The 84,972-nt window shown below is 61.5% G+C and carries 71 protein-coding genes and 1 tRNA gene; 25 read left to right on the top strand and 47 right to left on the bottom strand.

Translation table 11 applies throughout. The annotated features are described in order from the left end of the window. From HMPREF3147_RS01605 to rho, 20 genes are all read right to left on the bottom strand, one after another. The coding region (locus tag HMPREF3147_RS01605) for a peptide ABC transporter substrate-binding protein (protein ID WP_141740702.1) at positions 1–901 on the bottom strand (901 nt) is incomplete at its 3' end. Positions 902–1,106: 205 nt separating this feature from the next. Continuing rightward, a complete protein-coding gene (locus HMPREF3147_RS01600) occupies positions 1,107–2,030 on the bottom strand; it encodes a tetratricopeptide repeat protein (protein WP_070443829.1) in 924 nt (307 codons plus the stop codon). Beyond that, positions 2,027–2,335: an MTH1187 family thiamine-binding protein gene (locus tag HMPREF3147_RS01595; protein WP_070443826.1), complete on the bottom strand. Its 309-nt coding sequence runs from the start codon at positions 2,333–2,335 to the stop codon at positions 2,027–2,029. Before HMPREF3147_RS01595 ends, HMPREF3147_RS01600 begins: the two co-directional genes overlap by 4 nt. 10 nt (positions 2,336–2,345) lie before the next feature. Further along, a complete protein-coding gene (locus HMPREF3147_RS12950; protein WP_083276401.1) occupies positions 2,346–2,630 on the bottom strand; it encodes a hypothetical protein in 285 nt (94 codons plus the stop codon). Further along, entirely contained in the window at positions 2,630–3,322 is a 693-nt protein-coding gene (gene nucS / locus HMPREF3147_RS01590; RefSeq protein WP_070443823.1) for an endonuclease NucS, read from the bottom strand. Before nucS ends, HMPREF3147_RS12950 begins: the two co-directional genes overlap by 1 nt. 23 nt (positions 3,323–3,345) lie before the next feature. Further along, positions 3,346–3,831, bottom strand: a complete 486-nt coding sequence (locus HMPREF3147_RS01585) for a DUF2550 domain-containing protein (RefSeq protein ID WP_070443821.1) — start codon at positions 3,829–3,831, stop codon at positions 3,346–3,348. Between the two features lie 186 nt (positions 3,832–4,017). Next, positions 4,018–4,386, bottom strand: a complete 369-nt coding sequence (locus tag HMPREF3147_RS01580) for a F0F1 ATP synthase subunit epsilon (protein WP_070443818.1) — start codon at positions 4,384–4,386, stop codon at positions 4,018–4,020. 10 nt (positions 4,387–4,396) lie between these two features. After that, positions 4,397–5,845, bottom strand: coding sequence for a F0F1 ATP synthase subunit beta (gene atpD / locus HMPREF3147_RS01575; RefSeq protein ID WP_010187062.1), 1,449 nt, complete (start codon positions 5,843–5,845; stop codon positions 4,397–4,399). 3 nt (positions 5,846–5,848) lie between these two features. Then, positions 5,849–6,832: a F0F1 ATP synthase subunit gamma gene (locus HMPREF3147_RS01570; protein ID WP_070443815.1), complete on the bottom strand. Its 984-nt coding sequence runs from the start codon at positions 6,830–6,832 to the stop codon at positions 5,849–5,851. A gap of 56 nt (positions 6,833–6,888) precedes the next feature. Beyond that, positions 6,889–8,529 (bottom strand): F0F1 ATP synthase subunit alpha, encoded by a 1,641-nt coding sequence (gene atpA, locus HMPREF3147_RS01565; RefSeq protein ID WP_070443812.1) that lies wholly within the window; start codon positions 8,527–8,529, stop codon positions 6,889–6,891. Between the two features lie 60 nt (positions 8,530–8,589). Then, positions 8,590–9,405, bottom strand: coding sequence for a F0F1 ATP synthase subunit delta (locus HMPREF3147_RS01560; RefSeq protein WP_070443809.1), 816 nt, complete (start codon positions 9,403–9,405; stop codon positions 8,590–8,592). Between the two features lie 6 nt (positions 9,406–9,411). After that, a complete protein-coding gene (locus HMPREF3147_RS01555; protein ID WP_070443806.1) occupies positions 9,412–9,984 on the bottom strand; it encodes a F0F1 ATP synthase subunit B in 573 nt (190 codons plus the stop codon). A gap of 45 nt (positions 9,985–10,029) precedes the next feature. After that, the gene (locus HMPREF3147_RS01550) at positions 10,030–10,272 is read right to left on the bottom strand and encodes an ATP synthase F0 subunit C (protein ID WP_010187073.1); all 243 of its coding nucleotides are present in this window, start codon (positions 10,270–10,272) and stop codon (positions 10,030–10,032) included. A gap of 98 nt (positions 10,273–10,370) precedes the next feature. After that, a complete protein-coding gene (gene atpB / locus HMPREF3147_RS01545; protein WP_070443803.1) occupies positions 10,371–11,183 on the bottom strand; it encodes a F0F1 ATP synthase subunit A in 813 nt (270 codons plus the stop codon). Between the two features lie 445 nt (positions 11,184–11,628). Next, positions 11,629–12,063 carry a Cg1360 family ATP-synthase-associated protein gene (locus HMPREF3147_RS01540; RefSeq protein ID WP_049155069.1) on the bottom strand — a complete coding sequence of 145 codons (435 nt, stop codon included), beginning with the start codon at positions 12,061–12,063 and terminating at the stop codon, positions 11,629–11,631. Positions 12,064–12,079: 16 nt separating this feature from the next. Further along, a complete protein-coding gene (locus HMPREF3147_RS01535; RefSeq protein ID WP_070443800.1) occupies positions 12,080–13,255 on the bottom strand; it encodes an MraY family glycosyltransferase in 1,176 nt (391 codons plus the stop codon). Between the two features lie 10 nt (positions 13,256–13,265). After that, a complete protein-coding gene (locus tag HMPREF3147_RS01530; RefSeq protein ID WP_070443797.1) occupies positions 13,266–13,943 on the bottom strand; it encodes an L-threonylcarbamoyladenylate synthase in 678 nt (225 codons plus the stop codon). 54 nt (positions 13,944–13,997) lie between these two features. Further along, entirely contained in the window at positions 13,998–14,903 is a 906-nt protein-coding gene (gene prmC / locus HMPREF3147_RS01525; RefSeq protein ID WP_070443795.1) for a peptide chain release factor N(5)-glutamine methyltransferase, read from the bottom strand. Positions 14,904–14,927: 24 nt separating this feature from the next. Then, positions 14,928–16,004 carry a peptide chain release factor 1 gene (gene prfA, locus HMPREF3147_RS01520; protein WP_070443792.1) on the bottom strand — a complete coding sequence of 359 codons (1,077 nt, stop codon included), beginning with the start codon at positions 16,002–16,004 and terminating at the stop codon, positions 14,928–14,930. Further along, positions 16,004–17,923 carry a transcription termination factor Rho gene (gene rho, locus HMPREF3147_RS01515; protein WP_070443789.1) on the bottom strand — a complete coding sequence of 640 codons (1,920 nt, stop codon included), beginning with the start codon at positions 17,921–17,923 and terminating at the stop codon, positions 16,004–16,006. Before rho ends, prfA begins: the two co-directional genes overlap by 1 nt. Before the next feature lie 467 nt (positions 17,924–18,390). Between rho and HMPREF3147_RS01510 the strand changes: the two genes are divergently transcribed. The 5 genes from HMPREF3147_RS01510 to HMPREF3147_RS01490 all read left to right on the top strand — a co-directional run bounded on the left by HMPREF3147_RS01510 (position 18,391) and on the right by HMPREF3147_RS01490 (position 23,745). After that, complete coding sequence (locus HMPREF3147_RS01510) at positions 18,391–20,145, top strand: long-chain fatty-acid--CoA ligase (RefSeq protein WP_070443786.1); 1,755 nt, start codon at positions 18,391–18,393, stop codon at positions 20,143–20,145. A 45-nt stretch (positions 20,146–20,190) separates the two neighbouring features. Beyond that, complete coding sequence (moaA, locus tag HMPREF3147_RS01505) at positions 20,191–21,330, top strand: GTP 3',8-cyclase MoaA (RefSeq protein WP_070443842.1); 1,140 nt, start codon at positions 20,191–20,193, stop codon at positions 21,328–21,330. A gap of 10 nt (positions 21,331–21,340) precedes the next feature. Next, a complete protein-coding gene (locus HMPREF3147_RS01500; RefSeq protein ID WP_070443783.1) occupies positions 21,341–22,558 on the top strand; it encodes a molybdopterin molybdotransferase MoeA in 1,218 nt (405 codons plus the stop codon). Positions 22,559–22,686: 128 nt separating this feature from the next. Beyond that, entirely contained in the window at positions 22,687–23,172 is a 486-nt protein-coding gene (gene moaC, locus HMPREF3147_RS01495; RefSeq protein ID WP_070443780.1) for a cyclic pyranopterin monophosphate synthase MoaC, read from the top strand. A 6-nt stretch (positions 23,173–23,178) separates the two neighbouring features. Further along, positions 23,179–23,745, top strand: a complete 567-nt coding sequence (locus tag HMPREF3147_RS01490; RefSeq protein ID WP_070443777.1) for a molybdenum cofactor guanylyltransferase — start codon at positions 23,179–23,181, stop codon at positions 23,743–23,745. On the opposite strand, the gene HMPREF3147_RS01485 is transcribed toward HMPREF3147_RS01490, so the two are convergent. Both HMPREF3147_RS01485 and HMPREF3147_RS01480 read right to left on the bottom strand, forming a co-directional pair. Then, positions 23,732–25,111, bottom strand: coding sequence for a multicopper oxidase domain-containing protein (locus HMPREF3147_RS01485; protein WP_070443774.1), 1,380 nt, complete (start codon positions 25,109–25,111; stop codon positions 23,732–23,734). The genes HMPREF3147_RS01490 and HMPREF3147_RS01485 overlap by 14 nt on opposite strands. Beyond that, the gene (locus HMPREF3147_RS01480) at positions 25,092–26,291 is read right to left on the bottom strand and encodes a beta-carotene 15,15'-monooxygenase (protein WP_070443839.1); all 1,200 of its coding nucleotides are present in this window, start codon (positions 26,289–26,291) and stop codon (positions 25,092–25,094) included. Before HMPREF3147_RS01480 ends, HMPREF3147_RS01485 begins: the two co-directional genes overlap by 20 nt. A 96-nt stretch (positions 26,292–26,387) precedes the next feature. Here HMPREF3147_RS01480 and HMPREF3147_RS01475 point away from each other — a divergent pair, with 96 nt between their 5' ends. The 4 genes from HMPREF3147_RS01475 (at position 26,388) to HMPREF3147_RS01460 (ending at position 29,953) form a co-directional block, all read left to right on the top strand. Next, positions 26,388–26,648 (top strand): DUF2249 domain-containing protein, encoded by a 261-nt coding sequence (locus HMPREF3147_RS01475; protein WP_070443771.1) that lies wholly within the window; start codon positions 26,388–26,390, stop codon positions 26,646–26,648. 22 nt (positions 26,649–26,670) lie between these two features. After that, a complete protein-coding gene (gene modA / locus HMPREF3147_RS01470) occupies positions 26,671–27,393 on the top strand; it encodes a molybdate ABC transporter substrate-binding protein (protein ID WP_070443768.1) in 723 nt (240 codons plus the stop codon). Between the two features lie 9 nt (positions 27,394–27,402). Further along, on the top strand, positions 27,403–29,133 hold the full coding sequence (locus HMPREF3147_RS01465; protein ID WP_246815683.1) for an ATP-binding cassette domain-containing protein: 1,731 nt from the start codon (positions 27,403–27,405) through the stop codon (positions 29,131–29,133). A 118-nt stretch (positions 29,134–29,251) separates the two neighbouring features. Further along, on the top strand, positions 29,252–29,953 hold the full coding sequence (locus HMPREF3147_RS01460) for a helix-turn-helix transcriptional regulator (RefSeq protein ID WP_070443763.1): 702 nt from the start codon (positions 29,252–29,254) through the stop codon (positions 29,951–29,953). Position 29,954: 1 nt separating this feature from the next. On the opposite strand, the gene thrB is transcribed toward HMPREF3147_RS01460, so the two are convergent. The 4 genes from thrB to argS form a co-directional block, all read right to left on the bottom strand. After that, positions 29,955–30,878 carry a homoserine kinase gene (gene thrB, locus HMPREF3147_RS01455; protein WP_070443760.1) on the bottom strand — a complete coding sequence of 308 codons (924 nt, stop codon included), beginning with the start codon at positions 30,876–30,878 and terminating at the stop codon, positions 29,955–29,957. Positions 30,879–30,895: 17 nt separating this feature from the next. After that, positions 30,896–32,218 carry a homoserine dehydrogenase gene (locus HMPREF3147_RS01450; protein ID WP_070443757.1) on the bottom strand — a complete coding sequence of 441 codons (1,323 nt, stop codon included), beginning with the start codon at positions 32,216–32,218 and terminating at the stop codon, positions 30,896–30,898. A gap of 151 nt (positions 32,219–32,369) precedes the next feature. Then, entirely contained in the window at positions 32,370–33,707 is a 1,338-nt protein-coding gene (lysA, locus tag HMPREF3147_RS01445; protein ID WP_070443754.1) for a diaminopimelate decarboxylase, read from the bottom strand. Between the two features lie 44 nt (positions 33,708–33,751). After that, positions 33,752–35,413: an arginine--tRNA ligase gene (argS, locus tag HMPREF3147_RS01440; protein WP_070443751.1), complete on the bottom strand. Its 1,662-nt coding sequence runs from the start codon at positions 35,411–35,413 to the stop codon at positions 33,752–33,754. Positions 35,414–35,648: 235 nt separating this feature from the next. On the opposite strand from argS, the gene HMPREF3147_RS01435 reads away from it, so the two are divergent. The 6 genes from HMPREF3147_RS01435 (at position 35,649) to HMPREF3147_RS01410 (ending at position 42,459) form a co-directional block, all read left to right on the top strand. Beyond that, the gene (locus tag HMPREF3147_RS01435; protein WP_070443748.1) at positions 35,649–37,301 is read left to right on the top strand and encodes an L-lactate permease; all 1,653 of its coding nucleotides are present in this window, start codon (positions 35,649–35,651) and stop codon (positions 37,299–37,301) included. A 324-nt stretch (positions 37,302–37,625) separates the two neighbouring features. Next, complete coding sequence (locus HMPREF3147_RS01430; protein ID WP_010187137.1) at positions 37,626–38,411, top strand: (Fe-S)-binding protein; 786 nt, start codon at positions 37,626–37,628, stop codon at positions 38,409–38,411. Continuing rightward, positions 38,411–39,916 (top strand): LutB/LldF family L-lactate oxidation iron-sulfur protein, encoded by a 1,506-nt coding sequence (locus HMPREF3147_RS01425; RefSeq protein WP_070443742.1) that lies wholly within the window; start codon positions 38,411–38,413, stop codon positions 39,914–39,916. Before HMPREF3147_RS01430 ends, HMPREF3147_RS01425 begins: the two co-directional genes overlap by 1 nt. Further along, positions 39,913–40,542 (top strand): LutC/YkgG family protein, encoded by a 630-nt coding sequence (locus HMPREF3147_RS01420; protein WP_070443739.1) that lies wholly within the window; start codon positions 39,913–39,915, stop codon positions 40,540–40,542. The genes HMPREF3147_RS01425 and HMPREF3147_RS01420 overlap by 4 nt, the downstream gene beginning before the upstream one ends. A 104-nt stretch (positions 40,543–40,646) precedes the next feature. Then, positions 40,647–42,248, top strand: coding sequence for an alpha/beta fold hydrolase (locus HMPREF3147_RS01415; RefSeq protein ID WP_070443735.1), 1,602 nt, complete (start codon positions 40,647–40,649; stop codon positions 42,246–42,248). A 137-nt stretch (positions 42,249–42,385) separates the two neighbouring features. Next, positions 42,386–42,459, top strand: a tRNA-Arg gene (locus tag HMPREF3147_RS01410). A gap of 192 nt (positions 42,460–42,651) precedes the next feature. Here HMPREF3147_RS01410 and HMPREF3147_RS01405 read toward each other — a convergent pair. The 8 genes from HMPREF3147_RS01405 to HMPREF3147_RS01370 form a co-directional block, all read right to left on the bottom strand. After that, positions 42,652–43,092: a hypothetical protein gene (locus HMPREF3147_RS01405; protein WP_070443836.1), complete on the bottom strand. Its 441-nt coding sequence runs from the start codon at positions 43,090–43,092 to the stop codon at positions 42,652–42,654. Between the two features lie 257 nt (positions 43,093–43,349). Then, entirely contained in the window at positions 43,350–43,559 is a 210-nt protein-coding gene (locus tag HMPREF3147_RS01400; RefSeq protein ID WP_070443732.1) for a hypothetical protein, read from the bottom strand. A gap of 180 nt (positions 43,560–43,739) precedes the next feature. After that, the gene (locus HMPREF3147_RS01395) at positions 43,740–44,033 is read right to left on the bottom strand and encodes a molecular chaperone GrpE (RefSeq protein WP_070443729.1); all 294 of its coding nucleotides are present in this window, start codon (positions 44,031–44,033) and stop codon (positions 43,740–43,742) included. 65 nt (positions 44,034–44,098) lie between these two features. Further along, a complete protein-coding gene (locus HMPREF3147_RS01390; protein ID WP_070443726.1) occupies positions 44,099–44,608 on the bottom strand; it encodes a MarR family winged helix-turn-helix transcriptional regulator in 510 nt (169 codons plus the stop codon). 24 nt (positions 44,609–44,632) lie between these two features. Further along, on the bottom strand, positions 44,633–47,218 hold the full coding sequence (locus HMPREF3147_RS01385) for an AAA family ATPase (RefSeq protein WP_070443722.1): 2,586 nt from the start codon (positions 47,216–47,218) through the stop codon (positions 44,633–44,635). 3 nt (positions 47,219–47,221) lie between these two features. Beyond that, on the bottom strand, positions 47,222–48,346 hold the full coding sequence (locus HMPREF3147_RS01380) for a metallophosphoesterase (protein ID WP_070443719.1): 1,125 nt from the start codon (positions 48,344–48,346) through the stop codon (positions 47,222–47,224). A 62-nt stretch (positions 48,347–48,408) separates the two neighbouring features. Further along, positions 48,409–49,242, bottom strand: a complete 834-nt coding sequence (locus HMPREF3147_RS01375) for an SWIM zinc finger family protein (RefSeq protein ID WP_070443716.1) — start codon at positions 49,240–49,242, stop codon at positions 48,409–48,411. Next, positions 49,243–52,314, bottom strand: a complete 3,072-nt coding sequence (locus HMPREF3147_RS01370) for a DEAD/DEAH box helicase (protein WP_070443713.1) — start codon at positions 52,312–52,314, stop codon at positions 49,243–49,245. A 243-nt stretch (positions 52,315–52,557) separates the two neighbouring features. Between HMPREF3147_RS01370 and putP the strand changes: the two genes are divergently transcribed. The 3 genes from putP to HMPREF3147_RS01355 all read left to right on the top strand — a co-directional run bounded on the left by putP (position 52,558) and on the right by HMPREF3147_RS01355 (position 55,479). After that, a complete protein-coding gene (gene putP, locus HMPREF3147_RS01365) occupies positions 52,558–54,120 on the top strand; it encodes a sodium/proline symporter PutP (protein ID WP_070443710.1) in 1,563 nt (520 codons plus the stop codon). 325 nt (positions 54,121–54,445) lie between these two features. Continuing rightward, the gene (locus HMPREF3147_RS01360; protein WP_070443707.1) at positions 54,446–54,988 is read left to right on the top strand and encodes an HNH endonuclease family protein; all 543 of its coding nucleotides are present in this window, start codon (positions 54,446–54,448) and stop codon (positions 54,986–54,988) included. A 47-nt stretch (positions 54,989–55,035) separates the two neighbouring features. Continuing rightward, the gene (locus HMPREF3147_RS01355; protein WP_070443704.1) at positions 55,036–55,479 is read left to right on the top strand and encodes a DUF2269 domain-containing protein; all 444 of its coding nucleotides are present in this window, start codon (positions 55,036–55,038) and stop codon (positions 55,477–55,479) included. A 102-nt stretch (positions 55,480–55,581) separates the two neighbouring features. Here HMPREF3147_RS01355 and HMPREF3147_RS01350 read toward each other — a convergent pair whose 3' ends face one another. The 8 genes from HMPREF3147_RS01350 to HMPREF3147_RS01315 form a co-directional block, all read right to left on the bottom strand. Continuing rightward, on the bottom strand, positions 55,582–57,576 hold the full coding sequence (locus HMPREF3147_RS01350) for a DEAD/DEAH box helicase (protein ID WP_070443701.1): 1,995 nt from the start codon (positions 57,574–57,576) through the stop codon (positions 55,582–55,584). A 76-nt stretch (positions 57,577–57,652) separates the two neighbouring features. Beyond that, positions 57,653–59,203: an ATP-binding protein gene (locus tag HMPREF3147_RS01345; RefSeq protein WP_070443698.1), complete on the bottom strand. Its 1,551-nt coding sequence runs from the start codon at positions 59,201–59,203 to the stop codon at positions 57,653–57,655. 58 nt (positions 59,204–59,261) lie between these two features. After that, entirely contained in the window at positions 59,262–60,440 is a 1,179-nt protein-coding gene (hutI, locus tag HMPREF3147_RS01340; protein ID WP_070443694.1) for an imidazolonepropionase, read from the bottom strand. Between the two features lie 21 nt (positions 60,441–60,461). Beyond that, complete coding sequence (locus tag HMPREF3147_RS01335) at positions 60,462–62,138, bottom strand: urocanate hydratase (RefSeq protein WP_070443691.1); 1,677 nt, start codon at positions 62,136–62,138, stop codon at positions 60,462–60,464. 349 nt (positions 62,139–62,487) lie between these two features. Continuing rightward, positions 62,488–63,387: an endonuclease domain-containing protein gene (locus tag HMPREF3147_RS01330; RefSeq protein WP_070443688.1), complete on the bottom strand. Its 900-nt coding sequence runs from the start codon at positions 63,385–63,387 to the stop codon at positions 62,488–62,490. Positions 63,388–63,684: 297 nt separating this feature from the next. Beyond that, positions 63,685–65,238, bottom strand: a complete 1,554-nt coding sequence (gene hutH, locus HMPREF3147_RS01325; RefSeq protein WP_070443685.1) for a histidine ammonia-lyase — start codon at positions 65,236–65,238, stop codon at positions 63,685–63,687. Positions 65,239–65,423: 185 nt separating this feature from the next. Next, positions 65,424–66,152 carry an IclR family transcriptional regulator gene (locus tag HMPREF3147_RS01320; RefSeq protein ID WP_070443682.1) on the bottom strand — a complete coding sequence of 243 codons (729 nt, stop codon included), beginning with the start codon at positions 66,150–66,152 and terminating at the stop codon, positions 65,424–65,426. 37 nt (positions 66,153–66,189) lie between these two features. After that, positions 66,190–67,536, bottom strand: coding sequence for a YjiH family protein (locus HMPREF3147_RS01315; protein WP_070443679.1), 1,347 nt, complete (start codon positions 67,534–67,536; stop codon positions 66,190–66,192). Positions 67,537–67,898: 362 nt separating this feature from the next. Here HMPREF3147_RS01315 and HMPREF3147_RS01310 point away from each other — a divergent pair, with 362 nt between their 5' ends. Genes HMPREF3147_RS01310 through HMPREF3147_RS01295 form a run of 4 tightly spaced genes read left to right on the top strand, consistent with a single transcriptional unit; the run spans position 67,899 to position 73,824 of the window. Then, on the top strand, positions 67,899–69,314 hold the full coding sequence (locus HMPREF3147_RS01310) for an amino acid permease (protein WP_070443676.1): 1,416 nt from the start codon (positions 67,899–67,901) through the stop codon (positions 69,312–69,314). A 2-nt stretch (positions 69,315–69,316) separates the two neighbouring features. Continuing rightward, positions 69,317–70,285: a formimidoylglutamase gene (hutG, locus tag HMPREF3147_RS01305; protein WP_070443673.1), complete on the top strand. Its 969-nt coding sequence runs from the start codon at positions 69,317–69,319 to the stop codon at positions 70,283–70,285. Between the two features lie 33 nt (positions 70,286–70,318). Beyond that, entirely contained in the window at positions 70,319–70,711 is a 393-nt protein-coding gene (locus HMPREF3147_RS01300; protein ID WP_070443670.1) for a (deoxy)nucleoside triphosphate pyrophosphohydrolase, read from the top strand. Then, a complete protein-coding gene (locus tag HMPREF3147_RS01295) occupies positions 70,708–73,824 on the top strand; it encodes a DUF3427 domain-containing protein (RefSeq protein WP_070443666.1) in 3,117 nt (1,038 codons plus the stop codon). The genes HMPREF3147_RS01300 and HMPREF3147_RS01295 overlap by 4 nt, the downstream gene beginning before the upstream one ends. Positions 73,825–74,174: 350 nt before the next feature. On the opposite strand, the gene HMPREF3147_RS01290 is transcribed toward HMPREF3147_RS01295, so the two are convergent. After that, positions 74,175–75,410, bottom strand: a complete 1,236-nt coding sequence (locus HMPREF3147_RS01290) for an MFS transporter (protein WP_070443663.1) — start codon at positions 75,408–75,410, stop codon at positions 74,175–74,177. A 94-nt stretch (positions 75,411–75,504) separates the two neighbouring features. Between HMPREF3147_RS01290 and HMPREF3147_RS12945 the strand changes: the two genes are divergently transcribed. Beyond that, positions 75,505–76,026: a hypothetical protein gene (locus HMPREF3147_RS12945; protein ID WP_246815682.1), complete on the top strand. Its 522-nt coding sequence runs from the start codon at positions 75,505–75,507 to the stop codon at positions 76,024–76,026. Positions 76,027–76,103: 77 nt separating this feature from the next. Here the strand turns inward: HMPREF3147_RS12945 and HMPREF3147_RS01280 are convergent, their stop codons facing one another. The 3 genes from HMPREF3147_RS01280 to HMPREF3147_RS01270 form a co-directional block, all read right to left on the bottom strand. Further along, positions 76,104–76,955: a hypothetical protein gene (locus HMPREF3147_RS01280; protein ID WP_070443661.1), complete on the bottom strand. Its 852-nt coding sequence runs from the start codon at positions 76,953–76,955 to the stop codon at positions 76,104–76,106. Between the two features lie 62 nt (positions 76,956–77,017). After that, positions 77,018–77,896, bottom strand: a complete 879-nt coding sequence (locus tag HMPREF3147_RS01275; protein ID WP_070443658.1) for a DNA primase — start codon at positions 77,894–77,896, stop codon at positions 77,018–77,020. A 76-nt stretch (positions 77,897–77,972) separates the two neighbouring features. Further along, positions 77,973–79,694, bottom strand: a complete 1,722-nt coding sequence (locus tag HMPREF3147_RS01270; protein ID WP_070443655.1) for a carboxylesterase/lipase family protein — start codon at positions 79,692–79,694, stop codon at positions 77,973–77,975. Positions 79,695–79,809: 115 nt separating this feature from the next. On the opposite strand from HMPREF3147_RS01270, the gene HMPREF3147_RS01265 reads away from it, so the two are divergent. Continuing rightward, complete coding sequence (locus tag HMPREF3147_RS01265; protein WP_070443652.1) at positions 79,810–80,577, top strand: hypothetical protein; 768 nt, start codon at positions 79,810–79,812, stop codon at positions 80,575–80,577. A 153-nt stretch (positions 80,578–80,730) separates the two neighbouring features. Further along, positions 80,731–84,474, top strand: coding sequence for a multifunctional oxoglutarate decarboxylase/oxoglutarate dehydrogenase thiamine pyrophosphate-binding subunit/dihydrolipoyllysine-residue succinyltransferase subunit (locus HMPREF3147_RS01260; RefSeq protein ID WP_070443649.1), 3,744 nt, complete (start codon positions 80,731–80,733; stop codon positions 84,472–84,474). Between the two features lie 138 nt (positions 84,475–84,612). Here HMPREF3147_RS01260 and HMPREF3147_RS13060 read toward each other — a convergent pair whose 3' ends face one another. Next, a complete protein-coding gene (locus HMPREF3147_RS13060) occupies positions 84,613–84,747 on the bottom strand; it encodes a hypothetical protein (RefSeq protein WP_256364854.1) in 135 nt (44 codons plus the stop codon). Between the last annotated feature and the right edge of the window lie 225 nt (positions 84,748–84,972).

Raw genomic sequence — 84,972 nt, 5'->3', positions numbered from 1 at the left:
CGCTACGCACCCCGAAACCGGAAGAGCCACTAAAGTGCGGGGTCTCCATGTGGATGGACATCTCCAGGTAGGTGGCAGCAGGCTTGGTTTCTTGGCGGTCCCCCAAGTCCTGTTCATAGCTTCCGAAGGCAGAGGACGGGATGGCTTCGAGGACATCGAGGTTATTCGCCAACAGGTCCATGTAGGCCGCGCTGGAATCAGCGTAGAAGGTGAACTCGATGCCGTCGTTCTGCGCGGCACGGTCACCCTTGTACTCTGGGTTCGGCTCGATGATCAGGTTCTGGTTGTGATTCCATTCCTTGATCTTGTAGGGACCGTTCGACACTGGGGATTCGCCAAAGCCCTGCGGGTCCTCCAGTGCGGCTGCGGGGACTGGGAAGTAAGCGTTGTAGCCCAAGCGGCTCGGAAAGTCGCTCTCCGGCTGGGTGAGCTCGATAGTGAAGGTGCGCTCATCGATGACCTTAAGGCCCTCCATCTCCTTGACGCCTTCCCCGTAGCCCTTGATGGAGGAGAAAAAGCTCTCGTTGAGCTGTTCGTTGGCCACCGCGTAATTCCACGTATCGACGAAGGTATCCGCAGTTACGGCAGAACCGTCGGAAAATTTCAGGTCGGGCTTGAGCGTGACCTTGTAGGTCTTCTCCCCTTCCTTGTCGATGGACTCCGCCATCTCGTTGTGCACGTTACCCTCGGCGTCGTAGTACACCAACCCGGAATACAGCATGTCGACGATGCGTCCGCCGCCGTTCTCATTCGTCATTGCGGGGATCAGGCCCTGCTGCGGCTCGGTGCCCAGAACTCGGACATAGTTGGAACCACCGGCGCTATCGGAGCTATCGCTTCCGCAGGCGGTCAGGGTAAAAGCAAGAGAGGCGGCGCCGATGACGCCGAGGAGCTTGCGCATGAGAGTCCTCCTGAAAGAGTCGACCAATTATTGTGTTACATAACACTAGAACGAATTTAACATGAGGTGCTTCACATAATTGCTTGAACACAAAAAGAACCTCAGGAGAGGACTCATCTGAGCCATCCTGAGGGTTCAGCCCGCGATCGTCCGGAAAGGCCGCTCTAGGGCCCAGCACAAGCTGGGCCCTATTACGACGCCCTCCTTAGTACAACGCGCTGGCCAGCTTCGTGCGTGCGGCGAGCACGCGCGAATCACCGGAATCAAAGAGCCCAAAAAGCTCCAAGAGTCGGGTCTTAAGCTGTTCTTTCTCATCCCCGGCGGTACGCTTCATGGCCTCGATGAGGCGCTCGAAGGCGCGGTCGGGAGCACCGGCAACCACCTCCGCGTCGGCGGCATCGAGCTGCTTGGACACGTCCTCCGGGGCAGCATCCGCCGCAGCGATAGGATCCTCGCTGCGGTTAGCCGGGTCCAGGCGCTTGAGTAATAGCGTGGTGTCGCGGGCCTGCTTAATCTCCACGTTGTCTGGCTCGGCAGCCAGGATCTCCTCGTAGGTAGCAATAGCGGAATCGAAATCGCCGCGGTTGAGTGCGTCCTCAGCCAGGCTCAGGCGCGGATCCGCTGCTTCTTCCTCGGGGGTCTCCCCCGCCACATCTTGGTCAGGCAAGCCCTTGAGCTGGGGGCCGAGCTTGTCGACGATCGCCGCAACCCACTGCTCCAAGTTCTCACGTGGCTGCCCGCCCTCGAAATTGGTGACCGGCTGGCCTGCAGCGATGGCGACAGTGGTCGGCAGATTCTGCACGCCGAAGACCTGCGCCACCTGGGGAACGACATCGGCATTGATGTAGCCCACGATGAACTTCAGGCCACCGGCGGCCGCCATCTCCTCGAAGTCCTTCTTGAGCTGCTCGGAGGCAGGCGAGCGCGGCGAGCCGATCAGGGCGATAACGGGTACCTCCGCAGAGCGGCGCACCAGGTCATTCTCAAAGTTCTGCTCGGTGACCTCGAAGAAGGGCTGCACACCTGCCGAGGCACCAGTAGTGCCCTGTTCCTGTGCTTTCGCCTTGGCCTCCGCCTGCTGCTTGATGGCGCCCAGGTCGAGGGCTCCTCCTACGTACGGTCCAGTCACTTGTTCTCCTCCAGGTAACGGTTAACGGAATCTACTTTTTGGGTTATCTGCCCGCTCACGCCTTCGCGGATATCGGCCTTAATCACCAAGCTCGTGCGCGGCGACACGGCGCGTACGGCATCGGTGGCCTCCTTGATGACCGCGAAGACCTCGTCCCACTCACCTTCAATGATGGTGAACATGGAGTTGGTCTCATTAGGCAGGCCGGAGGCCCGGACAACACGCACGGCTTCGGCCACGGCCTCGGACATTTCAGCGCTTTCATCACCCACAACAGTGGGGGCTACGGAAAAGGCAACAATCATGCCCGCTATCCTACCGCCGGTCCCAGCAGTGCCGGTGCCAGTGGCGGCGGTCCTCACCGCGCCCACCGGTATCCCGTGGCCACGCCACGATATGCGCCACCCCGGGAGGGATGTTCTGATTGCACCCCGGGCACACGTAATACTTCTGCGCGGCGGCACTGCCAACGTGCCTCATGACGAAGGGCTCCCCATTAGTCCAGCGCGGCCCAGGTACAGTCTGCGATCCGAGGAAAGCACTTCCATCGCGGGGCAATGAACGCGGCTCTTCGCGGATTCTACGATTGCGGCGTGGCACTAGAACAACCGCAGCTCGTTGGATTCGATGCCGCGCAGTTCCTGGTAATCCAGGACGACGCAACGGATGCCGCGGTCCTCCGCCAAGGTCCGTGCTTGGGGCTTGATTTCCTGCGCGGCGAAGACGCCATGCACGGGTGCTAGCAGGTCATCGCGATTCAGCAACTCGAGGTAGCGCGAAAGCTGCTCGACTCCATCAATGCCCCCGCGGCGCTTGACCTCAACGGCGACAAACTCGTTCTTGGCATTCTTGGCCATGATGTCCACCGGCCCGATAGCCGTGGGGTACTCGCGACGCACTAGCGAGTACTTCTCTCCCAACGTTTCAATATGCTCGGCCAAGAGCTCCTGCAGGTGCGCTTCCACGCCATCCTTGACTAGGCCGGGATCTTCCCCCAGCTCCATAGTGATGTCCTGGTGGATCTCAGCAATGGTGATGCGTAGCTGCTCACCCTTCGGGTTCTCTACCAGCCACAGCTTTTCTCCTGTGTCTTCGCCATCGATATCCTCAATCGCCGACTCTTCAAAGGTGCATGGTGGTGTCATCCAGTTCAGAGGCTTGTAGGCGCGGTCATCCGCATGGATGGACACCGAACCATCGGCCTTGATAAGGATGAGCCGATCCGCCATCGGAAGGTGGGCGTCGAGGCGACCGACGTAGTCTACGGAGCATTGGGCGATGACAAGACGCATGTCCTCTACCCTATCGTTGAGCGCTACTTCTTAGGTAAACGGGTAGCTCGCTGGCGCATCTGGTGGTAGTCCAACTTTTCTTGGCGCTTCGAAGGGGCTGATTCGACCCACGCATTCAGGGCCATGATGCCCTGCGCATCCGAGGCAATCTCATAGTCCCTACCATTGATGCGAAGCTGGATGATTTGGTGATCCGAGGGCATAAAAGAAGCCTCGTCACCATCCATCGGGCGAGTCTTGCCCAATTCGATGTCGAGGCGATTGAAGCGCTTGTTGGCGCGCGGCATGACGGAGCGGAGCTTGAAGTAGTCCATATACCCGCCGTCATAGCGCACGAGACCATGACGCCAAGAATGAGAGTCCTTCGACGGTAATTGGCGCAAAAGGATGCTCGTGCCGCGGGAGCGCACGGTGAAAAAACGCACCGCCGCTAGGATGAGGAAAACCAGAACGACCAGTGCACACAGACCTAAAAGAATTGTTAGCCCCTGAAGCACCTGAGAATTCATGGAATGATGTCCTTCACAGCGAGTACGAAACGATGGATTGATTGTACCGCCGTTGACGGAAGCAACGCTAGTCCTTACCCAAGAACACGAAAGAACCCCACCCCCTCTTATCGAGGTTGTGGGGTTCCTAAGTGAGAGTGGGAAGGGCGGTCATTGCTGCCCGTCGTTTCCCTCTCCGCTCATCCGTTAGCTGTTGAGGCGGCGGGCGGCGCGCAACGCGGCGTCGCCACGAGACCTCGTCAGCTCGCGCTCAGACTTCAGGTCTTCCTGTGCCTGTGCTTCATCGACCTCAGAGGCCCAGATGGACCAATCAGCGAGGACGGTGATCTTGTTCTCGGACACGGAGAGGAAGCCACCCTGGACGGCAGCGACGAGACGATCGCCGTCCACCGGGTGGATGGTCACAACACCATTGTCGATCAACTGACCAACCATGGGCTCATGTCCAGGAAGCACGCCGATCTCACCCTCGGTGGTCTCAGCCGTCACCATGGTGGCCTTTCCGGTCCACAGCAGGCGCTCAACCGAAACCAATTCGGCGGTGATGTCAGCCATGTGCCTCTCCCTACTTCTTCTCGGTCAGCTTCTTGTACGCAGCCTCGACGTCGTCCAAGCCACCCAGGCCGTTGAAAGCCTGCTCCGGGTAGTGGTCGAATTCGCCGTTGCAGATGCGCTCGAAAGCGTCGATGGTATCGGCCAGCGGCACGTAGGAACCCGGCAGGCCGGTGAACTTCTCTGCGACGAAGAAGTTCTGGCCCAGGAAGCGCTCGATACGACGAGCACGCTGAACGGTGATCTTGTCTTCCTCAGACAGCTCGTCCATACCAAGGATGGCGATGATGTCCTGGAGCTCCTTGTTCTTCTGCAGAATACCGATGACACGCTGTGCCACCTCGTAGTGGCGCTCTCCCACGATGGACGGCTCCAGAATACGAGAGGTAGAGGTCAGCGGGTTCACTGCCGGGTAAATACCCTTCGAAGCAATACCACGGTCCAACTCGGTAGTGGCATCGAGGTGGGCGAAGGTGGTCGCCGGAGCCGGGTCGGTGTAGTCATCGGCCGGCACGTACACGGCCTGCAGGGAGGTAATGGACTTACCCTTGGTGGAGGTAATACGCTCCTGCAGCACACCCATCTCATCAGCCAGAGTCGGCTGGTAACCCACGGCGGAAGGCATGCGGCCCAGCAGGGTCGAGACCTCAGAACCGGCCTGGGTGAAACGGAAGATGTTGTCGATGAACAGCAGCACGTCCTGGTTCTGCACATCGCGGAAGTACTCCGCCATGGTCAGGCCGGACAGAGCCACGCGCATACGGACTCCTGGCGGCTCATCCATCTGGCCGAAGACAAGCGCGGTGTCCTGGAGAACGCCCATCTCTTCCATCTCGAGGAAGAGGTCGGTGCCCTCACGGGTGCGCTCGCCGACGCCGGCGAAGACGGAGGTACCGGAGAACTCGCGTGCGATACGAGTAATCATCTCCTGGATAAGAACGGTCTTACCCACACCTGCACCACCGAACAGGCCGATCTTGCCGCCCTTGACGTACGGGGTCAGCAGGTCGATGACCTTAATGCCGGTCTCCAGGATCTCGGTCTTACCTTCCAGCTGGTCGAATGCCGGCGGCTCGCGGTGGATACCCCACTGCTCGCCGTCGCGGCCCAGACCCGGCTGGTCAAGGCAGTCACCGAGGGCGTTGAAGACGTGGCCCTTGACCACATCGCCCACCGGGACGGAAATCGGCTTGCCGGTGTCGGTCACTGCGGCACCGCGGACAAGGCCGTCGGTCGGAGCCATGGACACGGCACGGACGAGGTTGTCACCGAGGTGCTGAGCGACCTCAAGGGTGACGGTCTTTGCAACAGCCTCGAGGGTCACCTCGACGGTCAGTGCGTTGTACAGTGCCGGCAGCCCGCCACGCGGAAACTCCACGTCGACGACCGGACCGATGACACGCACCACACGGCCGGCGGTAGCCGACGACTGTGTGTTCTGCTCTTGCAGAGCTGTAGTCATAATCTAGTCACTTTCTGCGCTTTCGGCGAGCGCCCCAGCGCCACCGACGATCTCTGTGATTTCTTGGGTAATCTGCGCCTGACGAGCCTGGTTGGCCACGCGCGAGAGGTCCTTGACCAGCTCGGTAGCGTTGTCGGTTGCAGACTTCATTGCGGTACGGCGTGCGGCGGACTCGGAGGCCGAGGACTCCAAGAACATCGCAAACAGGAGGCGAGAAACGTACTGCGGAAGCAACGCTTCCATCAGGGTGTCCGCATCCGGCTCGAAGTCGTAATCAGGAGTGATCTGATTATTCGGCTCGGCGTCGGAAAGCGCGGACTCACCCAGATTGTAGTCCTCTTCCTCGATAACCGGTACCACCGGCAGCAGCTGCTGCACACGCGCGGTCTGGGTCAGCATGGACTCGAACTCGGTGTACACAACGTGTACTTGGTCGAAACCGCGAACGGTCTCGCCCTCCACGTGAATACCCTCGCGGGTCTTGGCCTGGCCATTCGAACCGGCAACGAAGCCGTCGATAATGTGGCGGCGCACATCGTGCGTCTTTTCCCAGGTCGGATCCTGCGAGAATCCAGTCCAGCTGCCAGCGACCTCGGCCTCACGGAACTTGTAGAAGCCAACGCCCTTATTACCGGTGACGTAGCGGACGGTCTCGAAACCCTCGCTCTTCAGCAGGGCTTCCAGCTCGGCCGCCTTCTTGAAGATGTTGTTGTTGTAGCCACCGCACATACCGCGGTCAGAAGAGACCACGAGAATGGCGGCTACCTTGGCATCTTCGCGTTCCCGGAGCATCGGGTGATCCAGGGACGTGTGCGCCGCCAGCTTGTTGAGCACGCTGGACAGTTCACGTGCATAAGGCTGCGCCGCTTCTACCCTGGCCTGAGCCTTGGTAATGCGCGAGGTAGCAATGAGCTCCTGTGCCTTGGTGATCTTCTTGGTGGAATTGACGGACCGGATACGGTCACGCAGTTCACGAAGATTAGCCATGGTGTTCGCTCCTCCCTTCTTTTTCTAGACGGTTAATTCTTAGAGCGTGCGAAACTCTATTTGGCCGTCTTGCGGGAGACGTTGAGCTCGGTCTTGTTCACGTCATCCGCGGCGAGCGGGTCAACCGGCGCCTCGGTGCCGAGGTTGTGGCCCTCGGTGGTGCGGAAGGACGGAGTGAAGTCCTTAGCTGCTGCAACAAGTGCATCCTTGGACTCGTCGGTCAGAGCGGTGCCGCCCTGGATCTGCTCGAACACCTGCGGGGTTGCAGAGTTGAGGTGATCGTGCAGCTCCTTCTCGAAGCGGCGTACGTCCTCGACGGGAACGACGTCGAAGATGCCCTGGTCTGCGAGGAAGATGGATACCATCTGGTACTCGACAGGCTGCGGGGAGGACTCGGCCTGCTTGAGCAGCTCGACGAGGCGCTCACCGCGCTCCAGCTGAGCCTTGGAGGCCGGATCCAGGTCGGATGCGAAGGCCGCGAAGGCCTGCAGGTCACGGTAGGCAGCCAGCTCAAGACGCAGGTTACCGGCAACCTTCTTCATACCCTTGGTCTGTGCAGCACCACCAACACGGGAGACGGACACACCGACGTTAATTGCCGGACGGACGCCCTGGTTGAACAGGTCGGACTCCAGGAAGACCTGGCCGTCGGTAATAGAAATAACGTTGGTCGGAATGAAGGCGGAGACGTCGTTCGCCTTGGTCTCAATGATCGGCAGTGCGGTCATGGAACCTGCACCCATGTCGTCGGAGAGCTTTGCAGCACGCTCCAGCAGACGGGAGTGGAGGTAGAAGACGTCGCCCGGGTAAGCCTCGCGGCCCGGCGGACGGCGCAGCAGAAGGGAAATCGCACGGTAGGCCTCAGCCTGCTTGGTCAGATCATCGTAAATGATCAGGACGTGGTTGCCCTGGTACATCCAGTGCTGACCCAGAGCTGCACCGGAGAACGGTGCCAGCCACTTGAAGCCGGCGGCGTCGGATGCCGGAGCAGCCACGATGGTGGTGTACTCCAGAGCGCCGTGCTGCTCCAGGGTGTGGCGCACACCAGCGATGGTGGAGCCCTTCTGGCCGATGGCGACGTAGATGCAGCGAACCTGCTTGTTCTTGTCGCCAGATTCCCAGTTAGCCTTCTGGTTCAGGATGGTGTCGATACAGACAGCCGTCTTACCCGTCTTACGGTCACCAATGATCAACTGACGCTGACCGCGACCAATCGGGGTCATCGCGTCAATAGCCTTGATGCCGGTCTGCATCGGCTCTTCCACCGGCTGACGCTGCAGCACGGACGGTGCCTGCAGCTCGAGGACGCGGTCCTCTTCAGCGGTGATCGGGCCCATGCCGTCAATCGGCTGGCCCAGGGGGTTAATTACGCGGCCGAGGAATTCCTCGCCCACAGGGATGGAGAGAACCTCGCCGGTCCTCTTGACCTCGTCGCCTTCTTTCAGCGACTCGAAGTTGCCCAGGACCACGACACCGATGGAGTTGGTGTCAAGGTTCTGTGCGACGCCAATCACGCCGCCCGGGAACTCGAGCAGCTCATTCGCCATGACGGACGGCAGGCCCGAAACCTGCGCAATACCGTCAGCTGCCGAAATGACCACGCCGACCTCCTCACGGGAGGCCTCCGCGGAGTAGCTCGAGGTGTAGTTCGCAATCGCGCTACGGATCTCGTCGGAGGAGATCGTCAGCTCCGCCATGTTCTTCCTGCTCTCGGTAGTATCTTCCAGCAATTACTTAATCGTTTCTGTCGTTTCGGCTTATGCCATCTGCGCGCGAAGGCGGGCGATCTTGCCTGCCGTCGAGCCATCGATGACTTCATCGCCGACGCGGATGGTCATACCACCGAGGAGGCTGGTGTCAACCTCAGAGTGGATGGACATCGCACGACCATAAATTTTGCCCAGCTTTTCAGCGAGTGCTGCCCGCTGGCTATCGTTCAGCTCACCCGCAGTGGTCACGCGCGCGATGGTACGGCCCTGCAGCTTGGCTGCGGTGTCCGCCAAACCGGCGAGATCATCAATCGGGTTCTGCTCCGGGCGGCCAATGGCCTGCAGCGCGAGCGCCTCAGTAACCATCGTGACCTTGCCGTAGAGCACGCTTGCCAGCAGCCCGACCTTACGATCGGACGTAGCAGTACGGTCTGAAAGCAGCTGGGTCAGTTCGCCTTCTCGGTCAAGCACGCGCGACAGGGAGAAGAGCTCGTCTTCTACCTGGCCCAGCTTGCCCTCAAACTCAGCGCCACGCAGCAGTGCGCGGCGGCCGAGGATGATGAGGCCACGGGCGATATCACGCGGGCTCGACCACTGTGCGGCGGCGGCCTCCTGCAGCACCTGGAGTGCTACCGGGGTGACCTTCCCGCCGAAAAGGGTCTGGACCAGGGACTTGCGCTCCTCTGCGGTGGCGGCGTCGTCGGTCAGAGCGACGCGCAGTTCGCGGTCGCCGTCGAGGACGCGGACTACCTCGAAGAGGTCCTGGCCTGCCTGGGTAGCAGTCGCTACCGAGCGGTCGCTGGAGAGGAACTCATCCAGCTTGGACTCAGTGGTAGCGAGTGCTTCGCGGCTAGCTGCCTTCATCGTTGCCTACTTTCCGGCCGGTGCCACAGTGTCGAGCTCGGACAGGAAGTTATCAATCGTGGAGGACTGCTTGGTGGCGTCCGAAAGTTCGCCGCCGAGCAGCTTCTCTGCCAGGTTGATGGAGTTCTGCCCGATGTCGGAACGCAGCTCAGACACGACCTGTGCACGGGAAGCTTCAAGCTGCTTCTCGCCGGCGGTCAGGATGCGACGAGACTCTTCCTCTGCAGCTTCCTTAGCCTCTGCCTCGATCAGCTTGCCGCGCTCACGCGCCTGCTCACGAATCTCCGCAGCCTCTGCTCGAGCGTCAGCGAGCTGAGCATTGTACTTTTCCAGAGCGGCCTTTGCTTCGGCCTGCTGAGCCTCCGCACGCTTAAGGCCACCTTCGATCCGGTCTTCACGCTCCTGCAGCATCTTGTTGTATGCCGGAAGAACGAGCTTCCAGAACACAAGCAGGATGATGGTGAACGGAATGAGGGACCAGACCAAGTCGTACATCTTGGGCAGAAGGATGGAGTTACCGCTCTCCAGCGGCAGGTGCTCACTTCCCTCTGCTGCAAGGTAGTAAATGACGTTGTTCATGGGGCTCCGTTCTTAAAGTTCGATTTACTTTGTGTAAAGCGCTCTTTAGAACAGGAAGCCTGCAACGAGGCCAATCAGGGCGAGGGCCTCAACGAAGGCGATACCCAGGAACATGGTGGTACGCAGCTGACCAGCCATCTCCGGCTGGCGAGCCATGCCCTCGACGGTCTTGCCGACGAGGATACCGATGCCCAGACCCGGGCCGATGGTTGCGATGCCGTAGCCGATAGCACCGAGACCCTTGAGGGTGGACTCGTCAGCGGCCTGAGCAAGAATGATTTCGTTCATGATGAAAGTCGTTCCCTTTCAATGTTTTCCCACGGATTTGTCCGCGGGGGATGTGGTGGTTTTGGGGTATTTAGTTAACCGCGAGGTTCGCGTTGTTGTTAGTGCGAATCTGCATGCAGCGACAATTCGATGTATACCGCCGTCAGCAGGGCGAAAATGTATGCCTGCAGGAAGATGACGATAATTTCGTACAGCGTGAACAGAACCGCTGCGACCAGCGTCAGGCCACTCATGGCAGTCCAGCCGTTGAACTGGAAGAAGAAGAAGTTCGTTGCCGAGTACAACAGGACCAAAATGAGGTGGCCAGCCAAGAAGTTCGCCATCAGACGAAGAGCCAGCGTGACTGGGCGCATGACAAACGTAGAGAAAGCCTCAATCGGTACAACAAGCACGTGCAGCAACGGCGGCAGGTTAGGAATAACCACCGAGGACTTGATGAACTTGCCGAAGCCAAAGCGCTTAGCACCGGCGTAGATCATGGCGATGTACGCGACAGCTGCCAGCACGATTGGCATACCAATACGAGCGTTCGGAGAGATGTTTAGAGCTGGAACAATAGTTGCTACGTTCCAGAACAAAACACCGAAGAAGATCGTGGCCAAGATCGGAAGGAATCGACGCCCTTCCTTGCGGCCCAAGATGTCTTCTGCGATGTGAATTCGTACGAAGTCAATCGCATGCTCCGCTACGTTTTGCAATCCTTTAGGAACCAGCTTCGGGTTCCTGAAGGCGACAACAAAAAGGAGCACCAGAATGGCCGCCATGAACAGGCGAACCAGCATGATGCGATCCAAAGCGAACCAACCGTTGGCGAAATCGGCGAACAAGAGATCGACGACTTCACCATCATCGGTTACGTGCCCCGGGAAAAATTCTGGATCCAGTTCGGGTGCGTGAAACTCACCCTTCATGGCCAATGTCGTAACGCTCAGCGTTCTCTCCCGTGTTCGGGCCACACAGCTTGTCGAAGGCTATGTGGTGCGATGGACGTCTCAAGCTCTTTGCCCTGTCCACGGACTCCGTCGCACATCAGCGTAAACAGGGCAAGGATAAACCGTACTTTTTCGGGATAGCATGACGCTAACCCGCGGTAACCCGAAGAGAATGCTATCAGTTCGCCCTCAAGTTTTCGCACGTGGGGGCACCATTGCGGACCTAAAGCCACAGCCCAGCACCAGAAATCCTCATAAAAGGCCCACATTCTGCCAAAACCCTGCTGAGTGTATTTGGTCACATACCCACGTTTTCCCACCTTGACGGGGGTAATGAGCGGGTTGAAAGACGCGTCTTACTACACAAAAAGCCACCCTCCCGGGGTCACCGGAAGCAGTGGCTTTTGATGATGCTCGAAGCGCGCTAGGACACGTAGGTCACGTTGGAAGTAATCACACCCCAGACCTCGGTTCCCAGCGTCACCGCCAGCGCTAGCAACACAGTCACAAACAGCGCCATCGTGTCATAGAACTCCAAGTCCTTAATCAGCAACAGCACCATGATGAGGATGACCACCTTGAGCAACCACCCTCCGAGCACCACAGCCATCGTGGTCGAGGGCGTAGTCCGCGCGGTAAGGAGCACCGAAGCTGCGGTAAAGAGCACGAAGCCGCCTCCGATAGCGGCGCCGACGAGTACTCCCCAGATGCCAGGCAACCCACGAACGCCACCCCAGATGGCTAGGGATGCGATGGTCACTACGACGAGGCCAATGGCTCCGAGGCGCAGGGCGCGCTTGAGGGGACGCCGGTGATCGTCATAGGGCGATAGCTCTTCGGAAGTCGTTGAATCAGTCACAGCCCCATACCCTACCTCAGGAGGGATCCGTTTCCAGCACCACGCTAGTCGAGCGCGGCCGGCGTCCAATCTTGCCCTGGCGCAGCGGAATCAAGGTCACGCCAAAGGCTACGAGGAGCGCAAAAACAGCGAGCACCACCGCGACAGGGGCTGGAACGATGGAGAAGGAAACCGCCCCGAAAGCCACCGCGGAGACCCACAAGTAGAGCACCAGAACGGTGCGGCGGTGCGTATGCCCCAGCGACAGCAGCCGGTGGTGGATATGCGCCTTATCGGCAGCGAAGGGCGAGCGCCCCTGCGAAACACGCCGAATGACCGCCCAGACAAGGTCTAGGACTGGAATAAAGACCGCAGCAACAACGACGATGACGGGTGACATCAGCGCCACGATGTCCACGGTGCCGTAGAGGGACATGTTGATCTTGCCGGATGCTGAGGTCGACGCCGCGGCGAGCAACAAACCAATCAGCATCGCTCCACTATCCCCCATGAAAATGCGGGAGGGCTCAAAATTATGCGGAAGGAATCCGGCACACACACCAACGAGTGCCGCCGCGATAATCGCCGGCGGATAGGCCGATACGGTACCGCCTTGGTCATGCAGAACAGTCAAGGAGAAGACCAGGATGGCCCCGCCGGCAATCATGCCCAGCCCAGCCGCCAAGCCGTCGAGGCCGTCGACGAAGTTGATGGCATTAATGAGCAGTACGGTAAAGAATGTGGTCAAGAGTGTTCCCTGGACCTGGTCCAGAATGACCGTGGTTCCATCACCAAAAGGCAGAAAGAGAAGCGTCCAGGTCAAGCCCAATCCGCTCATAATGGCTGCGGCAACGAGCTGCCCGATGAGTTTGACCAAAGCACTCAGTTCCAACAGGTCATCCACCACACCGACAACCACGATGGCGGCAGCGGACCAGAGCACAGCGTTCATCTCTGGCGTGACGGGCATAAACCCGCGAGTCAAGGCTGGAAGCTGGCCGGCGAGGTACACGGCGGCGGCAAACCCCGTAAACATCGCCACTCCGCCAAGCTGCGGGGTGGGCTGGGAGTGACTATCGCGCAGGCGGATCTCCGCCACCTGGCCACTGCGCACCAGAAAGGTGCGCACCAGTCCGGTGGTGAGGTAGGTAAACGCCGCGGCGACGAAGATCACCAACGCCAGCTCACGCAGCGGCACTCCGGTTCCAGCCACTGATGTCTCCTTAAGAGGATTGGGAGCCCGGGCGTGTGCGCAGGGACTCTGCAGACACTCCGATGACCTCGCCGATCTGCTCGGCGCTCAAAGCACCTTCGCGCAGCAGATACGGGTGTGAGCCGGACAGATCAATGATGGTAGAGGGCTTGCCCACCTCAGCTTCTCCCCCGTCAAGGTAGACCGTGACGGCCTTACCCAGCTGCTGCTTGGCAGCAATCGCAGTGGTCGGCGGAGTCTGTCCAGAGATATTCGCTGAGGACACCGCCATCGGGCCGACCTCGCGGAGGAGCTCGATTGCAATGGGGTGCAGGGGCATGCGCAGCATCACCGTGCCGCGGGTATCGCCCAGGTTCCACGGAAGCGAAGGCGCTTGCGGGACCACGATGGACAAACCACCAGGCCAGAAGGCCTCGATAAGCGTTTGTGCGGTGTCATCCAAAGTGGCGACAAGGCCTTTTACGGTGTCCCAGGATCCCACGAGCACCGGCACCGGCATGTCGGGGCCGCGGTGCTTGGTGGCCAGCAGGCTCGCAACGGCGTCATTATCGAAGGCATCGCAGCCCAACCCGTAGAGCGTATCGGTGGGCATGACCACGAGCCGCCCTGACTTGGCCGCCTTGACGGCAAGGGCCATTCCTTCTTCGCGTTCTGCCGCGTCCGCACAGTTATAAATCTGTCCCTGCATTGGTCTCTCCTTTAATTCCGTTCCTATCGGCTTGTCGACCAATCTTCGACCAATCTACTGTACTCCCCGTTCGGCCGTGACAAAGCGGGCGGTGCCAGTCAGATCCTTAAGTACCTCGATGTGCGTGAACCCGCCATCCGCACGCAGGGCTTCTTGCACCTGTTCAGACGTGTCATCATCGTGTTCAATGCCCACCTTTCCGCCGGGGCGAAGCAGTGCGGCGATGGTCGGAATCATCGCTGTGATGGTCTCCATGCCGTCTGCTCCCCCAAACACCGCCTCGTGGGGGTCTTGGTAGACCTCCGGATCCAGGTCCGGGGTCTCGGGGACATAGGGCGGGTTGGTCAGCACGAGGTCGACGGTGCCGTGCAGCTCCGAAAGCACATATGGATCCGTCACGTCGCCCTGGATCAGCTGCACATCACGGTCATGACGTGCAACGTTGCGGCGGGTGTAGGCCAAGGCGGCGTCGGCAAGCTCCACTGCCCACACCTCGGCCTGCGGCACGTAGTGGGCGACGTACAACGCCAGTGCACCGGATCCGGCGCACAAATCCACGACGCGGGGAGGGTGCGCGTTAGTCTTCGTCTCCCATGAGTTAAGTTTCTTCGTCTCCCACGAGTTAAGTTTCGTCAGAAACTTAACTCCCCAGTCGGCGAGCACCTCCGTCTCTGGGCGCGGGATGAACACACCGGGGCCGACCTCGAGTTCGAGGGGGCCAAACCACGCCGCTCCTAGGATGTGCTGGAGAGGCTCGCGCGCTTCACGACGCCCCACCAACGCCCCATATGCCACGTCAAAGCCGGGGATCGGAGCCTCGTTTAGCGGGATATCCATGTGGCCGCAGTGAATGAGGTGGGCAGCCAACAGGCGTGCATCCCACTCGGGTGAGGGTACCCCGGCAGCGCGAAGGCGCTCCGTGGCATCACGAAGCGCCTCCTTATAGGTGTGAAAAGTCACCGTATCTAACCGTGCCTTAGCCTTCTAGCCTTCGGCCTCAAGGCGCTCCGCGCGCTCCTGGGCTTGTAGAGCTTCGATGAGATCCTGCATATCGCCGTCGAGCACGGAGTCAAGATTATTGGCCTTGTAACCAATGCGGTGATCGGTGATGCGGTTCTCCGGCCAGTTATAGGTGCGGATGCGCTCGGAGCGGTCCATGGTGCGCACCTGGGAGGCGCGCTGCTCGCCGGCCTCGGCCTCGCGGGCCTCGCGCTCCATCTGGTCCAGGCGAGCCTGCAGCACCTGCAGGGCACGCGCCTTGTTCTGAATCTGCGAGCGCTCCTTCTGACAGGTCACCACCAGGCCAGTGGGCAGGTGGGTAATACGCACAGCGGAGTCAGTGGTGTTCACGCCCTGACCACCCTTACCGGAGGAACGGTAAACGTCGACACGGATGTCCTTGTCATCGATATTGACGGAGTCGATCTCCTCCGGCTCCGGGTAGACCAGCACACCAGCAGCAGAGGTCTGGATGCGGCCCTGGGACTCGGTCACCGGCACGCGCTGTACACGGTGGACGCCGCCTTCAAACTTGAACACGCTCCACGCGCCATCGCGCGAGGGGGTCTTGGACTTGAAGGAGATGGACATATCCTTCACTCCGCCAAGGTCAGACTCGTTGAGGCCCAGGACCTCCCACTGGAAGCCTGCCTTGTCGGCGAAGCGCTCGTACATGCGGGCCAAGTCACCGGCGAAGAGCGCTGCCTCTTCGCCACCAGCACCGGCCTTGATCTCCATAATGATGTCCTCGGAGTCATGCTCATCGCGCGGGGCTAGGAGGTCCGCAAGTTGCTCCTCCAACTGCACGACGAGCGGCTCGAGGCGGTCAACCTCCGACTGGAACTCGTGATCCTCGTAGGCCATCTCCTTGGCGTCGGCCAAATCCTGGCGGGCCTGGACCAGCTCTTCGTTGACGGCGACGATGGGGCGCAGCTCAGCGTAGCGCTTGGACAGCTTGCGGAATTGCGACTGATCCCCGGCTACGTCTGGGTCAGCCATCTGCATTTCGATGCCTTGGTACTCGGAGATGATGTCATCAACGAGGGAAACCTGGTTAGACATTACTTGTAGTCCTCCTCGTCCGTGTCTGCCGCCATGGGCGCGGACGAAGCGACCTGCATGAGGAACTCGCCATTAGAGCGGGTCTTCTTGAGCTGCTTGATGAGCAGGTCAATGGCGGCGAAGGAGTCCAAGCCGGAGAGGATGCGGCGCAGCTTGGTCATGATGCGTGCCTCCTCCGGAACGAGCAGGAGCTCGTCCTTGCGGGTACCGGAGGGGTTGACGTCCACGGCCGGGAAGATGCGGCGCTCGGAGATAGCGCGGTCGAGCTTGAGCTCGGCGTTGCCGGTGCCCTTGAACTCCTCGAAGATGACAGTGTCACCGGTGGAGCCGGTCTCCACCATCGCGGTGGCGATGATGGTCAGCGAGCCGCCATTTTCGATGTTGCGGGCAGCGCCCAAGAAGCGCTTCGGCGGGTACAGGGCGTTGGAGTCCACACCACCGGACAGGATGCGGCCCGACGCCGGGGAGGAGTTGTTGTACGCACGGCCTAGGCGGGTGATGGAGTCGAGCAGAACGACGACGTCCTTGCCCTGCTCCACCAAGCGCTTGGCGCGCTCGATAGCCAGCTCCGCCACCGAGGTGTGCTCTGACGGAGGGCGGTCGAAGGTGGAGGCAATGACCTCACCGTTGACGCTGCGCTGCATGTCCGTGACCTCTTCGGGGCGCTCGTCCACGAGGACCACCATGAGGTAGCACTCCGGGTTATTCGTGGCGATGGCGTTGGCGATGTTCTGCAGGATCGTCGTCTTACCGGCCTTCGGCGGGGAGACGATGAGCGCGCGCTGGCCCTTACCAATCGGCATGATGAGGTCGATGACGCGAGTGGTGAGAATCTTCGGGTCCGTCTCCAGGCGCAGACGCTGGTTCGGGTACAGCGGGGTGAGCTTGGCGAAGTCCGGGCGCTCCTTCGCGGTGGACGGATCCAAGCCGTTGACCGTGTCAACCTCCACCAGCTGGTTGTACTTGCGGCGATTGCGGCCGTTGCCGTGGGTGTGGGTCGGGCCGGAAACTTTGACCTTGCCGGTCAGGGCGTCGCCAGAGCGCAGGCCTAGGCGGCGCACGAGGTTGTTGTTGACAAAGACATCGGAGCTCGCCGCGCGGTAGCCGGTGGTGCGCAGGAAGGCCACGTTGTTGTCCACGACCTCGAGGATGCCGCCGACTACCTGCACTTCATCGCCCTCGCGGATCTGCAGGTCATTGCCACCGTTGCCGCCGCCATCGCGGTCACGCCCGCGGCGGTTGCGACGGTTACGGCGGTTGCGGCGGCCTCCGCCGCCGTTGTTGTCATCATCGTTGCGGTGGTTATCGCGGCGGTTGTTATTCTGGCCACCGCCGTTATTGCCGCCGTTATGACCGTTGCCACCGTTGCCGTGGTCACCGTTGTCGGAGTTCTTTCCGCCACGGGACTGGTTGTCCTCGGACTTGCCGTTGTTGTCCTCGGCGCCATTGTCATTCCCGTTGCCCTTGGACTCTCCGCGGGCCTCGCGCTCCTGACGGCGCGCACGGTTGCGGCGAGCACGGCGGGCCTGGGAGCGGGACTCGTAGCGCTGCTCGTCGTGGCCGTCCTTGTGCTCGGACTCCTGAGCACCGTCCTCACCCTTCTGGGCGTTCTCGGATTCCTGCTGTGGCTGGTCCTGTTTCTTCTTGTCCTGCTCCGGCTGCTCGGAGGCCTGGTCAGCAGCACCGGCGGGGCGCGAGGCCTTGCGGGCCGCGCGACGCGGCTGTGCGTCCTTAGCCTCGCCCTCGGCAGCAGCCTTTGCGCCGCGTGCCGGAACCTGGCCGGTGGTCAGTGCAGTGATGAGGTCCCCCTTGCGCAGTCCAGAAACGCCGCGAAGTCCGCGCTCCGCAGCCAGCTTGCGCAATTCCGGCAGCTTCAGGGATGCGAGATCCTGTGCTGCGGTCTTGTCCGTATCGCTCACGGATATCCTTTCGTCGCTTCACCAACGCGCGCTGTTTCTTGTGCTGCACCTGCACTGTGCGCGGTGCCGCTCCGAATGGGCGTTGGAAGCCAGTGTGTAATTGAGATGGTCCACCGCCACCAGCGAGTTCACGCGACCGCGATCCCCGTGGGCGGTGGTTTTCTTTGGCTCTCCCCCCTCTCCGGCCCTGCGGTACGGAACATGAAGAACTCCTTGCAGAACTCCTGAAAAGTTCTCGAGGAAGCGGCCGCGGGTCAATCGCGGGGAGATATTTTAAGAAGGCGACTGCGAGCGTGTCTCTCCCCTCTCACCGTCGCGCACACCGTTGGACTGCCATGAGTTTTCACCACAGGTGTGTGCGCCGTAGAGGGAGCTCGGAGGTGCGGGGAAGGCCTTCCCCGCCAGTCGCCGACAACTATACCGCATCCTTCCACCGCGCTCACACTGACACGGCTAAAGTAGTGCGCATGCTCTCCACAATGCAGGATATCCCGCTGTCCCTCACTCGCATCCTGGAGTACGGTTCCACTGTCCACGGCCAAACCCAGGTGGTTACGTGGCACAGCGCCAATCCCGGCAATGAACGCGAAGAAACCACCTTCGCCGATATCGGCGCGCGCGCCGCTGCCTTCGCCCACGCCCTGCATGACACCCTCGGCATCACTGGTGATGAGCGCGTGGGATCGTTGATGTGGAATTGCGCCGAACACCTCGAAGTGCTTTTTGGCACCGCTTGCAAGGGGGCAGTATTTACCCCGCTCAACAAGCAGCTCATGAATGATCAGATCCGGCACATCATCAACCACGCTGAGGTCCGCGTCATCGTCGCGGATTGTCGCCTCGCCGAGCAACTGGCCCAGGTTCTAGAAGGCGTGGACTGTGTGCGTGCGGTGGTATTCACGGGTGTCGACAAGCCCAGCACCGCTCTGCCGGGCAACGTCGAGATTTATAGCTATGAGCAACTGCTGGATGGGCGCTCCACCGTGTATGACTGGCCGGTTCTGGATGAGCACACCGCCGCCGCACTGTGCTACTCCACCGGCACCACCGGTGCGCCCAAGGGCGTGCTCTACTCCCACCGCGCCCTGTACTTGGAAGGTATGCAGCTGCGCTCCTCCGATTCCTTGTGCGTGACCCACGGGGAGACATTTTTGTGCTGCATCCCCATCTACCACGTGCTGAGCTGGGGAGTTCCCTTCGCGGCGTGGATGACGGGCACGCCGCTGGTGCTTCCCGACGCCGACGTCTCCCCCGCCACCCTGGCCAAGGTCATCGCCGCCACCTCCCCGCGCGTGGCGCACGGTGTGCCCACCATTTGGATTCAGCTCTTCGTGCACTACCTCAAGAACCCACCGGAGCGCATGACCCTGACGGAGATCTTCGCTGGCGGCTCTCCTGTGCCGCCGCAGCTCATCAAGAGCTGGGAAGAGCGCTACGGCGTGGACGTGGTCCACGTGTGGGGCATGGCGGAAACCACCACGGTGGGCACCGTGGCTCGCCCGCCTTCAGGCGCCTCGGGTGAGGCCCGCTGGGCCTACCGTATTTCCCAAGGGCGCTTCCCTGCCGCCCTGGAATACCGCGTGGTTAACGACGGCCACGTAGTCAACACGACGGACCGCAACGCCGGTGAGATTCAGGTCCGCGGCAACCTGGTTACTGGCGCCTACTACCACTCGCCCGCCTCGGAGGATGGCGGCGCTGCTCACGAGTTCCGCGGGAAAGACGTCGAGGACGCGGCTTCCAAGTTCACGGCGGACGGCTGGCTACGCACCGGCGACGTCGGCTTCGTCACCGAGGATGGCTTCCTTACCGTGGAAGACCGAGCACGCGATGTCATTCGCTCCGGTGGTGAGTGGATTTATTCCGTGCAGTTGGAGAACCTCATCATGGCCAACCCGGTGGTACTCGAATGCGCCGTCATTGGCTACCCCGACAAACAGTGGGTCGAGCGCCCGCTGGCTGTCACCGTGCTCGCCGCAGATATCAGCCCCACGATTGAGACCGCCGAGCGCCTGCGCAATGGAATGCGCTCTGAGCTGCCCTCCTGGATGCTGCCGGAGTACTGGACCTTCGTGAAATCCATCGATAAAACCTCGGTGGGCAAGTTCGATAAGAAGGACCTGCGCGCCCACCTTGCGGAGGGCGAGTACAACATCATCCGCCTCAAGGGCCCGGGTGAGGCGCAGCGCCTCGATGCCGAAGAAGGCAACGGGGAAGCTTAGTCCTCTCCTATTCATTTGGCGCGCTTCGATCTAGACTTGCCAGCAATGTCCGCCCAGCCATCCCAGCCTTCGCCACGCACCTCCGTCCCGCTGACTCTGCCATTGCCGCGGATACGGGACGCGGGGATGCCGCCCACGGACCTGCCGGCACCAGGAACCGAGGGCCGCCGTGCACTCGTGGATCGCTACGGCCGCCAGGCCCGCGACCTGCGCGTTTCTCTGACGGATCGCTGCAACCTGCGCTGCACCTACTGCATGCCCGCCGAAGGTTATGAGTGGCTGCCCACCGAACACACGCTCAGCGATGAAGAGACCATCCGGCTGATCCGCCTCGCAGTGGACAAGCTCGGAATCCAGCAGGTGCGCTTCACCGGTGGCGAGCCCCTTCTTCGCGGCTCCTTAGAGAAAATCATCGCCGCCACAAAAGCGCTCACTACCGATGAGGGCCGCCCTCCTACTGTTGCTCTCACCACCAACGGGCTAGGCCTGGATAAACGCCTGCCGGGGCTGCAGCGCGCCGGGCTGGACCGCGTCAATATCTCCCTGGACACGCTCGATCCGGAGCTCTATGCCCAGCTCACCCGACGCGACCGCCTGGCAGATGTGCTCACATCCATCGATGCCGCGCTGGCCGCCGACATGGATACGGTCAAGGTCAATGCTGTCATCATGCCAGGCGTCAACGAATCCGCCATCCTGCCGTTGGCCCGTTTTTGTTTAGAGCGCGGCGCGCAGCTTCGTTTCATTGAGCAGATGCCGCTGGGCCCACGGGAGAAGTGGACGCGTTCCCAGATGGTCACCGCGGAGGACATCTTGGCACGCTTGGCCGAAGACTTCGAGCTCACCCCGGCTAAGAAACCCCGCGGCTCCGCGCCGGCTGCACTGTGGTCCGCGGTCTCGCGCGATGGCTCCCTCCCCACAGGACACATCGGGGTGATCGCCTCCGTGACGCGGCCCTTCTGCGGGGATTGCGACCGCACGCGCCTGACCGCAGACGGCGCGGTGCGCAATTGCCTCTTCGGCAACTCGGAAACCTCCTTGCGCGACCTCATGCGGGCCGGTGCCAGCGATGCGGAGCTCGCCACCGCGTGGGCGGGTGAAATGTGGAGGAAATTACCGGGCCATGGGGTGGATGATGAAGGTTTCCTCCAACCAGATCGCCCGATGTCCGCCATCGGCGGCTAGATTGGGTGCAATGACAAGCACTGGGACTGACTTAAGTATCGAGGAGTATTTCGACCGCCTCCACGCGCTGGTCCGCGCCCTGCCTGCGGAGCATGTCCCACTCTCGCAGGGTCACGTATTGGCTGAGCCCCTCGTCGCCCGCCTGCCCCTGCCAGCGCAAGATAATTCCGCGATGGATGGTTTCCTCATTTCGCAGCCCTCCTCACCCGGCAGCCTCACCGTTCCTTTCACTCTGCCCGTCGTGGGTGATGTGCCTGCCGGCGCGCCTGCCCAGGCCCCGCAGCCCGGCACTGCGCTGCGCATCATGACTGGCGGCGTGGTACCAGAGGGCTTTGGGGGGCTAGTGATCCCCGTGGAGGACACCGATATTCCGCCAGGCCCCGGGCCGCTGCCCGAGACCGTTACGGTGCACCGACTTCCCGAGCGCAACCACATCCGGCGGCGCGGCTCCCACATCGAAGCCGGCCACCCACTAGCCGGTGCCGCCACGCTGGTCGACGCCTCCCTCATCGCCGCCGCCATCTCTGCTGGGGTCAGCACCGCGATGGTCCACCGCATCCCGCGAGTGAGCATTATCGCCACGGGCGAGGAGCTGCGCAACGGCCAGCTCCCGGATTCCAATGGGCCGATGCTCGAAGCACTCATGAGTGCCACCGGGCCCGTTGACATCACTCGCACGGTATGTGGCGATTCACTCGTTGAGCTGCGCCGGCGATTCAATGCTGCCGCTGCTGATTCCGATCTCATCGTCACCACAGGCGGGGTATCCGCAGGAGCCTTTGACGTGGTTCGCGCGGTCATTGAGGATGTCGTGGAGCGCGGCTCTTATTGGTTCGGGCACGTCAACCAACGCCCCGGCGCGCCACAGGGCCACGCGCTGTGGAACGGCGTTCCCGTGGTGTGTTTGCCGGGCAACCCGGTGGCGGCGTTCGTCTCCGCACACCTTTACCTCACCCCGCTTCTGTGTTCCTTGCGCGGCCTTCCCCGCCCCACCGGAGTTTTAGACCGGCCGCATCTGACGGCCGTCGCCGGGGCCGACTTCCCGGATCCGCACCGCCCGCTGATCCAGCCGTGCTCAATTGCTCTGGGAGGAAGCATTACCGCCTCTCCGCCGCCTGGTCCACGCATGCGCAGCCACCACGTTGCAGCACTGCCGGGCACGCAAGGTTTCGCGCTGCTGACGAGCTCCGTCACCGCAGGGGAGCAACTTACCGTCTACCCCTACTAGATTCAGGGTCTCCCCTTCTACAGCCCCCACCCCTCCGTTGCTGCCAAAGATCGCGCCTCAGAAACGCGAATCGGCCCACTCTTCGTCAGATAGGCTGGGTCTACCCAAGGAAAGGACCCGCTGCAACAATGAAGTTCACTCATCTTAATGAGGCCGGCTCCGCCTACATGGTGGACGTCACCGAAAAACAGCCCACTGTGCGCACCGCCACCGCCCAAGGCGAGGTGGCGTGTTCACCAGAGGTCCTCACCGCACTGCGGGAGGGAGCCGTGCCGAAGGGCGACGTGCTTGCGGTTGCTCGAGTGGCCGGTATTGCGGCGGCGAAGAAGGTCCCGGATCTCCTGCCGCTGGCCCACACCATTGGTGTGCATGGCTGCGCAGTGGACATAGACCTGCGCGAAGACCACGTCTTCATCGAAGCCACCGTGCGCACCGCCGACCGCACCGGCGTAGAAATGGAGGCGCTGACCGCGGTGAACGTCGCCGCCCTAGCGCTCATCGACATGGTCAAAGGTGTGGATCGCTCCGCTTATATCCGGCGCTGCGGCATCACCGCGAAGTCCGGCGGTCGCTCTGGCGATTGGTCCCGCGAGCTGCCCGGCGCGGAAGGATAGAAAACAATGCCAAGTGTCATTATTGTGGCGGGCGGACGCGGCACACGCATGGGAGGCGTGGACAAGGCAAGTATCACTCTCGCCGGTGAGCGCCTTATCGACCGCCTCCTGCGCCAGTTGCCCTATGACGCGACGGTGGCGGTTGTCTCGCCCTACCACTTAGGCATGCCTCAAGTATGTGAAAAGCCCCTCTTTGGCGGGCCTGCCGCGGGAATCGCCGCGGGCCATGCCGCGTTGGTCGGCTCCTCAGAGTCCACCACCGCCATCTTTGCCGTCGATGCCCCGGATTCCCCACAGATGCTCCCCGCTCTCGAGGTGGCTTTGGCAAGCTCCGGCGCTGATGTCGCGGTAGCCACACTTGATGGGCTGTCGCAGCCGCTGTGTACACTGTGGCGCACCGAGTCCCTCGCCCGCGCTCTGAATGAGCTCGGCAATCCCCGCAATAAGTCAGTCATGCGCTTACTGGGACTCGCGAAGAACATCACAGAGGTCGAAGCCACCGCCACAGTGCACGATATAGATACCCTGGACGAGCTTCGCGAACGGCGCGAGCGGCGAGCTATTCAACGATGATCTGACCGTGCTGGCCCTTCTCTGCGTTCGTCATGAGGTGGTTCACAAAGGAGTAGGTCCCCGGCTCGTTGAAGGTCATCTCCACGAATCCGCCCTGGGCGGGCAAGAGGTCCAGCGCCTGGGATCCGGAATCCTTCGCGTCCTTAATCAGGTAGGCGCCTTCCTTGTACACGGTGTCGAATTGCTCGCCCACAACGTGGAAGCTCAGAGGCAAATCCGGGCCGAGGTTAACCAGCCAGATACGCACGGTATCGCCCACCTTGGCGCGCAGCGGTGCTAAGCCCTCGTCGTATTGATTGGGATAGTAGTTGAAGGCGGTGAGGTCATAGTCGCCATTGCTGACTCGCTGTGCATCCGCACCTTCACTTTCCCTGCCCGCGGTGGCGAGGAAGATTTCGCTTGCCGCCATGACGTACTCCGCATCGACGTCCCCCAGTGCATCCTCACCACGCGGATCGATAATGACTGCTCCTGCCATGCCGTTGGCAATGTGTAGACTCATCGGCATGGTTGAGCAGTGATACATCCAGATGCCTGCCCGGTGCGCGACAAATTCGTATGTCAGCGACTCGCCCGGCTGAATCGTCTTCATGTTCTTATCTGGGTTGACTTCACCAGCGTGAAAATCCACCGAGTGCCCCATCGAGCCCTCGTTCTTGATGGTGATACGAAATCGGTCCCCGACCTTGCCGCGCAGGGTTGGTCCGGGTGCCTGCCCGTTGAAGAGCCACCGGGTTTGGCGCACTCCTGGGGCGACCTCAGCCTCCTCTTCTGTCATCACCCAGGTCTCCTCGTGAAGGTCGCCTTCCGCGGGAGCAAGGGAGGCATCGACGGCGTCGAAGCCCTCGCGTGCCGCCATGCGCTCGGCTGCTGAGGGCACCGTCGCCGGGGCACCAGCAGAGCCCGTGCTTGGCGACGCCCCCGCATGCTCATGGTCCCCAGATGCTGGCTCGTCGACGTTGACCATAAACGTCATCCCCTGCATTTTGTGCCCGGCGATCGTGCAATAGCCTTCCACGGATTCATCGATGATCCCAGCATCCAGCTGCACGGTCTCACCTGGTTCTACCCTTCCGGTTTCCTCACGTCCGATTTTCAAGTCGTGGACCTGGTCGCCCGTGTTATGAAAATTCACCACCAGGTGGCTGCCCACAGCCACGTTGATAGAGGACGGAACAAAGGCCATGCCGTCGACAGAGACATCCACAGTGACGGCATCGGCGGAAGCTACCAGCGCCGGATCTTGTTTCCCCATCCGCGAATTGGTCACTGCCAGTGCAATGACCGCCACCAAGGCAACAATGATGATGAGCCAGGATGCCCACTGCTTCTCAGATTGCTCCTTTTTAACGGGCACGCTTGACATGAACTTCTCCTTGAGATGACGAGACGGCCCACACTAGGGCCGCACAATTGGCGATGAGGCCTAGCCCCATCATGATAAGCCCGGCGAAGGACACGCTAGTAATGCCAGTGAGGCTCAGCACGCCGCCAAGGTTGATGAGCGCTACGCGCACGAACCCTGGAAGGTGGCCTCGCGCGGGATGAGCAGCCCCGGCCAGGATGGGCAGCATGTGGTGGAGTACCCCGGTCACGAGCTGCAGGAGGCCGGCGCCGACGAATGTGGGCATCAGGAGTAACGTCACCGCGCGCGGGTAGGCCCCGGCGAGAGTGGCCGCCGCGTCACCGGCACACAGTGCCAGCATCCATACCAGTCCCGCCATCGCGGACACGCTTGCCGTGGTCTTCACGCCACCAAGCGCGCCGGCGAGTACTGGCTGAATGATGAACACAGCGGCGAGGACGGTGAGTAGCTGCGCCATGCCGGCGGCGCGGGTGAGCCCGGAGGCGTCGGCAAGCATGGCCACCCCCAGCCCCACGCAATGCACGGTCAATGCTCGACCACACCGGGCCCGGGCGGCTGATGAAATTGGCGTTCGGGTCAAGGTGGGAAGCAGCGTGACGACGGTGCCCACGATGGTCAGCAGTGCAAACCCCCACACCATGCCGCGTGAATGCGCCGCCACCAACAGCGAGTAATTACCCACCCCGTGCGCAGCCAGGATAACCAACAGCACAGAGACCACCATGAAGCAGGCCGCGGCCAGATAAAAGGGCACGGTGACTGCGAAAGAGCCAGAAAGAGAGCCTCGAAGCTTAGACCACAACGCCCACAGGTGCCACGTGACTGCGACGATGACGAGTGAGGAGCCAATATCCGCGAGCATTCCCCAGTCGTAGCCTGCGCGGTCGACGAGCAACAGAACCAGACCTACCTGCACTAGGCCCACCCGTGTGCCCACCCCGCGGAACCCGACGGCTGGGGTGCGGGTCAGCGCCTCCGTGAAGTGGGTGCTGAATACGAGGATCGCGGTGGTCAGCGCTCCGAGGGTAAACGGATGGATGAGATCCCACCACACGACGGGTGCTCCCAGATAACTCGCCACGGTGATTCCCACGCCCACCGCGATCCACAAGGCCACGAGGCTAAAGGCAATGGTGTGCCAACGCCGGCGCGACGTCAACGAGACATCCCGCACAGATATACCTGACTTAGTTATTTGCACGGATATAATCGTAGTAAATTAAAGACGTGGGCAGCAACGCCAGCTCCCCCTAGAAAATCGAAACGGAAAAGATCAATGAACTTGCCGCTTATCGACGCCTCCAAGGGCCACGACATCCCCACCCTCAACGCCTCCGAAATCCCTCACGCGGTGCGCCACGGTGCCATCCATGGGACACTCGGCACCCTCAACGTGGGCGAAGCCATGATCCTCATAGCTCCGCACGACCCCCTTCCGCTGCTCAAAGAGGTGGACCAGCGGGAGGAGATTTTCACTCACGAGTATCTTAAGAAAGAACCACAAGACGTCCACATCAAATTCACGCGCACCGAGTAATGCTGCCGTACCCTAACGAAGCATGCGCCTTCTTAGAATTGCTGCCCCCGTCATCGCCGCCGCGCTGACTGTTGCCGGTTGCGCCTCTGATTCCACAGAGCCCTTGCAGGTGTTTGCTGCATCCTCGACAAGAGTGTTGAATGACGAGCTTGCTAGCGCCTCCGGGACTCCCCTGGCCTTCAACAACGGCGGCTCTTCTGCTTTGGTGCAGCAAGTCGATGAGGGAGCGCCCGCAGACCTTCTCCTCACTGCTTCTCGGGAGACCATGGAGAATGCACTCGCTCAGGGCAGCGTGGAGACGCCCGTGGCCTTAGCCAGCAACGTCATGGTTATGGTCGTGCCGAAAGGTAATCCTCAAGGTCTTCGCTCTGCAGCAGACCTGGAGCCCTCGGCACGCCTAGTTCTCTGTGACCCGAGCGTGCCTTGCGGAGCCATTTCCACGCGCATTATGGAGGCCAATGGCTGGCATCTGCACGCATCATCTTTGGAGAGCCAAGTCGCTGATGTCCTGGGAAAGGTTGCCTCCGGTGAAGCGGACGCCGGCTGGGTCTATTCCACCGACGCCGCCGCCAGCGAAGATGTCGAGGCCATTTCGCTCGACCACGCGGAAGACTTCCGTAATGAAATCATGGGCGCGGTGGTGGCTTCTTCATCCCGGCATGAAGAAGCGCGCGCTGTCCTCTCGCTTCTTGAGTCGGATTTTGACAGCACTTGGGAACACTTCGGCTTCACTCCGGTGAACTAGGTGTCGCGCATGATTCTGCGCGAACAGCGCCCACGAGCCCCTTGGCCGGTCATCGCCGCCGGCGCATTGGCAGCTATCTACATTCTCGCCCCAGTCCTCGCCTTGGGAGTGCGGGTGCCCTGGAGGCAACTCTCGGACACGCTGAGCTCGCCGATGACCCAGGATCTTCTCCGCGTCAGCCTGTTCGCGGCGGCGTGGTCTACAGTGTTGTCCACGTTGCTGGGCACCTGCTTGGCGCTGTGGCTGCAGCAGCTACGCCACGCCTCCCACCTGGTGAGACTGGTGGTCTACCTCCCCTTGGCCATGCCTCCCGTCGTGGGCGGCTTGGCTCTTACTGCCCTGCTGGGGCGCCGCGGACTGCTTGGTCCTGTTCTGGAGCAGGCTGGATTGCACGTGTCTTTCGCCTTCCCGGGTGTCGTGGCAGCCCATGTCTTCGTCACGCTTCCCTTCGCGGTGGTGGCGGTGGACTCCGCGCTGCGGCAACTCGATCCTGAGGTCATCGCCAGCGCGCGCGGCATCGGCTTAGGAGCGGGAACCATCCTTCGGCGCATCATTCTCCCAGCCATCCGCCCCGCTGTGTTCACCGGTGGTGCGCTGGCTTTCGCCCGCTCACTGGGTGAATTCGGAACAACTATCACCTTCGCCGGTTCCCTGCCCGGCTCGACCCGAACCATGCCGAGCGGAATCTACCTAGAGCGCGAGGTCAGCGCGGACAATGCCTATGCCCTTTCCGCCGTGCTTATTGGAATAGCCATCCTTGCGCTCACCGCCGCCGGACTGCCCCTGTTGCTGCGGCGTCGCCGCGAGCCGAAGGTGCGCATGCTCAAGCCGATGGACCCAGATGTCCTCCGCGCAGCGACTGCCCCGCTGGCACCACCCCACGATCTTTCCGTAACTATCGGCAACGCCACCACCACGTTCCGGGGCGGGCGCATGACCGCGGTGGTCGGGCCCAACGGTGCCGGAAAGACCACGCTTCTGCGTTTCATTAGCGGGCGACTCCAAGGGGCACACACCAACGCCGAACGCGTGATCATGCTTTCTCAAAACCCTGGGCTGCCGCCCACTGCCACCGTGGCTCAAGCGTTGACGATGGTGACCAAAGACCCGCAAAGGACCAAAGAGTTGATCAACGCCGCCGGACTGCAAGAGCTGGGCCATGTATCCGAGCTTTCCGGTGGTCAAGCCGCACAGGTTGCCCTCCTCCGCGCGCTGGCGGCGCGCCCGGCGGTATTGGTTGCGGATGAGCCCTTTGCCGCCATGGACGTAGAATCCGCCGCGCGTTGGCGCCACTTATTGCGCCTTTCAGCCGCTGACCGTACCACGGTCATCGTCACCCACAGCCGCGTGGACCTCGACACGCTGGCGGACGACATCCTGGTGATGGAAGCCGGCAACATCATCTCTCAAGGCTCCGCGGAGCGCCTACTGGAACGGCCCCCGTCCCGTTTTATGGCAGAGCTGGCGGGCGTCAATGTGCTTCGCGGCTACCACCAGAATGATGCATTTCAGCCAGCTCGCAACGGCGAGCACTGGGCGGCCTTTCCCCAGTCTGCGCTGCGCTTCGACCCCGCTGGCGCACTGAGCGCGACCATTGTGGCCGATCTGGGCAAAACCACCCTTATTGACATTGACGGCCAACGGCTCACAGTGGGCGAGCCAGCAGGCAACAATGCTCCCAGCGACGAGGTCTCCGTGGCCCTCGACGCCACCGCCCTCACGGTCTACACCCGTACTTAATCCATGGGATTTTACCCACGTCGTCACGCAGGTCGTGGTGCCTCTGAGCACCGCAGTGGAAGAAAATCAGGACCTCGGATGTAGAATCCTTCTAGAGTTTTTCAAGGAGTCACAGTTCATGTCCGCATTTGCTACGCCTAGCCCCCGCTCCTCCAGCGAGCTGTTTCCTGACACGATGAAGCTCTCCCCCAAGCAGCGCGACGTCCTCTCGGCCTTACAGAAATTCCCGCAAGGAGCACGGGCTGCAGAGATTGCGAAGAAGATGGGTATGCATGTCAACACCGCGCGCGGCCACCTGGATGAGCTCGTTCGCGCTGGCGCAGTGAGAGTAGTTACTGCTCCGGCGAAGGGGCGCGGACGCCCCTCACTGATCTTTCAAGTGCGGGTGCCGGACAACCGTTCAGTGGCGGAGGAATACGTCACGCTGATCAGCGTGCTTATCACAGCGCTGGCGGAAAAAGACCAGCTCAACGATTATTCCTCCGATCAGGCGCGGGAGCTTGGCCGCGAATGGGCCAAAACTGCGGCCACCAGCCATGGTGCTGAGGCACTCGGCTCGCTTTATCGGATGATGCGCGATATGGGCTTTGACCCGGTAACCTCGTCTGATCACTTCAACGAGGAGGGCCGCACTGATGTGGAGCTACACGCTTGCCCATTTGTCAGCGCCGGTGTGGAGCCCTCCCCCTTCGTCTGCGCCATCCACGATGGCTACTTGGAGCAGGCGGCTGCCGATTCCGGTGGGAGGTTAAGCCTGAAGCTGATCCCGAAGTCCGGAAACGGCGTGTGCCGAATCAACGTGGAAAAGGAGGCTAGCTAGCCTAACCGCGCTCGACGGAAACCGGCCCGGCGACCTCCAGCTCCAGCACGCGCAGGTTCTGTCCGCGGGCATCCTCGAGGATCTCTTCCTCGATGGGCTCGGTGTGCAAGACCATGACGGTGGGGCCAGCACCGGACAGGTAGGCGGCATAGCCGCGGTTGCGCAGGCGGTTGACCCACTCCGCGGTCACCGGCAGGACATCAGCGCGATAAGGCTGGTGCAGACGGTCGCGGGTGCCTTCCCACAGCAGGTCCGGATAGGCGGTCAACGCCGCCACGTTCACCGCAGTACGGGAGACGTTGAAGGCGGCATCGGCGTGCGTGACGTGCGAGGGAAGCACGCGGCGCACCGCCTGGGTTGATGCATGGAAGTCCGGGACCAAGGCCGTGGCCTTGATAGTCGGGTGCACGTCTAAGGTGGCGGCGCGGTACTCCGGGAGCGAGCGGCCGTCGACAGGCACGGTGGTCCACGAGACCACGGCGTTTCCTAGCACGGAGGCCGCGGCGTTATCCGGGTGGCCTTCGAAGGCTGAAGACAGCTGAACAACCTGCTCCTCGGAGAGCGGGAAGCCAGCCAGACCATTGCCCGCGGCCACGCCGGCTACCGCGGCCGAGGCCGAGGAGCCCAAACCACGGGACTGCGGGATGTTATTCGTGCACACCACGCGCAGGCCAGATACTTCTACGTCGGCAGCCTTCAGCGCAGAACGGATGGCCTTGACTACCAGGTGGGAGCCGTCGCGAGGAAGCTCATCGGCGCCCTCGCCGAAGATCTCTACCTCCAAGCCGGAGCGCGTGACTTCTACCTCTACGGTGTCGTAGAGGCTCAGCGCGATGCCGAGGGTGTCGTAGCCGGGGCCCAGGTTTGCCGAGGAGGCCGGGACCTGAACCGTGACCTTGGTGCCTACTTCGATATCGATACTCATTGTTGTACCTAAGCCCCTTAAACGCCCAGGCGGATGACGGAGTGAACGGCCTTGACCTCATCGAGCTCGCCGAGGGCAGCAACGATATCCTCGAGCACCGCTTCCTTCGCCGCGTGGGTGACCACGATGAGGCGGGCGGTGGCATCGCCGTCTTCCTGGCGCACGGTGCGCAGGGAGACACCGTGGCGGGCAAAGACACCGGAGATGGCGGAGAGCACGCCGGTGCGGTCTTCAACTTCCATGTCGACGTGATAACGAGTTTCCACTTCTCCGAACTCCGCAATAGGTAGGTTGGCGTAGGTGTTCTCCCCCGGCGCACGGCCGCCGTGGACGATGTTGCGTGCCGCGCCGATGACATCACCCAGCACAGCAGATGCCGTCGGGTTACCGCCGGCACCGTTGCCGTAGAACATCAGAGAACCAGCGGCCTCCGCCTCAACGAAGATGGCGTTATAGGACTGGCTGACCGAAGCCAGCGGGTGCTCCTTCGGAACCAACGTCGGGTGCACGCGGGCGTTGACGGATTCCGCACCGGTCTCCTCATCCACGAGGCGCTCACAGATGGCCAGCAACTTGATGGAGTAGCCGGCCTGGTTGGCAGCCGTGATGTCATCGGCGGTGATCTTGGAAATACCCTCGCAGTAGACATCGTCGAAGGTCAGGCGGGTATAGAAGCCCAGGGATGCGAGGATGGCAGCCTTGGAGGCAGCGTCGTGGCCCTCTACGTCAGCGGTAGGGTCGGCCTCGGCGTAGCCCAGGCGCGTGGCCTCAGCCAGCGCATCCTCATAGGAGGAACCGGTGGACTCCATGGCGTCCAGGATGAAGTTGGTGGTGCCGTTGACGATTCCGGAGATGCGCTGGATCTTGTCACCGGCCAGGGAGCGGCGCAGCATGCCGACGACCGGGATGGCGGCGGCTACAGCGGCCTCGAAGTAAAGGTCAACGTCGGCGCGGTCGGCAGCTTCAGCGAGCTCATCCGCGTGCGCGGCCACGAGAGCCTTGTTGGCGGTGACCACGGATTTACCGGCGTTGAGGGCGGCGAGGACAAGCTCGCGCGGGAAATCAATGCCGCCGATGACCTCGACGACGAGGTCGATATCATCGCGCAGGACAAGCGCCTTGGCGTCGTCGGTCAGCAGCTCCGCCGGCACGCCCGGGCGCAGCTTGTTCTTGTTGTGCACGGCGACACCGCGGATCTCCACGGGACCGCCGATGCGGTGTGCAAAAGCGTCAGCGTTCTCCTGCACGAGGCGGAAAACCTCAGCGCCCACAGTGCCAAATCCAAGCAGCGCGATCCCTACGGGTTCGCCTTCGGGCTTCTTGCTACGGTTCGTCGTCATGGTGTCCCCTTGTTGAAATTGCGAAAGATTCTTACGTGCTAGCCCATCACTATACAGAACGAGCTGTCTATTTCTATACGAAATGGCCGGCACAACGTGCGACCGGCCATGTCTTTGTGAATAAAATGCGGTGAGCTGTGCCAACGCCGCGCTAGTCGACGTCCAACGCCAGCAAGTCCTCCACCGTTTCCCGGCGCAGCATGAGCGAGGCTTTGCCGTCACGCACGGAAACTACTGCTGGGCGCAGAGCGCCGTTATAGCGCGAGGCCATCATGTACTGATAGGCGCCGGTGGTGGCGAAAGCGAGGAGATCCCCGGTAGTGATATCCGAGGGGAAACGGCGCTCGTTGACCAGAATGTCACCGGACTCACAGTGGAAGCCCACGATGCGCGAGTCCACCGGCTGGCCCTGGGTGCGGCGGTTGACCACGCGCACGTCATACTCAGAGCCATAGAGCGCCGGCCGGATGTTATCGGACATGCCACCGTCCACGGAGAGGTAGCGGCGCATCGGCAGATCCGCCTTGCCGGTCTCCACGTCCTTGACCGTGCCCACGCGGTAGACGGTGACCGCGGAGGCACCCACCAGCGAGCGGCCGGGCTCCACCAGCACGAAGGGCGGCTTGATGCCGAGTTCAGTGGCGGTTCGCTTCACGGCGTCGAGCAGGTCCTTGGCCAGCGTGGCGACGTCGAGTGCTTCCTCGTATTCCATGTAGGGAATGCCGAAGCCGCCGCCCAAGTCCAGCTCCTCAAGGGCAACGCCGAGCTCGGAGTGAATGCGCTTATATAGGCTCAGCACGCGCTCGGCGGCCAGCTTGAAGCCATCGGCATTAAACACCGAGGAGCCCACGTGGCAGTGCAGGCCCACGAGCTTTAGGTTCGCGGATTCCAGCACCGTGCGAGCGACATCGAAGGCGGCGCCGGTGGACAGGGAAATGCCGAACTTTTGATCCTCATGAGCCGTGGCGATGAATTCGTGTGTGTGGGCATCCACGCCGGGCTTGACGCGGATCATCACCGGCTGCACACGGCCGGCGGCCGCAGCAATGCTGTTGAGGCGCGAGAGCTCCTCCGCGTTATCCAAGACCACATGGCCAATCCCCTCGTTTACGCACAACTCAAGGTATTCGTCTTCCTTGTTGTTGCCGTGCGCGGTCATGCGCTCCGGTGGGAAGTCCGCAGCGAGCGCCAGCTTGGCCTCGTTGAGGGAGGCCACGTCAAGGCACAGGCCCTCCTCATCTACCCAGCGGACGATGCGCTTGGTGATGAAAGCCTTGGAGGCATAGTGCACGTGGTCGGGGCCGCCGAAGGCCTGGGCCATGTCCCGGCAGCGTGAGCGGAAATCCTGCTCATCAAAGACATAGAGCGGGGTGCCGTATTCTTCGGCCAGGTCGGTCAGGGAAACGCCGCCGATCGAGACCACACCATCGGAATCACGAGCAGCTTTGCGCGGCCACACGTGGGCCGGAAGAGAATTGAAATCAGTCATCGATACCTTGTCTTATATCTTCTCCGTCTTACATCTTCTCCGTCTTACATCTTCTCCGGTGCGCTGACCCCAACCATGGTCAGGGCATTGGCCATGACCTGGCGGGTGGCGCTGGCCAGGGCGAGGCGCGCAGAGTGAATCGGCTCGGTCTCTTCACCAGCCTTCGGCAACACCTGGCACTGGTCATAGAAGCGGTGGAACACGGCGGCAAGCTCCTCGGCATAGCGCGCGATGCGGTGCGGTTCGCGCAGCGTGGCGGCGGTGGCCACAACCTCCGGGAACTCGCCCAGGGTGCGAATGAGGTCGCCTTCCTTATCGTGGGTGAGGAGGTCGAGGGGGGCGTCGGCAAGCGCGGCAGTATCGAAGCCCAGCTCTTCTGCCTTGCGCAGGATGGAGCAGATACGGGCATGTCCATACTGCACGTAGTAGACCGGATTATCCGCAGACTGCGAAGCCCACAGGCCTAAGTCGATGTCCAGGCTGGAATCCACGGAGGAACGCACCAGGGAGTAGCGCGCACCGTCGACACCGATGGCCTCGACGAGGTCATCAAGAGTGATGACGGTTCCGGCACGCTTAGACATCTTGACCGCTTGGCCATCGCGGACCAGGTTGACCATCTGGCCGATGAGGACCTCGACGGCCTCCGGGTCATAGCCCAAAGCCTGGGCGGAAGCGCGCAAGCGAGCGATGTAGCCGTGATGGTCTGCGCCCAGCATGTAGATGGCCAGGTCGTGGCCGCGGTCAAACTTATCAGCCACGTAGGCGATATCGCCGGCGATGTAGGCGGCGTTGCCATCGGACTTGATGACCACGCGGTCCTTATCATCGCCGTACTCGGTGGACTTCAGCCACCATGCGCCCTCAGACTCGTAGAGCTTGCCGTTGTCCTTGAGCTTTTGGATGGCCTTCTCCACGGCACCGGACTCGAAGAGGGAGTTCTCGTGGAAGTAGACATCGAAGTCCACGCCGAACTCGTGGAGGGACTTCTTAATCTGGGCGAACATCATCTCCACGCCCGCGGAGCGGAAGGCTTCCTGGACCTCGGCATCGCTGCCGTCGAGGGCGTCCGGGGTCTGCTCCAGCACACCCTGAGCGATCTCCTTGATGTAATCGCCGCCGTAACCGTCCTCCGGGGTCGGCTCGCCCTTGGCGGCAGCCACGAGGGAACGAGCGAAGCGGTCGATCTGGCCGCCGTGATCGTTGAAGTAGTACTCGCGGGTCACCTCCGCGCCGGAGGCTTCGAGCACGCGGCCCAGCGAATCACCCACGGCAGCCCAGCGGGTTCCGCCCAGGTGGATCGGGCCAGTCGGGTTCGCGGAGACGAACTCCAGGTTGATCTTCTTGCCCTGGTAGGTGGTGTTGCTGCCGAAGTCTGCACCGGCATTGAGCACCTGGGCCACGATGGCGCCCTGCGCTGCGGCAGCGAGGCGAATGTTAAGGAATCCCGGGCCCGCGATGGAGGCCTCATCGATGGCGTCGTTGCCGGCGAGGGCATCCGCCAACCACTGCGCCAGCTCGCGGGGCTGGGCACCAGCCTTCTTGGCTACCTGGAGTGCCAGGTTGGTGGCATAGTCACCGTGCTCCGGGTTGCGCGGGCGCTCCACGGTGACAGTCTCTGGCAGGACGGAGGCGTCCAGTTCATGCTCGGTGAGCACGGCAGCGGCAGTGTTCTTGATCAGGACGGAAAGATCTTCAGGATTCATAGGGCCAAAGTCTATCGTCTCCGCCGCTGGGAGGCGCTATCAGGTCGCAGAGGTTAGCAAGGTCACTCACCCCCATCAGGTGAACAATGCGGCACAGCGAAGCACCAAGTTCTACCCTAAAGGCGTTATCTGAATCGATCCAACCTTTCGCCTTCTCGCTTGGCCGACACATGCGGTGCCGCATGCCGGGTTTCTCCACAAAGACGCCAGCGGGAGCCAACTGGAATTGAGTTTTATGTCAACCTTCAACATCACCACCGACGCCATTGCTGGCAACGTCGGGCTCACCGCGCTGGTGTCCACGCTGCCGCTCATCGCGTTCTTCATCATGCTCCTAGGGCTCAAGGCCCGCGCTCACTCCTCGGGTGCGGTAGCGCTTCTCGTCGCGGTTCTCATCGCCATTTTTGGCATGGGCATGCCAACCGGCATGGCTTTGTCCTCCGCGGTGCGCGGCGGGCTCTTCGGCCTCTTCCCCATCGTCTGGGTGATCATTACTGCCATCTGGTTCTACGAGGTCACCGTGGCCTCTGGCCGCTTCAATGACCTGCGCAAGACCTTTGACCTCTTGGGCGATGGCGATATTCGCATCCAGGCCATTCTCATCGCTTTCTGCTTCGGTGGCCTCTTGGAGGCGCTCGCCGGCTTCGGCGCTCCGGTAGCAATTACGGCCACCATGATCCTGGCGCTGGGCGTCAAACCCCTCAAGGCAGCCACCACCGTGCTCATCGCCAACACCGCACCCGTGGCCTTCGGCGCGGTAGGCATCCCGGTGACCACCGCAGGCTCCGTGGGCGGCCGTACCGCCGAACAGACCGCTGATATCGCCGGACTGATTTCGCTGCAGGTCCTGCTCATCGCCGCCGTCGTGCCTTTCTTTATCCTCTTCATCCTTGACGGCATGCGCGGTGTTAAAGAAGCAGGTCCCGCCGCCGCTGTCATCGGCATCTCCTTCGCCATTGCTCAGTGGGCCGCGGCCACCTTCTTTGCCTACCAGCTCACCAACGTCGTGGCTTGCATTGTCTCCCTCGGCGCTGGCTTCCTCTTCCTGCGTGTGTGGAAGCCCAAGGGTGTGGACAGCCTGCGTGAGCGCATGGAGTTGCCCGCCCAAGAGGAGGTCACGGACCTCAACGGCAGCCGCATCTGGATGGCACTGCTGCCCTATGCCGTGGTCACTGCAGTCTTCGCAATCGCCACCGCATGGCCTGCCATCTTCGGCTTCCTGCAGCTCAACGTTGCCTGGCCGCTTCTCGAAGGCACCGTCTTCGACGCCGAAGGCCACGCCATGGATACCGCGTTTAAGTTCAACGTGTTGGGCAACCCGGGCACCCTGCTGTTGATTTCCGGCATCATCGTGGCTGTTATCTACATGTCCTTCAACGAGAACGGCCGCTACACGCTGGAGGCATCGGCACCGCTAGCTAAGTTTGGCGAGGTTATCTCCCGCATGAAGTTCTCTGCGCTGACCATCATCCTGGTCCTGGCGCTGGCCTACACTATGAACTACTCCGGCCAGACCATCTCCATCGGCCAGTTCGTGGCTTCTGTCGGAGGTATCTTCGCGCTCTTCTCCCCCGTCTTGGGTTGGATTGGTACCGCGGTTACCGGTTCGGATACCTCCGCTAACGCACTCTTTGCCAACCTGCAGGTCACCGCCGCCGAGCGCATCGGCGTCAATCCGGACCTCATGCTGGCCGCCAATACCTCCGGTGGCGTTGTGGGCAAGATGATCTCCCCGCAGTCACTGGCCATCGCCGCCACCGCCGTGCAGATGGAGGGCGAGGAATCCCGCATCTTCAAGGCGGTCGTGGGCTACTCCGTGGCCTTCCTCGCCGTCGTGTGCGTCATCGTCTTCCTCATGACCAACGTGCTGGGCTTCTTGGTCCCCTAAAAGGATTTAGCCATAAAGTTCTACACCACTAACTACCCCCAGATTCGGGCGTCTTCATCGCCCAGTCTGGGGGTTGCCTCATATCGGCCGCGACCGCTGCGACCATCACCGCACGTTAGGAATTTCACAACATTAGTGTTGCGATAAAAAGCCAGGTAGGAGGGGTAATCCCGTGTCGATAATGTGAGTTTTGGGCGGTAGGCTCAAAGGTACACACTCGAAAAATGCCCAGTGCGGCTGTCCTGGTAGCGCGCATCCGAGCACAACTCCGCTGTGCACAGCACGGGACAAGCCACATGGAGGCAGATTAAGGAGCGCTCACAAATGCGAATAGCATTGTTTTCCACCTGCATCGGTGACTCACTTTTCCCCGATGCCCACAAGGCCACGGCCCTGATCCTCTCCCGCCTGGGCTACGACGTCGTCTTCCCCGAGGAACAGACTTGTTGCGGCCAGATGCACATCAACACCGGCTACCAGGAGCAGACCTTGGGCATGATCCGCACCTATGCGGACGCCTTCGCGGATCCCTCCATTGATTACGTGGTTTCTGCCTCCGGCTCCTGCGTGGGCGCCGTGCGCGAGCAGCACGAGATGATCGCGGACCGCTTCGGCACCTCCGCTGATGTGGACGGCGCCAAGAAGGCAGCCGGCAAGACCCTGGACTTGCCGGAGTTTCTTGTCGACGTCGCCGGTGTCACCAACGTCGGCGCCTTCTTCCCTCACCGCGTGACCTACCACCCCTCCTGCCACGGCCTACGTTTCCTCAAACTGGGTGACCGCCCCTACCAGCTTCTTAAGGAGGTCGAAGGAATCGACCTCGCCCCGCTGCCTAATGCTGAAGAGTGCTGTGGCTTCGGCGGCACCTTCGCGCTCAAGAACGCCGAGGTTTCTGCCGCGATGGTGGGTGACAAAACCCGCCACATCCGCGAAACCGAGGCCGAATACGTCACCGGCGGTGACTCCTCCTGCCTGATGAACATCGGTGGCGCTTTGGCTCGCCAGCGCTCCGGTGTTCGCGCTATCCACCTGGCGGAAATCCTCGCCTCCACCAAGGAACACCCGTGGACTCCCACCTCCGCGGCCTACTCCAAGGAGAAGATGCTCTAATGACTTCCTTCCTCGACACCACCCCTCCCCGCGCCCCAGAAGGCTACGGCAACCTGCGCGGATCGAAGGCCTTCGTGCCGCTGGCTCACGTGGGTCTCAACAACGCCACCCAGCGCCGCAACCTGCACCACGCCACCACCACGATTCGTGACAAGCGCCAGCACGCCGTTGATGAAACACCGGACTGGGAGCAGCTTCGCGACGCCGGCTCTGCACTCAAGGATGACGTCGCCGTGCGCATGGGCGAACTGCTGCTCCAATTCGAAGAGCAGGTGACCAAGCGCGGAGGCATCGTCCACTGGGCACGCGACGCCAAGGAAGCCAACGAGATCATCGAGGGGCTTATCCGCGAAACCGGTGAGACCGACGTGGTCAAGATTAAGTCCATGGCTACCCAGGAAATCGCTCTCAACGAGCACCTGGAAGAGGCCGGCATCCACGCCCAGGAAACTGACCTGGCGGAGCTCATCGTCCAGCTGGGTGAGGACAAGCCTTCCCACATTCTGGTCCCGGCTATTCACCGCAACCGCGCGGAGATCCGTGACATCTTTGTCAACAAGATGCCGAATACGGATGACTCCCTCAAGGCCGAGCCGGCGGAGCTGGCCGAAGCATCCCGCCAGTTCCTGCGCGAGCAGTTCATGAAGGCTAAGGTCGCCATCTCCGGCGCCAACTTCGGTGTGGCAGAAACCGGCACCATCAACATCGTGGAGTCTGAGGGCAATGGCCGCATGTGCCTGACCCTGCCGGAGACCCTCATTACCGTGATGGGTATTGAGAAGCTGGTCCCGACTTTCCAGGACCTCGAGGTCTTCCTGCAGCTGCTGCCGCGCTCCTCCACCGCGGAGCGCATGAACCCGTACACCTCCATGTGGTCGGGCGTGACCGAAGGTGACGGCCCGCAGAACTTCCACATCGTGTTGCTGGATAACGGCCGCACCGCTGCACTGTCCTCCCCCAAGGGACACGAGGCACTCAAGTGCATTCGCTGCTCTGCCTGCCTGAACGTCTGCCCGGTCTACGAGCGCGCCGGCGGCCACGCCTATGGCTCGGTCTACCCGGGCCCGATCGGCATCTCCCTGACGCCGCAGCTGACTGGCATGAAGGACCACAACGATCCGTCGGCAAGCTTGCCCTACGCCTGCTCCCTGTGTGGCCGCTGCGATGAGGTGTGCCCGGTGCGCATCCCGCTCTCCCAGGTCATTCTGGAAAACCGCTACCAGAAGGTCACCCACGCCACCCCGCCGGTCGAGGAGAAGCTCTTCCAGGTCGTGGAGCTGGTGTGGAAGAACCCGAAGATTTGGAACCAGATCACCCACATGGTGGCGCTCGGCCGTGTCCTCGGTGGTTTCAACGGAGTCATCGACAAGCTGCCGCTGTTCATGTCTGGTTGGTCCGAGGTACGCGATACTGCCGTTCCGCCGAAGAAGTCCTTCCGCCAATGGTTCAACACCGACGAAGCTCAAGAACTCCTCGCCCAAGCCAAGAAGGAGGGCATCAAGTGACCACCGCCAAAGAGGAAATCCTCAACCGCATTTCCGCCGCCCAGAAGCAGGCTGGCCTGCCGGACCACGTAGACATTCCGCGCGAGTACCAGAAGGAAGGCACGCTCAACGAGGATGAGCTGCGTGAGATGCTGGTGGACCGCCTCGAAGACTACAAGGCTGATGTGCACGTCACCGATGAGTCTGGGTTGAACTCCACCCTCGTGGACATCCTTAAAGAGCGCGGTTGCTCGAACGTCGTCTACGCACCCGGCATGGACGCTGGGCTTCTCGACGGCTTCGAAGGCACCACCACCCCAGACGACAACGCCAAGGACCCGCGCGAGCTCGACGCCGTCGATGCAGTGGTGACCGAATCCCACGTCACCTCCGCCCAGACCGGCACCATCGTGCTCGAGTCCAATGAGACCTGTGGCCGCCGCGCGCTGACCTTGGTGCCGGACCGTCACGTGTGCATCGTGCGCAAGGACCAGATTGTCTATGGCGTCCCGGAGATGGTCTCCCGCATGAACCCGGAGCGCCCGGCAACGTGGATCTCGGGCCCTTCCGCGACCTCGGATATCGAGCTCTCCCGCGTGGAGGGTGTCCACGGCCCGCGTGATCTCATTGTGGTGATTGTTAAGTAATGTGACGTTCGGGGGCACCCGCCCCTTCCGAACACTCGGCTCACATCACCCCCGGCGCATAGGATAAGGCACGTACTAATTAACGATTCTAGGAGCCTTATTCTATGCGTCTTTCTCGCGTTTTAGGCTCGGTGCTGGGACCCGTAGCTGTTGCTGCCGGCCTGGTTGCCGCGCCCGCTGTTGCCCACGCAGACCAACCCACCATCAAGTGGGGGCCGTGCCCGGAGGGGGTCACTGAGGAGCGCGCCGAGTGCGGTCACGTTACGGCTCCGACCTATCACGATGCGCCGGAAAAGGGCACCATCGACGTCGGACTCATTCGCCTCAAGGCCACCGGCGAGCGCAAGGGCAGCCTGTTTACCAACCCGGGCGGCCCGAGCGGCGATGCATACGCCTGGGTGAACAACGCGAATTGGCCAGACGAGATTGAGCAGGAGTTCGACATCATCGGCGTCCAGCCGCGCGGCCTGCGCGATTCCGGCGCGCTGAACTGCTCCATGACCGCGGCCACAGGCAATCCGCTAGAGACTCTCACGAAGGCAGGTGCCGTTACCCGCAACAACTGCGAGAAGAACACCCCGGGCTACACCGACTCCCTTACCACAGAGAACACCGCCCGCGACTGGGAGGTTGTACGCCAGGCACTCGGCGATGAACGCATTAACATCGCTGGCCTGTCCTACGGCACCTTCCTGGGGTCGACCTACGCCACTCTCTTCCCGCAGCACACCGACAAGGTGGTGCTGGATTCCGGCATGAATCCGGACATGGCCTGGAACCAGATCTTCGCATCCCAGCAGGCAGGCTACGAAAATGCCCTGCATGACTTCTTTAACTTCGTGGCGAAGAACGATGACACCTACCACGCGGGCAAGACTCCGCTGAAGGCCTACGAGCGCTGGTCTCAGATTGTCGCCGCCGAGGCCGGCGTGCGCCCCACCGTATTGCCGCCGGACGCCGAGATTGGTGATCTCCCGCCGGGCCTCGAATTCGCCGGCCAGCCGGGCGCGAATATCATGACCGCCACGGGCGAACTGCGCGTGCAGGCCGAGCACCTCGCAGGCAAGGCATCCAACCCGCAGGGCATCCAGGCTACCTCCCCTACCCTCCAGGTAACGCGCGACCAGGTAGTCCCGCGCCCAGAGGCCTGGGACGCGATGGCCAAGCACATCGGTGGCATCGAACCGCTCGACTTCAACGCAATCGAGCCGCAGGCTAGCGAAGCGGACCAGGAAGCTGCGATCCAGAGCCTGGTGAATACCCAGAGTATGCAGAACATCATCATGTGCAACGAGAACACCGCCCCGATGGATCCGACGCGCATCCCGGCCTTCCTGTGGTCCAACTACGTCACCGTTGACCCCTTCACGCTGTTTAACTCCATGTACGCCTCCGGCGTCGGCTGCGGTGGCCGCGCACCAATCACCAAGCCGGTACAGGTCAGCGGCGCGCAGCTGGCTACCAAGCCGCTGCAGATTCAGTCCACCGGCGACCCGCAGACCCCGTATGCCTTCTACCGCGGCCTGTCTGACCCGATGCAGTCCCGCGTGGTGACCGTCCACGGCCCGGGCCACGGACACTTCGCCATGGGAAACCAGGCTGTGAACCAGATTGTGGTGGACTACCTGCGCACTGGTGACGTCCACACCGCGGATGCGCCGGGCTTCTTTGACCAGCCCCAGGCTCAGGAACAGCCCGCCCAGTAGTAGGAACGGCGGGAACCATGAAGGAGTGGCTGTCCTAGCACTCCTTCTTTCCCATCACACCCCCATCGGCGTGAGGCCAATTACTGCGCTTCAGTCTTTATAGGCTAGAATCGCATCGTTGGCATTTCGCCAGCAATGCCCTTGTAGCTCAGCGGATTAGAGCATCGGTTTCCGGTACCGAAGGTCGCAGGTTCGATCCCTGTCAGGGGCACTTTTTCATGCCCAAACCGCCCCGCACTATGCCGCGCCTCGGCCCACCGTTTCAACGACGCCACGTGTGCGGGGCAACCGTGCGCATTTTGCATTCCCCCAGACCTGAAACCCGCAACCTGCAGGTGGGCGTCGCCCAGCGCTTGCCGACGTCTCACCACCCACCCCGGGATCGAGGTCTGGGAATATGGAACTAGCGCAAGCGCGCCTTAATATCCGCAGCCACTTCCTCCGGATTCTTCGCCGAAGCGAGAAGAGAGCTTCGGCCCTGTTCAATGCGCACAGTCGGCCCGGACACGATGTACGCCGAATCTCCGTCGACAATGCGCGGGCCTGCGCCTTCCTTGAGCCCGGTCGCGGGACCGACGCTCGCCCCGGTGATATCGCTGAGTGGAATCCTCTTCGTGAATATGCCCAGGATAGAGACCGCAACGTCGTCGTCACTCACGACGATCTTCACCCGCATCAGAATGCAAGCCACAGTTGCGGCGAGTACCAGGGCGCCGAAGAGGATGGCTGCCCACGTGGAATCAATCATCGTGGGAATCACAGCTGCCACGACGGCAAGGCCAACGATAACTCCCAGCCACAGGAGCGGGCCGTTGAGATAGCGAACGTAGATGCGAGAGTCCATGGAGTTCAGGCTATCGGATGAATACACTCCCTGCCTGATAGATACTCCCTTCGCGCTCACCGAGCATGTTTGTGGCAGCAGATTAAGGCCCACGGTGAGCGCGAAGGGCGCGGGCGAGAAGTGAGTGAGCGCGAAGAGAGACGGATGAAAGGTTGAGAAGGCGGCAGGTGAGAAGGATGAAGCCCCAGCAGGCAATTCTGCTGGGGCTTGAAGTCAGCTGTTTTCCCCGCTTGGCGGCAGCGTGAGGAGCGAACCAGTTACTGGGTGATGTACTGGTTGACGATCGGCTGGGTGATGTCCAAGGTGCCGTGCTCGATGTAGTACATGCCGAACATCAAGGCGCCCAGCATCACCACGGAGAGAAGCATGGAGGGAATCCACTGAACGAAGACGGATACCCAGCCGTCAGCCTTGTCACGTGCAGCTGCTTCGCGCTGCTCCTGAGCCAAATCGCGCTCGCCGATCATGTTTAGTCCTTTCACTTAGCTCCCCTAGCCAGACTGCGCTCTCATTGAAGCTGTCTTTAAAAAGCATGGGGGATGCTCGCCCTTTAACACAGAGTATCTTAGCAGTTTATGCAGAGCCGTCCGTAGTTAAACGCAGATATTTCCGCCGCTATCCGCCTTTAGTTTGACACCGACTGTGGGCTAGACCCCAGGGTCCTCATTGTTATTGAGCGCTTCGACGAAATCTTCGCGGTCCTGGAACATGCGCTCAATATCTTCTTCCGCGCCGACGATCCACAGCTGCGAAGCGTCATCGAAAGTCAATGCACCCTCCGGATGCTGTTCAAGGGCAGTCTCAAGTGCGGTGGCTTGTTCCTCAGTGAGCTCCTCTAGGTCCTCAACGGGGCCTACCTGAGCGCTGAGCTCTGTCAATGGGGTGATGCCATACGTGGTGTACTGGCGCTGCGGATGCTCAAACAGTTCTTGTCCCATCATGGTGCGGGAAAGTCACCTCCTAGTGCGTAAACGGACGGGCCCTACTCTACTCGCGCTAAGCGGAGCTAGTCGGCGTGGAGGCCCAAGCGTTCATCCGGAACGAAGCCCTCATAGCCCGGAAGGTTGCTCTCTGAGAGGACCCCCTCACAGAATCGCAGGAGCGCAGGGGCATCGGCAGGATCGAGGTGATCAAAGACCATGCGGCGTACGGACTCAACGTGCTCAGGCACCGCCGCCTCAAGGCGCTCCTGTCCGAGCTTCGTCATAACGACTTCAACACCGCGCGCATCGCCCGCGCACTTTTCTTTGCACACCAAACCCCGCTTCTCCATGCGGGTGATTTGGTGGGAGGCGCGGGAGCGGTCCCAGTCCAGTTCCGAGCACAACTCGCGCAAACGCAGCGTGTGCTCAGGTGCCTCCGAAAGCGAGACGAGGACTGCAAACTCCGCCGCAGAGATATCGCTACAGGCTAAGAGAGTTTCCTCCATGCCGCGATTAATCTTGCGAATGCTGGCCAGAATATGCCGCCAGAGGTTCTGTTCGCTTTCGGTGAGCCATCGAGTGTCCGCTGTCATGGCTCATACCCTACACGCTAGGACTTAGGAGCTTGTAAGTTTCTCCATATCTAAGTCCGTGCGCCCAGATACCCACGAGTAGCGCTGCGGCATACAGGTCAGCACAATGACCTGCGTGTTCCTTCCAGCCTTGCTAAACAACGCCGCCATGAGCTGAAGGCGCTGTGAGTCAGTGGAGCCCAAGGCGTCATCGATGATGACCGGCACCGGTTCTTCAGAGACCAGCTGCGCTATGGCAAAGCGCGTCAAGATGCTCAACTGCTCCTTGGCGCCACCGGACAGCGCGTTGAAGGCTACGGTCTCACCATTGCGGCTGCGAGCCTGGACCTTGAGCTCTTCTGAGAGTTCAAAGTCCACATCGCCACCGAAGACCGTGCGGGCCAAGCCGTTGAGCGCCGCGACAAACGGCGCGGCATAGCGCTGGCGGGCGGCGTCGCGATGGCGCAGCATGAGCGTACGCAGGTAGCGCGCGGCATTCGCACGGCGCTCGACAGCGGCATGGCGCTCACGAGCCACTTCGAGCTCCGCGGCAGCTTTCTCTGCATCCTCAGCTGCACCAGAGTGCATAGTGATAAGCCCGTTAAACTCGCGCATATCGCCAACCGCCGCATTGACCGCTGCGTTCAGCGAATCAACGTGCGTGTGTGCTCCCCTAGCTAGCTGCTCTGCGGTGTCGACATCCACGGTGGACATCTCCTCCAAAGCCGCCTTCTCCTTCGCCAGCTCAGTCCGTGCTGTCTCAATCGCGGCGGTCACCTCGGCATCACTGAGCTGGGCGCGGGCGGCCTCTACGGCTGCGGCCTGAGCATCACGCTGCATCGTGGCCTCCTCCGCACGGACCATCGCCACCTCCAGTGCGGCGCCCGCCTTGTTCTCGCGGTAGGGTGCCAGGGCGCGGTCGAGCTCATCCAGCTTCCTGCGCAGCTCCTCTTCTTCCTGCTCCACGACGTCGAGCTCCCGCGGCTGTGCGGTGGAATCGGTAGAGCCGCCGGGCCCCTCGGTGTCCGCAACATCGGCCGCGCCCGCCTCGAAGCGAGCACGCAACTCACCCAGGTCCTCCCCACCCAGTGCCGCAGTGAGTTCGCGGGCCGCGGTATCGGCAGCGGATGCTAGCTCTATGTGTTTTTCGTGGGTGGCACGGGCGGCCTCCACGTCCTCGCACCCGGCGTCTTCCAGCAGGCGTGTGAGCTCCGCTCGGGCTTTCTCCACGCCTTCCTCACCGCTATCGCCCGCACCGGCTGCATAGCGGGCGGTAATGTCGCCGATCTTCAGCGTGGTGCCCTCGCGCAGTTCGACTGCCAGTTCTTGACCGCTCTCCAGCGCACATTCTTCGCCATCTACGCTAAAGGAGCCCTCGCCAGAAAAGTAAAGCTTGGCCGCCGCAGCCGCGCGCAGGCGCTCCTGGACGGTGACCTCGCGTGCAGCGTCCTCCAAGGCCTGAAGGTTCGGAACGTCGGGAGTCGCGGCCAGTTCACGGCGGCGGGACGCCAAAGTCTCTTCCAGTTTGTTCAGTGCTTCGAGGCGGGTACCCAGGGCCTCGCGTTCAGCGCGTTGCTGCGCGCGGCGGGCGCGCTGGCGCTCCTCGCGCACGGCCTCATAGCGCTGGTGGACCTCGGCGTGCACTTCTTCCAGCTTCGCTCGGGCGGCGGCTTCTTCCTCGGCCCTCTCGCGGGCTTGAATAACCGCTGCGGCGGCACGCTCAGCAGCCTCGGCAGCTGCGGCATGCTCAGCAACCACAGCTTTACGGCGCTCCGCTTCCTTCTCCGCGCGCGTCACAGCCTCCGCCGCCCGAGCCACCGCCGCCTCCTGCGCGGTGACTTTCTCCTGGGCGGCCCGAGCGGCGAGCAGCTCACCGTCACGGCGCTCGCATTCTTCCGCGGCTGCCGGCAGAGCGGCTTCAGCCTCGGCTTTCTTCAGCTCGGCGGCTTCATAGCGCTCCACCACGCCGTCGAGTTCGCGCAGGCCGGCCTCGGCGGCAGCGTGCTTCTCCTCAGCATCCGCCAGCGCAGCAATGGCAGCCTTATAGTCTCCTGCCGGCTTGTCTGTCTTCGCGGTGAAGTACTCCTTATATTCCGCTTCGATGCGCGTGAGCAGTTCAGAATCTTCTGCCGCGGCACTCGCCCCGGTTTCTTCTTCGAGTGCGGCGGTTAGGGAAGGAATGCCCACCGCGGCGATGCCTTGGTGGGGGTCGTCCTGGCGGACGAAGAGGGCGTCGAGAAGCGCGCGGTCCACGTTCTCACTAAGGATGCGCTCCAACTCCCCATCCGCCTCGGCACCGGTCCACTGGCCCGGGCGCGGGGAGAAAACATGCAGCTCCGAGGTGCGCTTCTTCACCCACCGCTTGCGAATACGGAAGCGGTAAGGCCCCACGGTTGCCTCCAGCGTGACCTCAGGTCCCACATCGCGGCCGGCAGGCTGGAGCGCCCTCACCGGCTTGGAATTTGCCGTGTGCTTTTCCGTGAGCACGAAATCGATGGCCTCCACCAGCGTGGACTTTCCAGCTTCGTTCGGCCCACCGATGACCACCACCCCGGTCTCCGGGAGGTCCTTGATCTCGAGGTGCTCCACGCCTCGGACGTTGTTCAGTTCAACAGAATGCAGCTGCATCATGGTTTAGGCTCCCTTCGCGCTGAGGCGGAACAGCAGGTTGGCGGCGTCGCGGGCAGTGGGATTATCTAGGTCCTCGAGCAGCTCCGCTAGCGCATCGGCGGCGTACCCGCTCAAACTCAGCTCGCCGAGTTCTTCTTCTGAGGGCGCCAGATGCAGGTCCATGGTCCTCTTGCGCGGCTTGAGGGAGGCAAAGACCTCCTCCATCTCCGCCAGGCCCTGCTCCAGACGGGCCTGCGCGCTCAAGCCCACGGTGCCACGCAGGCTGTACTTCACCGCGGTACGAATCTTCTCCGGAACGGCATCGAGCTCCGCAAGAAAAGCCTCGACCTCCTCCAGTGAGTTAACGTCCGCATCAATCGCCCGGAAGTCCCAGCGGCCAACGTGGTGCTTGGCCACGTCCACCCGCTCTCCCTCAACGGTCACCACCAAGGCGTTGCCCGAATCGCGCTCCCTATCGTCGAAGGCCGTGGTCTCCGGGCTGCCGGAGAACCATACCTTGCCGGTAGAACCGAGAGATTCGGTGGAGTGTGTATCCCCCAGCGCCAGGTAATCGATAACACCCTTATCCAGGCATTCTTCCACGAAGGCGAGGTCGATCGTATCGGCATCCGAGTCCTCGCCCTCGCCCGCGCGGGATTCCACCTGGCCGTGGCCCACCGCGATGCGAACCGCGCCCTCCTCGGCAGGCTCTAAAGGCTCCAGCGCACGGCGCACGAGGTCATAATTAGCCCGCTTAGACAGGTAAGGGGCACCAACGATCTCCAAGCCTGGGCGAACCTCAATCGGCTCCGAATCAGCGATCACGTGCACGTTATCCGCAAAGGAGTTGAAGAAGATGGAATCCGCCACGAGCGGATCATGGTTGCCGGGCAACAAGTAGACCGGAACCGGCAGGCGCTTGAACATATCCTTCGCGCGCAACAGCGTGGTTTTGCTCAAGGAGTTGTGCTCGAAGACGTCACCGGCCACAACGATGAACTCGGCACCCGTCTCGGTGGCCAACTCCCCCAGCCGCAAGACCGCTGCTTCGCGGTCATCATCAAAACGCGACTGCGCCGCGGGACTTAAAAACCAGCGGGTCATGCCCAGCTGGAAATCGGAGGTGTGGATGAACGTGACCGCGGCCATGCAAACTCCCTACAACGTTATCCAGGGCTGGTGCTCAAGCCGCTGCCCTGGGGTGGCAATGTCTAGTGCGTCAGATGATAGTAAAGGTCCTCGACATCGGAGACTGCCCGAAGCAAATCTATGTTCGTATGGCTGACAGAACGCATGGCCTTGCGCAGCAGTTCCGGGTCGGAATCATCCACGGCTGGAGCAGTTTTGGGCTCCGGCAAGGGCGGCAATTCTCGCCCCTCCCAGAACAAGGCATTGCGTTCCTCGGCAGAGATTTCAGAGGCCGCAGAAGCGGAATAAGAGTCCTCCGAGGCCGCCTTGGCCTGCTCCATGACCGCTTGCTCGAGCCGCGCGAAGTCGAGGCCACGCAGGGCAAAAATCACGGAAGGATCGGCATCCATCCGGGCCGCGAGGCGGTCCGCCACCGCCAGGACGTGCTTGCACACATATTCCGGGTCGGGGCAGGTGCAGGAGAAACGGAGATCGTCGGGGTATTCGGCGATGAGAATGTCGAGGGAGGCGTCGGCAAGCATGCCTTCCTTGGCCTTCGCCACGGAGTTGGGGGTACGTGCGAACATCTCCGACAGCCGCCCGATGTCCTCGTTATTGCGGTAGGGCACCTGGATGAGCACCGCAAAAGGCTCATTCTGGGAGCCCGCGACCTTTCCGTGCACCGCGCCATTGCGCACATCGAGGCCCACGACATGGCCCTCGGTGGCGTACTGGCGCCCGCGGCGAATGCGACCGGAATCCGTTTGCTGGTTGACAAAGTTGAGCAGGCGCGTGGCCGCCGGCTGCATGGTGCGCACGCGGTCGACGCGGTTGACCTCCTCCGGCGTGCTCACGCGTTTGCGGGTGCCGAAGTTGGCGTAGATGACGTTGTTGTCCTCAGGACTCTTCGGTGCCATTTACTTCTCCTGTTCCCTATAGCTCATGAGATCCGCCAGCTGCTCGGGGCTCAGCTCCGTGAGCCAGCCCTCGCCTTCGCCCACAACGGCACCGGCCAGCTGCGTCTTGCCGTCGAGGATGTCCTGGATGGATTCCTCCAAGGTACCGGCGGTGATCATCTTGTACACCTGCACGTTGCGCTGCTGGCCAATGCGGAAGGCGCGGTCCGTGGCCTGGTTCTCCACCGCCGGATTCCACCAGCGATCCATGTGCACGACAATCGACGCCGCCGTGAGGTTCAAGCCGGTACCACCCGCCTTGAGCGAGAGCAGCATGACGGGCGCACCATCATCGGCCTGGAATTCCTCCACCATCTGGTCGCGCCGGTTCTTGCTCACCCCGCCGTGGAGGAAGGGAATCTCGCAGCCCAGCTGCTCAGACAGGTAGGGCTGGAGAACGTCACCGAAGGCCTTGTACTGGGTAAAGATCAGTACGCGCTCCGAGGATTCGATGGCCTGGTCGATGATCCGCATGAGTTCTTCCACCTTGCCGGAGCGATGCTTGCCTTTGATGGTGACGGCGCTGCCATCGGCCAGGAAGTGCGCCGGGTGGTTACAAATCTGCTTAATACGGGTCAGCGAAGCCAAGATGAGGCCGCGGCGCGAGATGCCCTCCTTCTTCTTTCCCAGAGCCTGCTCCACGTCATTGACCAGAGCCTTATAGAGGGCAGCCTGCTCATCAGTCATGCGCACGGTGATGATCTGCTCAGACTTCTCCGGCAGGTCATCGATGATATTCGGGTCCGTCTTGAGGCGGCGCAGGATGAACGGGCCGGTGAGCAGGCGCAGGCGCTCCGCCATGACATCGCTTCCTTCGCGCTCGATGGCCTTGGCAAAGTGGTTGCGGAAGAAGGAAGCTGAGCCCAGGATCCCGGGGTTGCAATAGTCCAGGATGGAGCGCATTTCCGACAGCCGGTTCTCAATCGGCGTACCGGTCAGCGCCACGCGGTGCCGCGAGGGGATGGCGCGCACGGCCTTGGAGGAGCGCGTGGAGGCGTTCTTGATCGCTTGGGCTTCATCGAGGACCACGCGGTCCCACTCCACCTTGCTCAAGGTCAGGAAGTCACGGCTGACCGTGCCATAGGAGGTGATGACGATATCGGCGTTCTGCGCCGCTGTGACCAGCTCCTCGCCCTTCAGGCGCCCGGTGCCATGTTGCACCATGACCGTAAAGTCCGGCACGAAGCGCTTGGCTTCCCTAGCCCAGTTGCCCACCACGGAGGTCGGGGCAACCACCAGGGTGGGCTTCCACGCCTCTGCTTCCCTCTCTGTCTCATGGGCGGCCTTTTCTACCGCCAGCAGGGACAACAGCTGCAGCGTCTTGCCCAAACCCATGTCATCTGCCAGCACCGCGCCGATATTGTTGCGGGACATCCAATACAGCCAGTCGACGCCCCGGCGCTGGTACTCGCGCAGCTCGGCATGGACCGTATCGGGGATCTCCACGCGGTCGGGCGCGGTACTATCCATCCCACCGAGCAAAGAGGTGTGCCACTCAGATCCGGTGAACGCTACTGGGTCCTCCGCCATGGATTTCAACGCCATCTCGCGTAGGTCCGCAAGCGTGACCGCTTCCTCTTGCTCGCCCTCGTTGAATTCCTTGCGGCGGCGCTCCACCTCCGCAACGAGCTCTTCCCAGCCAGGCTGTTCCAGCTGGCGGGCCATCTCCGCGGTCGCGGCGAGCTGCTCCAGTTCCTTTAGGGCGCGCTTGCGGGCGGTATCGGCCAGTTCGCGCATGTACTGCGAGATCTTGTTGAGGGCCTGTGTATCCGCCATGACCCACTCGCCACGCAGACGAATCAGGCCGGACTTGGAGGAGATGAGCTCGTGCATTTCGGCGTCGGTAAGCTGCGTATCCCCCACCGAAAGCTTCCAGTCATAGCTGAACAGCTTCTCCATACCGATGTGCGCCTTGGTGGCGGCATCAGCAGGATCGCGCACCTCTGTGGTTTCCAGCTTGGCTTTGGTCTCCATGTGGGACCAGGACTTGGGCAGCAGCACGGTAAAGCCGGCTTTGCGCAGGGCGGCGGCGTCGTGGGTGACAAAATCCACGAGCTGTTCCGTGGTCAGGTACACATCCCAGTCCCCCGCATTCCGGCTCGCCGGCGCGGAGTTGTACTTTAGCCGCGGGGCCACATCGAAGGCGTGACGACGGGCTTCGCGCAGCTTCTCGACGCTCCCCCGATCCAACTGGTCTTGGCGCACCGGCATTGGCGAATCGGTACCGGAGCGAACTAGCAGGCGGATGGGCCATGCTGCGTCCTCGACGGCGACATTATCATTTGGTGGCTCCTCCACGAGGAACACCAGCTGCAGATCGACGGAGGTAATGGAATCCTTCCACTCGTTGAGCCCGCGCAACAGCTGGGCCCGCCCCTTCTTCACGGGCGCGGTTTTCAGCAGCGCTTGGGCGAAGTCGTGCCAGGGGGCAGCGCGTGGGGCGTCGATCTGCGGGCGCAGCTGGGTATAGGCAATCCAGTGCGTGAGCTCATCGGCCAAATCATCAGACAGGGCCCGGTTATTAATGGACAGGATGCCGGGTGCGGACGCCAGCATTTCCGCCAACCAGCTGCGCTCGCCCAAACCGGAGGCCAGCTGCCACATCGGATACCACTCGCCGGCTTGGTAGGACAGGCGGATGGTCACGCGGCCGGCGCGGACAAAACGGTAAAGCCCGCGGTAGGCGCGGATGAGCCACAGGAGATCCGGCGCGATGGTCGCACGCTGCTCCACGGAGACCGCTTGGCTATCGGTGTCGATGTATTCCAGCTTGGCCAGTGTTTCCACCGCTTCATCCGGGGCAAACATAGCCATGGGCACCATCAGGGAGACGTCTTTACCCTTCGGCGTACGCAGGGAGACTCGCGCGCGGTTGCGGAAGGTCTTCTTGCTCAGGATGCTATCGACCACATCCGGGAAAGTTCCCTCTGGGACTGCTGAGGGCATGATGATCTTGTGCCCTTCGACCTGTTCGATCCATAGACTCAGGCCGGAGACGGGCAGCCAGAGGCCATGCAGCAGGTAAGAAGCCATAGGGGCCAGTTTAGCAGCACGCCTTCTGGGGGTCAGGGTTGCAGAAAGTTCCCAAATCCAGCCCAAATAAGCAATCGTTACAGTCTCGTTACATAACGACGTAACACCAGTAAGACCGTACATTAAGCTGTGACCAAGGTAACCAAATACTGGTCAACCAGCCAATTTTCAGTTGGGTAGGAGCTTGTGCCTCGTTAGCGTGGTGAGGTCCTATTTTTTAATCTCAATCTCAAGGAGAGATCAGTGCAAGACTCCACTTGGTATGTCGTTGCGATGATCATCTACCTGCTTGCCATGGCCGCTATCGGCTTCTGGAGCTACAAGCAGACGGATGAGTATGACGACTACGTTCTCGCCGGCCGCGGCCTTCACCCGTTCGTAGCCGCCCTGTCCGCCGGCGCTTCCGATATGTCGGGTTGGCTGCTCATGGGCCTGCCGGGCGCTTTGTTCCTGACCGGTATGTCCGAGCTGTGGATGGCCATCGGCCTCCTCATCGGCGCTTGGGCCAACTGGAAGTGGGTCGCGCCGCGCCTGCGCTCCTACTCCGAAATTGCCGGCAACTCTATTACCGTCCCCTCCTTCTTTGAGAACCGCCTGCACGATAAGTCGCGCGTGCTGCGCATCATCGCGGCGGCGATCATTATCTTCTTCTTCACCTTCTACGTCTCTTCCGGCATGGTGGCTGGCGGCCGTTACTTCGAGTCAAGCTTCGGCGGTGACTACATGGTCGGCATGCTCGTCGTGGCTGCCGTGACGGTCTTCTACACTTTCGTCGGTGGCTTCCTTGCGGTGTCCTACACCGATACCGTCCAGGGCCTGCTCATGTTCGCCTCCCTCATCATCGTGCCGATCATGGTGCTCTTCTCCTTGGACAACCCGGGCGAGATCTTCAGCTTCGCTGCTGAGAACCCCTACGCCACCAATGGCGTTATTGAGAACCCCGATTACTTCTCCCTGTTCTCCGGCGTATCCGCTGCCGTCATCATCGGCAACCTGGCCTGGGGCCTGGGTTACTTTGGCCAGCCGCACATCATCGTGCGTTTCATGGCGCTGCGTAAGCCTTCCGATGCCCGCGCGGGCCGCTTCTACGGTGTGAGCTGGATGGGTATCTCCCTGATTGGCGCTATCTTCGTGGCGCTGTCGGGTACCGTGTTCTTCACTCAGACCGGCCACTCCATTACTGACCAGGAGAACTACGAGACCATCTTCCTGGACATGGCTCAGGTCATGTTCCACCCGCTGTTTGCTGGTCTGGTTCTGACCGCCGTTCTCGCGGCCATCATGTCCACGATGTCCTCCCAGATGCTGGTTGTCTCCACCTCCCTCATCGAGGACCTCTACCTCATCTTCGCTAAGAAGAAGCCGCGCCAGGAGGTTCTGATCAACCTCTCCCGTACCGCCGTCGTGGCCATCGCCATCATCGCTGCCGTGCTGGCCATCAACCCGTCGGATTCGATCCTGGGCCTAGTTGGCTTCGCCTGGGCTGGCTTCGGCTCCGCCTTCGGCCCAATCGTCCTGCTGGCGCTGTACTGGAAGCGCCTCAACTCCACCGGCGCTATCGCCGGCATGCTCACCGGTGCGATCGTGGCCATCGGCTGGGGCATGAGCCCGCTGGGCGATACCCTCTACGAGCTGGTTCCGGGCTTCATCTCCGCTCTACTCGTGGCTGTCGGCGTTTCCCTGGCCACCAAGGCCCCGGATGCGAAGGTCACCCAGGAGTTCGAGGAGGCTACCCGCTTGGCCAAGCTCGTTGAGAAGAACGATGACTTGGACTTCGAGGAGGCCGCAGAGAAGGTTCAGAAGTAACCCTCCTCTCTCCCCGATCCTTCTGCGCAAACCCCGCTTCAGCAGTCCAGTTACTGCTGTGGCGGGGTTTCGCTTGTGATTGACTCGGATGGCTCTACAAGGTCGCTACTCAAAAGCCTCTATTCAAAAGGCATTTCTCAAAAGGTGCCTTTGCCTCGAAAACGCCGTGTGCGAGCCTCTAAAAGGTGCCTTTGCCCCCAAAGAAACCTTCTGACTAATGCCTTTTGGGAAAAGCCGTATGGCTGCCCCACCTAACCCGTTTCTACAGTCACGTGCTTCCTGCTTATTCGGGAACCGCTCATACACCCCAGCAGTCTAAAAGTGCATGAACCTGCGCGCGGCCTATATCGGTTTCCTCTCTATAGCCACCGTGGCCTACGGCGGCTACCACCTCCTCCCCGGCCCCGACCTGGGTGTGACTACCGTGCCTGCGCGCGTGGAGGCCCCTGGCTATGACCGCGATGACTTCGGCGGCTGGGCTCCCGGAACCCGCGATAATGTCAAAGCCGCGCAGACCACCAACGGCACACTCTATGACCCCTATTCCCGCGCTCCGGCGCCGGCGCGCGTGGAAGTCGACCACGTCTTTCCGCTCTCAGCGGCCTGGGACCTTGGCGCATCAACGTGGCCGCGTGATAAGAAAATGGCCTTCGCCAATGATCCGCTCAACCTCGTCGCTACCGCCCGCAATTTGAACCAAGCCAAGTCCGATTCCTTGCCGGCGGACTGGCTCCCACCGGCTGATCGTTGCGACTATTCGCAGCGGCTTGCCGCTGTGGCCCGCAAGTATCAACTCCCGCTTCCCTCCCGCGACTATGCGGTCATGCGCCACCAGTGCCGATTCGATTTCATCTCACAGCACCGTTAGACTTTCGCTGGGAAAAGCCCCGTACAGAAAGGTAAAGCGCACTCCCCATGACTAGCTTGCTCATTTTCCTCCACGCCTTCGCCGCTATCTTGTTGGTCGGTACCGTATGTATCTCCACCTCCGCCTTCCCAGCACAGCTGGCAAAGGCTGGCGCTGGTGATGCTTCGGCTGCTGGTGCCGCCGGCATCCTCAACAAGATCACCTCGACCTATGGCTATATTTCCGCCATTGTTCCGGTTATTGGCCTGGCCGTTTTCCTTACCGACCTGGATGCCTACAAGTCCCAGGTCCAGTTCCACATTGCCCTTCTGCTCTCCGTCATCGCTTGGGTCATTCTGCTCGTGGTGGTTATCCCGAAGCAGAACAAGGCCATGGCCGCGATTGCTAGCCCGGGCAGCGCCGATGTGGCCAAGCTGAAGAAGCAGCTGGCTATGTTCTCCGGCATCTTCAACCTGCTGTGGGTTGTCTGCGCCATCCTGATGTACGTCTAAACTTTCCGGTTTAGCCCTCAATAGCAAAACCTCCCAAGCCCTCAATGAAAGTTTGGGAGGTTTTCTCGTGCAGCATTAAGGCCGCTGCGATGCCTGGCAGGACTAGTCGCGCCAGCCGCCGCGGCGCCCACCACGGTCACGACCGCGTCCACCGCGGTCACGGTCGCGGTATCCGCCGCGCTCACCGCGTCCACCACGGCCACGTCCACCGTAGCCGCCGCGGCCGCGATCATCGTCGAAGTTCCGGCGCGGTGGGCGGCCGGTGTCCTTCTGAATCTTGATGAGCTGTCCGGAAATACGGGTGTCCTTCAGACGATCCAGCACTGCCGGGTCCAGGTTCTTCGGCAGGTCCACCAAGGTGTGGCCCACCGCGATGGTGATGCGGCCGAAGTCCTTGGAGGACAGGCCACCTTCATTGGCCAGCGCGCCCACGATGGCTCCGGGGCGCACGTTCTGGCGCTTGCCGACGTCCAACCGGTACGTCTCAAAGTCCCCGTCCGGTCGGCGCGGGCCGCGGTCACGGTCGCGGCCAGCGCGCTCACGGCCACGGCCACGCCCGTCGCGTTCGAAGCGGTCGCGCTCGCGACGGTCCTTCTTGGATACCGGACGCTCCTTGAGCAGGAAGTCCGTCCCGCCCTGTAACTGCACGGCCAGAGCAGCAGCGATATCATCCATCGCCACGTTCTCAGCCGCGGAGTACTCGCGCACCATGTCACGGAAGAACTCGAACTGCTTGTCCTCCTGCGAAGCGCCGATGGAAGCGAAGAACTTCTCCTTGCGCTTAGCGTTGACCTCATCCGCGGTCGGAAGGTCCATCTCCTCCAAGCGGGCATTGGTCACGCGCTCGATGGAGCGCAGCATGCGGCGCTCACGCGGGGTGACAAACAGGATGGCCTCACCAGTTCGGCCAGCACGGCCGGTACGGCCGATGCGGTGCACGTAGGACTCGGTGTCATTCGGGATGTCGTAGTTGACCACGTGGGTAATGCGGTCCACGTCAAGACCGCGAGCAGCCACGTCGGTAGCCACCAAGATGTCCAGGCGGCCATCCTTGAGCTGATCGACGGTGCGTTCACGCTGCTGCTGGGCAATATCACCATTGATGGCAGCAGCGTTGTAGCCGGCCTCCTTGAGACTATCGGCCACGTCCTCAGTCGCGTGCTTGGTGCGGCAGAAGACGATGATGGCGTCATAGTCAATGACCTCGAGGATGCGGGTGAAGGCATCCATCTTGTGGCGGTGCGGGGTCAGCAGGAAGCGCTGCGTGATGTTGTCATTCGTACGGCGCTCCGACTTCACAGTGACCTCAGCGGGATTGTTGAGGTACTGCTTGGACAGGCGGCGAATCGAATTCGGCATGGTGGCCGAAAACAGTGCGACCTGCTTGTCTTCCGGGGTGTCCTCAAGAATGCGCTCGACGTCTTCCTGGAAGCCCATGTTGAGCATCTCGTCCGCCTCGTCGAGGACGAGGAAGCGCAGCTGTGAGATGTCCAGGGAGCCCTTCTCCAGGTGGTCAATAACGCGGCCTGGGGTGCCGACGATGATCTGGGCGCCACGGCGCAGCCCGGAGAGCTGAATGCCATAAGCCTGGCCACCGTAGATAGGCAGAACCTCGATGCGACCCAAGTGGTCAGCGAAGGACTGGAAGGAGTCCGCTACCTGGAGGGCCAGTTCACGAGTGGGTGCCAGGACCAAAGCCTGCGGGTAGCGGGCCTCGGTATCGATCTGGGAGAGAACCGGCAGCGCGAAGGCTGCGGTCTTACCCGTACCCGTCTGGGCGAGGCCGACGACGTCGCGGCCTTCCATGAGGATCGGGATGGTTTCTTCCTGAATTGGGGATGGCTTGGTAAAGCCCACCTTGGACACGGCTTCCTGAACGTCATCGGGAAGGCCGAGGTGTGCAAAACCCTGGGAGTTGTCGTTGGCTGATTCTTCTTCAGCGCCGGTGTCCTCAGGGTTATTCGCAGCCCCGGTGTCCTGATTCGACACCTGCGAAGCGTCCAATGCTTCGCCACCTTGCGAGTTTTCCTGAGATTCCGACTTATTGAATTCTTCCGGCTCGTTGACGCCGCCGGTGGCGTTATCGGTAATGCTCATTGCTCACACCAGAGTACGGTACCAACATCCAATTAGCTATTTCGCCGAAGAATTACCCGAGCTTTTCCACTAGGGGCTACTCCTTCGCAGCGTAACGCGTGGCTCGGTCACCGTGTTTGCCGCGCATGATGACGTGCCCAGACTCGATAAGCTTGCCCAGCGCGTAACGCACCTGGCCGCGGGTGAGCTGCGTACTGTTTACGATGTCCACGAGCGAGAGCTCGCCCTTCCGGCGCAACGCAGCAAGCACAAGTGCGGGGTTTCCGCCGAGCTTGGCGACGAGCCCGTCTTCCACCACACTGCCCTCACTGCCTATGCTCGCAGGCTCCGGAGCAGACAGAGAGGAAGCGTTAGCGCCGTGCGGTGCCGCGTCATGTTCGTCATCGCCTCGCCCCGCCCTCCAGAGGATCACGGTGAAGCGCACACCAGTGTCGATGAGGGTGGGCGGACGCAATCCAGCTTTCCGAAGCGATTCAAAAACCACCCGCATTCCTCCGCCCTGGCCCTCAATGACACGCTCGCCGTCCTCAAGCCGCAGCTTCGTGCTCAATGTGTATAGGCGCGGGTTCACAGCAACGGGTGACAGCATCTTTCCCCTAAGCTCTTCCACGGAGATGCCCCGCAATCCACCGGGGCTGGTCACAATCAGTGCTTGGCGGGTCAGCCGGACAGTGACAAATTTGCCGGCGCCTAAGCTTTCTGGGCCAAGGTCGCGGTGGACCACGGCATTAGCAATGACTTCACGAACAGCCTCCAGCGGTAGTTCTGGAACCTCGCGCAGGTGGCCATCTGTGCCATAGACCAAGTCAGTGTCGATATTCCTGTGCACCCACGCCACGGCTCCATCCACCAGATCCGGCACAGGGCCGTAGAATTCCTCCAGATTCCGGGTACGCGGTCCTTCTTCCCCCGCTGGGTATTGCACGGCCGCAGAAATATGCAGGTCGGGAAAGAATCCCTGCGGAAAGCGCCCCAGAGCGTATAACCCTGCCACACTCAGCTGCCCTTGTGAATCAACCACGCGGAATAGCTCCAGCAGCTCGGCATCGCTCGCACCCCGCAAACGAGGGGTGGCGCTGCGCAGCTCCGCCACCGCCTCCTTAAGCACCGAAGCATCACAGACTTCTAGGTTTGACCCGGGAACCGGTGCTGAGTCATAGACAATGGCCTCGCGAGCGTGCAGCTTATCCACCTCGACCATGCGAAGATCATTGGCGCTCATGACGTAGTCACCATCCGCCATTCGCAGGTAAGGCCGACCCCGATAGAGTGCCGGCCGCTGGTGCGGCAGCACGCCTTCGACGTGTCCAAGCACGACAGCTCGCCCTTCGACGTACAGGGTCTGAGTCTCAATGAAGGGCGCGGGTTCCACTAGAGTGCGTACCTGATCCGCCAGCGCGCTTTCGATGGCGCCGGGATCGTCCACGCCGTGCACCGCAAAGTCGGGTTCCGCCACTCCAAAAATGACGGTGCCACCGCGCGGCATGTTGGCGAAGGCACACAGAGTAGCCCCGAGGGACTGCGGCATTCCCCCGCGTCCCGACTTCACTTCCACGGTCGTAGTATCCGACTGCAAAAGGCGACAGTGCTCGAGGTAATCCTCGAGCTCATCAACCGTCCACATCATGCCTGCAGAATACCGCAGACTACAAAGTTTTACACTCTAGAGTGCAAGACTTTACGTTCTAGACTTCACGGCTACCCACGAAGGTCTTCCAGGTCATCGGCATGCCCGGGCGATAAGCCAGGTGGATAGCGCTCGGGGCATCAAGCACGTGCAGGTCCGCAGCAGCACCGACCACCAGCGAGCCCTTAGCCGGGCGGCCTTGCGCGTCCTTACCTGAGCCAACATCCTGGCGGCGCAGCGCGGTGGCACCGCCCAGCGTGCCGGCGGCGATGGCCTCATCGAGCGTGAGGTGCTGCTGGAGCACAGCCGTGGTCACGCAGAAGTTCATCGAGGAGGTATACGAGGTACCCGGGTTGAGGTTCGAGGCGATGGCGACGGTCGCGCCGGCATCAATAAGCTTCCGGCCCGGCGCCAGCGGCTCGCGGGTGGACAGATCGCAGGCTGGCAGCAGCGTAGCCACCGTATCGGAGGAAGCCAGCGCCTCGACATCGGCATCGCTGAGGTAGTTGACGTGGTCCACCGAGGCAGCGCCCAACTCCACAGCAAGCGTCACGCCTGGACCCTCGCCGAGCTGGTTGCCGTGCACGCGCACGCCCAGGCCCCGCGCCTTGCCCGCCTCGAGCACGCGGCGCGACTGCCCCTCGTCGAAGGCGCCGCGCTCGCAGAAGACATCGATCCACTGCACGTGCTCGGCCACACCGTCCAGCATCGGGCCCTCAACCTCGTCGAGGTAGGTTTCGACCTCTGCTCCCGGCGGCACGAGGTGTGCGCCGAGGAAGGTCACGTCATCGACGTGGCGGGCCGCCACCTTCGCGGCCTCCACCTCGGATTCAGTATTAAGACCGTAGCCGGTCTTCGTCTCCAAGGTCGTCGTACCCCCGCGGCGGGCGGCGGCAATGCGCTCCACCAACAGCTTTTCCAGGCGCTCCTCCCCCGCCGAGCGGGTAGCGTCCATGGTCACCGCGATGCCACCGGCCTGGTAGGACTCACCCGCCATGCGGGCTTCGAACTCGGCGGAGCGGTCGCCGTCGAAGATCATGTGCGTATGAGAATCCACCCATCCCGGCAGGACCGCGCGCCCGCCCAGGTCGACTTTCTCATCCGCGGCCGGCGCCTCGGACTCCGGTCCGATCCAGGCGATGGTGCCGTCGGTGTTGGCGATAAGTGCGGCGTCGCCAAGCGTGCCTGCCTCCGACACCGTGCGCAGCTCTGAGATTCCAGTAAACAGGGTGGACATGATCTTCGTTTCCTCTCTTGTCTAGTCGCGGGCCTTGAATTCCATCGGGATACGCACGCCGCGCTCGTCGGCGACTTCCTTGGCGCGAGTGTAGCCGGAATCCACGTGGCGGATAACGCCCATGCCCGGGTCATTGGTGAGCACGGCGCGCAGCTTGGCGGCGGCCAGCTCGGTGCCGTCGGCCACGGTGACCTGGCCGGCGTGGATGGAGCGGCCCATGCCCACGCCACCACCGTGGTGGAGAGATACCCAGGTGGCACCGGAAGACACAGCGGTCATGGCGTTGAGCAGCGGCCAGTCGGCCACGGCATCGGTGCCATCGAGCATGGCCTCGGTCTCGCGGTACGGGGAGGCCACGGAGCCGGAGTCGAGGTGGTCGCGGCCGATGACGATCGGGGCCTTGATCTTGCCTTCCTTGACCAGGTCATTGAAGAGCAGACCAGCCTTGTGGCGCTCGTTGTAGCCCAGCCAGCAAATACGCGCCGGCAGGCCCTCGAACTCCACGTACTCCTCGGCGGCATCAAGCCAGTTGTGCAGGTGCTCGTTGTCCGGGAAGAGCTCCTTGAGCGCCTGGTCGGTGACCTTGATGTCCTCCGGGTCGCCGGAGAGCGCTGCCCAGCGGAACGGGCCGAGCCCCTCGCAGAAGAGCGGGCGGATGTAGGCCGGGACGAAGCCCGGGAACTCGAAGGCGCGCTGGTATCCGGCCTTGCGGGCCTCGTCGCGGATGGAGTTGCCGTAGTCGAAGACCTCAGCACCCTCGTCTTGGAATTCCACCATGGCCTGGACCTGGGCTGCCATGGCCTCGCGGGCCTTCTTGGTAAAGGTGGTCGGGTCCGCCTTGGCCTCGTTGTGCCAGTCCTCCACGGTGATTTCGGTGGGCAGGTAGCTCAGCGGGTCATGCGCGGAGGTCTGGTCCGTGACGATGTCCACGGTGAATTCACCCGCGCGCTGGCGGCGCAGCACCTCCGGGAAAACCTCGGCGGCGTTGCCCACGAGACCCACGGACAGCGGCTTCTTGTTCTCCTTGGCGTCGAGCACCAGCTTGAGCGCCTCATCCAGGTCGGTAACAACCTCATCGAGGTAGCGCTTGTGCTGGCGGCGCTTCAGGCGGGTCTCATCCACATCGACGATGAGGCAGGCGCCGCCGTTCAAGGTCACAGACAGCGGCTGCGCGCCGCCCATGCCGCCGCAGCCACCGGTCAGCGTCAAAGTGCCGGCGAGCGTGCCGTTGAAACGCTTCTTGGCCACGGCCGCGAAGGTCTCAAAAGTGCCCTGCAGGATGCCCTGGGTAGCGATGTAAATCCAGGAACCGGCCGTCATCTGGCCGTACATCATCAGGCCCTCGTCCTCGAGCTTGCGGAAGTGCTCCCAATTAGCCCAGTCGCCGACCAGGTTGGAGTTGGCGATGAGCACACGCGGCGCCCACTCGTTGGTCTTCCAAATGCCGACCGGCTTGCCGGACTGGACCAGCAGCGTCTCGTCCGATTCGAGATCCTTGAGCGACTCCACGATGGCATCAAAAGCCTCCCAGCTGCGGGCAGCACGCCCGGTGCCGCCGTAGACCACGAGGTCCTCAGGGCGCTCAGCAACCTCAGGGTCAAGGTTGTTCATGAGCATGCGCAGCGGGGCTTCGGTCTGCCAAGACTTGGCGGTGATTTCGGTTCCGCGCGGAGCGCGTACTTCGCGGGGTTCAGACATGACTTCCTTTCGCTCGTGCTTTTCGACGCCCTCCCAAACCCCCAAGGCCGGTTCCCCGGGGCTGTCCCTAGTGGGGCTTGGTCAGCGTCACACAGGACAAGTTACTGTGACCCACAACCATGAGCCAGGGAACTTTTAGGCCGCCTGTCTCAGATACGAGACTGCCGCGTGACCGGTGGTCTGCCCCCGTCTTGCCTACACCCGCCATGTCCGTCTGACACCCAGTAACCCAGCAACGCCCAAAGCCAAAAGTGCAGACCTAGAAGTGCAGACCTGCTGGTCGTCGTCAAGCACTGCCCGGGCGCTGGACGACGCCCACCTGCATGAATGCACTTCCAGGTCTGCACTTTTACAACCGCGGACCACGCGCCAAGTGCTTCCCCACGGTCTCCTGGAAGTAGTCGGGGCGCGCGCTTAATTGTTCCGGGCTAAACCTCAAGACGATGTAGCCCTTGTTGAGGATGTCCTGCTGACGCCGATGCTCCGCGCGAATCACCTCTTCAACCTCGTGCCGGTACTTGACGTTCCCGTCAATCTCAATCACCAACCACCCATTAATAACCAGGTCCGCCCGGTAATTCTCAATCACATATTGCGCCTTGACCCAGCGCAGCTCAGGGTAATTAGCCGCAAGGATCAAGGCACGGGCATAGGATTCCCACGGTGACTCCGCGCAGTTAATACTTTCAGCAACCGCCCGCCGCGCGGCGGCAACGCCCTTAACTCTCCCCATAGCGCCGAGCGTCTCATTGATCCAGAACTGGCCAACATTGCGCGCCCGCACATCATCGACGGCAACGAGCCCCTCCTCAAATCCATAGAACCGCGCAATATCAATGGCCGTGCGTTCCAGCGAGGACACGCGAATCCCGTGCACCACCGCCTCTTTACCGCGCAAGTTCATGCGCCGATACCGGACATTGGCTTTAGCTCGTGGGGGTACCGAGTTCGAAGGCAACGTTGCCTCCCACTCGGCGGGTGGCACAACCAGGGGAACCCCGTGAATGAGCGCGGCGGATTTTCCTACTAATGTTGCCTTGGGCAAGGTCAACCCGAGCGCGTATGCCTTCGCGGTCTCCTTGTGCCACGGCTTGAGCTCGTGCCAGTGCACCAACGGCAGCACGAAGCACCACGCCAGTGTGGCCACTTTGCCGGCGTGCACCTTCTTCCATCGGGGATCATCATTGGGCAGCTTCCGAAGGTCGATAAGATGCTGGTCTAAAAAGTTAAAGAGTTCTTCATTGTTCATGCACTACTCATAACCCAGCTTTGTGTGACTCGCCACAGATAGGCTTCCGCTCTTCACCCGCATCCACACCCGCGCCGCACTACAAAAAATCACCCACTCATTGCCTCAGGGCGCCTCTCGTCTCCGCTGCGAAGGCAAAAGTGCAGACCTGGAAGTGCATTCATGCAGGTGGGCGTCGTCAATCGCGAGGACAGTGCTTTGCGGCGACCAGCAGGTCTGCACTTCCAGGTCTGCACTTTTGAAATCAAGGGCGCATGAAAAAGCCCCATGACATACGCCATGGGGCTGAAGTGATGCTTAACGCAGCTTGCCGACGGCCCCCTCTACCGCAGCCACCAGCGCACCTTCCTTGACCAGGCGCACGGTCTCTTCGATCTCCGGGGACAGATAGCGATCGGTGCCCGGACCTTGGACGGTCTGGCGCAGAGCATCGATGACCGCGCCGGTACCCTTGGCGGGCTGACCCTCGCGCATATCGATGGCGCGGGCGGCAGTGAGGATTTCAATGGCGAGGACGCGCTGCAGACCGTCTACGGCCTTGCGCAGCTTGCGGGCACCCGACCAGCCCATGGACACGTGGTCTTCCTGCATGGCCGAAGACGGAATGGAGTCCGCCGAAGACGGGTTGGCCAAGCGCTTGAGCTCAGAGACGATGCCCGCCTGCGCATACTGCGCAATCATGTGGCCGGAGTCCACGCCCGGGTCATCCGCAAGGAAGGCGTTAAGGCCGCGGTTACGGGCGACGTCGAGGAAGCGGTCGGTGCGGCGCTCCGAAATAGAGGCCAGGTCAGCCACGACGATGGCCAAGAAGTCCAGCGCATAGGCCACCGGCGCGCCGTGGAAGTTGCCGTTGGAGACCACGCGTCCATCCTTGGCCACCACCGGGTTGTCGACGGCCGCGGCCAACTCGCGCTCCGCAACCGTTGCTGTGTGCGCCACGGTATCGCGGAAACCACCGGCCACCTGCGGGGCACAGCGTACGGAGTAGGCGTCCTGTACCTGCTTCTTCTTGAATTCCTCGAGGGCGGCCGCGAGAATCTCCGAGCCCTCTGCGACCTGCAGGATATTGGCCGCGGCATCTGCCTGGCCCGGGTGCGGGCGCAGCTGCTGCAGGTCATCGGCGAAGACCACCAAGGTCCCCAGCAAGCCCTCCACCGTCATTGCGGTGGCGATGTCAGCGGTCTTGGCAAGCTCGCGCAGGTCAGTGATAGCCAGGCAGAGCTGCCCCAGCATGCCGTCGGTGCCGTTAATGAGTGCTAAGCCTTCCTTCTCCCGCAGCTTGAGCGGTTCAATGCCCGCAGCCGACAGCGCCTCGGCGGCCGGGGTGACCTGGCCGCCATCGACGCGCACCTCACCCTCACCCAGCAGCGCCAGCGCACAGTGTGCCAGCGGCGCCAAGTCACCGGAGCAGCCCAGGGAGCCGTATTCGCGGACCACCGGATGGATATTGGCGTTGAGCACCGCGGCATAAGTTTCCGCCACCACCGGACGCACGCCGGTACGTCCAGTGCACAGGGTGGACAAGCGCAGCAACATCAGCGCACGGATGACCTCTTGCTCAACTTCCGGGCCCGTTCCCGCCGCATGCGAGCGCACGAGTGAGAGCTGCAGTTGCGCGCGCATCTCCTCCGGAATGTGGCGCCGCGCCAGCGCACCGAAGCCGGTGGAAATACCGTAGACCGGGGTCGGATCCTGGGCTAGTTCCTCGACGCGCTCGCGGGTCGAGGCGATTTCCTCAATCGCATCCTGGGAAATCTCCACCTTCGCGCCGTAGCGTGCCACGGCCACGACTTCTTCGATACTCAGCGCCCCGATACCCACGGTCACGGTGGAAGGATAAGAATTAGACATGTAAGGCTCCTTTAACGTCGCTGCGTTACCCACGTCCCACCACCCACGTGGAAGGGAAGAAGGCACGTGAAAACACGTACTCGTTTTCACAAGAATAGAAAAATAGTGATACGCGCGACAGCCTTACGCGTTGCGCTCATAGTACAACAGGCTGCCCGGCGCGCCAATACCTCGGGCACTACCTGTTAGCGGCGCCCGTACATCCTCTCGGCCACCTGCTGCGCAGCCGCGTGCAGTTGCTGCGCGGCATCAGTGGCATCAGCTGCGCCCACGGGAAAAGTCACCGCGAGTGCCGCTGCTGGCCTGCCCACGTGGTCAACCACCGCCACGCCTACCGACGCCTGCCCGCGCGCCACCACCTCGACCTCTTCGGCCCAACCGCGTTCGCGTACCTGGCGCAAGATTTCCTTGTACTCCCCAAAACCTAAGGACCCCGGGACAAATGCTGCACGCCACTCTGCTTCCGGAAGCAATGCCAACATGGCCCGCCCAGAGGCCGTCCGCTGTGCCTGCAGCCGCACGCCCTTCTCCGTCACCAGCGACAGCGCCCCCGGCGCGCGCACCTCGTTGAGGTAGAGAATCTCCGAGCCCGCCAAACGCGATAAGTGCCCCGATCCCCCAACACTGCTGGCAATCCGCTCGAGGTGCCCCTGCGTCGCCCGCACCAGAGGCTGCTGCGTGGCATAGGCCGCGGCCATCGAGTAGGCAGCAAGCCCCAACCCGTAGGTTTGGTTCTCCGGCAGGTGTACCACGAACCCCGCGTCCACCATCTCCTTGAGCAGGTGGTAAGTAGTTGAGCGCGGCAGGTCCAGCTCACTGCGGATGCGCGCGGCGGAAATCGGCACGTCGATGGTCGACAGCAGCCGGAGGATCTCCAGTGCATTGCGCGCCGCCGGGACTCGGGAGGTACTCATGGGCCCACATTCTAATGAGCCCTCGTACAAGCCCCAGCTAAGTCACCAGGAAGGCAATCGGCGTCGCAATAATGATGGTCAGCACCACGCGCTCGAACCAGATGACCACGATCTGCCACAGCTTGATCGGAATCTTGGTGGCCAAGATGCACGGCACCAGCGCGGAGAAGAAGATAATGGCGGAGATAGCCACCACACCGATGACGAACTTGAGCACCATGCTTTCTGAGCCCGCCACAGCCGTCGCCGGCAGGAACATCTCCGCAATGCCCATGGCCGCGGCCTTACCCGCCAGTTCCGGTTCCGGTAATTGAACAATCCAGGCGAACGGGTAGAACAGGTACCCCAGCCAGTCGAAGAGAGGGGTGTAGTTTGCCAGCAGTAAACCAATCAGGCCCACGGACATGATGGAGGGCACAATCGCCGACGCCATGCGTACGCCATCGCGCAGGTTCTCCCAAATGGCAGCGCCTAAAGACGGCGCGCGGTCCAGCGCCAGCAGCGCTTCCCGCCAGGCGGCCTTAAAGAAATTGCCCTTTACCGGCTTTTCCGGGTCCGGCTTTACACCATCTACGTAGTCATTAGGAATCCTACTCAGCGGCGGAATCCACACGGTAATCGCCGTGACCAGGAAGGTCACCACAAGGGATACTGCGAAGTACACGCCCCACATATCCATCAAGTCCAGCTGCTTGGCCACGATGACCATGAACGCTGCCGAGACCGTCGAGAAGCCCGTTGCGATGATGGAGGCCTCACGCGCGGTGTAGCCGCCGCGCTGGTACACACGGTCAGTAATGAGGATTCCCAAAGAGTAGGAGCCCACGAAGGAGGCTACCGCGTCGATGGCGGAGCGCCCCGGTGTGCGCCAGAGCGGGCGCATGATGGGCTGCATAAATACGCCCACGAATTCCAGAAAGCCGTAGCTGATGAGCAGAGCTAGGAATGCGCCGCCGATGGGTACGATGAGGCCGACGGGTGTCGCAACCGAATTCCACAGGAAGGGCACGATGTCCTCGTTGCCGAGTACCCCTGGAAGCTTTCCGACGACCATCAGGAAGGAGACCACCAGGCCCACCACGTTGAGCGCGGTAAAGACCGCTTGCAGCGGGCTTTCCTGCCAGTTTTTATTCACGATACTGCGCACCGTGCCATAGAGCGCTAGCGCCAGGATAAACCACGGCACGAAGGCATCGGCATAGGTGCGGATGATGGTGACCATGTGGTCAAGCGGGATGGATTTCTTTCCGTCATAACTAATGGGAAAGAAGAATACGAAAGCGCCGATAGCGCTGTAGACGAAGAGGCGCCAGATGCCCTTCTTGGAGGGCACGTCATCCTCGTTCTCGTAGAAGGCGTCAACGATTGCGTCTTCAGAGTTCATGTTCTACCTCACGGTGGTGGAAACGACACGTCATTAGCACGGCCACGCACGCGCCCTTTAAAGGAACGCGCCAAGCACACACGCCGCTACACAGCGATTGCTTCTAGCCATGCCCACGCGACAGCCACACGCAGGTCTCCCACATACTAGCGGCACCCCACACAAATGTCACGCACGTCACCCCCACGCACGAAATGAGGCGCCCACCATAGCGCCGGATCAAGCTACCCACCACAAAATTGACCCCGCGTCTCAACTAGAGGAAAGTAGCTCCCAGACCCACTCGCACCAACCACTCCCCACATTCGCGGTGCTAGAACCAACTAGCGCCCGCACAGGGGGACAGAGGAGGACGCATCCCCGTGGCAGAAACCACCACCAAGCGCGCCGGCTTGAAACACCGGCACCTGCACTTCATCGCCTTAGGCTCAGCTATCGGCACCGGCCTGTTCTACGGTTCTGCCGGCGCCATCCAAGCCGCCGGCCCCTCGGTCCTCTTGGTCTATCTCCTCGGCGGCGCCGTGGTTTATTTCCTCCTGCGCGCACTCGGTGAGATGTCCGTGCACCACCCCGTTACCGGCTCCTTCGCCGAATACGCCCGCACCTTCTTAGGCCCCTGGGCCGGCTACATCACCGGCTGGATGTTCGCCTTCGAGATGGTCATCGTGGCCCTCGCCGACCTCACCGCTATTGGCGTCTACATGCAATTCTGGTTCCCCGGCTCACCCAAGTGGGTGTGGGTCGCCGCCACACTGCTTCTCGTCGGCGGCGCCAACCTCGCCACCGTCAAGGCTTTCGGCGAGCTGGAATTCGCCTTCACCATCGTCAAGGTCGGCGCGGTCATCGCGATGATCCTAGGTGGCGTGGCCGTCCTAGTCTTCGGCCTCTCCACCGCGGAGACCACCGGCCCGGCCAACCTCGTCAACGATGGCGGCTTCTTCCCCAACGGCGTCTCCGGCATGGTCGCCTCCTTCATCCTCGTTCTCTTCGCCTTCGGCGGCACGGAGATCGTCGGCGTCGCCAGTGCGGAGGCAGAAGATCCCGCCAAGTCCGTGCCCAAGGCCGTCAACACCATCCCGGTGCGCATCCTGCTGTTCTACGTCCTGGCCATCCTGGTCATCCTCATGATCAATCCCTGGCGCAGCATCACCGGTGAGGAAAGCCCCTTCGTCCAAATCTTCTCCACTCTCGGCGTCACCTGGGCTGCCGCCGCACTCAACGTCGTTGTCATCACCGCGGCGGTTTCTGCCATCAATGCGGATCTCTTCGGCGCCGGCAACGTTCTGACCGGACTGGCACGCCAGAACCTCGCGCCAAAGGTCATGGCCAAAAAGACCCGAGGTGTGCCGGTCATGACCATGATCATCCTGCTTATCGTCATGATTATCGGCACCGGACTCAACGCGCTCATCCCGGATAACGTCTTCGAAGTCATCGCCTCCCTGGCCACGTTTGCCACCATCTACGTGTGGCTGATGATCCTCTTGGCCCACGTGGCTTCCCGCCGCCAGATGTCGCCCGAGGAACGCGCCAGCCTGGAATACACCGTCCCCTTCTGGCCCTGGGGCCAATACTTCTCCATCGCCTTCATCATCTTCACTTTTGGCATCATGGTGTGGCAGGAGCAATACCGCCCGGCACTCGCCACCGGCGTTATCTTCATCCTCCTTATGACCGCCATCTTCTACCTCACCGGCCGCCGCAGCGCCGCCGCGAGCACCCCACAGGAAGCAGCCCTGCAAAATACAGCCGAACAAGAAACAGACGCGAAAGGATAACCATGAACACCGTTGATGCCCCCGCCTACTCCCCTGCCCCCGAGTGGTCCGGCCGCTCCGATGGCCCAGGCCCCGAGCATGCGCGGTGGCACAGCGTAGTTCGTCCCCTCGACCTAGCGAACCCCCAGGAACACCCCGGCGTGGCACTCCTGGGCTTTGCCTCCGACGAGGGCGTTGAGCGCAACCATGGCCGCCCCGGCGCGGCTGCAGGCCCAGCTGCCCTGCGCGGCGCCCTGGGTTCCCTGGCGCTGCACCATCCGCATCCGCTGTACGACGCCGGCACGATCACCACCCAAGGCACCGACCTGGAGGCCGCCCACGAGCGCCTCTCCAATGCGGTGGAATCACTCTCACGCGCCGGGCACCTGCCCATCATCCTCGGCGGCGGCCACGAAACCGCCTTCGGCTCCCACCGCGGTGCTTTCCGCGCCCAGGGGCCTCTGCAGATCATCAACTTGGACGCGCACTTCGATCTCCGCACCGCGGACGTGCCCACCTCCGGCACCCCGTTTAAGCAGATCTCTGAACTGGTGGGCCGGGAGGACTTTGACTATTCCGTCTTGGGAATTTCCCGCCCCAATAACACGCCCGTGCTTTTCCACGAAGCCTCCGCCCTCGGTGTCACCGTCGTCCTCGACGAGGATTTGCTCAGCATGGATCGCTCCCAGCTGCGCACAACCATCGACAGCATCTGCTCCGGCACCAAGCCCATCCATCTCTCCATCGACTTGGATGTCCTCCCCGCCGACCAGGCACCGGGTGTCTCCGCCCCCGCTGGCCTCGGCGTACCCCTGAACATCATCCGTGAACTCGCGCTCACCATCGCCGCCACGGGACGCCTCGCGCTTGTCGACGTCGTCGAGCTCAACCCCACCTTCGACACCGACAGCCACACCGCCAAGCTGGCCGCGCGGTTGATTGATGACATTGTGACAGCGCACTTTTCTGCTACCACAGGAGCGAATTCCTAGATAAGGTGCGGGCCAGCCGGCATACTAGTGCCCATGAGTTCACCGATTCGTGTTGTCGGAGCCGTCTTCGTAGACGGCAATCGATTCCTGGCCTGCCGCAAAGCTCCAGGAAAATCACTAGCCGGCATGTGGGAATTTCCAGGCGGCAAGATTGAAGAAGGCGAGACGCCTAAGCAGGCTCTCGCACGTGAAATCAAAGAAGAGCTGTCCGTCAGCGCAAAGGTTGGTGACCAGGTCACAACGACCGTCTACGAGTATGATTTCGCCACCATCGAGCTCACGACGTTCCTGTGCACCAAGGAATCTGGGGAACTCGTTCTTAGTGATCACGATGCCACCCGTTGGGTGTCCCCTGCCGAGGCCCGGGAACTCGACTGGGCCCCTGCAGATATCCCCACCGTCAAACTGCTTTCTTCGCGCCTATGAGTTCCGAGTCGATTCTGCCGTTTGGCATCTACGAAACCCCGGTCACCGCCCGAGTCCAGGAGCGAATCGAGGAAACCAAGCGAGCTCGGCCCACGGCAGCAACCGGCATCGCCTCCGGTTCCAAGAAGGATGTCAACCCCCGGTTCGCCGCGGCAGTGTCCCAGCATTTTGCCAAGGCCCTCGAGCGCAAGCTCACAGAGTTATCAAAGCCCGAAGAGCGTGTGGCCCTCATCAATGGGCTCGCGCAACACCTCGGGGTGGATGAGTCCATCTCCGCCGAGGAACTGCTTTACGCCATCTATAGATCAGAGCTCGAAGAGGCCCCGAAACTCCCGGAAGTCTCGCTCAACTCCAGCGCCTTGTTCACCAACAGCGTGGACGACACCAACATGTCAGTCGAGATTGCCCGCGAGATCCGAACGGCCGACTCCGTCGACCTATTGTGCGCTTTCATCAAGACTTCAGGCATCGCGGTCATCAGCGATGAATTGGAATACCTCAGGGATCACCAGATCCCGCTGCGCGTCATCACTTCGACGTACTGCGGGGCGACCGAAGCCGCCGCCGTGCGCCGCCTCGTGGAAGACTACGGCGCTGAAGTCCGGATCTGCTACGAAAGCAAGACCACACGGTTACATGCCAAAGCCTGGCTTTTCCGCCGTCAGTCCGGATTCGACACCGCCTTCATCGGTAGCTCAAACCTCTCGCGATCAGCGCTTGTTGACGGTTGGGAATGGAACGTCCGGGGCTCTCGTTCCTCCACGCCGGAGATAATCGAAAAGTTCATCAAGACCTTCGACAGCTATTGGTACGACACTCATTTCAAAGCATTTGACCCGGACCAAGACTTCGAGCGCCTCAAGGAGGCCCTCGGCGGCGCCAGATTTCTTGAAGCAAAGCCCGGTGAAAAGCTCGAACTCTCAGGCCTTCGCGTTGAGCCCTATCCCTACCAGGAGGAGATGCTCGAAGCTTTAGATTCCGAGCGCGAAGTTCACGATCGTCATCGCAATCTCCTCATTGCCGCTACTGGTACAGGCAAGACTGTTGTGGCAGCACTGGACTACCGCCGCCTATGCGAGAAGCTGGGGCGCAGGCCACGATTGCTGTTCATTGCGCACCGGCGCGAGATTCTTACCCAGGCCCAGCGGACCTATCGCGAGGTGCTTAGCACCGCAGGTTTTGGCGAGCTCCTCTTAAGCGGTGAACAGCCCGCCCAGTGGGACCATGTCTTCGCGAGCATCCAGTCTCTGCATGGCAAGCGCCTAGCCCAGCTTGCGCCTGACCATTTTGAAGTCGTCGTCATTGATGAGTTCCACCACGCAGAGGCCGCGACGTACCGCGCGGTTCTGGACTACCTGCAGCCGCGTGAGCTCCTCGGGCTGACTGCCACTCCGGAGCGCGGTGACGGCGAGAACGTTCAAAAGTATTTCGACTACCGCGTAGCTCATGAACTTCGACTCTGGGATGCCTTGCGCCTCCAGCTTCTCGCACCGTTGCACTACTACGGAGTCGACGATGCTACTGACCTGACAAGCCTGACCTGGAATCGCGGAAAGAAGGACTACAAAGCTTCGGAGCTGAGCGAGTTCTATATCAAGGCTGGAGAGAAGCGCACCAGGTTCATTATCAATGAACTCAACCGTCGCATTTTCGATCTCTCCGAGATGAAAGCCCTCGGCTTTTGCGTGACCATCGCCCACGCCGAATACATGGCGGAGCAATTCAATCTTTTCGGCATCCCAGCTCTGGCGGTCAGCAGCAAGCTCAGCCTTGATGAGCGTCGCCGCGCCATTGAACAGCTTCGCGAAGGCACTATTAAGATCATCTTCGCCGTCGATATTTTCAACGAAGGCGTCGACATTCCATCGATCAACACGCTGCTGCTTCTGCGCCCAACGCAAAGCCCTGTGCTCTTTGTCCAACAACTTGGCCGCGGGCTGCGTCTCCATGAGGGAAAGAATGCCTGCACTGTCTTTGATTTCTTGGGTGTACAGCACGAAGAATTCGATTTCGAAGAGCGCTTCAAAGCTCTAACTCCTGCTCGCGGAAAGAACTTGGCCAAGGAGGTAGAGCAAGGATTTCCTACCGCCCCGCCAGGCTCCAACATCACCTTGGACCGTGTAACGACCGAGCGCGTTCTCAAGAACATCAAGCGCTTAGCCCGTAACTCCATTAAGAAAATACGAGCACTTATTTCTGATTACGGCACAACGGACCTCGCCAGTTTCACTAACAGCTCCGGAGTTCCGCTAGAAGACATCTACCGCCGCAAGGGAATTACGTGGACCACGCTGCTGCGCGATGAGAAGCTTCTGCCCTCCGTCCCTGCGAGCGAGCACGAAGAGTTTCTACTCAGCCGAATCCGGGTGCTGTTACACATCAACGATCCCAACCGCGTAGCGGCCTACAGTCTCCTGGTTTCTCCGGATGGGCCCACCCAAAAGGACATGACTCCCGAGCAGGTTCGGTACGCCACCATGCTCGTGCTGGCGCTGTGGGCGAACTCAAATACGCCGGTACCGGAATCCTTGGACGAGGCCCTCGGAATCATCCGCTCATGCCCTTCCTTCGTCGCTGAGGTAACTCAGGTCATGCAGCTCACGCTCGACCGCTCCCGCGTCATTCCAGAAAAGTCAACGAACAGCGTCTTGGAAACTCACGCCGACTACAGTCTTGCCGAGCTCGTCGGAGCTTTGGACGATGGCCCGTTGCGCAAATTGGCAAATCTGCCGCGCGAAGGTGTACGGCGCTTCGATGCATCAAACACCGACCTCTTCCTGGTCACCTTTCAAAAAGACGAGAGTGTCAGTGCTTCCACGAACTACCGCGACTACCCACTGGCGCCGGATCGTTTGCACTGGGAATCCCAATCCACCACGTCGCTCAAGTCCGCGATGGCACGGCGCTACATCCACCATCATGAGCTCAACGGCAACATCATCATTGCTACGCGCTTTAACAAGCGGAACAAGGTGGACACTGCATCGGCATACACCTTCCTCGGCAATGTCGACTACGTTACGCATAGGGGCGAGAAGCCCATCCAGTTTGAGTGGAGCCTTCGCCGTGACATGCCTAAACAGCTTTATGCCGCTGGACGCACTGTGGCTTAAGTCTCACATAAATATAAATAATGAAGTTGACACCCCAACTAACCCACTTTAAGATTTCCTTAGCAGATTAAGAAAAGATTAGTCTCTGATGCCTTAATGCAGAAGTGTGGAGGACGGTTATGGCAGCCGCGAGCGAGCGTAGCCGGAAGAGGTGGAGCCGCCCAGATAACGGTTCTGAAACTTCCATCTATGGCTTTACGCGCTTTCGGGAGCGCAGCTTCAAAACCGGCACCACCCCTCGCTGGGCTGCGTGCAGCAAGAAAGTACGCCGCACTCGCTAGGAATACACAGCCCTGAAGACTCAGGCTCCGTCAGCACTGTACTGACGGAGCCTTTCAGTTTTCCGTCTACTATCGCCGCGGGCGGTAGCGGCGGCGCAGGCCGCGCAGAATACCTGTTCTCTCCCCCAAGGTGTCGCGGCCGAAAATCCACGCCACGACGCCGGCCGCGGCCACTACCGCGCAGAAGCCAAAGGCGGCCTCAAACCCGTACCTATCTGCCAGCAGACCAATGACGATGGGGCCCAGGATTTGTCCGAAGTCACCAGCCATCTGAAAAGTTGATAGCACCTGGCCGCCCGAGCGCTGCGAGCCGACGATATCCGCCACAGCTGCCTGCTGCGAGGGGGCGATGAGGCCCGAAGCCGCGCCGGACAGGGCGGAGAGAATGAGGAGGGAGACGATGTTCGTCGCCAAGCCCAGCGTGCCCACAAACAGAGCGGAACCCACGAGCCCCGCAACGATAAGCGGACGGCGCCCCACACGGTCCGACCAGGAACCGGAGAACTGCAGAACAATGGCGTTGCCCGCGGCAAAGGCCGCTAGCGCAACGCCGGATGTGGATGCGCCGTTGGCGAAGATGGCGGCCGCGAACAACGGGAGGACCGCCACGCGCACGCCCATGTTGATCCAGCCCTGGGCGAAGTTGGACGTCAGCACTGCACGGTAAGCAGTATCCGCCCAGGCTTCCTCCAAGCGCATGGGCGTAAGGTGACGCCGACGTTCATCGGCCTCATTGACCGAGGGCATAAGGATCCACACAACGAGTGCGGCGATGGCGACGCCAACGCCATAGATAAAGAAAGGCCAGCGGAATCCTAAGAAAGAGAGGCTCGCGCCCACGAGCGGGCCAATCACGTTGCCAAGAAGGAAAGACGTGGCATAGGTTGCCGAACAGCGCCCGCGAATGCTGGGTGGTGCTAGGCGCACAATGAGCCCCATCGCCGCGACAGTGAACATCGTCGAGCCAATGCCGGCGATAGTGCGCAGCGCAACGATCTGCCAATACTCCTGCGCCACGCCCACTAAACCGGTGGTCACTGCCACGGTGAACAGGCCCGTCACGTAGACGCGGCGCGTGCCGACGCGGTCGATGAGGAACCCGGCGGCGGGTGCGAAGACAAGGCGGCTAGCAGAAAAGACGGAGACTACGAGACCAGCCGCAGCCATTGAGACGTCGAAGCTGACGATGAACTGCGGCAGCAGCGGTGCAATGAGCCCGTACCCCAAGGCGATGATGAACCCGGCGGTGACCATGACCCAAATTTCCCGCGGGATTTTTACCTGCGGTTCTGCAGTATTTTTCATATCGCCACTCACTCTAGCCCACGACGTCAAATCGTCGAACAATAGTTCGACACTTTGACGTGGAATGTCCGCACAGGCATCTAGTGTGTGCGCCATGAAGAATTACAGCAGCATTCACCAGTCCGTTCAGTCCCCGTCCACGCTCAGCCCCGGTGAGCTGACCACGGAGATCCTCTACCACCACCATGAAACTCTTCGCTCCATAGAGAGCATCATTCGCCATCCACGCTCGCTCGCGCGGCCCACTCCGCAGTGGCGGCCACCATCGAAGGTTCTGCCACCAGTGGCCATAGAAGGCGGCGAATCGCTACCGCTGACTTTTACTGTGTCGCGCCACCGCGTGGGCGAGCGGGCCAAGGCCCGCGTGCTGGGTTATGGCGAAAAGCGCGTGCCTTCTTATCTCATCACCGTACGCATCACCGATCCGACTGGACGTCCCGTTACTCCCTCGCTAGCGGAAGCCTGGGTGCGGGCACTGGTCCCAGAAGAGCTTGTCTCCGCAGTTCATGAGATTTCCAGCAGCAGTGCGGCGACGTTTGTGTGGCTGGTAGATAGCACCTACACCCCGGTGCATTCACCGCTTTCCCTCTTCGAAGGCTTCAGCCAAGCCGCCTAATACTCTCTTGGCTCCTGTCCAATGCGGGTGTGGCCCGAGTGGGTGGAGCCACGCAGCTACGAGAGCTCTGAGAGCTTTTAGAAGTAGCGCTGTATCCGGCCCAGGAGGTTGCGGGGTGGTTCCTCATCGAGGGAAAGCGTGAACCTGTCCTCCGTTAAGACGCGGTCTCGGGATGGGCGCGTCTCCGGATAGTCATAAAGACGGAGGATGGGCTGCGGCGCCAAGCGAATAGCTACGCAGACTACGAGGACCGTGAACGTTTTATCAATCACGTCGGAGCTCAGACTCTGCAAGAGAACTGCCAGGCGTCCGTCATGCAAAATTAGCTCCCACAGGGCCATGAGCTTAATGGGTCCGCTTTGTCCATACTCACCGGGCAAGAGCAAGGTACACATCGTGGTCAACAGCCCAGCAACTACTCCCACACCAGCGCCGGCGAGCATCATGACCATCATCCGCTTAAAGGCACCACGGCGCGCCAGCCAGCCGAATAAGTAGGCCACCACCAGGGCCACCGGTAGGTACACCAAAAGCAGCGGATTGTTGATGCTGGCCAAGCACGCAGTCAAAAGCGCCGTGCCCATTCCCAAGACGGGTCCATAGACAATTGCCACGAATGCCGTGCCCATCATGTCCAGGTACAAGGGAACGCTCACGTTAAAAATCAACGAGGACAGCACAAGGTTCACTACCACCGCCAGCAACGGGTTGAGCAATGCGTGATGGCCTAAAGAACGCCATTGTGCGGCAAGGAAAAGAACGGCGCCGAGCAGTGTCAGGCACCACACACTGATGGAGAGGACGGAGCCAAAAACATAGTCCCCGCTACCGTAGTTCGAATTCAGAGACAGGACCCAAGCCAGAGCCGCACACACTAGGGCGGAGCCAACACACAGGCGTTGGCTCCGCGATGCCTTCTTGTCCGGCATGTGTTTTGGTTGCTCCTCATTAACGTAGGGAAAAGTACGCACCTACCCTACCCTGGGAGCTTTTAGTCCTCGGAGTCACCGTCGCTATCGGCGTCCTCTGCTCCGTCCTCGTCGTAATCATCATCGTCTTCGTCATAATCGTCTTCGAAGAGAACGTCATCATCGTCCTCATCATCGGCGCCGAAGATGTCATAGACCTCAGGCTCGTCGAAGTCATCGTCATCGATGCTCACCAGCTGTGCTTCCCAATCTAAGGCTTGATCGGAGACCAAGCTGAGCACATCGAAGAGGCGGTCGAAGTCGGTGTAGGTACCCAGTTCAAGTGCCTCAGCCGGGACCTCAATGATGGGGGCTAGCCCGCCGTCTTCGTCGTCTGCATCGCCGAAGATGGCAACGCGCTCTTCCTCACTCATGTCCTCCGGGCTGTCGATATCCCAGAGCTTACTGATCGCCTCATCCTCCAGCTCATCGAGCTCTTCCTCATCGAAGTCGAAGGAGAGGAAACGCACGATCGCGCTCGGGACACCGTCGATGGTTTCCACGAGCACGCGCAGCTCCGAGTCGTTGGCAACTTCCGCCACGACCAGATTCGGGTTGAACTCATCCTGGAGAAACTCCAGCTCGGCGATGCGCTCGTCAGTGCCCTCCAGCAGGTCACGCAGCACCGTCACCACCTGGTCCGTGGCAATGTGGCGGGATACGGCCTCAACCGCATCGTCCACAGAAAACGCCACGGACACCAAAACGGCCTCGAAGTCTTCATCATCTTCATCCACATCGGCCGCGGCAATGTAGACGTTGGCCGCCGGCAGGATGGGGTCAATTTCCACAAACTGGATTTCCAAATCGGAGGTGATGGGCACGAACATCACATCGTCGTTGACGCGGGACTCAATGCCCTCCCCGTCCAGCGCAGAGGCGATATCTTCAAAAAAGCTCATGTGGTTAACATCCGTCCATGTGGGAGTCTCACCCGGGCTGCTGCCAAGGCCCCACACATCTTACCTGCGATCTCCGTCAATAGCTCTCCTCATCGAGCAGGAATCCCTGTTCCTTCAGAATCTCCGGGCGCCCAGTACCCCACTCCAACATGTCATAGGCCTCCCATGCTTGGCGACGCCCCTCCATCGGCGCCTCCTCCACGCGCGGCTCCACATCAAAAACCATGGTCGAGCGCTGCGGCGCGCGGTATTGCGGCCAGTTGTCTAGAGGCGCTCCGCCCCGAATGAACTCGCCCCACTGCGCCTGCATGGTCTCGGTCACGTCCTCCATTTCGGAAGGCTTAGCAATGCTGTTTAGGAAGGACACTCTCGACGCCCCTGGATCGCCAAAGATGTTGGATAGCTCCATCGAATGCATCGCACCCAGACCTAACCAGCGAAGCGCCGCTGGCGCGAAGTCGAAGCGGTACATCCACGTCGGATAGCGCCGTGCGTGGTCGGAGGCCACGCGGACAGTAGGGGCCCAAAAGAGGGCGTCGGTCAGCAGATCCCCGAAATCGCGGCGGGAGACCGCACCGCCGTAGGCCGCGATGACATCCGGTGCGCTCTCCGGATCAAAGGAAGCAAGAAGTCGGAGGGCCGCTCGCTCTCGGGCGCTCTGGCGTTGGAAGAGGAATTTTCCAAAGCTGGCCTCACCGGAGTTGGTTCCCACCAGCAGCGGCACCGGGTGTTGGTTGCCGTCCTCAAAGGCTTCGATGGGATGTTGCGGGATGAGGTCGCCGTCGACAGTCGGCGCATAGCAGGAGTTCAGGTACAGCAACTCGCCCGCGCGCCACATCATGGACTGGCCAGAGCGCACGAGGTCCGCGAAGTCCTCGCGGCGCAGATCATCAGCTGTGGCATCGCGCGGCAAGGCCATCTTGTGAACCAGCTCGCGGGCCCAAAACACTGACTGCGCTCGTGAATGAATCATGCCGATCGGCGGCGACTGCGCAATCGCGCGGTGAAAAAGCCCTTCTGCACGCGGCACCGCCATGAGAGTGAGGACGGCCGCGCCGCCGGCGGATTCACCCATGAGAGTCACGTTTTCTGGGTCCCCGCCGAAGGCCGCGATATTTTCGCGTACCCATTCCAGCGCTAAGACTTGATCCGCCACAGCCGGGTTGGCACAGGCCTCACCGCCAAGACTGCGGACGTCGAGGTAGCCCAAGGCACCTAAGCGGAAATTCACCGAAACATAAACAACGTCCATCTGGGCTGCGAACTCGAAGCCGCGCAGCATCAGCATGTGGGAGGAACCTACAATGAAACTTCCGCCATGCAAATACACCACGACGGGCAGCTTCTCCCCTGCCTTAGAACCCGACGGTGTATCGGGTGAACCCGTATCGTGCGGCCGGACGACATCAAGGGTCAGGCAATCTTCTGCACCCTCGATGCGGTCGGTCCAAGAGTACACCGGCTGCGGGGCCACGTGCCCGAACTCACGGCAATCCCGGATTCCTTCCCACGCCGGGGCAGGCCGCGGCTCCATGAAACGGTTGGCGCCCGAGGTATCTGCGCCAAAAGGGATACCGCGCCACGAGCGGACAGGAGCGCTGAGCGGGCGGTCCGTGCGTAACTCTTCCTCGATGCAACCTCGTACCCAGCCACCGGTGGTGAGCACCGTGAGATCGTCGGCAAGCGCGGTGCGTGCCGCCTCCTGTGCGGCGAGGGCACGGGCGTGGAGGGAATCTGCAAGCAAGCGCGCCGCAGCCGCGCTGACCTCACGCGGAGGGAAAGGCTCAAACTCGCTCATGCCTCATACCCTAGTGCGCCACCCTGCTAGCGCGCTGGATAAAGCTTTTTCGATACGGTGGTAAACATACAGTTCAGATTCACAATCAGATTTAGTTAAAAAGTTAGGTGAGACAATGTTGGACAAGGTCTTTAACAAGGAGAAAAAGGGCAAGGACATTAGTCGCCGGGATGCATCGGTCGATCAGGCCAGCTCCGCAGAGGCTGTGGGAACCTTGGAGGTGGATGAGGCCAACCGCATCACCAAGGGATTCCTGGCGGCCATCGACAAAGTCGTCTCCGTCCAGTCCTCCGTCATCATCAACTATGTCGAGGGCCTAAAGAAGCGCAACCCCGACGCCAGCCCTGCGGAGCTGCAAGAGCTCATCGACAAGCATTTCATGAACATCATCACCGGTACCGGTGCTGCCGCGGGCGCCTCCGCGGCTATCCCTGGCATCGGCCTGGTCACCGGCGCAGCCACTATCGGCGCGGAATCCCTGGTCTTCCTTGAAGCCGCCGCCTGGTACATTCTCGCCTCCGCGCACCTGCGCGGTGACAACATCCGGGATAAGGAGCGCCGCCGCGCGCTGGTCTTGGTGGTGCTCACCGGCTCCCAAGGCAGCGCGTTGGTTGATACCTTTGTGGGTGATGCAACCTCGCTGTCGGGCGTCACCTCCGCTGCTACCCTCTCGCGTTTTTCCGGCCCTACCCTCAGCGGTCTCAACGGCCGCCTGACCAAGCTCTTCATGAAGCAGGCCACCAAGAAGCTCAAGTGGGCATGGGTATCCAAACTGCTGCCGATGGGTGTAGGCGCGGTGCTGGGAACAACCGCCAACCGTAAATTGGGCCGCCAAGTAATCAACCATGCGGGCACCCAACTCTCCCCCCTGCAGGGGGAATAAAAGGGGCGAAACCCGCTCAGGTTAGTGAGCAAACTTACAAGGGCCGTATCATAAGGAGAGACACTTTTCGGGGTGCCTTTCGCACCCGTGGATTGGCCTACTAGAGTCGAATAAAGACAAACTTAGAAGCACAGAAAGAGGCGAGCATCTGCCGTGAGCAACTCGAGCATCTATGGCCCGAATGCGTGGCTGATTGACGAACAGTTTCAGCAGTACTCCAAGGACCCGAACTCCGTAGACAAGGAGTGGCGCGAGTACTTTGAGGCCAACGGAGCACCGAAGTCGGCCGCACAGTCCAAGGCTGCGAACGCTCAATCCAGCACCCCCACCAAGAAGAAGGACGCGGCACAGGCTGCGCCGAAGAAGACCCAGGCTGAGGAGAAGTCTTCCGCTGTTCCAGGCGCTAAGGCACCGAGCGATTCCAAGGCTTCCGCCGCATCCAAGAAGAACCCGAAGAAGACGGAGAAGAAGTCCGAGTCCCCGCTGGACCGCATCAAGGAGGCACCGGAGCCGGGCTCCCGCGTACTCAAGGGCATGTTCAAGGCCATTGCCAAGAACATGGACGAGTCCCTGGAGATCCCCACCGCTACCACCGTGCGTGACATCCCGGTCAAGCTCATGTGGGAAAACCGCGCGATGATCAACGATCACCTCAAGCGCACCCGCGGCGGCAAGATCTCCTTCACCCACATCCTGGGCTACGCGCTGGTGAAAGCCGTTCAGATCCACCCGGATATGAACGTGCGCTACGAAATCCAGGACGGCAAGCCCACCGTGGTTCAGCCGGAGCACATCAACCTGGGCCTGGCTATTGACCTTCCACAGAAGGATGGCTCCCGCGCCCTCGTCGTCGCCGCCATCAAGGAGGCCGAAAACAAGACCTTCTCCGAGTTCATCGATGCCTACCAGGACATCGTTGACCGCTCCCGCAAGAACAAGCTGACGATGGATGATTTCTCCGGCGTCACCATCAACCTGACCAACCCGGGTGGCATCGGTACCCGCCACTCCATCGCCCGCCTGACCAAGGGCTCCGGCTCCATCATCGGTGTGGGATCCATGGATTACCCGGCCGAGTTTGCCGGCACCTCCGCCGACCGCTTGGCAGACCTCGGCGTCGGCCGCCTAGTTACCCTGACCTCCACCTATGACCACCGCGTTATTCAGGGCGCGGAGTCCGGTGAATTCCTGCGCACCGTGGGCCAGCTCATCCTGGATGATGCCTTCTGGGACGAGCTCTTCGAGTCCATGGGAGTTCCCTACCAGCCCTTCCGCTGGGCTGCCGACGTGCCGAACACGGGCGTCGACAAGAACACCCGCGTCATGCAGTACATCGAGGCCTACCGCTCCCGTGGCCACCTTCTCGCGGACATCAACCCGCTGGGTTGGAAGCAGCCGGGCCTGCCCTGGCCGGATCACCGCGACCTCGACCTGGCTACCCACGGCCTGACCATCTGGGATCTGGACCGCACCTTCAACGTTGGCGGTTTCGGCGGCAAGGAGACCATGACGCTGCGCGAGGTGGTTACCCGCCTGCGCTCCGCCTACACCCTCAAGGTTGGCTCCGAGTACGCCCACATCCTCGACCGCGATGAGCGCGGCTGGCTGCAGGAGCAGATTGAGGCCGGCATGCCGAAGCCGACTAACTCTGAGCAGAAGTACATCCTGCAGAAGGTCAACGCCGCTGAGGCCTTTGAGAACTTCCTGCAGACCAAGTACGTAGGCCAGAAGCGCTTCTCCTTGGAGGGCGCTGAGTCCCTCATTGCCCTGCTGGATTCCATCGTGGACACCGCAGCAGGCCAGGACCTCGACGAAGTTGTTATCGGCATGCCGCACCGTGGCCGCCTCAACGTCCTCTTCAACATCGTGGGCAAGCCACTGGCAGATATCTTCGGTGAGTTCGACGGCAACTACAAGGGCGGCCAGATGGGCGGCTCCGGTGACGTGAAGTACCACCTGGGCGCAGAGGGCGAGCACCTGCAGATGTTCGGTGACGGGGAAATCAAGGTCACCCTGGCTGCTAACCCGTCTCACCTCGAGGCCGTCGACCCGGTCATGGAAGGTATCGCACGCGCCAAGCAGGACATCCTGGACAAGGGTGCTGAGGGCCACACTGTTGTGCCGATCATGCTCCACGGCGATGCATCCTTCACCGGCCTGGGCGTGGTCCAGGAGACCATCAACCTTTCCCAGCTGCGCGGCTACACCACCGGCGGTACCGTCCACGTGGTGGTTAACAACCAGGTTGGTTTCACCACCACCCCGGATTCCGGTCGCTCCACGCACTACGCCACCGACCTGGCCAAGGGCTTCGATTGCCCGGTCTTCCACGTCAATGGCGACAACCCGGAGGCTGTTGTCTGGGTGGGCAAGCTGGCCACCGAGTACCGCCGCCGCTTTGGCAAGGACGTCTTCATTGACCTCGTTTGCTACCGCCTGCGCGGCCACAATGAGGCCGATGACCCGTCCATGACCCAGCCACGTCTCTACGACATCATCGATGACCACAAGTCCGTCCGTGAGCGCTACACCGAAGAGCTCATCGGCCGCGGTGACCTCTCCGATGAAGAGGCAGAGGCAGCTGCACGTGACTTCCACGACCAGATGGAGTCCGTCTTCGCTGACCACAAGAAGGCACAAGAGGCTGGCCCGAAGGAGCAGACTGGTATCACCTCCTCCCAGGAGCTGACCCGCGGTCTGGACACTTCCATTACCGCTGAGGAGATCGCCGAGATTGGTGATGCCTACGGCAACCCGCCGGAGGGCTTCGAGTACCACAAGCGCGTGGCCAAGGTGGCCAAGGAGCGCCAGAAGTCCTCGCGCGAGGGAGGCATCGACTGGGGCTGGGGCGAGCTCATCGCCTTCGGTTCCCTGGCTAACTCCGGCAAGGTTGTACGCCTGGCCGGTGAGGATTCCCGCCGCGGCACCTTCACCCAGCGCCACGCTGTGGCTTTCGACCCGCGCACGGGCAACGAGTTCAACCCAATCGCCCGCCTGGCTGAGTCCAAGGGCAATGGCGGTAAGTTCATGGTCTACAACTCGGCCCTGACCGAATACGCCGGCATGGGCTATGAGTACGGCTACACCGTGGGTAACCCGGATGCCGTGGTGGCCTGGGAGGCACAGTTCGGTGACTTCGCCAACGGTGCGCAGACCATCATCGATGAGTATGTCTCCTCCGGTGAGGCCAAGTGGGGCCAGCTCTCCAGCTTGATCCTGCTGCTGCCGCACGGCTACGAGGGCCAGGGCCCGGACCACTCCTCCGCACGCATCGAGCGCTTCCTGCAGCTGTGCGCTGAGGGCTCCATGACCGTGGCTCAGCCTTCCACCCCGGCTAACCACTTCCACCTGCTGCGCCGCCAGGCTCTTGGTGAGATGAAGCGCCCGCTGGTGGTCTTCACCCCGAAGTCCATGCTGCGCAACAAGGCCGCAACCTCCTCCGTGGAGGACTTCACTGAGGTCAAGAAGTTCCAGTCCGTTATCAACGACCCGAACTTCGTAGACATCAACGGCAAGAAGGTCGGCGATACTGACAAGGTCAAGACCATCATGCTGGTTTCCGGCAAGCTCTACTGGGAGCTGGCCAAGAAGAAGGAAACCGATGGCCGCGATGACATCGCCATCGTCCGCGTGGAGATGCTCCACCCGATTCCGTTCAATCGCCTGCGTGAGGCTTTCGAGGCTTACCCGAACGCAACGCAGATTCGCTTCGTACAGGACGAGCCGGCCAACCAGGGCCCGTGGCCGTTCTACAACGAGCACCTGCGTGAGCTCATCCCGGATATGCCGGAGCTGGTCCGCGTCTCCCGCCGCTCGCAGTCCTCGACTGCCACCGGCAACGCGAAGGTCCACCAGATTGAGCAGAAGAACCTGCTCGAGGAAGCCTTCGACGTCTAAAGGCGCTTAAAGCCGAAGGCGCTGGCACACAGCCCAGCGCCGAGCAAGGCCCCGGCCACCACGAACTCACAGCGAGTGCGGTGGCCGGGGCCTTTTCTTGCTAGTAGGGAGAGGGCGCACAACAGCTGCGCCGCGTGCCTACATCATCTCCCCCACCCGCCCGTCGCGCTCATCCGCCCGCCCTTCGTTCTCCCTTATTCGCCCTTCGCGCTCACCGTGGACGTCAATCAGTGACCACGCGTGCTCCGGGTGAGCGCGAAGGGAGACGCCCATATGAGTGAGTGCTTTCTCAGATACCCCGCGAAAGGCTAGGCAGCGTGGCACACGTAGATGAGGCTGTGGCACAACCTCTAAGTGATCCATCCGTCAACCGGCGCGATTGATCACGCTGACGCCCTAGCCGACGACGACGGCAGACACCCCTTCTCATGTGGCATCGAACCTCGACAGGGCAAGTGGATCGCCGGCTTAAGGGACATTTCGTGTGGATAAACCGAT

This window comes from Corynebacterium sp. HMSC05D03 (genome assembly GCF_001807205.1).
Classification (GTDB): Bacteria; Actinomycetota; Actinomycetes; order Mycobacteriales; family Mycobacteriaceae; genus Corynebacterium; species Corynebacterium aurimucosum.
This window is presented reverse-complemented; position numbering and strand designations above follow the sequence as displayed.

Coding starts and splice junctions, on each gene's coding strand:
- HMPREF3147_RS01555 (WP_070443806.1), bottom strand. CDS start 9,984: ATGAACAACGTCATTTACTACCTTGCAGCAGAGGGAAGTGAGCACCTG.
- HMPREF3147_RS01350 (WP_070443701.1), bottom strand. CDS start 57,576: ATGAGCATTACCGATAACGCCACCGGCGGCGTCAACGAGCCGGAAGAA.
- prfA (WP_070443792.1), bottom strand. CDS start 16,004: ATGTCTAACCAGGTTTCCCTCGTTGATGACATCATCTCCGAGTACCAA.
- HMPREF3147_RS01300 (WP_070443670.1), top strand. CDS start 70,319: ATGAGTTCACCGATTCGTGTTGTCGGAGCCGTCTTCGTAGACGGCAAT.
- HMPREF3147_RS01435 (WP_070443748.1), top strand. CDS start 35,649: ATGTCAACCTTCAACATCACCACCGACGCCATTGCTGGCAACGTCGGG.
- HMPREF3147_RS01390 (WP_070443726.1), bottom strand. CDS start 44,608: ATGACAGCGGACACTCGATGGCTCACCGAAAGCGAACAGAACCTCTGG.
- HMPREF3147_RS01475 (WP_070443771.1), top strand. CDS start 26,388: ATGAACTTGCCGCTTATCGACGCCTCCAAGGGCCACGACATCCCCACC.
- HMPREF3147_RS01560 (WP_070443809.1), bottom strand. CDS start 9,405: ATGAAGGCAGCTAGCCGCGAAGCACTCGCTACCACTGAGTCCAAGCTG.
- HMPREF3147_RS01290 (WP_070443663.1), bottom strand. CDS start 75,410: ATGAAAAATACTGCAGAACCGCAGGTAAAAATCCCGCGGGAAATTTGG.
- HMPREF3147_RS12945 (WP_246815682.1), top strand. CDS start 75,505: ATGAAGAATTACAGCAGCATTCACCAGTCCGTTCAGTCCCCGTCCACG.
- HMPREF3147_RS01530 (WP_070443797.1), bottom strand. CDS start 13,943: ATGCAGGGACAGATTTATAACTGTGCGGACGCGGCAGAACGCGAAGAA.
- hutG (WP_070443673.1), top strand. CDS start 69,317: ATGAACACCGTTGATGCCCCCGCCTACTCCCCTGCCCCCGAGTGGTCC.
- HMPREF3147_RS01465 (WP_246815683.1), top strand. CDS start 27,403: ATGATTCTGCGCGAACAGCGCCCACGAGCCCCTTGGCCGGTCATCGCC.
- atpA (WP_070443812.1), bottom strand. CDS start 8,529: ATGGCGGAGCTGACGATCTCCTCCGACGAGATCCGTAGCGCGATTGCG.
- HMPREF3147_RS01485 (WP_070443774.1), bottom strand. CDS start 25,111: ATGTCAAGCGTGCCCGTTAAAAAGGAGCAATCTGAGAAGCAGTGGGCA.
- HMPREF3147_RS01345 (WP_070443698.1), bottom strand. CDS start 59,203: ATGATGTGGACGGTTGATGAGCTCGAGGATTACCTCGAGCACTGTCGC.
- HMPREF3147_RS01395 (WP_070443729.1), bottom strand. CDS start 44,033: ATGATGGGACAAGAACTGTTTGAGCATCCGCAGCGCCAGTACACCACG.
- HMPREF3147_RS01570 (WP_070443815.1), bottom strand. CDS start 6,832: ATGGCTAATCTTCGTGAACTGCGTGACCGTATCCGGTCCGTCAATTCC.
- hutH (WP_070443685.1), bottom strand. CDS start 65,238: ATGTCTAATTCTTATCCTTCCACCGTGACCGTGGGTATCGGGGCGCTG.
- HMPREF3147_RS01280 (WP_070443661.1), bottom strand. CDS start 76,955: ATGCCGGACAAGAAGGCATCGCGGAGCCAACGCCTGTGTGTTGGCTCC.
- HMPREF3147_RS01510 (WP_070443786.1), top strand. CDS start 18,391: ATGCTCTCCACAATGCAGGATATCCCGCTGTCCCTCACTCGCATCCTG.
- modA (WP_070443768.1), top strand. CDS start 26,671: ATGCGCCTTCTTAGAATTGCTGCCCCCGTCATCGCCGCCGCGCTGACT.
- HMPREF3147_RS01450 (WP_070443757.1), bottom strand. CDS start 32,218: ATGACGACGAACCGTAGCAAGAAGCCCGAAGGCGAACCCGTAGGGATC.
- HMPREF3147_RS01355 (WP_070443704.1), top strand. CDS start 55,036: ATGACTAGCTTGCTCATTTTCCTCCACGCCTTCGCCGCTATCTTGTTG.
- nucS (WP_070443823.1), bottom strand. CDS start 3,322: ATGCGTCTTGTCATCGCCCAATGCTCCGTAGACTACGTCGGTCGCCTC.
- atpB (WP_070443803.1), bottom strand. CDS start 11,183: ATGAAGGGTGAGTTTCACGCACCCGAACTGGATCCAGAATTTTTCCCG.
- HMPREF3147_RS01330 (WP_070443688.1), bottom strand. CDS start 63,387: ATGAACAATGAAGAACTCTTTAACTTTTTAGACCAGCATCTTATCGAC.
- HMPREF3147_RS13060 (WP_256364854.1), bottom strand. CDS start 84,747: ATGGGCGTCTCCCTTCGCGCTCACCCGGAGCACGCGTGGTCACTGATT.
- HMPREF3147_RS01270 (WP_070443655.1), bottom strand. CDS start 79,694: ATGAGCGAGTTTGAGCCTTTCCCTCCGCGTGAGGTCAGCGCGGCTGCG.
- HMPREF3147_RS01320 (WP_070443682.1), bottom strand. CDS start 66,152: ATGAGTACCTCCCGAGTCCCGGCGGCGCGCAATGCACTGGAGATCCTC.
- thrB (WP_070443760.1), bottom strand. CDS start 30,878: ATGAGTATCGATATCGAAGTAGGCACCAAGGTCACGGTTCAGGTCCCG.
- HMPREF3147_RS01500 (WP_070443783.1), top strand. CDS start 21,341: ATGACAAGCACTGGGACTGACTTAAGTATCGAGGAGTATTTCGACCGC.
- HMPREF3147_RS01315 (WP_070443679.1), bottom strand. CDS start 67,536: ATGAACTCTGAAGACGCAATCGTTGACGCCTTCTACGAGAACGAGGAT.
- HMPREF3147_RS01375 (WP_070443716.1), bottom strand. CDS start 49,242: ATGGCACCGAAGAGTCCTGAGGACAACAACGTCATCTACGCCAACTTC.
- HMPREF3147_RS01380 (WP_070443719.1), bottom strand. CDS start 48,346: ATGGCCGCGGTCACGTTCATCCACACCTCCGATTTCCAGCTGGGCATG.
- atpD (WP_010187062.1), bottom strand. CDS start 5,845: ATGACTACAGCTCTGCAAGAGCAGAACACACAGTCGTCGGCTACCGCC.
- HMPREF3147_RS01430 (WP_010187137.1), top strand. CDS start 37,626: ATGCGAATAGCATTGTTTTCCACCTGCATCGGTGACTCACTTTTCCCC.
- HMPREF3147_RS01415 (WP_070443735.1), top strand. CDS start 40,647: ATGCGTCTTTCTCGCGTTTTAGGCTCGGTGCTGGGACCCGTAGCTGTT.
- HMPREF3147_RS01385 (WP_070443722.1), bottom strand. CDS start 47,218: ATGATGCAGCTGCATTCTGTTGAACTGAACAACGTCCGAGGCGTGGAG.
- HMPREF3147_RS01595 (WP_070443826.1), bottom strand. CDS start 2,335: ATGATTGTTGCCTTTTCCGTAGCCCCCACTGTTGTGGGTGATGAAAGC.
- HMPREF3147_RS01580 (WP_070443818.1), bottom strand. CDS start 4,386: ATGGCTGACATCACCGCCGAATTGGTTTCGGTTGAGCGCCTGCTGTGG.
- lysA (WP_070443754.1), bottom strand. CDS start 33,707: ATGACTGATTTCAATTCTCTTCCGGCCCACGTGTGGCCGCGCAAAGCT.
- moaA (WP_070443842.1), top strand. CDS start 20,191: ATGTCCGCCCAGCCATCCCAGCCTTCGCCACGCACCTCCGTCCCGCTG.
- HMPREF3147_RS01405 (WP_070443836.1), bottom strand. CDS start 43,092: ATGGACTCTCGCATCTACGTTCGCTATCTCAACGGCCCGCTCCTGTGG.
- HMPREF3147_RS01275 (WP_070443658.1), bottom strand. CDS start 77,896: ATGAGCTTTTTTGAAGATATCGCCTCTGCGCTGGACGGGGAGGGCATT.
- moaC (WP_070443780.1), top strand. CDS start 22,687: ATGAAGTTCACTCATCTTAATGAGGCCGGCTCCGCCTACATGGTGGAC.
- HMPREF3147_RS01265 (WP_070443652.1), top strand. CDS start 79,810: ATGTTGGACAAGGTCTTTAACAAGGAGAAAAAGGGCAAGGACATTAGT.
- HMPREF3147_RS01400 (WP_070443732.1), bottom strand. CDS start 43,559: ATGATCGGCGAGCGCGATTTGGCTCAGGAGCAGCGCGAAGCAGCTGCA.
- HMPREF3147_RS01360 (WP_070443707.1), top strand. CDS start 54,446: ATGAACCTGCGCGCGGCCTATATCGGTTTCCTCTCTATAGCCACCGTG.
- HMPREF3147_RS01550 (WP_010187073.1), bottom strand. CDS start 10,272: ATGAACGAAATCATTCTTGCTCAGGCCGCTGACGAGTCCACCCTCAAG.
- hutI (WP_070443694.1), bottom strand. CDS start 60,440: ATGTCCACCCTGTTTACTGGAATCTCAGAGCTGCGCACGGTGTCGGAG.
- HMPREF3147_RS01295 (WP_070443666.1), top strand. CDS start 70,708: ATGAGTTCCGAGTCGATTCTGCCGTTTGGCATCTACGAAACCCCGGTC.
- HMPREF3147_RS01425 (WP_070443742.1), top strand. CDS start 38,411: ATGACTTCCTTCCTCGACACCACCCCTCCCCGCGCCCCAGAAGGCTAC.
- argS (WP_070443751.1), bottom strand. CDS start 35,413: ATGAATCCTGAAGATCTTTCCGTCCTGATCAAGAACACTGCCGCTGCC.
- HMPREF3147_RS01370 (WP_070443713.1), bottom strand. CDS start 52,314: ATGGCTTCTTACCTGCTGCATGGCCTCTGGCTGCCCGTCTCCGGCCTG.
- HMPREF3147_RS01460 (WP_070443763.1), top strand. CDS start 29,252: ATGTCCGCATTTGCTACGCCTAGCCCCCGCTCCTCCAGCGAGCTGTTT.
- HMPREF3147_RS01335 (WP_070443691.1), bottom strand. CDS start 62,138: ATGTCTGAACCCCGCGAAGTACGCGCTCCGCGCGGAACCGAAATCACC.
- HMPREF3147_RS01490 (WP_070443777.1), top strand. CDS start 23,179: ATGCCAAGTGTCATTATTGTGGCGGGCGGACGCGGCACACGCATGGGA.
- HMPREF3147_RS01585 (WP_070443821.1), bottom strand. CDS start 3,831: ATGAATTCTCAGGTGCTTCAGGGGCTAACAATTCTTTTAGGTCTGTGT.